Consider the following 102461-nt stretch of genomic DNA (forward strand, 5'->3'; position numbering starts at 1 on the left):
CTGGTATTTGTCATTTTTCATTTTGCAGATCCTAATATTACTTTAAATACAGACACGACTGCAAAAATAGGTTTAGGATCCGTGGGTGCTATACCCGTTACTTTTTTGGTCTGGGTAATTGGGTTGTCATTGGGAGGAACTACCGGCTATGCAATCAATCCGGCCCGTGATCTGGGCCCCAGAATAATGCACACCATTTTACCTATTAAAGGAAATAGTGACTGGAGCTACGCATGGATTCCAATTGCAGGTCCGATTATAGGAGCAACTATTGCAGCCGCTTTATATATGGTGTTAACCCATTAATACATTATTTTAAAAAAGATATCCCGCCGTTCTATTTTTGGAGCGGCTTTATTTTTGTAAAACCTTACACCAAGCCAATCACCGTGATTTTACGGTGTAATTTTTGCTTAAATATCTTTAATTTTGACAAAATTTATTATATGAAAAAGCTTTTTAGTTTATTTATTTTATGTTTCAGCATTTTATCGTTTGCGCAGGCAAAAATTCCTTTTACAGGAAAAAGAAGCTTCAACATTTTAGAAGGGTTTGGCGGCAGCGGAACTCCGGCATATTATGTTGATGTAAAGAAAAATGGTGACGTACATTTTGGATACGTACAGGTAAATCAGGCAGACGGAACAGAAACCACAGAAGACATCAACGTTGGAAAATACCATACGGGTGTTATGAAAGTACATTTTAAAAAATTTAATGAAAAGTGGAGCTTTAAGTTCAATAAGGAAAAAATTTATTTTACAGACGATGCCGGAAATATTATGAAATCCGAAGACTGCTGTTCTGTAGCAGAAACCGAAAGCTCAAGCTGTGAATGTGAAGGCGAATTGTTCCAATAATGAGGTATTTCAAATTATCTCTTCTTTCGTTTCTCATTTTACTCTTTTCATGCAACAAGAAAGAGAACCATCCGTACGGTTTTTATTATTGGAAAACCAGGCTTTCGTTGAATGAAACTGAGAAAAAAGTATTGCAAGAGTCTGCCATACCCTATTTATATACACGATTTTTCGATGTTGATAAAATTGACGGAAAATTTCAACCCGTCGGTGTCATTACAAAAGATAAAAGTTTTGAAACCGATAAACAAATCGTTCCGACAGTTTTTATAACAAACAGAACTTTCCTTTATATTACCAAAGAAGAAATAGGCTTCCTGGCGAAAAGTGTTTCGGCTTTAATTCAAAAAAAGACCGATGAATATAAGCTGAAGAATTCCGAAGAAATTCAGATTGACTGTGACTGGACTGCCGGAACCCGCGATGATTATTTTACATTTTTAAAAGAATTAAAAAAGATCTCAGGAAAAGAAATTACGTGTACGCTGCGTCTACATCAGGTAAAAGATAAAAACCTAATGGGAATTCCGCCTGTTTCAAAAGTTTATCTGATGTGCTACTCCACTTCTTCACCTTTGGAAAATTCGGATAAAAATTCTATTCTGGATGTGAACATTCTGAAAAATTATCTTTCAAAACTGGAAGACTATCCTATCAAAAAAATTGAAGTGGCGTTACCTATTTATTCGTGGGGCATCGTTACCAATCATCTGGAAAAGCATAAACTCATTAATGCTTTATCTAAAAAAGATCTGGAGAACCCAAACTTAAAAAAAATATCAGAAAAGGAAGTGGAAGTACTGAAAGACGGATTCTATTTTGGAAATTATTTAAACAAGGGGTTCAGAATAAAAATTGAAGAAATCTCCGATCAGCATCTTGTGGAAGTTGTTGATTTTCTGGAGAAAAAAATACAGCATTTCAATATCATTTATTATCAATTAGATAGTAAATTTGTAAGTAACCAGAATTTTAATTTTTAAAATTCTATCATAAAACTCAAAAAAACACCGCTCATTATATGAAAAAGTATATTCTTTCATTAGCCGTAGTCTCTCTTTTTTATACAAAATCCGATGCCTGCGCATGGTCTGATCCGGATTATGAATACTTTAATCTCTTTACCCAAAGTATTATTAAAGATAAATCTTATCTCCCTTTTTTACACAGCTACTCTACCCGGTTCTACACTGATTATAAAACCTCTCAAATTCCTGATGAGAATATAGAATCGTGGAAAAAATATTTCAATAATCAACTGAGCTATTCCGAGATTGATTACCTGGTGTATAAAATGAGCATGAATGACCTCAATGATTTAAAGAAAGGAACATCCATCAATCAGTTATTCCAAAAACTCGGTGCAGGGTCTTATCAAAAATACCATGAAGGAATCGATTATCTGATTGAAGCCAAATACCTGGAGCCTTTTATGAGAATTAATTTCGTGGAGAATGAGAATTCATTTTACTATGGAGGCAACCAAACCGATAAAAATGCCACCCAGCTTGATTATAACAAAACAATTGCTGCATTAACCTCTTTATACAATGCAGCACAAAATCCGGAAATCAAGCAGCGATATGGGTACCAACTTGTTCGTTTCAATCATTATACCCGAAATTATGACGCCGCTACCCAGGCTTTCAAAACCTATATTGAACCAATAAAACTGAGAAGCAGTGTTTATTATATGGCTTTAGACCAGCTTGCCGGAGCACAAAGAGGCCTGCAAATGAATAATGATGCCAACTGGAATTTTTTCCAGGTTTTTATGAACAGTAAAAGCCGTAAAGAATCGGCTTTTGTATCGATGAAACTCTCTGATACTGCTTCATTTAATAATATTATGAAGCGGGCAGGCACGAATGAAGAAAAGAATATGGCTTATTTTCTTTTAGGTTATGAAGACTTCAACAACCCGATTCCTATTATGGAAAAAATGTATGCCATCAATCCGGACTCGGAGATGTTGAAAGTAATGGCTGTGCGAAGCATCAATGAGCTGGAAAGAAGTTATCTCCCGATCTATTATTATAATTCCAATGAAACAGGCAGATATGCCGGATATAAAACTACATCCGCAAAGAAATCAGAAAACACAAAGTCTGAAGTAACAGAGGTAAAACAGGAAAAACTTTCTTTCTGGCAGAAAATTGTACGATTCTTTAAAAAGCTTTTCGGAATAAAATCTGATCCTAAAACCGATGACAGTAAATCTGATCAAAGTGATGATGAACTGCTTAACAATCCGGACAGAATTCCTTTTTATACTAAAAATAATTATTGGTATGATGAAAAAACAAAGGATTATCTGGACGACTTAGAGAAATTCACAGAAAAGACCAAAGAAAAATCAAAAGATGAATACTGGCAAATTGCAGACGCCTATTTAAAATTCCTTAAAAAAGATTATAAAGCAAGCACCGAAATTTTAAATGATATTAAAACCAGTAATCCTGAATATCTGGAAGAAATTAAAAGAATGAAAGTTCTTAATGATATTGTATCTCAACCAAAGATCGATGCAGCATATGAAGATCATCTGATGAAAGATTACCCCGAATATTTTGTAGAAAAAGAGGTTAAAAAAGACACCACGACAACGGATGAATATGATTACTACGGAACGGTTCCTTCAACAGCAGATTTCCTGAAAGATGTAATGGCCAACCGCTATTTCTTACAGGGTGAAGATGGAAAATCATTTTTAATGAACAATAAACTTTCTGATCTGCAGTACAATCCGAATTCAAGCCTGGTAAAAAGTGTTGAAGAATTCTACAGAAAACCCAACAAAACTCAGTTTGAGCAACAGATCATTGCCAAGAACATGGATGATGTGGGAAATATCGAAGGATTTTTTGCGCTGATTTACGGCGACCGGGCTATGAGGCTTGCTGATTTTGAGAAAGCAAAATCTTATTATCAGAAAGCAAAAGACTTCAGTGGAATTCCAAGGTCAGAATGGAATACTGATGCGAAGAAAGTCATGCCTGTTCAATACAAAACTACTCAATATAACGGATATGCAAATGTTTCCGATCTTGTGTTTGGTCACAATGTATGGGAAAGCTATCAAAGTGATGAACAAACGAGCATGGCGAAAGAAGATTATTCACAATTTCCATTCATCAAACCATCAATGGATAAACTGGAATTGGCAGATGCTCTTATTCAATTGAAGAAACTGGGTACAGGAAAAGATGAGAAAGCAGCCAAAGCCAATCAGCTGATCGGAAACCTTTTATATAATACTTCAATTTTAGGATACTACAGACAGCTGTTTGTCATGGATATTGATAATTCCAATGGAGGAAAATATGATTTTTGGAATACAGACCGAAAAAATCCGTATCAGTATTATTATAAAAACTTCCTCGATACCTCTTATATCGAACCAGATAATTTTGATCTTGCGCTAAATTATTATAAAAAAGCTTTGGATGTCTCTACAAACAAAGAACAAAAAGCAAGAATACTGTTCCAGATGGCAAGTGCCGAACAAGGAAAGTATTATCAGTATGAAGCCAAAAATCCAGTCAAAATTGATTATTCAGATCCTAAATACTCCGAGAAAACAGATGCTCATCAAAAAGAAATGGACAATCGGAAAAATCAAAAGTTCAGAACCTATTTTGCATTATTAAAAACTCAGTATTCCGATACGGAAACAGCAAAGAACTTAATGGGAAGCTGCTCTTATTTTGATTACTTTATGAAGTAATTTGAGCTTAAATGATAGAATCCGTCTCAGCGCTTTGCTGAGGCGGATTTTTTATAATAGGACCTTGTAGATTGCACAGTTTTTTAATCTAAGGCACGAACAGGGATTATCTATTCACTGATTCTTTTGATAAAAAGAACTGGAGAAAGAATTAAGGATTTGAAACAACTTGAAGAGAGTAATACACAAACACTTTGTGATTAATAGATATCTTATTCAGGATTGCAAAGCTAGAAAACGTATTTGTAAAAATATTGTAGTACTATAAAAACACAAAACCCAACGCGATTGCGGTGGGCTATTTTTTATCTGCTCATGGATTATAAATCCGCGAGATCGGAGATTTCAAGCAAACTTCACATCTAGTCTGTTTCAATTAATTTAAAGTCCTTATCAAAAAGATAACTCTTGCTATTTGAATCAATAATTAATCCTTGAACTATTTGGGGTTTGTTTAATTTAAAATTGGTATTAGATTTTAATTTGCATATTTTTTTTAAAAGAATTTCTTTCATTTTATCATTATTTGCTGATAATACCATGCTAAAATCTTTATATTTTTTATAAATGTCAGTCTCATTTAATAAACCTCCGTATTGATATGTAATACTTGTTATTCCTAACCGGAAATTATAAAATTCACATTCATTACCACTACACTCCTTTAAATCTAAAAGAATTACGTTATTCTTAGGGTTAAAATTTATTTTTTTTTCTTTAGATTCATTAATAAATTCATCAATATAAGTGTTAAGCGTAATTTCTTTTGTATGCTGAGATTTAAAAAGTACTGCAAAAAATAAAAAGATACAGTATTTTATTTTATTTTGAAAAAGAAGCTCCATTGCTGTCATAATCTACATATTTATATTGTTTTGAATACATTCTAAATTTTATATCTTTATATTCTGGTTTTAAAGTGTTATAATAATCACAACCTCCAGATGCTCTACAATTAAAATCATTAATCATAAACTGGTTTTTCACTTTAGAATAAAAATATCCACTAGGAGCAACATCTCCTAACCCAGGATGATTATGATCTTGAGCAAATAACTTACTTGGAAAAAAATGATCTCCATTTACTGAAAAATTACTCATACCAAAATCTTTTGGATCAACAGCTGAAGCAGCAGGCAAATGTAATGTAGATATTACAGAAAAAATATTATTTTTTTGAGATAAATAAGATCCATTTGATGATTCTACATCTGTATTATTATAAAAATAATTTGCTACCTCTAAAGCTTTTTCAGTGTTATTATAAAACCTTAATGTTGTCATTTTATTTGAAGTATTTCCTTCCGAATCTTTTACAGTTTTTTTTAATGGAACTTCTTCTTTAATTTTTTCAATATCTCCTTGTTTACCGACATCAATACCTCCATCATTATCTTTTTTCAAATTACCATTACTGTCAAAATTTTTAGACGCATAAATCACATCTCTTTCAGAAGAAGCTTTCCAAATTAAATTTCCTTTTTTATTTAGCTCATAAATATCTGTTCCTTGCCTTCCATCCGGATCAATAAATCTAATGGGATTATTAAATGCATAATTATAAGGTGACCATCTTCTCATCTTCTCCGCCAACGGATCCACGACACCCCATCTACCCAAATCAGGCATATAAAATCTTGCCCCATAATCGTACATGCCCGTCTCCTGCAATTCCTTACCATTATACTTATAATTATAATCAGGATTTCCACTTAAGACATTATATCCCTGATGTTTTAATCCAAAAGGATAGTAATTACTTTCTTCAATAATATCAACTCCACTAGCTGTATCACTGCTACTTTTAGTATAACTCAGTCTTACGTTTCCTAAATGATCTGTATAATTGTAAATATACTTATTATTTTCAAAATTAAAATAACCTTCGGAGGTTGGAATAAACTTCAGGGTTGGAGAAGGAGCTGCACAACCGATACAGCCTATTCCCTGGCCCTCAAGTATATACTGGAAACCATCAAGATAATCTGTGGCAGACTCGCTATAGTTGATATTTCCCTGATCATCCCGTTTATAATAACTGTATATTTTTTTCAGTTTTGTTCCATCAGCCCTATAAAGATAAGATGTTCTGTTACCAAAAGGACTTTGCATATTATTTACCGTCACCAGATCAGGTAAGCTCAGAAAATTATATTTGATTTCATTTATTCCTTTGTCTAAATGCTTGATCATATTCCCATTATCATCGTAGGTAATGGTATTTCCACCTCCGGGATATCCTGAAGGATTCATGGTGGCATCGGTAACTGAAGTCAGTCTGTTTCCTGAGTAGTTATAAGTTAAAATATCAATTCCCTCATAGCCTCCGGATGGGTTTTTAGTATTTCTCCATAAATTGGTGATATTCCCATTAAGATCATAAGCGGCTTCTTCATTATAAAAATTACTATAAGGTATCGAGGTCATAGGTTCACGGTAATGAGCCATAGTTAATCTGTTTAAACTATCATAATTATAATCATACCTTCTCAAAACTCCGTCATTGGAAGTTTTCCAGTCAATTTCAAGAATATTCCCGTTATATCTGCCTCCCATAATAGAAGTACTGGTTGGGTTCTGATATTTCATTTCATACCCGAATAAATGATTTCCTAAGTTCGCCGGATCATTGATCTTAGTCATCCAACCCCGGATGTTGTATGCATAATCAATACTTTGAAGATTATTTCCTACTTTTTTATTGGTCAGCTGAGAGAGCTCATTATAATTATTTTCAGCCAATAATTCCCCCGGATTATTACCTACATAATGCCAGTGTTTTTTAACTCTGTTTTGATGATCGTATTCAAACACTTCTGTAATGCCTGTTTCGGTATCACCTGCCAGTCTTTTATGATAGGTATTGGTCTGAAGGACGGTGCCCGCAAAATCAAGTTTATTATTAACAACGGTATATCCTCCCAAATGATTCTCACTTCTTGAACCAAAACTTCTTCCTTTGGTATCATACCAAGTATAAGTTTTGGTCCAGTTATCATCTTCAATATTCTTGACATAGCTTGCCACTGGCAAACCTTTCGTTGACACGGCATTTGAATGATTATCAGTCAATAACTCCTGTGAGAATACATTGGTTACTGCAGGTGAGCCCGCAGGATAAGTATCATAGTACGTAACTGAGAGTGCTGTATCAAAATACGGGAAGCTGTCATTGGAATAATAGATCTGCATTCCGTTTTTTGTAAATCCGGCAGCGTTTCTATACTCTGTAAGAATAAGATTATTACCAATCGCAGTCTGCATATCGTTTCTGTCCGTTCCCGAAACACGTCCTGTGATGATTGGTCTTCCCAATTGGTCATATTTGGTAAAAAGCCATTTGCTTTGCGCTCTTAAATTAGCATCTTGGGTAAAGATCAAACGATCCGCTTTGTCATACACCATATGCTCCCAACCTTTGCCTGGAATTTTCTTTTCAACGAGTCTACCTCTTCCGTCATATCGGTATTCATAAGCAAGAGCCTGTTGATCACTCAAATCCCATGTCTGTTTTTTAGATAGTAAAGGGGGAATTACCCATGCCAGCTGATTATACTCATTGTATACATAATAAGTATCAACATTTTCTGTGCCGTTGATTTTTCTGACTAATACAACCTGTCCCTGACCGTTTTTAAACTCAATGGTTTTGTTTCCATCTTCATCGGTTACGGTGTTTTTGTATAGTTGATTGGCTCCGTAATTCCCTCCATAATTAATGGTAGATTTAGTTGCATTGTTTTCCCATGTTGTTGTGGTGGTATACTTAATAACCTCACCTGTAATATTGGCATCATAATCATATTTTACGGGTTTATTACTCCAATCCGTTCCCACCTGAATTTGCTGCTGAACTCTGTCTAACGGGGAGTTTGCCAGTACTTTTTCTGCATAGATCTTTTCTGATCCATACGATGCAGAAGCATTTGCCAATGGAGTTGGAGCAATAGCTCCGTTTAATGTTTGAGATTGCGGAACAGGAAGGTAGTCTTTGGTCTGTCTTCCGAATGCATCATATTCGATATGGCTTACTACATCTTTTCCTAAGGGTGATGCTTTGACATTCACCACCTGTTTCGCTCGCCCTAAACCATCAAAATACTGGACCACCTCCGAGGTTTTAGTTGCCGTAGATCCGTTGTAATCTAAATACGTTTTACTATAAACATAGTTTTCTGTCGTAGAAAGCTGACCATACATTATATTGGATAGAAGTATTGCGCCTATTGGGATTAATATTTTTTTCATCGGGTCTTAGTTTTTATAATTGTACTTGAATTCTTTTAATAATTTCCCTGTTTGGTTACCTTCTCTAATTTCCATTAACCTGTTGGCTGTATCATACAAGTAAACTTCACGGATTCCTGATGGTGGAGTAATACTTCGCACTCCAATCAAAGGATCGTAAGTATAGGTTGTTATCTGATAATTTGATAAACTGTTTCTGAATGTTTTTAAGGCATCTAAAAAGGTTGTCTCATCGTTGTTTCTTCCCGCCAAAGCATCCGTATCGGACGCAGTAATAATTGCAGAGGCTAAACTTTGTACCTGAGTGTAGGTGGCTCCTTCGATCTTGGCAATGGGCTGAGTCTGATTGTATCCCCAAATAATAGCTACTGGAACACCATCTTTTGTGGTATATTGTTGTAAGTTACCTTTGGAATCATACAAGTCATAGGTTACTTCTGTGGTTGCAGAAGTTGGATTTTGTAAATCATATGACTTTACAGATAGCGGTAATACTAAACCAGATGATTTTGTATTGGCTTCCGATTGGTTTAAAGGATAAATGGTCTCTGATTTTCCTAATGTTTTTGTAACACCTCCAATGGTTTGGGTTGTGGTGGTTTCTAATGGAACGCCTATCATGTTTTTATCAATCATAAGCAGGTTGCCTTTCTCATGAGCATATTGGTATGAAGCTTCCTTAATTATACCTTCTGGTGAAGTGCTTTTTTGTTTGCTTAATTGATAATGAGATGGATTATTGTAATCATTATTAACTTTAAATTCAATTATTTGTCCATTAATAGTTTCTTTTGTAATAGATTCAATTAATTTTGAAAAGCCATAATAGTTCTGATAAAAAGTATAAGATATATTTGGAATCGGACCATCATGTGGATTGTAAATATATCCATTATTTAAAGCGAAATTCTGTTTAAATATAAATGATATTATTGAATTCTGAACAAAGTTATATTTGTGCTGTGTTTCTTGAAAAATCCTGAAATCATTATTATTAAAACTATATTGTTTCTCATTTTGCAACAAACCTCTCTTAACCTGACCGCTATTACTATGCGGAGCATCTAATACTGGAGGGTCATATAAATAAGAATCTGTATCGCCTTCATATGTGTAGTTTCTTTCAATAGCTTTATGTCCATCTACCAATTCTGTAATGTTATTATAAAATATTTTATTAGTTCTATCATTAAAATCACCAATAATATTGTCTTTATAAAATCGATATGTAGGAATTGAAGTAACAGAAATTGCTTCTCCTTGACTGGATGGATTACATTCTAATAAACAATTTCTTTTTGTCATTAAATATTCAAATAGCTTAGGTGTGGTTGAATTGGTAATACTTGTTTTCTGTGATAATCTGTTTTCTAATTTATTATAGTAGAATAAACGTGTATAAGAACCGTTTTCAGTATTGTTTTCTTCTATTTTTTTTACTCTGCTTCCTCCATAATGTTTTAATAAATCAACTGTTTCTGTTCGAGAATTGTAATATACAGAAGCTGCTCCATCTATTCTTCCAAGATAAGAAGTTACTGAATATTTTACTTCATACTGGTGACCAGATATAGTACTAACAGGGCAAGTAAGCTCAGTAGGAATAGCTGTTAAACATAAATCTTTATTTGCTACAATACTTTGAGAGTATTTTGAGTTTTTACTTCTAACAACTGTACCTGTAGCTAAATCTGTAATTTGTATTCCATGTATCTCATGAAGATTATCTGGTTCACCACAATTAGAGTAATCAGTTGAAGCATACGCTGAATAGCTGATTGGTGAGCCATTAGATGTAAATGTAAATGACTTGCTGACTGTCTTTGCTCCTACACAATTTCTTGTTGCCTCTAATCCTACACTTTCAACTTCTTCCACTTGTGTTGGAGTTATAGAACTATTTGATTCATAGGTTATTTCAGAATACCCTCCAGTAGGATAATAGATTCTTTTTAAATTTCCATAATAAGTTCTAGTTGGTTCTACTTCTTTATTTGCAGAAGCATATCCATTAGTTTTATTTAAAATAATATTGGGTACTTTGCCAGATATATCAGCAAAAGGAGTTTGATTACTTTTACCATTGGAGTAACCATAGAAATCTGTTGCTAAACTAAATCTTGCAGGAATACTTTCTTTTGAATAATATTCAAATTTATATTTTTGATTAGAAACAATATCATTTATATTATTTAAAAAATGACGGTTAACCGTACTTTGTTCATTAAATGGTAATTCATAATACGTTACTGCTGCACCAGCATTTACATCATCATAGCTTAATTGAAAATTCTTTACGATTTGATTATTTTTCTTTGAAAGAATAGAAATTGAGGTAAGAAGTTTTCCATCACCATTTATATAATCTTTTCTCTCTTTGTTATAATCAAAATTAATTTTAACAATATCATCATCAATACTCAATAATCTAGGTTTTAATGACACTGTTGTGGTTTTATTTTTTGTAATCCCACTATTTTCATAAGTATTGGGAACACAGCAGCTTTCTGAAACAGTAAAAGATGCTCCCATAGAAGAATAGTAATTTGTTTGCTCTACTGAATAATCGAAATTGATTACTTGATTTCTATTGGTAATAACTTTAGCCAGATACCATCCCGAAGTGTAATATTTATCTGGTCCTTTATAGTTAATTCTTGACCTTTCCATAAACTTTTCTTCACCTCCAAAAAAATATTTATTTCCTTGATTATCAATGAGAGTAAATTCTAAATTTTTCCCATATTGTGTAACAATTGTTGTTTTATCACTAATTAAAAGCTTTGACCCATCTCCTCCGTTATAGTGAACGTTTAAATTTTTATCTATATAAAATTGAGCCGAGAGTCCATTAGAAAGTGAAAAGCTAAACCAATCATACTCTGTATCTATTGAGTTATCAGGCTGAGCAGCAGTTTTAATAGTGTTAGCATCGTTATTAACATCTATTGTATTAGGAAACCAAACAGATGAGGATGTTTCGTCTTGTTCGTCTCTTACAATTCTTGAAATTGCACCTCCTGCAACTAATTGCCAGGACATGCCTAAATTACCTCCAATATCATCCACTTTAACTCCACTATTATATCCTAAACTTATTGGTATATTAATGCCTGTATTTATGTTATATATTGGAAAATTGTATGTAAATTCTCCCGAAGGAGAATTGTTAAAATCTAAGCTGTAAGTACTTATTTTATAAGTTTCGGAAGTTGGAGGTTTTATATCTGGTAATGATTTGTCGATATTATTTTGTGCCTTCAGATTACTATTTATGGTAATCATGCAAAGTATTGCTATGGGTAAATATTTTTTTCTCATTAGTTTTACTTTTTAATCAATTTAGCATTCGCCGTTTTATTTGTATCTGTTTTGATGGTCACCAGATAAGCTCCCTGAATTAAAGCCTGAGTGTTAATCTTTGTTACTTTATTCTTGGTTTTCAGGTTTTGGATCTGTCTGCCTCCCATATCATACATAATGATATCAGCTTCCTTAAAATCATAGCCGATTTCTACATACGCATAATCTGAAACAGGATTCGGATAAATCTTAATATCCTGCTTTTCGATCAACTGATCAATCTGCTTGTCACCCAATTTCACAATCTTCCAGTTCTCTTTTCCTAGTTCTTCAGCACTCGTTCCTGCTAAAATGATCGAACCATCTTTGTTCAATTTAATATCAGATAATCTTTCCTCTTTCTTTCTAGATTCATCTTTCACATGCTTTCTCCACTGCTCATTGCCGCTTTCGTTTAAATAAAGCATCCAAAAAGTTTCATCATTATTCTCTATTCTTCCTTCTGCCTGAGTATAGTCGCCTAATAAGATTCCTTTCGAAGATTTATCATCAGAACTGTGTAGAACGCTCATTCCCATCAAAACATCCCTGTTTTTGAAATTGTAAGACTTCTGCCAGATCTCTTCTCCTTTTTCATCCAAAGAAATCAACCACAAATCAGTTCCTTCTTCAATCCCGACAGATTTATTCCCTGACCTTTCAGATCTTGATTCTCCTCCAAGTAAATATCCGGTTGAAGTCAATGCCAATGTTCTTAAATGATCATCTCCTTTTCCTCCGAAGTTCTTTTCCCACTGTACTTTACCGTCTTTATCAAGCTTTACAATCCAGTAATCACCTTCTCCGTAATTCTCCGTTTGTTTGGCAATACTTCCAGCCTCCAGCTTCCTGCTCCCTGACACTTTCCCACTTCTAGAATATATCCCTAACAGTGCTCCTCCATCTCTGGTAGGAATCATTTTTTCCACTTCATCCAGGCCTTTTCCTCCTAAAATCAATTGGGATAATTCTTTTCCATTTTTATCAAGTCTTACCACCAAAACATCCTTGGAACCATATCCTTTAGACGAATTCTGAACGTTTCCTACCACAAAAAAGCCTAAATCTGTCGTCTGAATTACTGATCTTGCTTCTTCATCTGCATTTGTTCCGATCGTCTTTTGCCACAGTTCATCTCCAAACTCATTGATTCGGATTAACCAAAGGTCTGATCCTCCTTTTGAATCCTCTTTTTTGTCAAGACCTTTTCCGGAATAAGACGTTCCCGCTACTAAAAATCCTCCTTCCTGAGTATTTACGGTAGCTGACAGGAAATCATGGTTTTGTCCTGAAAAATATTTTTCCCAGACTTCATCACCCTGCCCTTTAAGCTTAACCAAATGAAAATCATAGCCGTTATTCTGTTTACTGCCTCCTGCCTGAAGCTTACTGCTTTGAATACTGCTTCCTGTAATTAAGTATTGTCCGTCAATGGTAGTGGTTACCTGGCTTAGAAAATCCTGAGTATTGGATTTGATGTCTTTCTGCCAAACGACTTCCTGAGCATACAATACAGCAGTCGTGCACATTAAAAATGCACCCATGTAGAGTTTTTTCATCCCCTTAGTTTATTTATTAATTATTTGTTTTTACTGATTTTGTTGATTGATGTTTATGCATATGGAAAATGCATCATTTCTGAGGTAATTTTATTCATCTTTGTGTTTTATTGTGTTATTTACGGTTACAAAACTAAAAATTTTTATCTTCTCTACAAAGAGATTTATTATTTTTTCAATCATAACATACTGATTTCTATTATTGAATGACAAAGGTATTATTGCTTAGCGACAAAAAGTGTCGTATTAAATATAGAGATGCAATTATTTTGTAAATGGTTGTAATAAAAAAGCTTTCGGAATTCCGAAAGCTTTGTAACTACTGCCAAAGAGTATTTATTTTTTCTGTTGTTTTTCAAGCCATTCATCATGCTTCCTTTTGAAAAACTCATGTTTATAGTCTTGATTTCTTTGAGCTGCATCGATAGAATGAGAAGTATGAATATCTGCATCTTCTTTAGCAAAATCTGCCAGCTTTTCATAATAACAATGAAGCTGATCCAATTCTTTTTCCGTAAGATCTTCGATATCTACAATTCTGTTGCTGGCTTTTTCATTGGCAGCAATGAGTTCATTCAGTTTAATCTGAATAGCTTTTGAATCTTTATTTTGTGATTTCTGAATGAGAAAAACCATTAAAAAAGTGATAATAGTTGTTCCTGTGTTGATGACAAGCTGCCAGGTTTCAGAATAATTGAAAACAGGTCCGGAAACTGCCCAGACCAAAACAATAAGTGTAGCTCCAATGAATGCATAAGAACTGCCGGTAAATTTTGTAGCCCAATCGGAGAACTTTTCAAAAACACTTTTATCTTTATCTGCCATTTTATTAAAATCTTAAGATAAAGATATTAAATTAAGCCTTCACTTTCCTGAATTTATTAAACCAAAAGATAAAACCAGTCACAGGAAGAGAAAAGCCGATAAAACAGACTATAAAGTAAAATACAATACTTTTCAAACCTAAAATTTCCCCGGTATGTAACGGCTTGGCAAGCGATGTAAATTGTTTATTGAGTGGTTTATCGGCAAAAAGTTCTTTCGATTTAAAATGTCCGGTTTTATCAAAAGTGATCTCATCGGGAAGCATTGCTCCCAGCCAATTATCAGTATTAATTTTAGTGACCGTAAATCTCGGATTATCTTTATTGGGTAATTCAATCGTGATCATTCCTTTATAGGGAAGAATTTTGTCCGCCAAGTGTAAAATTTCCTGCAGCGAAACTGTTTTTTCTTCTTTTAATGTTGATTTTTCTTTCTGTCGGTCAAGCATATCATTAAAAATTGAATCAAAAGCACCGGTTTCATCTTTTGACTCTTTTGAAAGGTCTGAAATAGAAGTTCCTCCCAAAGAAATGATCATTGTATTTTTCACCCATGGATAGGTAATATAAAGCCCTGTGACTGCTATGAAGAATAATACCAGGCATGCATAAAATCCCATGGTGTTATGAAGATCATAGTTGATCCGCTGAAACTTGCCCGTGAACTTGATGGTTAGAGACTGCTTTAAATGTTTCATCTTTTTAGGAATCCAAAGTATAAAACCCGAAAAAAGCAATATGCAGAACATTAAAACGGCAGCCCCGTTAATCTGTCTTCCTATATTCCCCATCATCAGATTCCGGTGAAGATCCAGTATCACTTCAAAGAAATGATTCATGCTTACATCTGCAGTTCCAAGATCTGTTCCCCGATAGGGATCAAAATATACAGAATAATCTGACCGATCTTTAGTGTAAGAAACCACAAAGCTTCGGTCTTTATTTACCGGAATAACAAGGCTCGTCAGAATTTTACCTTCCTGAAGCAAGATATTTTGAATCTGCTCTGCCGATTTTCTTACACCGTCATTTTCTTTAACAAAGACTTTATCTTTATTTAGTAAATCTGTAAACTGATTTTTAAAAGCGTAAATACATCCGGACAAGCACACTACAACAATCACGATTCCTGAAATTAATCCCAGCCAGAGATGAAGCAATCCCATTGTATATTTGAAAAGGGATTCATTTTTTCTTCTTTTTCTGATAAGCGTTTTTCTCAGACGTGATGCTTTCATATGGTGAATGGAAAAGCATTAAAACAATAATAGACTGTTTTAATGCTTCTTCTAATTTAGATTAAATAATACTTATTTTCGACCCTTGAAGTGCTGGTCTTTTACAATTTCCAGAAACTTAGCATATTGTTCTGATGTAAAAACTTTTTTCAATGCTTCCTTTCTCTGTCCGTCAAACTTTTCCCAATATTCTTTGGCAAGGTCATTATTTCCGTGATAAACATCATGAGCATCATTGAATGACTTTTCGAAGGCATCATTGGCAGCATTCAACATGGCAAACTGCTCTTCTGAAAGTTGTAACTCTGTTTTGATACGTTCTAAAACCTGATTATTATATCGTGGTCTTTTTCTTGAATTTTCATCCACGAATTTGTTGAATTTTCCCATCTGCTCAGCATCTAAAACAGTTGACATTTCTTCCGCCTGTTTTGCTCTCAGCTCTTCATTTTTAATTCCCAGAGCAACGCGGTCCATTTTTCCACCCTGCGCTTTTGCCGCTTCAAAGTTTTGTTCCTGTTGCTTTTGATATTTCGCAGTGATTTCGTTAAAGCTTTTTTCCTGTTCAGGAGTCAATTTCACCTGTGTTTTAAATTGATTATAATCCACTCCTCTTTTTTTATTGTCTTCCGAACAAGAAATAATCAGAAAAGAAAACATGGCTAATAAAAAAGCTTTCATACTAAAGTTTATCATATGTATATTGTTTAAAATTTATAATTGATTTGAGCGGCGAAATTTCTAGGCTGGATCTGATCAATATATCCGCCCCTGAAATAAGAGCTGTATCCTACTGAATCGAAAATATTATTGAAGAATACCCTGATTCCAATTCCATTTTTCAAAGCGTATCCAACCTGAGCATCTACAGTTGTATATTCTGGCATATTGAACGGCTTCAGTCCCGGCTCAACACTATTTGCATGTCCGGCGGTAAATGTCTTTTGTGTCCATTCATCTACAGGTCTTGTTCCTACATAGTAAATTCCGGCACCTACATCAAGACCGTTCAAAGCACCTGTATTAAATTTGTAATTCAGCCAAGCATTTGCGGTATGCTTCGGCGTATTCATCGGAGCAGATCCATTGACATAAGCCGGGCTGTTCTGATATTGAGCATCAAGGTAGGCCCACCCGGACATTACCTGAAGATTTGGAAGAATTCTTCCGATCAGTTCTACTTCAATTCCTTTTCTTCTCAGCTCACCTGCAAGACCGTACATTGTTTGCTTGTCAATGATGACAGGGTTATAGTTTTCATCCAGTATCGTAAAGGAAAGATGGTCTGTTTTTATATCGAATAAAGTAACATTAAATCTCAAGCGCTCATTGAACCAGTCTGACTTAATCCCTGCCTCCCACTGTTTCGTATTAGAAGCGCCTACAGCACCTCCGTCCAAAAGAATATTGTTAGCAGATCTCAAAGAAGTAGTGCTGGTATATGATCCGAAGACATTCATATTTTCAATGGGTGAAATCATTATTCCAAACGATGGGTTCCACGCATGATTAGGATCTTTATCAGAAGCGTTCAGTCTACTGTAACGGATTCCCAAATGGGCTTTAATATACTTATTGAATGTAATAACATCCTGAGCCATCAATCCCAATGACGGTGTTGTGATAGGATCTGCCATATTTTTCCCGCTAAAATTAACAGGATCTATTGTAGAAGGAAGAATATTATTTATCTCCTCAAGCACATTGATACGATCTATATTTTTCGAAGCGTAAGAAGTTGTTGTTACTGTAGATTCTTTCCAGTCGAATCCCAATTGAAATGTATGCTTTAAAGCACCTGTCTTTACATCTGCACCCATAAAATCGAATTGAAATACTTTGTTCAGATCTTCACGTTCGGATCTTGTAAGCGATCTGTTTCGGAATTGGTTTGGGTTTTTGCTGTCTACCGGTGTCAACGATGCTCCGGATATATCTGACTGATAGGACGAACTCATAAAAGCAGCTCTAAGCTTAAGTTTATCTGTCAGTTTTCTAGTAGCTGTGGTTGAGAAATTAAATGATTCTGTTTTTGCATTATCCGTAGAAAAACCAAGAAACTTTCTGTTTGGCATTTCATATAAAGCTTCCGTATCACCTTTAGCTAAATTTACGGTACCTCTGTCTGGAGTTGTATTATTATGCAAATAATCCATTTCAACCACTACTTCAGTTTTGTCGTCCGGACGAATGGCGATGGATGGATTGACATAAATACGGTCTGTATTAACAAATCGTCTGAAGCTGTTATTATCCTGATAAGCGGCATTCAATCTTACGGCAACTCTGCCTTTAGAATCTAAAACGTGTTGAAAATCTACAGTGGGTCTGTAAAAGTCCCAGCTTCCATATCTGAAACCTACATTGGTCTGATTGATAAATTTCGGAACTTTTGTAACAACATTGATGACTCCTCCAGCAGATCCTAATCCATCACCAATCCCTTGTGTAACGGCGGCAGAACCTTTTATTACCTGAATACTTTCCACTCCCTGCATATCTGTAAGCATCGCAGCAGTTCTAAAATCTGAATCGAGCTGAACTCCGTTTTTAAGAACAGGAACTCCCCGATACCCTCGGATAGACATACTTTCTCTTGTTCCCCCATAACTTCCAAACTGAGTAACCCCGGGAACGTTTTTCGCAACATCTGTTACGGTCAGCCCTCCAAGATCTTCGATCACTTTGTAGGAAATTACAGAAATACTCTGGATCTGGTCTCTCGGTTTTAGCGGAAGCCTGGTGATAGCTTCCAGACCTTCTGGCTGTTTTTTTCTTTCTCCGAATAATTCTACTTCTTCAATCTTACTTTCTTTGTTAATAGAATCATTCACCTGTTGTGCATTTACAAAAACCGCCCCTAAAACAAGCAGCGAAATAGATACTATTTTATTCATTTAATAATTTTTAGCGAAAATATTATTTTTATTAATTCTAAATAAATAAAACAAAATGATATATCTCACTTATCAAAGAATAAATTTGAAAAGACCTGTATTGTAAATACTAAATTTTAATTCAAAAAATAACCAAGACTATTCTTTAAATTACCTGCATAAAAAATCCCTGCTTAAAAACAGGGATTGAAAATATTTATTAATTATTAAAAAAGCTTTGATTAAAATCCGGGATTTACATATACTTTTCGGCCTTTTAAAGGCTGAATTGCTCTGAAGTTCGGTTCTGTGTAGATACCCGTATAAGAATTAAATTCTGTATCTGATATCTGCTGTTTGTCTTTAAATACAAACCAGGTCACCGGTCCTCCGTTGGTAACAGCTGAAGCTGCACCAAAGTTCGGAGTAGTTAATGAACCATTATAAGTGTAATACGATCTGGTATTACTTGGGAATAGAGCAGTAAGGTCAAAAGTCGTATTAGGAGAATTAATGGCATTAGCCATTACAGGAGACTGGCTAAACAAATTTTGTAATGAAGTATTGACATTCCCGGGTTCAACCATAACACTTAAAACGGCGTATGAATTGTCAGAAGAAACATTGACAAAGTGTATCTCCATTTTACTGTATTTTCCGTCTACGGTGTGCTCACTGCTGTAATGGAAATGGAAATTGACAAGATAATATTTCTTACCGCCAACAGTGATGTAGTTGTTTGAACTATCCGAACCGCTTACATTCACTCTCAGGTTTTCTCCGGCATTGTTTGCTACTGAATTCAGAGTAATAGCACCATAATGTAAAACTGGGTCCACGCTGTGAAAGACAATGGCTTTCGATGGCTCGATATTAATAGGTGACTGAGCTTCAGCTACGGCTAACGGAAAGTTTGAAGTATAAATTGGTGTACTTACGAGATCTGACGGATATGCTGTGAGATCGTAATTAACATCTTCATCATTATGACATGATGCTAATAAAAATAGCAGGAAAAAACTAAGGGTAGATAATAGTAAATTACTTGTACGAGCAGTCGTCTTATACAACGCTAAAATAGATGTTTGTTTCATTTGTGTTAATTTAACTGTGTTTTAAAATTGAAATAATAACTCAGCAAATGTAACAACATTTCAAAACCGTAGTGCTGGTCACCAACACTTTTAATTTAAGTTTAATAAAACACAAAAACTCATAAAACACAATAAAATTTAAACCTTAAATGTGCTTATAATTATCAAAACAATGACTTATTATTTATACTTATTAAACTAATGATTTCGTAAAAATAAAGGGTAAAAAATAAAATAAAAAAATCCGTTCCAAAAAGGAACGGATTCATATAATCATTGCAAAGTATGCAAGTTATCACACTTTAATTTCTACGTCTACACCTGAAGGAAGTTCTAATTTCATTAGAGCATCAACAGTTTTAGAAGAAGAAGAGTAGATATCCATCAATCTCTTGTGAGCTGATAATTGGAACTGCTCTCTTGCCTTCTTGTTTACGTGCGGAGATCTCAACACAGTGAAGATTCTCTTATTCGTTGGCAATGGAATTGGACCGTTTACAACAGCACCAGTAGCCTTTACCGTTTTTACGATTTTCTCAGCAGACTTGTCTACCAAGTTGTAATCGTAAGATTTTAGTTTTATTCTGATTCTTTGTGACATTTCTTTAATTTAAAAATTAACCTTTTGCTTTAGCAATGATATCTTCAGCAACGTTTTGTGGAGTTGGTAAATATTTCTCTAATTCCATAGAAGAAGTAGCTCTTCCTGATGAAAGTGTTCTTAGAGTTGTTACATATCCAAACATTTCAGAAAGTGGAACAGAACCTTTGATTACAACAGCTCCGTTTTTCTCTTCCTGACCGCTGATAGTACCTCTTCTCTTGTTAAGGTCACCAATAATGTTACCCATATACTCTTCCGGAGTTACAACCTCCAATTTCATAATAGGCTCCATAATTACTGGTTTCGCAGCTTTACCAGCTTCCTTGAAACCAAGCTTAGCAGCTAATTCAAAAGAAAGTGCATCAGAATCCACTGCGTGGAAAGATCCATCCTTAAGAATAACTTTAATACCTTCAACTTCGAAACCAGCCAAAGGACCGTTCTTCATTGCAGCTTTAAAGCCTTTTTCAATAGCAGGAACAAATTCTCTAGGAACGTTACCACCTTTGATCTCGTTGATGAATTCTAAACCAATTTTACCTTCGTCAGCAGGTCCAAGTTCAAATACGATATCAGCAAATTTACCTTTACCACCAGATTGTTTTTTGTAAACTTCTCTATGGCTGGCAACTTTTGTTAAGTTTTCTTTGTACTCTACCTGAGGTTGTCCTTGGTTTACTTCAACTTTGAATTCTCTCTTCATACGGTCAACAATGATATCCAAGTGAAGCTCACCCATACCAGAGATAATCGTTTGTCCAGAAGCCTCGTCAGTTCTCACTGTGAACGTTGGATCTTCTTCAGCCAATTTAGCTAATGCGTTACCCATTTTATCTTGGTCAGCTTTAGTTTTAGGCTCAACAGCGATACCAATTACCGGATCAGGGAAAACCATCGATTCAAGAACGATTGGGTTTTTCTCGTCACACATTGTATCACCAGTTTTGATAGATTTAAATCCTACCGCAGCACCAATATCACCAGCTTCAATATATTCTACCGGGTTTTGCTTGTTAGCGTGCATTTGATAGATTCTTGAGATTCTTTCTTTATCTCCAGAACGAGTGTTCAAGATATAAGAACCTGCATCTAGTCTTCCAGAGTATGCTCTGAAGAATGCCAATCTTCCCACGAATGGGTCAGTAGCAATCTTAAATGCTAAAGCCGAGAACGGCTCGTTTACGTCTGGTTTTCTTGTAATTTCAGCGTCAGTTCTAGGATCAGTACCTTTGATATCATCTTTATCCAATGGAGAAGGCAAATATTTACATACTGCATCCAACATAAACTGTACTCCTTTATTTTTGAATGAAGAACCACAAGTCATTGGGATAATAGATAAATCAATAGTAGCTTTTCTTAGAGCTTCGTTGATTTCTTCTTCAGAGATTGAATCTGGATCTTCGAAGAATTTCTCCATCAAAGTATCATCGTAGTCAGCAACAGCTTCTACTAGTTTCTCTCTATATTCAAGAACTTCATCCTTCATGTCTTCAGGAATTGGCACTACTTCGAAAGTAGCTCCCTGTCCTGCTTCATCCCAGATGATCGCTCTGTTTTTAATTAAGTCTACAACACCTTTGAAATCTTCTTCAGCACCGATTGGTAAAACGATTGGAACTGCGTTTGATCCTAACATTGTCTTAACCTGGTTTACCACGTTAAGGAAGTCAGCACCTTGTCTGTCCATTTTGTTTACGAATCCCATTCTAGCAACTTTGTAGTTGTCAGCAAGTCTCCAGTTTGTTTCAGACTGAGGCTCTACTCCATCTACTGCTGAGAATAAGAATACCAATCCATCCAATACTCTTAAAGATCTGTTTACTTCTACAGTGAAGTCAACGTGTCCCGGTGTATCGATGATGTTGAAGTGGTAAGGTTTAGTATCAGCTAAAGGTTTTCCCTGATCAGTTGGAAAGTTCCAAGAACAAGTAGTCGCAGCAGAAGTAATAGTAATACCTCTTTCAGCTTCCTGCTCCATCCAGTCCATTGTAGAAGCACCATCGTGAACTTCACCAATTTTGTGGTTTACACCTGTATAGAATAAAATTCTTTCTGTAGTGGTAGTTTTACCTGCATCAATATGCGCAGCAATACCAATATTTCTTGTAAATTTAAGATCTCTTCCCATTTCAGATTAGAATTTAAAGTGTGAAAACGCTTTGTTAGCTTCCGCCATTTTGTGAGTATCACTCTTTTTCTTGTAAGCAGCACCTTCTTCTCTTGAAGCAGCTACAACTTCGTTAGCTAATTTCAAAGCCATAGACTTATCATTTCTAGCTTTAGAATATTTGATTAACCATTTCATTGCCATAGAAATTTTTCTATCGGCTCTGATTGGCATAGGAATTTGGAAGTTAGCTCCACCTACTCTTCTAGAACGTACTTCTACGTGAGGCATTACATTTGTAAGTGCATCTTTCCAGATTTCTAGTGCAGTTTTTTCGTTATCTCCTTTTTTAGTTTCTACGATCTCTAATGCATCATAGAAAATTTTGAATGCGATAGATTTTTTACCATCTAGCATCAAGTTGTTTACGAATCTAGTTACCAATTGATCATTAAACTTCGGATCTGGTAACAACGGTCTTTTTTTCGCTTTTGTCTTTCTCATTGTTTCTGTACCTTATTTAATGATTATTTTTTCTTTCCTTTTGCAGGAGCAGCAGCTGCTTGTCCTGGTTTAGGTCTCTTAGCTCCGTACTTAGATCTTCTCTGAGTTCTTCCATTTACACCAGCGGTGTCTAATGCACCTCTTACGATATGGTAACGTACTCCCGGTAGGTCTTTCACCCTTCCGCCTCTAACCAATACTATCGAGTGCTCTTGAAGATTATGTCCTTCGCCCGGGATATAGGCATTCACTTCTTTACCGTTAGAAAGTCTTACCCTTGCTACTTTTCTAAGTGCAGAGTTAGGTTTCTTAGGTGTAGTAGTATATACTCTCGTACATACACCACGTCTTTGTGGACAAGAATCAAGGGCAGCCGATTTGCTCTTCTTGGCAAGCGTGGCTCTTCCTTTTCTTACTAATTGTTGAATAGTAGGCATTTAATTGCTTTTTATTTTAGGGTGCAAAAATACTAATATTTTTTTAATCTACAAGCAGTTATATAGAAATAATAATTTTTCTTAAGTTTATTTAATGCTCACTTAACGTTATGACTACCACCGTTATTGAATAATACTTACCTTAACATTCTTATTCCAGTTAAAGTTTTTTACATTCTCTTTAAGCTGGTCATGAACCTGAGGATCTATTGAATAAATTGTTACATGATCCAGAGCTGCGTTCGTATTATTATTAATTTTCAGAACAGCCACTTTTTTCCAGTTTTTCGGAACATGACCACCGAACCATTCCTCATAAACAATCGCCAGTTCATATGTATTCTCAACTGAATACTGAGTAAGGAAATTTTCAAATTTCTGATCGAAAACTTTTCCTTTTTCATTAAAAGGAATCATTTCTTTAGAACCCAATCCTGCAATATCAAACAAATGAATATCTGAAAAATAGCAAATTGCACCTATATCATTTGCCACAACTTTAGAAGTGTTATAATATTTCTTTAAAAATCTTGCAGACTGAACCTGCTGCTCATAAATATTACGACTTCCGTTGATCATCATAAAATGAGCATATCCTGATTTATAAACCAATAAAAAGACATTACAAAGTATAAAGACACCTATCAGTCCATCTTTTTTAAACTCCCCGAAAGGGTTTACAAAAAAATCTTTGAGCCTTGGAATTAAAATCATCGAAAAGGCTACTAATATATAAGCTTCATAACGGAAAAATCCTCGGAAATTCCCAAAACATGCATGTAAAATCAATGTAAGAGACCAGACGATCAATAAAAAATTATTTAAAACTAAATGATGAAAAGAATATTTCTTTCGATAGTCTCTATAAATTAAAACAAGGGCAATAAGAAGAGGAAAAAGCCCAACTTTATAAAATGTGATATTCAAAAGTACTTTATCAACAACTAAGAATTTTAGCTGAGAAAGATAATGTCCCGATAAATCAAAAGCTGTCCCCTTAACCACAACAGAATTAGGCAAAAAGTAGCCTGACTGCTGTTCATTAAAATAACCAAAAATCAAGATTGGTAAGAAACCACAAATCAGTGTAGTGAAAGCATGTTTAAATTTTTTAAGACAACAAAAAACAAAGGCCAGCGACACAAAATAAAACATGCTTTCAAATCTTACCAGTCCGGATAATGCAATGGTAAAATAAAACCAATAAGAAACTTCCGGATTTTTAAAATCAGAATGCACCCATTTTTGAAAAAAATGAATATTTATAATAATTATCAAAAGCTGTAAAACATGCTCCATCCCAGCCATAATCTGCAGATGAACCACCGCAAAGAATAAGGTAAAAATACAGGCAATAATGATATTCTGACTCTTCTGAAAATGCTGAGCATAATATTTATTAAGAAAATAAACTGAAAAAAATGCCATGATTAAATTAAAAACCAAAGGGATCAGCTCATTATTTCCAAAGATAAATATCAAAACACTCAATATAAAAGTAAACATCGGAGAAGACGAAGAAGATGAAAAAGCATACGGAGTCATTCCCCAAATCTTATGCAAAGCAAAATTCTTGGCCAATGCCAAATGAATATAGGCATCGTCAAGAGTATAAGTAAAAAAGAAATCAGTTTTCGTAAGCATCATTATAATATATAGGATGCATATTCCGAAAAACAAACCACAAGTAATCAGTAAACTCTTCATATCGCGGCAATAATAAGAAAACTTATTCAAATTATTTTTAAAAATCCTCCTATAGTTACCATCTATTATCTCAACCGGCAGTTCGGCATGATATTTCCTACCTTTGTGTATATAAAAATAAACTTATGAAAAATGCCAATATCATTGGTTTACAAGAAACCAAATGTAAAGAAATTGCAGAAAAATTAAATATTCTTCTTGCAAACTATTCCGTATTTTACCAGAACACAAGAGGTTCTCACTGGAATATTAAAGGAGATCAGTTTTTCACCCTCCATCCAAAGTTTGAAGAACTGTATAACAGTTTAGTATTGAAAATTGATGAAATCGCTGAAAGAATCCTGACGTTAGGAGCAACACCTGCACATAACTATTCAGACTACTTAAAAGTTTCAACAATTCAGGAAAGCAAAGAAGTGTCGGATGGAAATAAAAGTGTTGAAATTATTTTAAGTTCATTTAAAGTAGTAATAGATCTTCAAAGAGAGCTTTTGGACATTACGGATGAAGCAGGAGATGAAGGAACAAACTCTCAGATGAGCGACTATATCACAGAACAGGAAAAAGAAGTTTGGATGTACAATTCTTATCTTGGAAAGTAGTAAACTGACTTGAAGTTGGAAGTTGGAAGCTGGATGTTATAACAGTTTTAACAAACTTCCATCATCCCTTCCCTCTACTTCAGCCACAATGAAGGAAAATTTATCCGAAAATATTAAAAAAATCACCTTACATTTAGGTGATTTTATTTTTAATTATTAAATTTGCGTATAAATTACACAATTATGCACGACATCAGATTAAACTCTATCCTGGATAACGATTTCTATAAAATAACCATGCAGAATGCAGTGGTAAAATTATTCCCAAGTTCTATCGTAAAATATGAATTCATCAACAGAGGAAAGCATCAGTTTCCTGAGGGTTTTGATATTGCTTTAAGAGAGGCTGTCAATAAAATGGCGGAACTTAAACTGACAAAAGATGAAAAAAAATTCATGGCAAGAACCTGCCCTTATATTGATCTTCCTTATCTTGATTTCTTAGAAGGTTATCACTTCGATCCGTCTGAAGTAAAAATTCATCAGGAAGGAAGCGATTTGAGCGTTGTGGTGGAAGGACTCTGGTACAGAACTATTCTTTGGGAAGTTCCATTGCTAGCCTTAATCAGTGAACTTCATTATGAAATGAATCACATGGAAAGAGATTCCAACGAAGTGGTCATGAGCAAGACGATCGAAAAAGCGGATGCATTAGCCAAATTAGGGGTAAATTTCGCAGAATTCGGAACAAGAAGAAGACATTCTTATAAAGTTCAGAATTTGGTTATGGAAGCTTTAAACCAAAAGAAAGAATCAACTTTTATCGGAAGTTCAAACGTACATTTCGCGATGAAGTACGGCGTAAAACCCATCGGAACCCACGCTCATGAATGGTTTATGTTCCACGCCGCGGAATACGGCTTCAAAATGGCCAATGAATTAGCTTTGGAACATTGGGTAGATGTTTACAGAGGCGATTTGGGAGTTGCACTTTCTGACACCTATACAACAGACGTATTTTTCCAGCAATTTGACAAGAAATTTGCAAAGCTATTTGATGGCGTCCGTCATGATAGTGGTGATCCTCTGGAATTTGCAGACAAAACAATTGCCCATTATCAAAAAAATGGAATCAATCCTTTGTTTAAATACATCATTTTCTCTGATGCTCTAAATCTGGAAAAAGTAGAAGAAATCACCAATTACTGCAGAGGAAAAATCGGAATATCTTTCGGAATCGGAACCAATCTGACCAATGATGTAGGGTTAAAGCCAATGAATATTGTAATGAAATTAATTGGCGTACAGGCTCCAAACGGAGAGTGGATACCAACGGTAAAACTCTCAGATGAACATGGAAAATATACCGGAGATCCAAAGATGATCGAACTGGCGAAAGAATTTTTAAGAATAAAAGATTAACACCATGAAAAAAATTTTATTACCCTTATTTCTATGCAGCATTGTTTCCTCATGTGTCGCCACCAAAGGCAAAGATGGAGAACCCGGAAAACCGGGAACATCTTCAGTGAATAATACCCCGGACAGTTCGGCGAAACCAAAATTCAATGAGAATCTTGCCACAAAGCTAGGTGCCGATAAGTATGGAATGAAGGCTTATACTATTGTCATGCTCACCACAGGTCCTACAAAAATAGAGGACAAAGCTAAAATGGGCAATCTCATGAAAGGCCATCTTAGTAATATCGGAAAACTAGCCGATGAAGGAAAAATAATTGTTGCCGGTCCGTTTTTAGAAAAGAATAAAGAAAACTACCGTGGCATGTTTATTTTCAATACAAAATCCAAAGAAGAAGCCGAATTGTGGGTAAAAACAGATCCTGCAGTTCAGGCCGGAGTTTTCAGTTATGAAATATTCCCGTGGTACGGATCTGCCGCTTTACCTATGTATTTAGAACATCATAAAGAAATTTCAAAAGAGAATCCGTAATCATGAGTTTTTACAGTAAATTTTCTGAAAATGACTTAATTGAATCTTATAAAAATCAGCTTGATTATCAAGGAAAACCCAGCGATGAGCTTTTAGAAGAAATATTAAAAAGAGGCTCAATTGATGAGTTTATTAAAAAAATTAATACTCAAAAATTAATATTAAATGAGCGCAACAGGATAATCAGAGAAATTCATCAGCATTACTTAAACAAGTCTTCAAAACAAGAAGTCCTTTTAATATTAAATTCTGATTTATTATCAAGACAGGAAATAACAATTCTTGTTGAAGAAAAATATACAGATATTCATTTTAGAATTGAAAACTCAAAAGTTGATTTTGATACGATAATAAGCAGTTTTATAGGAACCATAATTGCTTCATTCGTAAGCACAATTATCATGCTTACCCTTATTTTATTAATCAATTCCCTGATTGCATTTCATATCTTTTTGCTTATTCCTATCTATATCATTAATTATCTTATTATTAAATTTTTCACGAACAAAACAAGAGATAATTTAGCTGTATTTATAGCAACTTTTATGGCCACTGTTTTAAACTGTCTATATTTTTTTATTTTGATATATCTTTATAAAAATTAGATCTGCAAAAAAATAAAAACACCATGAAAACAATAGAAGAAGTTCTGACTAAGCTTGATGAAATCATCCTGTGGAGCAAACAAAAACAAAGCCCCATTGGCTACTTCGCATGTACTTACAGAATTATGACCGCACAGGTTCTGAAAGGAATTCAACAAAAGAAATTCGAAGATAACCCGAGAATGACTCAGCTTGATATTGCTTTTGCAACACGCTACCTTAATGCTTGGGATTCTTATTCAAAAGGAAAAAAATGCACCAATTCATGGTATTTCGCTTTTGAAGCTGCGAAAAATAAAAATCTGCTGATCTTACAGCATATTTTCCTGGGGATGAATGCACATATTAATCTCGATTTGGGAATTTCAGCAGCATCGATCATGCCTTACCGAAAAATAAATCCTTTAAAAACGGACTTTGAAAACATCAACAACGTTATTGCCTCTATCAACCAAAAGGTTCAGGATTCATTAAATAAAATCTGCTATCCCGTAGATTTGATTGATAAAATTTCAAACGGAAAAGATAACGCAGTTTTGGATTTTGCTATATCAAAAGCAAGAGACACTTCCTGGGCAACGGCAGTTATGACTTCCAATACTCCAAATTTTTTAAAGGAAAACGTAATTGGAATTGTAGATTACGCTGCCGCAAAAGTTGCTTCACAAATTTTAAATCCGAAAATATTGACTCCCGCTTTAATGAAAGAATTAAAGAAATGTGAAAACATTGATGTTGTGAAAAATATTGAAATTTTGGCAGCTACGAAAAATGTTTAATGCAAACTAATCTTAAAAGAAAAAGCGAATGGCAAAATCTTCCTCAACTTTTTGGAATCAATTTTATATTATCAGAGATTTCAACCAACACCCCATACTTTCCTCTTTATTAAAAGGTTACGAAGGATCTCATCTCATCGGGTACAGTTATATTGACCACGAACAAGGAATTACTTTTGATATATTCAAATTATTAGAAGAAAACGACGGTGAATTTATCATCACCAAAGATTTTATAGCAGATAAATCAAGAGTTTTTTTGAGATATGAACATTTCATCGGCATGTACTTTGAAATTGCCAATCTTAATGTTCTAAAATATTTAAACATTGAGTTTCCAGAATATATTCAATACTACGAAAGATCTGATCTTAAAAAGTTCAGAATACATGAAACTTATCAAAAGTTCAGTGCGAAAGGCTTTCCGGATGACATCGCTGTATTTCTTATAGATGAAACAGGCAAATTTAAAACAGAAAATGTTTGGGTAAGAGTAGAATATTTTGATGCTGAAAAAGAAGCAGGACTTGGCACTTTACTTGTGCAACCATTTCAAAAACTTGACGTAAATAAAGGTGATTCTCTTCTTTTTAAATTAGTAGAAACTCAGGAAAATGAATTTCAACCCGTTGGATTTATACAAAAACGAGAAACAGAAGATAAAAAGTGGTGAAAGTTTTGGTAAAAATTTTACGGTTTCCCATAAAAGGAATCCACTTCCCTTTTTGTAATTTTGAAAAATGGAGATGACATATTTAATTATCGGATTTATTACAGGAGGAATTCTTGGAGCGGTTATTCTATATTTTGCATTGAAATCATCAACGGTTTCAAGAAGCTCTTATGATGAATTGAATAATTTACACATTAAAAACAACTCTGATTTACAAAATTCAAATATCAAAATTCAGGAGCTTAATCAGAATATTAATAAAGAAAAAGAATTCAACATTCAACAAACTGATTTGTTAAATGATTTAAAGAATGAATTTGCAAAAATATCAGCAGAATATTCTTCTTTAAATTCTCAATTTTTAGAACAAAAACAAATTAATTCAAGACAAACCTCTCAGATTGAAAATCTTTTAACAGAGAAACAAAATATCTTCGCAAAGAATTCTGAGCTTTCTGCGATTAATGAAAGTTTACAGAAATCTTTAGAAACTCAGAAAGAAGAAATTACGAAAATTCAGGATGAATCTAAACTTCAATTCGAAAATCTGGCGAATAAAATTTTAGAAGAAAAAACGGAAAAATTTACTACTTTAAATCAAAATAACTTAAAAACAATCCTTGAACCTTTTCAGGAAAGAATCACAGAATTGAAAAATCGCGTGAATGAAGCCTACGAAAAGGAAAATAAAGAGCGCTTTTCACTCGCCGAAAAAGTAAAAGAACTGGCCGAACTCAATCAGCAGATTTCTGAAGATGCTAAAAAATTAACAAGAGCATTAAAAGGAGAAAGTAAAACCCAGGGAAACTGGGGTGAAATGATCCTCGAAAGCATTTTGGAGAAATCCGGACTGGCAAAAGGCAGAGAATATTTTCTTGAACATGAACTCCGTGACGAAGATAATAAAGCTCTATTCTCAGAATTTTCAGGAAAAAAAATGCGTCCCGATGCCGTTATAAAATATCCGGACGAAAGAAATGTCATTATAGACTCTAAAGTCTCTTTAACCGCTTTTACAGAATTGGTGGATGAAACAGATCAGGATGTTTATTTAATGAAGCTTAACCAACATTTGTCTTCTATAAAAAACCATATTACGCAATTAAGCCAAAAAGCTTATGACGACTATGGTAAATCTTTGGATTTCGTCATGATGTTTATCCCCAGTGAACCTGCTTATATCGCCGCAATGCAGGCCGACCAAAACCTATGGAACTATGCTTATGAGCGACGCATCTTGCTGTTAAATCCAAGTAACCTCATTACTTCTTTAAAACTGATTGCCGACCTGTGGAAACGAGAACATCAGAATAGAAACTCGATGGAGATTGCAGAAAAAGGAGCTAGGTTATACGACAAATTTGTGGGATTTGTAGAAAATTTAGAAAAAATTGGAAAAAACCTAGATCAAGCAAAAAACGTATACAATGACGCATATGGACAACTATATACAGGAAGAGACAACATAATTAAACAAGCTCAAAAAATGAAAGAATTAGGTATTAAAAACAAAAAAGACCTTCCACAAAGTCTGATTGATAATTCTCAGATTTCACCAGATCTTTCCAATGAATAAGCTATTATAAAAAATCAAAAGATGCAGTTTCAAAATGATGCTGCATCTTTTTTATATATTAAAGTTGAATTTTCCATAATTTTGCAGCATGTTAATAGAAAGTTTTCAGAACGATAAAATAAAAAATATCACGAAACTCCTTACCGATAATCGATTTAGAAAAAAATCCGGAGTTTTTGTTGTGGAGGGTCAACAGGAAAACGAAAGAGCCCAAACTTATCATTTCGAGCCCATAGAATTTTATATTTGTGAAAATATATTTAAAGGAGAACTTCCTAAGCTCAAAGTACATTACGTAAGCGATAAAGTATATGAAAAAATAGCTTACCGCGGAACTTCTGAAGGCATCATCGGAGTATACAAAACAAAAGAAACTGATCTTGATGCTTTTAAACCTAAGGAAAATTCTACAGTAATTATTGTTGAGGGGGTTGAAAAACCTGGAAATTTGGGGGCTATTCTTAGAAGCTGTGAAGCTTTTGGAATTGATGCTCTTATTGTCTCTGATGGAAAAACAGATTTCTACAACCCGAATGTTATCCGCTCAAGTGTTGGCTGCTTATTTGGAATGGAGGTTTTTCAGGCAGAAAATGATCAAACTTTAGATTTTTTACAGAAAAACAATTTCAATATCTACACAACGATTATGGATGAGACTTCAGCAGATCTCTACAAAAGAGATTTCACACAAAGATCTGCCGTCTTATTTGGAACTGAGCACTCCGGTTTAAGTAACTTTTGGATAGGAAAAGGCAAAAACACACTTATTCCAATGTCAGGAAGCATTGATTCTCTTAATTTAAGCAATGCCGTTGCTATCACCTGTTATGAAGCCCTAAAACAGAAAAAGGGATAATTTTGATTGATGATTCTTGATTAATAGTTGTTGGATACAATTATTACTAATTATTCATGAAATATAAGACATAAAAAAACCGTCTCACTGGGTGAAACGGTTCTTTTATTTTTAAAGCGTAAGCTAAAATTATTTCTTAGCAGCTTCTTTAGTTGCGTCTTTAGCAGCATCAGCAGCTCCTTTAGCAGCATCAGCAGCACCTTTAGCAGCGTCAGCAGCACCAGCAGCAGCTCCTTTAGCAGCATCAGCACCAGCAGCAGTTGTAGCAGCAGCAGCATCTTTAGTAGCACCTACAGCAGTAGTAGCAGCAGAATCAACAACTTTAGCAGCAGAATCAACTACAGTAGAAGCTGAATCAGTTGTAGCAGCAGCAGCTGAATCAACACCACCTTCAGTAGTAGTAGTTTCTCCTTTTTTACAAGCAACTAGAGAGATTGCAGCGATAGCAGCTACGAATAATGACTTTTTCATAATAAATTAAATTTAATTTTGTTAATATTGTTTTATAAAATTTTCTTCTGTTCTGTTATTTGAACAAGACAAAGGTAGAGCAGATAGAAAATTTGTTTTGGAAAAATAATTGTAATACCTTTGTAAAATAGTTTTACAAATAAACAATACTGAAAATCAATAATTTAATTATATTTTAAAAATTGACAGATTTAGATCTATTACATTTTGAGCAGCTAAAAAAGGATGTCCAGGCTCAATATTTAGAAGAATATACCCCTTCCCATGATGATATTTCAAAATGGAAGGGTATAGATATCATATACTTTCAGGAAGATCTTCGTAAAAAAGCTAAAGGAAACATTAGTGAAAAATCATTTTATACCTACTTTAAGAATTCACCTGTAACCAAATTACCAAGAATTGACATGCTCAATTTATTGAGTATTTATGCGGGATACGATTCATGGTATGAATTTAAAAAACAACATCTTTTTGCAGGAGAACTTTTACAGGACGATGAAAATCTGAGTACAGAAGATCTCCAGGAATTGGAAAAAACGGTTTCAAACTCTCCTGAGCTTCCAAAAACTGAAAATCCTACCCCAATAGAAGACTTAAGCACTCAGGAAAGTGCTAATTTACAAAAATCGACAACTGAAAATCAAACAATTAACCAAAAACAAGAAGTTGCTCAAAATTCAGAAACAGAAATTTTAAAGCCAAAGAAAAATTTCTTCAAAAAGAATGCCTGGGCAATTATTACTTCGGTTTTAATTATAACAACCGGCCTTTTAGGATTTAAAGATGAAATTTTCTCTCAAACGTATAAATATTGTTTCAGAGATGCTGACAGAGGAACAACTGTTATCAACACATTAGAAATCCAGGTGATTAAAGAAAATGAATCTCCCATAACCTATCGGGTGAAACCTGGAGAATGTTTTTATTACTCAACGAAAGATAAAGTCCTCAAAATGAAAATCCGTGCTCCTTTTTATGAGTACTTGGAAGTAAACAGAAGCCTAGAAAATGCGCCGGATGAAGAAATAATAGAATTAAAGCCGGATGATTATAAAATGGCTGTTAATTATTTCTCCGTAAAAGATGTTAAGGGCGGAAATCCTGAGGAACAAATTGCACTAATTAAGCAAAAAAGAAAACAGCTTGAAAATTTAATCAGTAATGATGCTACTATTTATCAGGTATATGACAATGCAACCTTTGGGATAGAGACTTTAGACAAACAAAAATATATCACTTTAGTAACAACCCCTACTACCTCTCTGAAAAATCTCAGCGTGATAGAAATGAAAAAAGATAAAGGAAAAATAGTATCCATTAAATTTAAAATTGCTAGTAACGATGAAAAGAATAAATAATTTTTTAATTTTTACCCTATTGATGCTGGCTTTTGTTGCCTGCAACAACAAAAAAACTGAACCTAGTGATCTTGACAAATTAAGAAACAGCAACAACACCAACAAAACATATCCTGCAGTACAAATGGACAGCGCGCAGGTTATTAATTTTATCACCAAACAAAAAGTACAGGAACTTCTGGATTTATCGACACTCTATTTGTCGGGAAACAGGAATACTGAGATTGATACCGTTATCTATTCTCAAATGAAAGGATACTTCCATAAGCCTGACAGCCTGACATTTAAGAGATTATTTAAGGAAATGGATAGCATGAAAGTAAAAACGGCCAAAGTGAACAGCCTTGAGGTATACAAGGACGTTTATCAACAGGACACTTTAGACTTCGCAAAATTCAGTGTAGAATATTTTGACAATAAAAATAAATCTTTAGGCATCTTCGAGAAAAATGCACAATATATTTTAGTATCGGCGCCGATAAAGTTTAAAAAGGAATTTAAATTTTATTTCCTTGATTTTTATTCCAAGCCATTAAAAAAAGACAGTACACGATTAGGAGTCAACAAATAGTCTAAAGGAATGTCATTTTCCCAGACATCATCGATATTTTCATCGGGGTTAAAATAATTAACTCCGATTTTTTTTGAATTTTCAGAAACACTTTCAAAGAAACCATCATAAAATCCCTTCCCATAGCCTACTCTATTTCCTTTGGGATCACAATAAAGCAAGGGAGTGATCACATAATCAAAATCAAGAACTTCAGAATCCTCATTAGAAACAGGTTCAGAAATCCCCCATTGGCTTGTTTCAAATTCTGTAATCTTAGAAATTTCCACAGAAATTAACTGAGTATCTATAATTTTAGGCACAAAAACACGAATATTCCTACTTAAGAAATAATCAATAAATATTTTTGTATCAATCTCTTTAAACTTTTCAATCGGAATAAAAATATGTACTTTCTGTCCGGGGATTGGTTTAAAATAATCAACAAAATTTTTAAAAACATTTTCAGATAACAAGAAAGCCTCATCAGTTGACAAGGCTTTTCGTTTTTGCATATATTTTTTTCTAAGCTCAGCTTTCAGCATACTATTATGCGTTTTCCGAAGGTTGTATTATTTTGTACAGCTTATCCGACAAACGAACTCTGAATGGAAGCTCAAAAGTGATCTGATCTCCAACTTTCGCTGTTTCACAAGGCCCCCCATTAGCATGAATCTGAGTAATTGTAACTTCCTGCTCACCTGTTGTAGGACCTGAAATTAACACTTTATCTCCAATTGAAAGCTCTTTATTTTCAATTAAAAACTGTGCAATTTTCGATTTTGAATAATAATGCTCTGCCTTTCCGATCAAAGTCTTTTTAACTTTTATTTTCTGACGAATATCTTTTGTTTCCGGTTTTACTATTGCTTTTGCTAAAGGCTGAGTTGATAAATCCCCTGAATTTTTAAATTTCAAAGCATCAGATTTACCTTTTCTGAAAACCTTATTTCCAACCTGCAATCCTTTTCTTAATGCAACCTGCTCTTCCCAAGGAAGATGTATCGTTTCAAGACATTCTGTAGAACAGGTATTTTCCATTGTTGCTTTACACTCATCACATTGAATAAACAATAGATGACAGGCATCATTTGCACAATTTGTATGATTATCGCAGGGTTTTCCGCACTGGTGACACTGTGAAATAATATCATCTGTAATTCTCTCTCCTAAACGGTGGTCGAATACGAAATTTTTTCCGATAAATTTACTTTCAATATTTTCTTCTTTAATCTGACGGGTATATTCAATAATTCCGCCTTCCAGCTGGAAGACATTTTTGAACCCCTGATGTTTGAAGTAAGCACTCGCCTTTTCACAACGAATCCCACCTGTACAATACATCAAAAGATTTTTATCTTCTTTAAAATCCTGTAACTGTTCGTTGATGATCGGCAAACTTTCTCTGAAATTTTCAACATCAGGAGTAATCGCACCTTCAAAATGACCGACTTCACTTTCGTAATGATTTCTAAAATCCACTACAATCGTATTCGGATCGTCAAGCATATTATTGAATTCCTGAGCTTTAAGGTGGATTCCTTTATTTGTAACATCAAAAGTTTCGTCGTTCAGACCGTCAGCAACAATTTTATGCCTTACTTTTATCGTTAATTTCAAAAAAGAGTGATTGTCCTGCTCAACTGCTACATTTAATCGGATTCCCTGCATAAAGTCGTAAACTTCCAGCGTATCGCGAAATGCTTCAAAATTGTCCGCGGGTACACTCATCTGAGCATTAATTCCTTCATGAGCAACATAGATACGTCCCAATGCATCAAGAGCATTCCAGGCTATAAATAAATCGTCGCGAAATTTTTTGGGATCTTCAATTTTGGCATACGCATAGAAAGACAATGTAAGGCGTTCCTTACCGGCTTCATCAATAAGTTGAGCTCTTTCTTCTGCGCTTAAGGTGTTATACAGTTGCATGCTATAAACGTTTTAAGTGAGAAAAATATTTTTGCAAAGATAATAATTTTCCAATTAACCCTAAAGAATAACCTTATGACATAAATTTTTGACTAATATTTTACTATTGCATACTTTTTGTCAGTTAAAAATTATAATTTAACTTAACAGTTCATCCAGTATCTTACAAATTGTCATATAGCTTTTAATAATTTTTTAAGTTTAGTTAATTGATATTTTAACAATTATGACAAAATACATGATTTATCGCTATGCCTGTTAAATTTTAGTTAAAATTGAAACATTGCATACTAAGTGCATACCTATTTAGCATTAAATTTGTTTACAGTAAAACGAAAATTAAAACATAATAAATAACAAAGAAAGATATACAATGAAGAGTACTTTAAAAAAACTATTACCATTTGCAGTAGTAGGCGTTATGTCAGGAGCTACTACCGTTGGAGCATTACAATATTTCGATCATACCTCCAATAACGGAGACCAGTCTTATTTTACAAAATCATCCAATGTTTCTTTTGCAGGAATGAATTCTGCAGCAGTGGGAGATGATTTCGTAAAAGCAGCGAAAACAACAGTTCCGGCTGTAGTAACAATTAAGAACTATCAAAACAGAGCTTCAAGCGGCGGCAGAGCTTCTGAGCAGGATTTATTTGATTTCTTTTTCGGAGATCCTTTTGGGGGTGGCGGAAGAAATCAGCAAAGACCCAAACAACAGCAGGCACCGGACAATATGCCTTCTGGTATGGGATCGGGAGTAATCATCTCTCCGGATGGTTATATCATCTCAAACAACCACGTGGTAGCCGGAGCCAGTAAGCTGGAAGTTGTATTAAGCAATAAAAAATCTTATATCGCAACATTGGTGGGAACTGACCCGAATACGGATATTTCATTATTAAAGATTGAAGAAAAAGGTCTTCCTTATTTAAATTTTGCCAATTCAGACAATATTGAAGTAGGACAATGGGCATTGGCAGTAGGAAACCCGCTTGGATTAAACTCCACTGTAACAGCAGGTATTATTTCTGCTAAAGGAAGAGGAATCGGAATCTTGGGTGCACAGGGAAAAGCTGCGAACCCAATTGAAAGTTTTATTCAGACGGATGCCGCTATTAACCCTGGAAACTCGGGAGGTGCACTTGTCAATACCAATGGAGATCTTATCGGTATCAATTCTGCGATTCAATCGACTACGGGATATTATCAGGGGTACGGATTTGCCGTTCCTGCTAACCTGGCCAGAAAAATTGTAGAAGACATCAAGAAATTCGGTATTGTACAGAGAGGGTTCTTAGGGGTAACATCTGTTGACCTTTCTGATGATCAGCAAATAGCCGCTTATAACAAACAGTTTAAAACTAATATTAAATCCGGTTCAGGAGTTTATATTACAGGATTCGGAGACAGCAGTGGTGCTCAGGATGCAGGCTTAAGCAAGGGAGATATTATCACTAAAATTGACGCTACTCCTGTAACAGATTTTGCAGATTTATCGATCGCAATCGGAAGCAAACGTCCGGGAGATAAGGTTGCAGTGACTTACCTGAGAAATGGTAAAGAAAACACAACTACAGTTACTTTAAAAGACCAGAAAGGAGGAACCTCTACAAGAACGAAAGCAGATCTTAGTGTAGGTGAAAAAATTGGTGCAGATTTTGAACCGTTAAGTGACAGATTTAAAACAGATTATGGCTTGAATAGTGGTGTCGTTGCTAAAAATGTTTCTGAAGGCAGCGAAATGGCTAAAATAGGAGTTGTAGATAACTATATCGTCATTGAAATCAACGGTAAGCCAGTGAATTCGCAAAAAGATGTGGAAAAGATACTGGATAAATATTCAGGAAACGTACAGGTAAAATTCGTAGATGAATATGGAAGAATCTACACTAAAGGATTTAAAATGCCTTAATCATTAAAACTAAACATTTCTTCATATCAACAAAAAACGCTGCAAAGATTTTGCAGCGTTTTTTTTATTTAGATTGATTCATTTTATCCGTGATATTTTTCTTCTTTTTCCGTTCATAAATAATCTCTACAATCTTACCTCCGATCCATGAAAAAGGAAAGAAAGTCAGGAAAATAGAAATCTTATAAAATGTAGGATGATAAGGAAAAATAATAACATCCAGCATTGCTATAAAAAGCATAATAAAGCCAATAAGGATCGCATAAGCAACTTTAGCATACTTTACAATAATTGCTGTTGCCACTCCTCCAATTGTAGTTCCTAATCCGGAAATAAACAACAGGAATCCAAAGAAAGCTCCATTATCCTTCATGCTGAAAAGGAATCTTTGCCAATGCTCAAAGGGAGCAAAAGCTTCGAAAGTAACCCATTGCGGAAACACTCTTATACCAAGAGTAATAATAAGCCCTGCAATAGCGAGCCCTACAATAACCGCAATTGTATTTCTTAGAAAATTCATTAATCCTGGTGTGCGATCATAGAAATTTCGATGTCAACATTTTTAGGCAGGCAAGAAACCTGTACCGTTTCACGAGCGGGATAGCTTTCAGCATCAAGATAAGATGCATAAATATCATTCATTACCGCAAAATCATCCATACTTTTAAGAAAGATCGTAGCTTTTACAACATTTTTAAAAGTCATTCCTGCTTCAGTAAGAATCGCCTCAAGATTTTTCATTACCTGATGGGTTTCCTTTTCAATTCCTTCTACCAATTTACCAGTTGCAGGATCTACAGGGATCTGACCAGAGATGTACAATACACCGTTTGCCATGTTTGCTTGAGAATAAGGTCCGATTGCTGCAGGAGCATTCACTGTGTTGATTATTTGTTTCATATGTGGATATTTATTTTTCTATAAGATCATATGTAATCACCAGATGCTGTATTTTATGATCATAAAAATTCATTACCAGTGATTTCATTAGAATTTATTTTGGGTGCAAATATAAAATTTATATTGTCAAATTTCAATTCAATGTTAGAAAGGTGCGTTTGGTTGTGTAAAACTTCTGTCTTTATACTTCAGCGCATCACTTAAGATATTGGCTTTGATACCGATAAAGAAATCATAGACTTTATACTGCCCGAAAGGAACCCAGTTGAAATTGATGGTAAAACTTCGCTGATCTCTTGAAAAACCAATTCTTGTATACGCCAATTCTTTAGTCACCATATCATAATGGGTACTCCCGTTGATATTCCAGTAAGGAGTAAGCTTAAGACTTCCGTCTAATCCTACTGACGCCAGTCTTGTCGGAGTTCTGGATGCTGTACTCTTTGTATAAGCATAGTTGGCATTGATATTTAATGTCCATGCCTGATCAAAGTGAGCATAATTATCAGCATCAAAATAATAATTTTCATTTCTGATTTCCCCTTTGGTATCATACTTTTTAGCATAGTCTTCTTTTTTACCGAAAATCTCACTGCTTAAAGGATAAGACATCTGTACATTGAACCCCTGGACACTGAAACTTCCGAAATCCTCTGTTCTGATTCCCGTATCCTGTCCCGGAATATAAATGATTTTATAAGGATCCAAAGACAAACTTGTATTGACACTTAATTTATTATTAAAGAATGACGACTGTCCGTTGATCGTAATAATAGACCAAGGGTGATCTTTTGCAGCAAAATTATAGTTTCCTGAAAGATTCAGTGATTCGAAGATCTTTACTTTTTTCACCCCCGTAGAATCACTTTTAGACTTTACTTTCATTTCAATATTGTTTCCAACATTAAAATTTAAAGCTCCTACCATTCCACTTGTAGGAGTTCCTACAATACCACCGTCAAATATTGAATAAGGCGTTAAAGCTCCGTTGGCATCATAATAGTTTTTATAATATCCAAATCCGGAACCTCCAAAATCAGGTGAATAGGTAAATCCGATACTCGGAGTCATCATATGTCTGATCGCTTCAACCGCCGAACCTTTTTTAAACTTCATCATTCCATAAAGTGTTGTCTGAAGACTTGCTGTTGTTGAAAAATAAGAATATCCGGTAATGCCTTTCTCTGTTTCATTAACCACGACATTTTTTACCGGGTCGTAAAATTTTCTTAGGGTTTTTGTAGTCAGAGCATTATCGATGTTAGCTCCCAAACTGAATGTAAAATACTTTGCTACCGTAGTATTGGTTCCTAAAGCAATATTATTTTTAAGTCCAGTCTGTAATTTGTCCCACATTTCTTTTTTGAAAAGCTCACCTTCTTCTGTCTGTACATAGTTGGTTATATTAATACCTGTGTTTACCGTAATATTTTCCAGTAACCCTGATCTAACTCCTGTTTTAGATTTGAATAAATAAAACTGGTTAATCGCCACGTTCATTTGAGGCAAACGAAGATCAGAATTTCCTGTCGCAAAGTTTTGAGAATAAGAAGCAGTTCCTGTAATTGTCATTGGCAGTTTCAGGAATCTTTTTGTAACGGTAACCGTTGAATTTTGTTGTGTATTCAATACATTCTGATTCAGAATGTAATTATTATTCAGTGTATTATTATAGAACTTGGTACTTACAATATCTACAGATGCTGTGAAGTTAAGGAAAGGATTAGCTTTTGTATCCTGAGTATGTCTCCATGCAATTCTGTAGGTGCTGTTTCTGTTATAATCATCTAAACCTTTGATCCCACGAACCATCGTTCCGATATCTGCAGAAAAGTTCCCTGAATACCTGTATTTTTTAACATAATTCATCTCAGGTCTTAAGTTCCAGCTTCCTTTGGTATAAATATCGGCAAGAACCTTAAGGTCAAAATGCTCCCCAATCGGCTGATAATACCCTATCCCGTTTAAGAAGAATCCTACATCCTGTCTTTCTCCAAAACTTGGGATCAAAATACCGGCTGATCTTTTATCTGAGAAAGGTAAAATCGCAAACGGCATAATCAAAGGAGTCGGAACTCTTTCAATATACAGCTGGATAGGACCGGTAATGATCTGAGATTTATTTTTAGTTTTAATTAATTTAATATTTGAAGCCAGCATATGATAATCGGCTGCCGTATCTTTCTTCTTGATAAAATATTCATCCGTCGTGTAGAGCGCATTTCTCATCGCAAACACAGAATCATTGTATTTTTTTGTTTTCTGAGCCACAATAACCCCTTCACTTTCTTCCGTTCTGGCATTAAAAGCAATGGCCTGTCTTGTTTTGGTATTATACTGAAAATGGTCGGTTTCATATTTCTTCCCTGCCTGAGTGGTCACTACAGGTTCGATAGTCTTCCCTAAAGAATCCTGTTTTCCACGGGCGAACATCAGATTTTTTTGTTCATCAATGGAAATATAATCTGCATCAATCTGCATATCCTGGTACTTTACCTGAGCATTTTTGTTCAGATAAATCATTTTTTTCGGGAAATCTCTACGGATATTGTCCGCTTTTGTCTGAAGAATATCTTCTAACGGTTCCTTTTTTATTACAATGGTATCCTTTTTGGAAATAGTATCATTAACCGCATTTTTAGGCAATTTTTCAGGAGTTTTTTGTGCTAAAAAATTGTTAAAAATTAGGATAATTAAAATTTGTAATATATTTTTGAAGACGGTTTTGGCCAATTTTTTATTATATTTATTGTATACAATTAAGGCTCAAAATTAGTATAATTTTTAAAACTGTAAGATGCACAAACTAAATTTTAAAATAATTTTATCATTTCTCCTAATTGTCTCAAGTAATTTTATTTTTTCTCAAAAGAAATTTACACTGGTTTTAGACGCCGGACACGGGGGAAGTGATCATGGAGCTAACAGAAATTACTCTGACATCGGAAGAGTGGCAGAAAAGGATGTTACGCTTGCCATAACATTGAAAGTAGGAGCAATGCTCGAAAAAAATAAAGACTTTAAAGTCATTTATACCCGAAAAATTGACGAATATCCTTCGCTTTCTGACAGAACGAATCTTGCCAACAGAAGTAAAGCAGATCTTTTTGTATCTATTCACTGTAACTCGGCCGTGAGAAATACAGCCTACGGAACAGAAACTTATGTACAGGGACCTGATCAGAATGACACCAATCTTGAGGTGGCAAAAAGAGAAAACGACGTGATCTTTCTCGATGAAAAAGATAAACAGACGTTTGGTTCTTATGATGCCAGTTCTCCGGAATCTTTAATTGCGCTTAAGCTTCAGCAAAGCAAATATCTTGAGTCCAGTCTTCTTTTAGGAGGATTGGTAGAGGATAATTTTGTGAATAAAGATAAAAGATTCTCAAGAGGGGTATTTCAGAAAAACCTACACGTTCTTCGTATGAATGCGATGCCATCGGTATTGATCGAGACCGGATTTATCAACCATCCGGAAGAAAGTCACTATCTGGCATCTGATAAAGGTCAGACAGAAATTGCAGAAAGTATCTATAATGCCATTATTGATTACAAAAAAGCAATCGACAGAAAGTCTGGAGGTCCTGTAGTTACCAAAAAACCTGAACCGGATAAATTAGCAGAAATTGCTCTTAAAAATGATTTCAGAATTTTATTATTAAGTTCTCCAACAAAATATAACGAAGGCGACCCTTCCTTGAAAGGACTAAACTATATTCTTCCTATTAAAGAAAACGGGCAGTATAAATACTATTACGGAGTTACCAATCTGGCTTCAGTGAGAGATATCAATATTAAAACAGCTAAAGACGCAGGGTTTAGAAATGCTTACGCCGTAGGCTTTATGCCAAATCAGAAATTAAGTGCCGGATACTATACTATTGAGCTGTATGTGGGCGATAAACTTAATGGAAATTCTTTCATCATGCAGACCCTAAAAGATGTTGAGAGAAACAAAGAAAGCGGAGTATTCTATTATACCTATGGAAAATTTTACACTTTAGAGGAGGCTGTAAAAGCTCAAAAAGACATTGAATCTAAAGGAATTAAGAATACTATCATTCAAAAAGTATATAAGTAATAAAAAAAAATATTTTGAAGTTAAAAAGTTAATCATTACTTTTGCAACCTCAAAATTTGGCCTATTCGTCTAGTGGTTAGGACTCAAGGTTTTCATCCTTGCAACAGGAGTTCGATTCTCCTATAGGCTACCAAAAATTGTATAAAAGCTCCTTTTTCAAGGAGCTTTTTATTTTTAACATAAGCTTAGCTTTACTTTATCATTATCTGCAGTTCAGATTGATGAACTTAAATCAAAACCTTCCCTCTTATACAAATAGAAAATACTCATTCCCTTTTATTCCTTACTACTTATAGAATTTTAGGCAACTGGAAATCTCAGTTAAAAAAAACATCTTTGGGCATTTAAGTTTCTTGCTTATAAATTATAAAAATATCTGCAAAAAAGTCTGTAAAAATCTCAATTCAATCCTGATACTAGACATCCATTTAAAAAACGCCATATTCAGGAGCTTTTCAATTTTTATTTTTTTATGCTAAAAAATTTATCTTCAAGTTTTATCTTTAATTTTTCAGAAAAAATAATTATATTGTATCTCAGTTATTTAAAAACAATTATCTGGAAAATTACATTTAAGATTTTGTTGGTTAGAAAAAATTATTAACTTTGCAGCCGCTTAGAAGGAAATGAATTTATACAATTCATCTCGTGATAAGCAAAAATTCATATCATGCCGGATTTAAAAATACAAGAAGCTAAATTGCTTTTTAAGAAAATCCACTCTAACCCAAAAAGTTACGATTTAAAAATCAATGAAGATGGGATATCAGGCAGAGATGATAAAATAAGTTTCAGACTTTACAGGACGGGAGAAAGGGTAGCTTTTGAAGTATCGATTGACGAACTCACCTTCACCAATACCACTGGGGAATGGAACAACGCGATGATAATGTTGGAAAACACTATCAAAAAAATAGAAAGAGAAGACGAAAATTTAAAAATAGAACAGGCGATAGATAAACTAAGAAAATACCTATCTGAAGAAAATTAAAAAATCTTAAAAAAAGATTTGGTAGTTAAAAAAATAGTTTATACTTTTGCACTCACATTTGAACGATATGGCAAATCATAAATCAGCACTAAAAAGAATCAGACAGAACGAAGTTAGAAGAGTTCGTAACAGATACTATCACAAGACTGCAAGAACAGCTTTGAAAGTATTAAGAAATGAAGAAAACAAAGCTGCAGCTGCTGAGCAGTTGCCAAAGGTTATCTCTTTGTTGGATAAATTAGCTAAGAAAAACATTATCCACAAAAACAAAGCGGCTAACTTAAAAAGCAAATTAACTAAGCACGTTAACAAACTAGCTTAATAAGTATAGTTGGCCCGTTCGTCTATCGGTTAGGACCTCAGATTTTCATTCTGGTAAGAGGGGTTCGATTCCCCTACGGGCTACAAAACTTAATCACTACTAACCGAGTGTTTAAGGTAAGAGTTGATACTTATAAAAACAAAATACTAACCCTGTAATTTATTTACAGTTTGGTAGATGGCCCGTTCGTCTATCGGTTAGGACCTCAGATTTTCATTCTGGTAAGAGGGGTTCGATTCCCCTACGGGCTACAAAGAGACTTTAAAATTAAAGTCTCTTTTTTTTGTTTATTATTTTTATGAATTAACGCGGAAAATGTTATACCTTTGCAATTCATCAGATGATATGATGTTTAATTAAAATGCAGATTCAAAGAAGAACATTAGCACAGGAAGTAGCAGAGAGATTAACTGAGGGTATATTCAATGACGAATTCGCTGTAGGCACAAAACTACCTATCGAACCCGAATTGATGCAGATGTATGGTGTCGGTCGCTCAAGCATCCGTGAAGCTATAAAAATTTTATCAATTAAAGGAATACTAAATGTTCAGCAGGGTGTAGGGACTTTTGTCGTTTCAAAAAATGCCCAGGAATCTTTAGAATCTCAGATGGATAAGGCGCAAATTGAAGATGTATTTGAAGTGAGATCACTTTTAGATGCAAAAATTGCCGCCAAAGCAGCTATTTACCGTACCGAAGAAGATCTAATAAATATAAAAATGCATTTAGATCTCAGGAATAAACTAGCTGAGGAAGATAAAGCTACAGAATGCTATGAAGCTGATATAAATTTTCATGTGGCTATTGCCGAAGCCTGTGGTAATACTCTTTTAAAAGAAATCTTTATCATTGCCAGCCAACACATTCTCAGATCTTTTGTAAGCAGTCATAACAACAATACAGAGCCTTTTAAAATCTCTCAAAAAATACATACTGAACTCTATCAGTCAATAGCAGATAAAAATTCAGAAAAAGCTGAATTTATAGCACAACAGATTGTTGATAGAGTATATTAAGATAAAAATTTAATCAAATTCATCAGATGACATGATGAATTAAAACATTATTCTATGGAAAATACAGAGGTAAAAGCAATTGATACCACAAAAATTGTTTATCCTATTTTATTTATGATCAGTTTTTCACATTTTCTGAATGATCTGATCCAATCTACTATTCCTTCTTTGTATCCTATCCTGAAAGGTGAATTCAGTTTATCGTTTGCTCAGATTGGAATTATCACACTGGTATTTCAGCTTACCGCATCTATCTTACAGCCTTTTGTTGGTATTTATACCGATAAAAAGCCAAACCCGCGATCTTTAGCCATAGGAATGGCTTTATCAATGGCCGGTTTACTCCTTCTGGCAGCAGCCCATCAGTATTATGTAATACTTGTAGCAGTAGGATTAATAGGAATGGGATCTTCAGTTTTTCATCCCGAAGCTTCAAGAGTAGCACAAATGGCTTCCGGAGGTCAGAAAGGACTGGCACAATCTATTTTTCAGGTTGGAGGAAATTCCGGAAGTGCAATAGGTCCTTTATTGGTCGCCCTCATCGTTCTTCCATTGGGACAGGGATATGTAGGGTTATTTGCGATTGCCGCTTTTATCGGGATTATTGTTTTATGGAGAATTGGCAACTGGTATGCTGAAAGATTATCCATCAAAAAAACAGCAAAGCATAAAGATCTGATAGTAAACATTCAATTGTCGCGAAAAAAAGTTTTATTTTCCATCACGATTTTGTTGGCCCTTGTGTTTTCAAAATACATCTATCTGGCATCTATGACGAATTATTTTACGTTTTTCCTTATTGACAAATTTCATGTTTCTGTACAGGATTCTCAGTTATATTTATTCATGTTTCTTGCTGCAGTAGCTGCAGGAACAATCCTGGGAGGAAAGCTGGGTGATAAATACGGAAGAAAAAAAATAATCTGGATTTCCATTTTGGGAGCCGCACCGTTCACCCTTTGCCTTCCCTATCTCTCATTGGTATGGACGATTGTATTTGCTGTAATTATAGGCTTAATCATCGCGTCCGCATTTTCTGCCATCCTGGTATATGCAACAGATCTTATGCCTGATAAAATAGGTTTGGTAGCCGGATTATTCTTCGGTTTTATGTTTGGAATGGGAGGAATCGGTTCAGCCGTTTTAGGAGCCGTAGCTGATGATACCAGTATTGAATATGTCTTTAAAATCTGTGCATTTTTGCCGTTAATGGGTATTATTACGGCTTTACTTCCCAATATTAAAGGAAATAAGAAATAATGATTCCGGAAGAAACTCAGAGGTTTATATTAAGTTAAAATATCCCCTACTTCATGTAGAATACCGGACATTCGCTTTTAGTTTAAATATAAAAAACCCTTTACTTTTTACGGTAAAGGGTTTCGATTTAATATCTAATTATTAAGGAATGAGTTTCAATTAATTTTTGATTAATTTCTGCTGATACACAGCCTTATCAGTAGTAGCTCGTAAGATATACATTCCTTTTGGAAGTGCACTTACATTAATTTGTCCATTATTATACTGAACGTTGATTAATTTCCCTGAAACGTCGTATAGAGACACATTTCCTACTTTTTCCTGAGTTTTAATATATAAAATATCTGTAACCGGATTAGGATAAATACTGAATTCCAACTTCTTAACCTCAGCAGTTGCCAACACAGAAGCAGTAGCATTAACAATAAGAGTTTTCTCCACCACTTTTCCGTTTGAGTTAAAACTAACTACAATATTGGAAGTCCCGTTTGCCATAGGAGTCAGCACCAATTCTTCGTTAGCATTAATGGATGCAGTAACTACAGCAGGATTAGAATTAGACTTTACGGATTTAAGAATCGCGGCAGATAAATTATCTGCATCTGAAACAATCGTTTTAAGGTCAATTGATGTTGCACTACCCACGTTCACCTGAGAAGGGAAAGTATTACTTACCACAGGTGCACTGTTGTCAGGGAATACCGCCAGTGCAGGGAACCAGTAATAGTCATTCAATATTTTAGTATTCGTCAGAACACCCACATTATTAAAAGTATGGATCCAGTTTTTCTGGTAATGAGCTCCGTATCCGCTTTCTGTTGTATTTAAAATTAATTCGTCGGTAGATGGATTTACTCTTAATCCTGCTCCATAAGGAATCTGTTTGTACGTTCCTGTTTGCCCTGGAATAGCAGCAAAACTTTCGTTAAAAGTCTTAGTTGTCACATCAAATTTTACAATCTGTGTTCCTGAAGAAAAACTGTTGATAGAATTGATCCAGTATAAAGCATTCTGCTGGCTGCTGGCTGTTAAGCTTCCGGCGTTCCATGCTCCCCATGAACCCAAATATTTTGTGGTCGGGATTGCATATTCTGTTTTTGCAAAAGTCGTTGGATTAATATTCACAATTTTCTGATCCTGAATAGCCCAAATGCTTCCGTCTTTAGCCTGAACAATTGAATGAAAAGCTCCCGCAATTGTAGTCACAACAGTATCTGTACCCGGATCTATTACCAAGATTCCGGCCGTTTGTTTTACTGCAAAAACATATTGTTGGGTACGGATCATATTTCCGATCTGTCCGGCATACTGACTACCACCACCAGTTGTAGGGATTAAGTTTCCAACCTGTAAATTATCAATATCAAAAATATAAACCCCGTTAGAAGCTCCGATATATCCTTTGTGTTCATTCACTCCTACGAAAGATCTACCGTCTCCACCTCCTATATTATTGAATCCTGCAATCTTCTGCATGGTTTGTGCATTTGCGATAACCAGTCTTCCACCAGGAGTATACTGCGTATCTCCTCCATCAGCAGCCTGCTTTGAGATAAAATAAAACTTATCTCCGTAAATCGTTCCGTACTGAGTCGTAGCTCCAAAAGCCTGATTATTGTTGGCATTGCTGTACACTCTGTAATTTACATTTCCATTACTATCAATGAAGTTTACAGATCCGTTGGTATGTCCGAACCATTCTTCATTCACCATAAAATAGCCATTGGTAAAATTCGTTGATGTAACATAAGGTGAAACTGCCGTCATCGTTGAAGAAATAGGGAAATCTGTGAAACCTGCATTAAAGTTCCAAACATCCCAAGATCCGTTTTCCAAAGCACGGGTAGACGCTCCCACTCCTGAATATCCAAAATCCGGGTCTGTAGGATCTTTTACCCAGTAAGACCAGTATCCATTGGTTGTCCATCCCGACTGCCAGTGATCATTTGTATCCGCAGCTGTGTAGGCATCAAAGTCATAAGCTGTTGTATTGACAATTCCATCAACAGGATAATAAGGATAGGTAACATTACCACTTTTATAAAGCGCATTTGTATTTGCTCCGTTTAGATCAAAACCAAGCCCTCCGATTGCCGTTCCGAACTGTGTTCCCTGATACAGCAAAGAGAAAAATCTATGATCTGCTTTTGCAATAGCTTTTAACATATCTTCACCCGTTGCCGTACCATTCCATCTGAATCCCCACACTAGAGCATCCGGATTTTTGCTGTCATTCCACTGAACGACAAAAGCAGCCTCATTCGTTCCTGTACCCACCCAATACTGGATATCGGAGAAATTAATTGTTGTTGCATTCTTATTGGCAGAATTCAGCTGAATATCATTTCGGGGCACGCCCTGTACTTTTATCTGAGCATTCGCAAAAAATGCAAACAGAAAAAAAGTCATTAAAAGATAAAACTTTTTCATTTTTTATTGATTTTAAAAATATTGTCTTGTTAAATTTTAATTAAGATGTAAATCATATGCTCCGGCTACTTCGGTAGAAACTTCACCCAGCCATCCTGCTTCCTGATTAGTTCCTGTATATACTTTTACAAAATCAATTCCCGGAAGCTTTACATATTTTCCGTTTTTATCGACAGCCCAGGAGATGTCAATATTGGATGCTTCATCATTATTCGGTGCATTATCAGCATACCCGAAATCATAAGACTTCCCTACCCAATAAGATCCCGTTCCGCTCTGATCATAAAAATTGTTCTGAAGTTTTGTTCCGGAAAAACTGTACGAGTTATCTGAAAGCCACAAAGGATAATAGCTTTGCACATGGAAGGTGTTTTTTGTTTTAAATCCTATATTCCCTAAATTATCCTCCCATTTGATATACTCAGTATCCGTCTGCCAAAACTCATTTCCCGGAACGGGAATCTTGTTTTCATTGGGTTTGAAGTATGTGATGCTATAGTTTTTTACTGTTGTATTTTTAAAATATTCACTTCCTGCGATTTCGTACCATTCGTCTTCATCGGGCTTCCCGTTTTTATTTCTATCGTATGCCACCATGATAATTCCAGGCTCGCAAGATCCCGAGCGAGGTTGGCTGGCATCATTTCCCCAAAAGGCATTTCCGAGAATTTTAAAATCTTTACCATTCATATCCGGTATCGTATGGTCGAAACCAAACGTTACATAGCCGCCATACCCTCCAAGCGTGATCATTGTAGAATTTCCACCGACTAAAGATGCTTTAGCTTTCTGAAGCATATCATTGAATGTATTTCCTGCGATATATTCTGGAATTTCATTGATAAACTGCCCTACTGCCGGACGATAATCGAAAACATCAGAAATATATTTACTGTAATTTCCGGCTTCGTGGTTTACAATTATTTTTGAATTGTATGTTTTTACACTTCCGCTGCTTTCTATCTTTAATGTTAAAGGATAGGTTTTCACAACAGGACTGATAAAATCCAGTTCAGAATTTTGAGAAATAATAGAATCATTAATGCTCCAGGTAAAAGTTCCTCCAACTTTTGGGTTGATATTCAGAACTTTGAAACGGTCAATAGTATAAGATTCTTCCAAGCCCGTAAAGTTTGAATTATCTTCATCTTCTCTGTCGCTTTTACATCCGATAACTGTAAGTACAGTAAGGGAGAAAAAAGCAGTTCTTAATAATTTAAAAGTATTTCTTTCCATTTTTCAAATTCAGTTTATTTATACAAAAAAGTGAAATGGGCAGGGATATTTCCGCCTTCAGTTTTCCATTTAAAGTGTCCGTTTTTATTAAAACAATACACAAAACCCGTGGATACATAATTTCGGGCATCAGTAATATAGATGTCTTCAGAGATTGGGTTCACAGCAATTCCGTAAGGAGTTTTTATAGCATCCACATATTCCTGATCAATAATTTTATTGGAAATTATTTCCTCAGTTTTCACATCAATGATCCCAAAAGATTTTTTGTAGGTATGGGTATTATAATTAAATTCATTCCCGTAATAATAGAGTTTGTCATTCACGATCGTCATTTCGCTTACCGAAACATGGAAGTCTTTTTTAACGGTTCCTGTTGCCGCATCTATTAAGAATAAACTGGAAGGAACTGTATAATAATCTCCTCTTGAGGTTACATACAGATCTCCGTAATTATCTTTTTTGAGCCGGTGAAGATTTATAGCAACATCTATTTTTTTTGTTTCCTTAAAAGTGGTAAGGTCAACCACAGAAACGGTCCGGTCATAATTCGGGAATTTATAACCTCCGGAATTGGCCACAAAAAGTTGATTTCCCACAATCTGTATTTCTTCAGGCTGATACCCGACGACCACTTCTCTTTGAACAGTCAACGAAGCAGTATCAATTTCTACCACTTTTCCAAGCGGCGCATTAGGATCTAAAGAAACCGGACCTGCATAACTTGAAGCATAAGCCTTACCGTCTTTGAAAGTCATGTACCTGCAGTTTTCCACGGTAATGCTTTTAATTCTTTTAGCCGTTTTAGCATCCATCACTTCAATTTTGTTGGATACATTAATGACGGCATACAGCTTATTTCCATAGATCTGAATATCATTTCCCACATCTCCCAGCTCCTTTACCACATTAGGATTAATGTCCGCATAAATATTCCGGTGATAAGTTCCTGTCGTATAATCAAAGAAATCCAAAGTACATTTATTACTTCCCATATTCCCTTCATTCAAAAGGTAAAATCCTTTGATAGCCGTATTTTCCGGTTGTGCTAGCCCCTCTTCAACTTCCGGGCGGACGATAATATCATCGGTACGGCAGGAAACCAAAAAAGTGAGTACAAAAACGAAAAAGCAGATATTTAATTTTTTCATAATGTAAAACTTACAATGAGTCTGAATGTTCTTCCCGGCATCGGATAATTCAGCACCACATCATAATATTGATTTAAAATATTGTTGACTTCAAAACTGGCTTTAAACTCATGTGAATGCCAGTTGAATTTTTTCTGAATTGATAAATCATGGGTATACCAAGGCTGAACATAATTATACTGAATATTATTCTGCTGTCCGTCGTAGCGCTCTCCTACATAGATAAAGCTGTAATTAAAACCCCAGTCTTTGTAGTCTGCCATCATTGAAAAACCTCCACTATACCAAGGGGCATAAGGAATCTGATCTCCGTAATAGGTTTCTGATTTGTCCGAATAATCCCTTGCTCTCTGATACGTAAAATTGATTAACGGTCTCAGTTTTACATTTCCGAGAACGACATCTGCCTGCAAATTAACATCCGTACCAATGATATCAACATCTCCGAGATTCACCATCATCCACCGGAACATACTTCCATTCGGGGCTGCTATGATTTTATCTTCCACTCTGTTGAAATAGCCGTCTACTTTAGCATAAATTCTCTGAAGAGCCGATTTCGAAAAAGTTTTCTGATACGTAAATCCCAAATTATATTGATTCGTAAATTCCGGCTGTAAAAATGTATTTCCGATATTTGTATAATACAGATCATTGAAAGTCGGCATCCTGAAAATTCTTTTATAGAAAGCTCTTAGTGTAAAATCTTTGGCTGCAAAAGGCTGATAGCTTACAAATAATGAGGGCGTCCACTCTGTCATATCCGGAGATTTTGCATTTTTCTCAACCTCCTCATGAATAAAAGTTCCCAGAACACTTCCTAAAAACTTGAATCTTTTCCACTGATAAGTTGTTGCAAAAGCCGTCCAGGTACTGTAACGCGTTGGAAACGAAAAATTAACCAAGTCTGCATCCAGATTATTATATTGAAAATCTACACTTGTACTTACATCCCAATTCGGAGTGATGGAATATAAGTTGGAGGAAGATACAAACAGTTCTCTTTGAATATACTGATTCTGAATTTTTATGGACGAGACTGTATCAATATAATGAGTATAATCGTAAGCAAACTTGGCTTTAAACTGAGTTTCTAATTTTGGAAATATTTTTTTCCTGAAATTCGCCTGTACAAAAAGGTTTTCGTCTGTCTGACGCTGCCCTCTTCCGTCAAAACGGGAATTTACAATCGCTGCAGGAATTCCACGGTCTGAAAAATAACCATATCCCCTGATGTTCCAGCTTCCGTTATTGACAATTCCATTCAGGCTTGTTTCAAATCTTTTGGATTTAATATCCGAATCGAATCTTTTGGCAATTGTATCATATGCCACTTCTCCATCAGGATATTTTTTCTTGTAACGAAATTTATATACGCCGTCACTTTGCATAAACTCTGAACTGAAACTTGCCGAAATTTTATCGGAAATCTTCTGCTCCAAACGAAAAGAAGGATCAAATAAATCGATCGAACTGTTTTTTAATCTTACAACAAGATTGGTTTTTCTGTTTCCTTTAAAGCTTGGAGATTTTGGCTGCAAATAGATAGAACCTGAAGATCCAAAATCCTTTGCAGGTTGAAAAATTTCACTTTTTTGTCCATTGTAAAGAGAAATCTCCTCAATATCATCCAAAGAATATCTCCCCAGATCCACGACTCCATTCTGAGCATTTCCAATCTGAATTCCGTCATAAAAAACACCGACATGCTGACTTCCCATACTCCGGATATCAATGGTTTTTAACCCTCCGACACCTCCGTAATCTTTAATCTGAACCCCGGAAAAATACCTCAGCGCATCAGCCACATTCTGACTATTGAGCCTTTCCAGCTCTGCACCCGATAAAACCTGGGCCGGAAGAATTTCTTTTATATTTTTCTTCCTGATATTAACAGAAACAATGGACTGTTCTACCGTATCTTTTTTAGTCTGTGAAAATATAAGAGTAGCCGTTAACACAAAAACTGCGAAAACAACCTTCTGAAGTTGAGATGTAAAAAATGTTGTCACCATTAGCTCATTTAGAATAATGATGACGCTAATGGATATAAGAATACAACGACTAAGCGCAGTCGTAAACCACACAAAATCAATGATGTCCTAAGCTTTATTCCACGAAAGCGTCAAACGTTAAATCTTCTGGCAGGTCTTCTGACTTACTCCATTTTTGAAATCCTTCCCATTAAAAAACAGTGGATATAATCTTCAAAAACTTGTTTAGTGGAGCTTACAGCAGCGGGTCTGTTCCGGATTTTCACCGGATTCCCTTTTAAGCGCTTTTTATGGCTCACCAGATTTCGGCAAAGATAGAAAATAAATCATAGAATCAAAATCGAATTTAATTCTATGATTTTCAAGCAAATATATTTTAAAACTGGTTTAATAAAAAATCTTTTTTTAACGCAAAGTTTTCATTTTTTGTTGTGAATATTTTTAAGGAACAAAGATTAAATCAATTATAATTGATTAGAAGAAGCTTAAGTTCTTATCCATCGTTTCATCAAACAACTTCGCTGATCATCTTTTCGCCTTAAAATCAAGGGGTTTTTAAATAAAATCTTTGCGTTTTAATAGAAATTTAAATCCCAAAATTCAGGAAAATACTAAAACGTGATTTAGCCTCAATATCTCCTCCTGCCAAATTGGAATACGTAGGAAGCATGATTTCACTTCCCAAACTGAATTTCTTGTAAGAAGCCTCAAAGCCTAACTTTCCGTATAATGCACTTCCGGCTGTATTGGGTAAAACCTCATCAAATTGTTTATTCCGGTCATAGACCTCTCCCTGCAAACCCGCTTTTCCTGAAAAATTCACTTTTTCATTTGATAAAATCTGATAAAAACCTGTAGCTGCATAATTCCATTGATTTCCGAAACGGTAGTATTTTTTATTTTCAGTTTTTAAAGTGTAATCTGTATTCAGTAGAACAGCCAGTTTGTTTTTCTGAAATTTATAATTCAGAACCATCTGATAATCCCAACTTCCCGTTCCCAGCTGAAAACTCGGATTGACCCCCGAAACTCCTTTTTCATCAAATTTTCCCAACGGAACTTTTACACCAACTCCTCCATTCAGTTGATGGATATTGTCTTTTGAATTTAATAACTGATAAATCCCCATCAGATTTAAATCTCCGATTCCATTGATTTTAATATCTCCCTGCATGGTTTTCTTTTCATGGAAATGGAACGGTAAACTTGCATAAACACTCAGTTTTTTAGTTAATGGAATCTTCCCCCAAAGCTGAATGGTATTAAAATATTGATCCTGCGTCAAATCTTTTACAAAAAGGTTTTCTTTTGCTTTATAATGTTGGGCAAAATATTTAATCCCAATAAACTGAGGGTTCAATAATGATTCAAAACCTGATGAACCGTTTCCTGCAGCACATCCACAAGCATCACAATCATCAAAAACCATTGCGTGAAAATCAGTTGGAATATAGAGACTGTCACTGATTGTTTTAGCCTGAGCTAAATTCAATAAAATCAAACTTATAATTAAAAATATCTTCTTCATAAATAAAATTATTCTGCAAATTTTGGATTAGAGATAAAATTTTTATCAGACAATGTTTTCAGAAAAGCGATGATAAATTGTTTTTCCTGCGTATTCATCGCGATTCCAATATGTCCGTTTTGTTTTAATTGCGGATCAAGATTCGGATTATCTTCTACATTATCCGAATAGAAATTAAGCACGGCTTCCAAAGTATAAAATCTTCCATCGTGCATATAAGGTGCTGTGTATTCTACATTTCTTAAAGTCGGGACCCGAAATTTCATCCAGTCGTTTTGGTCAAGCGTCACCCGATACCTTCCGGCATCTTTAAATTGTGTGTTATAATACATTCCTGTATTTCTGAAACTCTCATCCGTAAACAATGCTCCGCTGTGGCAGGAAGAACACTTCTGTTGAAATAAATTCATTCCTTGAGCTTCATCCGATAAAAAATTTTCTTTTCCCAGTTTCACCCGGTCATATTTAGAATCTGCAGAAATCATTGTTATCATAAATTGAGATAAAGCTTTCAAAACTCTTTCACCTGTAATATTTTCATCTCCGTAAGCTTCTTTGAATAATTTTTTATATTTCGAATCTGAACTTAATTTTGAAATCACCTCGGGCATTGAACTGTCCATTTCATCTTCATTAGTTATCGGAATTATTGGCTGTTCATTTAGATTATGGATCACTCCGTCCCACATGTATCGTTTTAGAAAAGCCATATTCTGAATGGGCGGAGCATTCCTTATTCCTATTCTGTCATCAACGCCATGGCTCACTGTATGACCGTGATGGGTAAATGCATTTTCCTGAATATGACAGAAACCGCAGGAAATAGTATTATTTCGCGAAAGCCTTCCTTCATAGAATAATTTTCTCCCCAGTTCTACTCCATTTTTTGTAATCGGATTTCCTGATGTATCAAAAGTCATTTCCGGAAAGTACGATGGAAACGACAAATTGTAAATCTCATCTTTTTCCAGCGGCTCTATCACCTCATCGGAACATGATACAAAACTTAGAAAAGAAAAAAGAAGCACCCCTGTCTTAAATATTTTAATCATTGTGAACATGGTCTACTTTAAACATTTTCGTTAAATTATTCGTAACACTCACCAAATGCTGACCTGATCCCATCATCATGTCATTGGCAGAGGTCAAACTAAGTGGATTTTCTCCACTCAAATACTGATTGAGATCTGCTAAAATATGGATGGAAGGAGTAATTGTGCCTGTCACTCTTGCTGTAGTCGGAAGACTCAAGGTCACTTCACGGTAAAGATCCGGCGTTCCGTTAGCCGTTACATTCCCCATGTTTCCGGTATGATTCATAAATTCTGTGCCTTGAGAATTTGTGCCGTATTTCCCTTCCAGTTTTACAAAAACATAACCAGCGGCCCAAGACCATGACATTCCTTTAATTTTAGCTTTATTCCAGAATTCTGCCTGTCCGTCCTGTCCCAGCAGATAAGCATTCTGACTGATTCCTAAGCCGAATTTCACTTTTTTATAATTGTTTTTTGGGATCTCATTGAGATTAACATAAACTATTCCCGCAGCTGCATCAGCCTGGTCGATAATGAAAGCGCCTTTATCCGGATTATTTTCATTGTATTTGAACTCATTTCCGTTTTCATCAATCAAACTGATGTTGCTGATCACATATTTTAATGCAGAGAACTGATGTTTTTGCCCTTGTGAAGAAGTTTGGGTCGTTTGATTTAAAACAATATCTCCAAGATTATTAAACCCATTTTCGAATTTAAGCTGAATATTCCCGGTTGTTTCTGTTGATGAATCGTCTTCATCATTATTTCGACAAGAAACAAAAGTGAAAAAAGTAAAGGCAATAAGGCATAATGATAAAAATTTAAACATTTTCATTGTAGATTTTTTAAGTTGAATTTTATAAATAGAAATGATTATTGAATGGTTGAACATTCAATTTTTTTAAACTGCAAAAATTTGCACAGCATCAGTAATTCTCTTTATTATTCGGAGAGAATCTAAGCGGAGCTTTTAAAAGTTATTACGTGAAATTTTTTGCCAAGATCCCTATGGAATGATAACTACACGTTTATTTTAAAACAGATGCAAAACTTTTGCAGTTAAAACAAGATTTGAAAAATTTACTTAGAAAACCGGTGGTCGGAAAATATTTTTTAAAAACAGAAAAGAATATGCTGTTTCATAAAGAAAACTGAAACTTGAAAAGAAAGCATTTTCTGTTGTATTGATTCCGGTAATTTCAGGAAGAACATAGATATCCAGTAATTTTTGCCCTGAATTTTTTGTTTTATTTAAAGGAGAAGAATCGGCATCATTCGTCTTTGCAATTTGTTTGCTTACATAACATTTGCCGTTACAGTGAAGCTCGGGATTGCTTTTATTGATACACAAAACTTCGGAAATATAATCATAATTTACAGCATACTCCACCAATGGCACCAGAGGTCTGAATACCACAAATAAAGTGAGGAATATGCTGCAAATAAAGTTCATGAATTATTTTTTACTGATGGCTTCTTCGTATCTTCTGCTGATTTCTTTCCAGTTGGTTACATTCCAGATGGCAGTTAAATAATCAGCTCTTTTATTCTGATATTTCAGATAATACGCATGTTCCCATACATCAATTCCGAAAATAGGAGTTCCTTTTTCTTCCACTACATCCATCAAAGGGTTGTCCTGATTTGGTGTTGAAGACACGAACAATTTTCCGTTTTTATCCACAGAAAGCCAAGCCCAGCCAGAACCGAAACGATCTGCTCCCGCTTTGCTCATTTTTTCTTTGAACGCATCCATACTTCCAAAAGAAGAATTAATCGCTTTTGATAATTTTTCAGATGGTTTGGTATTTTTTTCAGGCGTAAGAACTGTCCAGAATAACTCGTGATTGTAGTGACCTCCTGCATTATTTCTTACCGCTGCCGGTAGCTTTGAAACATTCGACATGATTTGAAACAGAGTCTGTTTTTCCTGCGGAGTTCCTGCAATTGCCTTATTCAGGTTGGCAACATAAGCTGCTGCATGTTTTGAATAATGGATTTCCATCGTTTGGGCATCAATATTACCTTCCAAAGCATTATAAGCATATGGTAAAGGATTTTGCTTAAACTGTGCCAACGCAAACTGCGCCGCAAATACTGCACTTAAAGCAGCAATTTTCATAATCTTCATAACGTTTTGTTTTTTATGGTTTATATTTTGGATGGAAGTTTACGACTAAGTTGTTGATAACTTTCTTCTTCCATCATGTGGCTTCCCACCTCTTATTTCAACAATTTCTTAATATCTTCTATTAAAATTTCTCTGTCAGGATGATATTTCCCTGTCAGTTTAGGAGTTTTCCCTTCAGGATCTTCATAGTTCAATCCTGAATAATATAAAATTGGCATATTATCCTTATTATATCGGCAACGGATGTTTCCTTCTTTATCGACAAGAGCGATCATCCCGCTGTGGTTGAGGCTTTCGCTTTCATCTTCTTTATCTCCTACATAAATATTAAACTGATCTGCAATTTTCCCGATATAATCTCTGTTTCCTGTTAAAAAATGCCAGTTGGGTGATTTTGCACCAATTCCTTTGGCATGTTGTTTTAATAATTCAGGAGTATCATTTTCGGGATCTATACTGATGGATATGATTCCAAAATCAGGATTGCTGATCTCATCTTCAATAGCTCTCATATTGGTATTCATCACCGGACAAATCGTAGGGCACCTGCTGAAGAAAAATTCCACCAGATAAACTTTCCCGAGCATATCTTTATTGGTAATCCTCTTATTATTCTGGTCAGTCAGTTCAAAATCCGGAACTTTCATTACGGTATAGAGACTCTTTTTAAAATACCCCATTCCCACACCGATACCCAAGAAAAGCAGTGCAATAACTGCGATGGGAACAATGACTTTAGTCTTTGTATTATTGGGATTTTTATTTTTGGGCATATTTCTCAGGATTTTTCTTGAACTCGTCTTTACAGTAAGTACTGCAAAAACCGTACGTTTTATTTTTATAGACTGCCGTATCTTTCATATCGGGTTCAGTTGGCATATGACAAATCGGATCTGTCGCGTTGGCAAATTTCACTTTCTGGGCATTTGATTTTCCAGAAGTATTTGTTTTTTTATGCTTTACTTTAGGTGTTTCCTGGGCACAAGCCATTAAGGATACCGACAATAATGCCGTTAAAAGAATTTTTGATTTCATTTTAATTAAAATTGAAATTAATAATAGTAGTGAATGAAGCTGATTGGTTTTTAAACTGGAATTTAATATTATTTTAAAAACACCAGGCTCACAAAGTTTCTTTTCAAAAACTTCATACTTATACGCTCACAAGGGCGTTACGCTAAGCAATTGACCGCTAAGTTTATTTAATATTAAATTCGACTAAACATCCAGTTTAAAATATGATTTAAGCTAAAGGAGGATGAAATATTCGGGAAAAATATTCTGAAGTGTGAAAATTAATATCATCCGAATTTGGATTTTTTACAGGAATATCAGATTGATGTCTCCCTGAAAAAGAAAGAATTTCATTGGAAAGAAAAACATCCAGTCCCGCAATTTTTATATTTTGGTTATTGTTGGATTGTTTTTCTGTTTTTGCCAGTTCTTTCTCAACAAAACATTTCCCTTTACAAGTCGATTGAGGAACATTTCTATTTTCACAAAGATTTTTCACGATGTAATCATAGTTAACTGCATAGTTAATCAATGGCAAAACCGGGCGTAATGCAATCGTAAAAATAACGAATATGGAAATGAAAAATTTCAATTGTACTTCTGTTGTACAAATATACTACTGAATTTTGTTTTTATGAGGGATTTATGATGAAAGTCAGTTTTTAGTGGATGGGTTTTTGTTAATTGTGATGAGTTTTAATGAAAAAAATCCTTGTCAAGGTTTAGAACCTTGACAAGGATTTATAAAATACATTGCTTAAATATTTTATACTGTCCTCATTAAAACTTCATGCGTTGAATTCTCACAGCATTTAAAATAGCGAGCAAAGCCACTCCTACATCTGCGAAAACAGCCTCCCACATGGTTGCCAAGCCTCCGGCTCCAAGGGCGAGAACAATCGCTTTGATCGCAAAAGCTAAAATAATATTTTGCCAGACAATTTTTTTAGTCTGTTTTCCGATATTGATCGCCATTGGAATTTTACTGGGCATATCATCCTGAATGACGACATCCGCAGTTTCAATCGTAGCATCACTTCCGAGTCCTCCCATTGCAATTCCGACATCACTTAAAGCGACTACAGGAGCGTCATTTACCCCATCTCCGATAAAAGCTACCGTTTGATTTTTGGCTTTAATTTCTTTGACTTTATTTACTTTATCTTCTGGAAGCAAGTCTCCGTAAGCATTTTCGATTCTCAAACTGTCAGCAACATATTGAACAACGGATGTTTTATCACCACTCAACATTGTGGTTTTTACATTTAATGATTTTAATTTATTGATGGTTAATTGCGCATCAGCTTTAATTGAATCTGCAATAGTCAAATAACCGACAAATTTTTTCTCGTAAGCAACAGCAATTAAAGTATAGACAATTTTTTCAGGCTTGAGATCGTAATTGATGTTAAATTTATCCATCAATTTAAAATTCCCGACTAACAATTCCTTTCCGTTAATGGTTGCGCTTAAACCATGTCCGGCAATTTCTTCCACATTTTCCAATTGGACAGAATGGTCGACTTCTCCAACATATTCGTGGATTGCGGTGGCAACAGGATGTGAACTTTTACTTTCTAAAGCATTGATAAGTTTTAAAATTTCATCTTTATTAAATTCATTATTAAAATCAACTTCCTGTACTTTGAAAACACCTTCTGTCATCGTTCCGGTCTTATCCATCACTACGTTTTGAACATTCGCCAAAGCATCAAGAAAATTACTCCCTTTAAATAAAATTCCGTTTCGGCTTCCTGCTCCGATTCCTCCGAAATATCCCAAAGGAATTGAAATTACCAACGCACAAGGACATGAAATCACCAAGAATACCAATGCTCTGTACAGCCATGTTCTGAACTGATAATCATCAACAAACAAATAGGGCAACAATGTAATTCCAATAGCCAGAAAAACGACAATTGGCGTGTAAATTTTTGCAAATTTTCTGATAAATAATTCCGTCGGTGCTTTTTGAGCCGTTGCATTTTGAACCAATTCTAAAATTTTGCTCAACTTACTGTCTTTGTACGCCGTGGTAACTTTCACCTGACTGACGGTATTCAAGTTGATCATTCCTGCTAAAACGGTTTCGCCTTTTGTTTTGGTATCGGGCTTACTTTCCCCTGTTAAAGCTGATGTATTGAATGAAGCTGTTTGTGATAATAACTCTCCATCCAGGCCAAGCTTTTCCCCCGATTTTAACTGAATAATTTCTCCGATATTTACTTTTTCAGCTTTTACAGTTTGTGGTTTTCCGTCTTTTAAAATAGTTACCTCATCGGGACGCTGGTCGAGTAAAGATTTGATGTTGCTTTTTGCTCTCGTCACCGCCATAGCCTGGAAAACTTCACCTACAGAATAGAAAAGCATCACCGCAACACCTTCCGGATATTCTCCGATAGCAAAAGCCCCGACTGTCGCGATTCCCATCAAGAAAAATTCAGAGAAAACATCGCCGTTTGTAATGCTTTCATAAGCTTCTTTTAGAACAGGCAATCCAACCGGAATATAAGCAATTAGATACCAGACTAAGCGAATCCAGCCAGTAAACCAAGCGGGTTTTATATAATTATCTAAAGCAATTCCTATTAACAATAACGCAAAAGAACCTATCGCAGGAAGAAACATCTGAAACGTTGATTTGTCTCCCGTGTCATGCGAATGGTCGTGGTCGTGACCTTCATGACTGTGATTGTGTTCTTTTTTAGGTTTTGTACTGCAGCATTCTTCCATAACTGAATAATTTTAATCAAATTTAGTTTTAAACTTAATGCAATACTATTGCAAACTTTCGAGGCAGTTTTCACAGATTCCTTTGGCAAAAAGTCTTATTTCATCAATCCGGAAATTCGTCTGAATGTTTTCAGGAAAAGAAATGTCTTCTTTGCAGGTCGTCTGTTTACAGATTTTACAGTAGAAATGAAGATGCCAGTCTTTGTGTGTATTTTCATCACAGCCGTCATGACAAAGTTTATATTTTGTCGTTGTATTTTCCTGAATACTGTGAACAATTCCTTTTTCTTCAAACGTTTTCAGGGTTCTGTAAATCGTAGTTCTGTCAGCATTTTCAAAATAATTCTCAATTTCGGACAGTGACAAAGCCGCTTCCTGAGAACTCAAAAAATCATAAACCAGAATCCTCATGCTTGTAGGCTTTGTATTTTTATCTATTAATTTATTTTCGATATCTTTTTTCATGATGTTGGTCTCTTAATGTTCGTGCTCTCCTGAATTGGTCAGTTTTGCGTTAATAAAAAATGCTCCTTTTGCGGCAATTTTCGCTCCTTCCGGAATAAACTTCACTGGTGTAATGGCCGTGTACCCCATTTCTGAAGTTCCTTTTACCACTTCCACTCTCTCAAAGTTAACGGTTTTTCCGTTGTGCTTTTCCTGAGATTTTTCATCTTTATGCTCTTCCGTTTTTTGAGCGGTAACAAGAAAAATATAATCTTTTCCGTCTGAGCTGGTGATGGCCGTATTCGGAACTGCAGGCATTAGTTTATTATTTAAACTCACAACAGCCGTGGCATTCATTCCGTCGATTAAGCCGCTTTTGTTTCCTTTTACCTTACAGTGAATCGGAATTGTTTTACTTTGATTTTCAAAAGCCGTTCCGATGCTGTAGACCTCAGCGTCATATTCTTCCACAGGGCTATTCGTCAGTGTAAAATGAATTTTCTGTCCTACTTTTATCGATGGTAAATCTTTCTCAAAAACCTGTAAATCGAGATGTAAAGAACTGTTATCAACAATTTCTGCAACAGGAGATGAAACATCGATATAACTTCCGATTTGCAACAAAATATTACTGATCGTCCCACTGATTGGTGCGGTTACCACAAGTCCTGATTTTAAATTTGAATTCGAAACACTTCCGGGGCTGATTCCCATCATCTGGATCTGTCTTTGAAGAGAAGCCCTTTTTGTTCTTAATGTTTTTAATTCTGCTTCTGCATTTTGTAGATTTTTTTTTGCCCCGGCATCATTATCGAAAAGTTCTTTTTGTCTTCTGTATTCCTGTTCGGCAAAAGTTATCCGGCTTCCTGTCGTCAGATAATCTTCCTGCAACTGAATAAACTCCGGATTGGCAATTGTCGCAATCACCTGACCTTTTTTTACATAATCTCCAACCTGCACATTTAATGTTTTGATAACCCCGCCATACAGAGAAGTAGCATTTGCTTTATTGTTATTGGGTACACTCAGCGCTCCGTTGGCTTTGATAATGGCTGTCAGTTCCTTCATTTCAATTTGTCCGAGTGTTACCCCTACAGTGTTCATCTGCTCTTCTGTCAATGAAGCAATGGTCTCATTTTCATTTTCGGAATGTTCTTCAGTTTTCTCCTTTGTTTCTTCCGCCTTTTCATTTTTATTACAACTAAAAAGAACAATTGACAAAAGAATAAGGATGATGATATTTAATTTTAACTTCATTTTATTGATTAATTAAAGAGTTGATGTTAATAACAGTCTGGTTTACCTGTTGAATGGATTGCAGATATTTAAGCTCAATATCTGTAGCGGTCTGTAAGGCAAAAAGATATTCTACATAAGAAATCTCACCCGTTTTATAGCCTAACTGAGCGGCTTGGACGATTTTTTTTGCATTAGGAACCGCCTGATTCAGATAATATTGATATTGCTGAACATCCTGCTGATACTGATTCAACGAATTTCTTAGTTGAGCATCCAGCTGTTGCTGCTGAGATTTTGCATTGCTTTCTTCCATTTGTTTTTGCAGCTCCAGAGATTTAATTCTGGCTTTTGTCGCTCCAAAAGTCAGGGGAATCGCAACTCCAACGCTTACCGAATTGAATCTGTTTCCGGCACCGTAAAACTTTTCCTGGCCATTCAGAGTGTGAAAACCTATCAAAGACTGATTGGTATAGCCTATGCTAAAATCAGGTAATCCCTGCGCTTTTTCAACATTTTTATTTTTTTCCAGCACTTCCATGTTTTGCTTAAAAATCTGAATAGACGGATGATTGGCAACTGTTGTACTGTCCAGAAGATATTCTGCTTTTAAAGGCTCATAATGCTGAGAATAGGGAACTGAAAAGTCTTCGTCAGTATTTAGTAAAACCTTTAAGTTTTTATTCGCATTATTCAAATACACTTTATTTTGCTGAAGCAGTAAAATGATTTCCCCTTTCTGAGTTTCTGCTGTATTAATTTCAATTTTTTTGATATCTCCAGCTTTAAATCTTACTGTTGCTATTCTTATAAAATCACCATACAAACTGTCCAGATATTGAAGTTTGGTTTGATTATACTGCAGATATTCAATCTGATAAAAGTAACTTCGAACCTGCTTTATCAATTCATTTTCGGTGACTTGTCTTTCCAGTTTTTTGCTTTTAATTTCTGACTGAATCAGTTCTTTTCTGGCTTTAAACAGAGTCGGAAACGGAATACTTTGAGAAATTGCAAACGACTGGTCGAATTTCGGACTGTTGTATTGCCCCAACTGCGCGCTGAAATCTAATTTCGGGAGTTCTTTTGCTGTAGGCTTTAATGCTTCCGAAGATTGAATACTCAAGTCTTTTGACCTGATAGACGGATTATTTTTCTGCATCAGCTCTATCGCCTCATTCAAAGAAATCTCTCTCAAATTTTGGGCTTTAATGTTTGGGCTCGCCCATAAAAAACCTATCAGAATGATAACCGTTAAAGGCTTTCTGAAGATTTTATTTTTAAGATTAATTTTAGAATTAAAAATAATATATAACATCGGCAATACAAATAACGTGAGGAAAGTTGCTGAGATCAAACCTCCGATAACGACTGTTGCCAAAGGCTTCTGAACCTCAGCACCCGCACTTGTGCTCACCGCCATCGGTAAAAATCCGAACGATGCTACCGTGGCCGTCATTAAAACAGGTCGGAGCCTCGCTTTTGTTCCTTCAATAACCCTTTTGGACACACCGGAAATTCCGTCTTTTTCCAATTGATTGAAAGTTCCAATGAGTACAATTCCGTTCAGAACGGCCACCCCAAATAAGGCTATGAATCCGATTCCTGCACTGATACTGAAAGGCATCCCTCTTAACAAAAGTGCAAAAACACCTCCAATGGCACTCATCGGAATGGCTGTAAATATTAACAGCGCCTGCTTAAACGAGCGGAATGTAAAATACAATAACATAAAAATCAGTAAAAGTGAAATGGGAACTGCTATCATCAATCGCTGACTGGCTTCTTTTAAATTTTCAAACTGTCCGCCATAAGTAAAATAATATCCGGATGGAAGTTTTACTTCTTTTTCTAATTTTTGCTGAATATCTTTCACTACACTTTCCACATCTTTTCCTTTCACATTAAAACCAATAACAATTCTCCGTTTTCCGGCTTCACGACTGATTTGAGCCGGTCCCAGTTTATATTCAATATTGGCAACCTGTGATAATGGAACCTGAGTTCCGGTATTTGTGGGAACCATTAAATTACTGACATCTTCAATATCCGTTCGATACAAACTATCCAGTCTCACGACCAGATCAAAACGTCTTTCATTTTCGAAAATCTGTCCGGCAGTTTTTCCGGCAAATGCAGTACTCAATACATCATTGACGTCTTCTACATTTAAACCATAATTGGCAATTCTCGTGCGGTCATACGTTACATTAATCTGCGGCAAACCTCCTACCCTTTCAACCTGCGGAGAAGTAGCTCCCTCAACATTCTGAATCACTCTGCTCACTTTATCGGCATAAACAGAGAGAGAATCCATATTTTCACCAAATATTTTCACAGCAACATCTTGCCTAATTCCGGTCATCAATTCATTAAAACGCATCTGAATCGGCTGATTGGCTTCAAAGAAAACTCCGGGAATCAATTCCAGTTTTTCAGTAATTTCTTCTGCCAATTCCGTGTATGATTTTTTTGATTTCCATTCTTTCTGTGGCTTTAAAACAATGATTAAATCGGTAGCTTCCGGTGGCATCGGGTCTGTGGGAACTTCTGCTGAACCGGTTTTTCCAACGACCATTTTCACCTCATCAAACTGCCTGATAATTCTGGACGCCTGCATTGAAGTTTCAATACTCTGACTTAAAGAACTTCCCTGTGGTAAAATACAGTGAAATGCAAAATCACCTTCCTGCAACTGAGGAATAAACTCACCGCCCATTCTACTGAAAATTAATGCTGATATGGAAAATAAAACGACTGTAACAGTAACAATACTATATTTAATCTTAATTGCTTTCTGCAGTAAAGGCTGATATATTTTTTGCAGCCAGTTCATCATTTTATCGGAAAAATTTTCTTTATGTGATATTTTTTTCGAAAGAAAAAGCGCACACATCATCGGAATGTAAGTCAGAGAAAGAATCAAAGCTCCGAGAATTGCAAATCCTACTGTTTTAGCCATTGGAGAAAACATTTTCCCTTCAATTCCGGCTAGTGTAAGAATCGGAATGTATACAATTAAAATAATAATTTCCCCGAATGCCGCACTCCCGCGAATTTTTGAGGCAGATAAAAAAACTTCTTCATCCATTTCGCTCTGCGTGAGTTTCTGCATGGATTTTCTTAAGCCTAAGTGATGCAAAGTGGCTTCAACAATAATAACGGCTCCGTCGACAATTAATCCAAAATCAATCGCTCCCAAACTCATTAAATTGGCACTTACGCCAAATACATTCATCATTCCCAACGCAAATAAAAGTGATAATGGAATGGCTGATGCAACGATCAATCCGGCCCTGAAATTTCCGAGAAACAACACTAAAACGAAGATGACAATTAATGCTCCTTCCACCAGATTCTTCTCCACTGTTCCAATGGCGCGGTCGACTAAATCCGTTCTGTCTAAAAAAGGCTCAATAACAATATCCTGAGGAAGCGACTTCTGAATGGTCGGAATTTTTTCTTTTATTCTGTTGACCACATCATTGCTGTTGGCGCCTTTCAGCATCATTACAACACCTCCAACCGCATCGGTCTGACCGTTATACGTCATTGCTCCGTATCTCGTTGCATTTCCGAAACGGACATCGGCAACATCTTTAATAAAAATCGGAACAGCCCCGGAATTTTTCACCGCAATATTTTTCACATCCTCCAATGAAGTTGCCAGGCCTATTCCACGAATGAAATACGCATTCGGTTTTTTATCAATATAAGCGCCTCCGGTATTCTGATTATTTTTTTCAAGAGCCGTAAAGATATCCGAAACACTTACTCCCATTGCTTTTAACTGATTGGGATTAACGGCAACTTCATATTGTTTTAATTCACCTCCAAAACTGTTGACCTCAGCGACGCCTTCTGTTCCATATAACTGCCGGGCAACAATCCAGTCCTGCATTGTCCGGAGGTCTTTTGCATTATACTTCTTCTCACTTCCTTTTTTAGGGTGTAAAATATACTGGTAGACTTCACCTAATCCTGTACTGACAGGTGTCAGCTCAGGAGTTCCGATTCCTTTGGGTATATTTTCTTCGGCCTGTTTTAATCTTTCATTGATTAACTGACGGGCAAAATAGACATCTACTTTATCTTTAAAAACAACAGTAATGACCGACAATCCGAAACGCGAAATACTTCTGGTCTCTTCAATATCCGGAACATTGGCAATGCTTTGTTCAATTGGAAAAGTCACCAATTGTTCGACTTCCTGTCCTGCCAAGGTTGGACAAACGGTAATAATCTGCACCTGATTATTGGTGATATCAGGAACGGCATCAATGGGAAGTTTTGTGGCACTCCACACTCCCCAAATAATGAGCAGCAAGGTCATTATTCCAATAACAATCTTGTTTTTAATACTGAATTTTATGATTTTATCTAACAAATTGAGATTTAATTTGTGATTGTCTGTTTTGATTGTTCTTTTTTAACGCAAAGAGTACAGAGATTTTCTTTAACGACTAATCTTGTTTAAGTTCACAAAGGCGTTTCAATTAGCAAAGACAGACAACCGGTTAATTTTAATTGAAAAATATTTTACATTTCATCTTATTGAATTAGAATAGATTCCCTCTAAATCTCATTGGTTTTAGAAACCTATGAGGTTTGACAACGATGAAATGCAAAAATATCACGAAGACCTCTGCAACGGTATTGCAAAGTTTCATGGAATGTTTAAAATCAATAATTAAATCTTAGGCGGCTGCCAGATATGGTCGTAAACCTGATATGCGAAATTATTCTTCTGAAAAAGAATTTTCTTGCAAAAATAAGCCTGAATCTGTTCAGGAATCTTGATTAAAGGCTCCATTTTAAAAGCTGTCACTGTAATCTGGCAGCAATTACAAACGCACAATGGGGAGCAAATATCTCCTTTGTCTTTGGAGTGAGATTCTTCGATGCTTAGAGCTAATTTTGCTTCAGCTGAACCTGATTTTTGGTGCACATCTTCGCATGGCATAACAGATAAAGCCATGAAATAGAATGCCAAAATAAATCTGAAAAGGTTCATTGAGACAAAGGTAGAGAAATTTTCTAAATGTAATTTACTTTTAATATTTTTGAAAAAATTCTTTTTTACTTTAGAGTATGAGGTTATCTATTTTATTATTATTTCTTTTTAATATCAATTTTGCACAAGACTTGGAAATTAAAATTCCTGATGATTTTAAAGAATTCCCCTTATCTGACAGGGAATTAGGTTCATACAAGAAAATAAAAATTTGCTATGATATCATTAATCATTCAAATGAATATTATAAAATAATAATAGATTCAACAGGATTCAGCAATGTTGAAAATGAAGCTGTCGATGAGCTTTATCTTGGATTGGCCGATTTTAGAATTTATGAAAATGGAATATTAAAAAATAAGCAAACCGGAAATCTACCTTACACTAGAGGAACTAGAAAATATCCATTTCCAACAAATAAAGAACTTTTACAATTTAAAAAGAAAAATGAATTGAACTTTAAAGATATTTATGATATCAGAATTTTCCACGAAATAAGCAAAAGAATAATAACGCTGGCTCCCAAAGAAACTCGATCATTCTGTCTTGATATTACTTTACCTTTCTATAATTCTCCAGCAGATGATGGAGCAACTCTATATTTTGAAGTAGAGAATGACAAAAGATATGATTATCAAATACATTTAAATATTCCAAAACAAATGATCCATCGATTTTCCTCTATTATCGGGGGTTCAAAAAAATATAAAATATTTACAGGAGAAATTGTTTCTAACAAAGTTCCTTTTATTCTTAAAAGATGAAAAGTTATCAAATAGGAATAAAAATTAAAATAACAATTCAAAACTGCAGTAATGAAAAATATTTCTTCTTTGTAATACTATTTTTTCTCTCATGTGAGAAAAAAAATCAGAAATTAATATTATGAATGAATCATTATCTATTTATGACTCTGTAAAAATTGAGCTTTCTTCAGACCCTCTTTACATAATTAATGAAGATGGAACTTATAACAAAAAAGACATTGAAAAAATGTATGGTATATCATATTGTAATCTCGATAATCCCTTCGTTGGTAGTCCTGTAAAAGCAAAATTTTCATTTCCTATTATCAATCAGATTAATTATACAGGTGAATATTATAAACCTGGAGTACCCGTTAGTCATTTAAATATTATACGAAAAGCATATGGTTTATAAATCAATACTGATATTTTTTTGCATGACTTTAGTAAGTTGTGACAATAGTTCAGATTTAAAGAATCAAATTACAATTACTATAAAGGTTATAGACTCTCAGACAAAGCAACCTAGGATAAATGACACTGTTACAATAAGACAAGCAAAATGGGGAATTCCTAGAAGATATGTTGAAATAGGGCAATACTTGACTGATTCTTTAGGGATGGCGACTCTTAAAATCAATAAAATGAATCGTTATAGTTTTGAGACAGATGGACCAAATTTCGCATTTGGCTCAGATGAATATGGAGAAGGGGAATTAAAGAATAATCAACAAATTATAATAAATGTGGTTGATCCAGACAAGAAACAAATTAAAATCGAATAAACCTTGCTATATCTTGGATTCTGTTATTGTTGGTGGATTGAACCACGCAATGCATGAAATGAAAATAAAATTAAGTTTTGGAAATTATTTAGCTAGCAAAGTATGGTATTGGCCAATAAAATAGATAATCAAATGAAAAATATATTATTGATATTGTTATTTAGTTACATAAATATTTTTGCTCAAACAGGAAAATTTTGTACTCTTTATTTATCACCGTGCAAAAATGAATCAATGTTGGAAGAAGTATATAATTGTGATGGAAAATTCTTTTTAAAATTTAAATATGGAGAAACAAAAGATGCAGTTGTAGAAAAACAAAATGATGGTTCATATAGAATAATGAATATTGGATATATGATAAACCAAAAATATTTAGATATTAAGAAATTCCAAAACGAGAAATATTTATTATTGTCAAGAAAGATAGAATAACATTAAGAGTTATTAAAGGTAATAATCAGAAAAAATTTTATGATTATTTAAAGTCTAAAAAAACAATACCAAAATATCTATTAGAATCCTAAATTACCAAATTCTCCCGAAAATATTCGGGGGAATTTTTTACAGTGTCTTCTTTCCAAAACTATGAATCCGAACCGTCTCCAAGAAATTGGCAGCAAACAATATTTGGAAATTCACTACATTTAGTTCAGTGCTTCTTTGGCGTTTAAACAACCCAATAAATTAAATACAACAATGAAAATTAAAATAAGAATTCAAACTGCAGTAATGAAAAAATGATTATCACAAAAGAGCCTGAGGCTTTAGAGTCATTTATTAATATCAATGGCGAAATAGAAGTCGAGACAAACGAACAGGAAGACAATATATATTTGAATGTAGGAAAAAATGATGATGGAACGATTTATATTCAAATATGAGATTCCCAAAATACACAGTATACTATTTATCATGAGGGCAAAAATATGTTTGAAGATTATTTATAAGATGGTATCACATTCTAAATTGAAAGCCTTTCAAAAAAATTCCGAGAACATCAGTAAAATTTAAATCATAGATAGCATTACAAAAAGCCGCCTCACAAATTGTGAGGCGGCTTTTCTATAGGTCGTACTAATCTACAAATTCGGATTATTCTCAATTTCCTTCTGCGGAATCGAAAACAAGTAATATCTACTGTTCGCCACAAACGCTGATTGGTCAGGGAAAGCAAAAATCGTATGCCCTCTTCCGTTTACCGTTTTCACGACACCGTCCGGAGTGGTAATTTGTACCTGAATCGCTTGTCCGCTGGTATTTGTGAATGGTTTTCTTACAACTGTCCCCTGTGTTCTGATGATATCAGATAATGAAAAACCTTCTCCAAAAAGTTCTTTTCTTCTTTCAATCAAAACTTCTTTGATGACGTCATTTTGAGCCAAAGATCCTGTATATTGATTCGCATTTCTTGCCGATTTCAACTGATTTAAAACGGCTACTGCGTTGCTGACGTTTCCGTTTCTGGCTTCAGCTTCAGCTTCAATTAAATACATTTCAGCTGCTCTCATGAAAACGATATCTGCAATTAAATTCGCTTTAAATTTAAACTTAGCATATCTTAAAAGCCCTTCCCTTCCCGGATTTCCATCCCATGAGAATAAAGAATAACGGATATCATTCGTATCAAACAGATCTTTAAAGTAAGGATCTGCCATAAAGCTGTAATAATAACTTCCCGAAGACGAAACATCTAAAAAATGGAAAGCATAACTTTCACCCGACTGTTCCTGTGTCTGACCGTGTCCCCAGATCCACTCACCGTTACTAATGTCATTGAAGCCATCTTTATATTTCTCGGCAGTCATCAGGGCATATCCGTTTCTGGCAATTTTTGCGGAAGCAGCAGCCTTCGTCCAGTCTCCTGTATTCAGATAAACTCTTGCCAACAAACCATTTACAACCGATCTGTCGATTTTATCCTTATTATTTCTTGAATAGTTTTGAAGCAATTGATCAGCATCAGTTAAATCACTTTTAACCAACGTATAAATTTCCTCCAGACTTGCTTTTTTCTTTCCGACTGAGTTGGTTGTCGTTGGTTCAGTATAAATCGGAGCCGTTAATGCATTTTTATCTTTCAAATAACTGAACTGGTAAAAACTCGCCAGATTCAGATAGCAAAATGCTCTTAATGCTTTTGCCTGACCTTTTACCTGATCTTTTTTCTCCTGAGTTCCTTCTGCAGCATCAATTCTGGCAATAACATTATTCATATTATTGATTACAGAATATAAAGAATTCCAGATATACAAAGGTCTGCTTCCGGTATTGTTCACCAGATCTGTAAAAGCATAGGCACCCGGAAAACCGTATTTATTGGTCAAAACCGCTACATCACTTCCCATCGCATCGCTTGTTCTCAACACAGTAGAATATCCGATATTGGCATAGGTTGTTCCATCATCATTGAATTTTGCCCAGGTCCCGTTAATAACTGTTTCAGCACTTTCGGCTGTTTTAAAAACTTCCGCTTCATTCGCCTGATTGGTAGGAGCTGTTTCCAGATCGCTTTCACAACTTATTAAAGACAGGGTTGTGATTAAAGCAAAAGATAGATATTTTAATTTTTTCATTGTTTTAATTTTAAAAGTTTTAAAGAGTTGCCTGTAATCCGAAAGTGATCGTTCTCATTGCAGGATATCTGTAATACGTCGTCCCATCTAAAGTCTGCTCAGGATCCATTCCTTTGTGTTTGTAGAATGTTAAAAGATTTTCAGCCTGAACATACACTCTGAATTTCTTCAGTCCGATTTTTTCAAAATAATTTGTCGGAAGCGTATACCCCAAACTTACATTTTTCACCCTGGCATATGTTCCAGAGTATAAAAATCTCGATGACGTTGAAGTCCAGTTATTGGTGGTTGTGCTTAAAGCCGGAACATCCGTATCAGTATTTTCCGGAGTCCATCTGTTGATCATTTCTGCACTCCAGGCGCGCCCTGCCGAACTTCCGTTATGCATTAGCATCGTATAATCGGTATCTAATATTTTCCCTCCGATACTGAAAGTCACCAACGTTGAAAAATCAAAATTTTTGTAAGCTAAGCTTGTCGTCAGACCTCCCATTACTTTAGGAAGTGATGAGCCCTGAAGCGTTTTTGTAGCTTTGGCATATTCTGAAGTCGTTCCTTCCACCGTATTTCCATTAGCATCCGTCGTAATCGTTTTCCAAAGCGGATTTCCGTTTGTTGGATCCACTCCCATCCATTCCGGAATGAAGAAATCATAGATTGATCCTCCCACCTGCAACAGTTTTGTTCCGCTGACAATCGATCCTTTTGGAAGCTTCGTGATTTCATTTTTTAAAGTGCTTAAATTCAAATCTACATTCCATTCAAAATCTTTAGTTTTAATTGGTGTTGTAAATAATGAAAACTCAAAACCTGTATTTTTCAATTCTCCGATGTTTGCCTGATATTCACTGAAACCTAAAGACGGAGCCAAAGGCATTCCGAATAAAAGATCTTTACTCTGGCGCTGGAAATATTCTACGTTACCTTTAATTCTGTTTTTTAAAATGGCAAATTCCAAACCTACGTTTAAATTAAGATTGGTTTCCCATTTGAGGTCCGGAGTTGGCAATTTACTCGCCACTGTACCTCCTTCACCCAGATTATTGTAAAAAGAATACAAACTTTGATATGCATAATAAGTGCTCAGCTTATCATTCCCCTGTCCACCGTAGCTTGCTCGAAGTGTTAACTGATTGAAGAAATTTAAATTCTTAATAAAAGCTTCATTAGATGCTTTCCATGAACCTCCCACAGACCAGAATGTTCCCCATCTGTTTTCAGGAGAAAATCTTGAAGAACCATCTGCTCTTACCGATCCTGAGAGGAAATATTTATTCTGGTAATCGTATTCCGCTTTACCTAGATAACTTAGCAATCCCAATTTATCACTGCTTCCGCTGAATCCGCCTAACAAGGCCGCTGCATCAGGCTCGTAATAATATGGAAGTGAAAACTGACTTCTGCTTCCTGAAATGGTCTGATATTCATAATGATAAAATTCCTGACCACCCAAAATATTAATATGGTGCTGTCCGAATTTTTTATCATACGTCAAAATATTACTTGTTGTATAAGACAGCGTTCTCGAGTTGGTTTTCGTTACCGAACCTCCGATTTCCGCGCCTTCTCCCAATAAAGGATTGGTATAATAATGACCGTTGTAATTTACTAAATCAACAGAGAAACTTGTCCGGAATTTAAGTTCCGGTAAGAAAGTAAATTCAGCAAAACCTTTTCCTGAAAAATTATCTTCTCTGTTCTCGTTTTTATCCAGAGGCAGTGTTGCAGCCGCATTTTCATTCTGCAATGCACTTGTAGGTCTGTATTTTCCGAAATCATAAATATAGTTTCCGTTGGAATCCAGCTTATAACTTCCATCTGCATTTCTTTCATAATAAGGATAGAAAGACGGAATAATTCTCGCTGCATTAATCACATTATCAGTTCTTGAATCTGATGAAGGCGGTGCTTCCTGAAGGCTGTTGGTATACGCTAAGTTGGCTCCGACATTCAGCCATTTCTTCACTTCAGAATTGATTTTTAATCTGGTACTGTACCTTTTAAACCCCGACTCTATCGCAATTCCTTTATCATCCAGATATCCTAAAGAGAAAAAATAATTACTCTTTTCATTCCCCCCGCTGATGTCCAGATCTACCTGATTTCTTGAAGCTACTCTCTGTAAGATATCCTTCCAGTTGTCGTTCCATAAAGGTGTTGCTCCGGCTACCAATTTCCCATCTGTTCCTACCGGTTTTGTATAGCTTGCTCCATAGGGATTGATCCCCAATGCATTCACCAGGTTATCAGTCGCCATTTGCGCTGCCTGCTGAGAAGAGATCTGGCTTGATTTATATCCGTTTCTCAATGCCTCCCAGTACAGCTCATAGTATTGGTCGGTACTCAGCTGCTCATAATCTTTCACTGCCCGGCTTGAGAACCCCTGACTGATATTAAAATTCACACGGGCTTCCCCTTTTTTACCGGATTTTGTCGTGATAATGATAATTCCGTTCGCCCCTCTTGAACCATATAATGAACTTGCTGTCGCATCTTTCAAAACACTGATCGATTCAATATCATTCGGGCTGATTGAGTTGATATTTCCGTCAAAAGGAATTCCATCTACTACAAACAGAGGATTACTCGAAGCACTGATAGAACCTATTCCACGAATTCTTATCGAAGCCGTTGAACCCGGTTGTCCTGAAGAACTTACTGCCTGAAGTCCTGGCACCTGTCCTTCCAGTGCTTTTGTAATATTGGTAACCGGTCTGCTGTTGATTTTCTCGCTGGAAATTGTCGCTACCGACCCTGTATAACTTGTTCTTTTTGCTTTTCCATAAGCCACTACCACTACTTCATCTATTTCTTTTTCGCGAAGTGTATCTTTTTTTGTATCCTGCCCGTTTACCTGTGCAATTCCCAGAAAGAATGCTGCAACTGGCGGAATCCAAATTTTTGAATTAATTAAATTTCTGCTAATCATAATCAATTTTATGTATCAAATATTAAAAATTAACCCTTTGCAGAAAAGTCAGCAAAGGGCATCGATAAATACGATTAACCAATTGCTTATTTTTCCTTTAAAGGCTGAATGTAACACCTTGCTTTCTGCAGGTTGTTAAGATTTCACAGGGTCAGTTCCCTCCATCTTTCTTTATAAGCCGATCGAAATATGTCTGCAAAGCTAAAAACAATTAGTCTATAAAACAAGTAGACTTTTAAAAAATTAATTATAATTTCACAAAAATTAAGTTAATTTCCACTTAAAAACCAATAAAATAAAGACTTACACAGAAATGTTAAATTTTCAAATATGAGAAATATCATTAAAAATAATGCAATGGATAAAATTTAACTTTAAGACTATAAGCAATTATTAGTTATGTCGTTTTTTCAAGTAGTTTTTTGAAAAAAATATATCAAAATGTAAGCTTTAATCCCCTTTTTTGACACATTTTTTATCATTTTACGATCAAAAAACACTTGAATAAACGTGAGATTAATTCAAAAAACTTATTAATTTTATAGAATGAAAGTTTTAATTGTAAACGGTCCTAATTTGAACTTGTTAGGCACAAGAGAACCTGAAATTTACGGAACAATTTCAATGGAAGATTATTTGGAAAAACTGAAATCTGAATTTCCTTCTCATGAAATACAATATTATCAGACCAATATTGAAGGTGAAATAATTAACCGACTTCAGAAAGACGATTTTGATGCATTGGTGATCAATCCGGGGGCTTTCACGCATTATTCCTATGCCATTGCCGACTGTTTAAAAAATATTCAGAAACAGAAGGTGGAGGTTCATATCAGTAACATTTACAAAAGAGAGGAATTTCGCCAAAAATCAGTAACCGCTGCTAATTCAGATGCCGTTCTGTCCGGATTTGGAATGGATGGATACCGATTGGCGATCTTGAGTTTGAAGTAATTGTATTAAGATAAAATTGAAAGATGCTTCGACAGGCTCAGCATGACACTACTCTAATATTAACTTGTTACCATTTAGCAGCACATTTGTAGCGGTGTCATGCAGTGTTTGTCGAAGCAAAATATAAAAAAGCCTTATCAAATTGATGAGGCTTTAAAATTTAGTTTGTTGTCTGCTCTTGTAACTGAGGACCTGAAGCGATTAACTTTTATCTTCCAATATTGTATATATTAACAGTCACTTTATAACGGTGTCATGCTGAGCTTGTCGAAGCATTAAAAAATATAAAAAAAGCCTCATCAATTGATGAGGCTTTATAATTTAGTTTGTTGTCTGCTCTTGTAACTGAGGACCTGAAGCAATTAACTTTTTACCTTCCTCAGTATTGCAATACTGATCAAAGTTTTTGATATATTTTGCCGCAAGATCTTTTGCTTTTTCTTCCCATTCAGAAGCATCGTTATAAGTATCTCTAGGATCTAGAATACCATCAGAAACATTTGGCAATTCTGTAGGAACTTCAAGATTCATAATAGGAATTCTTGTTTTTGGAGCATCTTCGATAGAACCATCAATGATAGCATCAATAATTGCTCTTGTATCTTTTAAAGAAATTCTCTTTCCAGTACCATTCCAACCTGTATTTACCAGGTATGCTTTAGCACCGTGCTCCTTCATTTTTCCGATCAATGTTTTTGAATACATTGTTGGGTGTAATGTTAAGAAAGCCTCACCAAAAGCTGGCGAGAAAGAAGGCTGAGGTTCAGTAATTCCTCTTTCAGTACCTGCTAATTTAGAAGTATACCCACAAAGGAAGTGATATTGAGCCTGATTTTCATCCAAAACAGAAACCGGAGGCAATACCCCAAATGCATCTGCAGAAAGATAAACAATTTTGCTCGCGTGTCCTGCTTTTGAAGGCAAAACGATTTTATTAATATGATAAATCGGATAAGAAACTCTCGTGTTTTCTGTAATTGATCCGTCTGTATAGTCGGAAACTCCGTTATTCACCACAACATTTTCAAGAAGCGCATCTCTTTTGATTGCTCTGAAAATATCCGGTTCTTTTTCTTCAGAAAGGTCGATTACTTTTGCATAACAACCTCCTTCATAGTTGAATACTCCATTGTTATCCCAACCATGTTCATCATCACCAATCAGATATCTTTTCGGATCAGCAGATAAAGTTGTTTTTCCCGTTCCTGAAAGTCCGAAGAAAAGAGCAACATCTCCTTCTTCACCTACGTTTGCAGAACAGTGCATTGAAGCCATTCCCTTTAATGGAAGATAATAGTTCATCATAGCGAACATTCCTTTCTTCATTTCTCCTCCATACCAGGTTCCTCCGATAATCTGAAGTTTTTCAGTAAGGTTGAACATCACGAAGTTTTCAGAATGCAATCCTTGAGCCTCCCAGTTCGGGTTTGTCGTTTTAGAACCATTGATTACTGTGAAATCAGGCTCTCCGAAGTTTTCAAGCTCATAGTGAGAAGGACGGATAAACATATTAGTAACGAAATGCGCCTGCCACGCTACTTCAACGATGAACCTTACTTTTAATCTTGTGTCAGCATTTGTTCCACAAAAAGCATCTACAACATACATTTTCTTTGAGGTAGAAAGCTGGTTCAGCACTAAATCTTTACAAGACTGGAAAATTTCCGCTGTGGTAGGTAAATTTACTTTACCATCCCAGAAGATTGTTTCTCTTGTAACATCATCCTGAACTATATACCTGTCTTTAGGAGAACGACCTGTGAAAATTCCTGTTTTTACTGATACTGCACCAGATTCCGTAAGCTCAGCTTTCTCAAAGCCTTGATTTTCAGGAGCAACTTCAGCCTGATACAATTCTTCATAAGAAGGATTATAGACGACTTCGTAATTTCCTTTAATCCCTAATTTTTCTAAATCTTGGATGATTTTAGCGTGTTTCATTTTACTTATATTTTCTATTTCTTTTTTGGGTTCAACAAAATTAATATTAATTAATTGTTAAAGGTGGTTTAAATATAATGATATAAGTCAGAATGGCAAATAAAAAATAAGCCCTATAAAAAACTGAAAATCAATGAATTATTTCATTGTATTCAAAAATAGTGTAAAAACCTTTTCCCCAAAAATAGTCCTTAAAGCCATCAAATTTTGAGCTCATGACAAAATCTCCACCCCAAGCCCCCAAACTTTTAACAAAAACCGGGCTATCGGAGAAAAACTTCTCTTTAACTGTGGGAATTTCAAGGAAATTGGAGATTTTTTGCTCATGAATTAACATTAAGTCAGAAAATTTTTCCAATTCGTTACATAGTAAAATATTTCTTGTAAGATCCGAAAATTCATCAACCAACTTTTGAGACTTCGTTTTTGACTTGTAAAAACTTATTCCTTCGCGACTGTCCTGCTTTTGATTTAGATGAATAAAAATAAGCTCATTTTTAAAAGAAGGGTCAAAATTGACCTTTTCATATTTAATCTCTGGAACGCTCTGAAAAAGGACAGCAGATTTCTCTTTTGCGACGGCAATATCATAGCCACTCCCCCCCAGGCTTATCTTATTTAAATAAAAAGGATCGATCTGTGCCCACTCTGCTAAATTGTTCATTAGAGTAGAGCTACTTCCAAGCCCGTAGTCCGATGGAAATTGAAGATTTGTTGTTAAATGATAAGTAACATCACTTTTGAATTGAATTGCAGAAAGTGCCTGAACATTTTTTAAAGTCTTTAAAATAAATTCAGCACTTGATGGAATATTAGTTTCTAAAACCTGCCAGTTTTTGTAATCTATGACTGCTTTTAGCCATATTTTGTTCTGATGATAGGCTTCCCAGAAAATCAAAGATCTCTGATCATCCCTTTCCTGAAACGAAAACTCTTGTCCCAGCCTGGTAGGTACCGCTAAGACAAGAGCTCCGTCCATTGCGAAATATTCTGACGTAAGCATTAGCTTTCCCGGTGAAAATATCTCGCTCATATTTTTAATTTTTAGATTGCAGAGGCAACATCTACAGAAGAATCAATTTTTTTGATTAATCCCTGAAGTGTTTTTCCAGGTCCTACTTCAATGAAGTTGTTAGCCCCGTCTTTAATCATATTCTGAACAGACTGTGTCCATTTTACAGGACCTGTAAGTTGTGCAATAAGATTTTGTTTAATTTCTTCTGGATTTGTAATCGCTGTAGTAGTAATATTCTGATATACAGGAATTGTAGCGTTTCTGAATTTTGTTTTCTCTATCGCCGCCGCCAGTCTCTCTTGTGCAGGCTGCATCAATGGAGAATGGAATGCTCCGTTTACAGGCAATAACAAAGCTCTTTTCGCCCCTGCCTCTTTCAATTTTACACATGCTTCTTCAACAGCAGCAGTTTCTCCGGAAATCACCAATTGTCCGGGACAGTTGTAATTTGCGGGAACTACAACTCCATCAATCTGAGCGCAGATTTCTTCAACTTTAGCATCTTCCAATCCTAAAATTGCAGCCATAGAGCTCGGATTAACATTACAGGCATCCTGCATTGCTTTAGCTCTCTCAGAGACCAACTTCAGTCCGTCATCGAAAGATAAAACACCGTTAGCCACTAATGCTGAAAATTCTCCTAAAGAATGCCCGGCAACCATTTCGGCTCCAAGACCGTTTACTGCTTTAAGCGCAGCTACTGAATGTATAAAAATTGAAGGTTGGGTAACCTCTGTTTTTTTAAGATCTTCATCCGCTCCATTAAACATAATAGAAAGGATATCAAACCCCAAAATTTCGTTGGCAGATTCCATCAAGTCCTTAATGTCTTTTCTAGAATCGTACAATTCTTTTCCCATTCCTACGAACTGAGAACCCTGCCCAGGAAATACAAGTGCTTTCATGTATTGATTTAAATATTTTGCAAATATAAAGATAATGTTAATAACGATCAACCTAGAACCTTAAGGTACTAATCTGATCACACGGTGACCCGTATTTACATAAGCTCCGTTTGCTTTAGATTTTACAAACTCAAATTTGGTAGCCAACTGAGTCTGCACTTTATTCATTTGTTTAAAGATCTCTCCTTTTTTGTTTTCTCTTGTCAGCATATCGTTTACTACATCAAAACCTACAATAGCATATTTTGGAGGAGTCTTGCAGTACTTACTTTTATAAGCTGCCAGGATCTCTTTTTCAAAATTACCTTCCGCATTGATCTTTCTATCCATCAGATAGACCAGATTTGCCTGACTAAGATCGTCCACTTTCTTCTCGAAAACTGGCGAATAGTACATACTGAAAGCTTTTACTCCCTGAACTTCTTTAGATAAAGCAATCACTTTATTGGCAAAAGCATCTCCAGCCGCATCATTGTCATTAGCCAGAATAGCAATAACCGGTGCAGACTGTCCTGTCATCATATTCTGATCCAGCTGAATATCTGCCGGAGAATTTACAATAATTACGTTAGGACTTTTTAAAGCTTTTTCGAGACCTGCTTTGATATAATTTGCATTATCTTTTTTAGCATCAGCTACGATATAAACTTTTTGATCAGAGTAAGCAGACTTTACTTCTTCAATAATTTTATCAGCATAAGTCTGATCATTTGTTTCTACAATAATCAGATTGCTGTAAGTGTACAACTCCGGAGAGTTTGCGAATGGAGCAACAATTGGAATTTTCTGATTTTTAGTAAAATCCAATACGTCAACAACATTTGACTTAAAGAACGGTCCGATAATCAAATCTGTATTATCGGGATTTATTTGAGTTAATGAATTTCTGAATGACGCTTCATTTCCGGAATCCACTATTTTTATGTCTAATTTCTGTCCGTTTCTTGCATTTCTTTCAATAGCCAGTTTTGCGCCTGTTAAGAAATCTGTGGCCATTGCTCTGTACTGAGTTTCATTGGTACTGTAACCGAAAGGTAACATTAAAACAACGCTCAAAGCATCACCGTTTTTCTTAACATAAGCAGGATCAAGTTTTTTAATTTTTAAAACCATCCCGGATTTCAATCCGTGAGATAAATCAGGATTTAAAGCGATTAATTCGTCAATAGAAATTCCGAACTTATTCACGATAGAAAAAACAGTATCCCCTTGCTGAACAGTATAGGTCACATAATCATCACCTACAGCCGTACTGGTATTTGAAGACGATTTTTCGTTCCCTGAATCTACTTTTGTTTTTGAATTGCTCTCTGTAGAAATTACAGTTGCAGTAGATGCTCCTCCACCTGACCTTTTCACTTTGATAGATTCTCCCGGTTTCAGCCCTTTATCTTCCAATCCAGGATTTAAGGCGAAAAGCTCTTCTTTGGTAACATTAAACTGTTTTGAAATTCTGTAATAATTATCTTTTGCCTGTACTACATAATCTCCTTCCGCTGCAGTAACAGTTGCTGTCGGTGTCTCAACAGATGTTTCTACGGGTTTTGCAGCTACAGCAACAACCTGTTGCTGGTCTCCTCCATATTTTTTTATACTTTCAAGAGGTAATGTAATTTCATCACCAATTTTCATATGTGAATCCAATTCAGGATTCAATTTTCTCAAATCAGTTTCAGAAATACGATATTGTTTTGTAATTCCATAGACTGTTTGCTTGGGCTGTAAGACAATTTTACCCACCTGAGAATTATTCGCCGGTTTTGAAGTAACAGCAGTTTTAGGAGCTGCAGCAACAGCACCTTTCTCATTTTTAACGGTCAAAATATCTCCAAGCGCAAGCTTACCATCCTTTACCTTTGGATTTAACTTATACAATTCATCTACAGTCAGTCCGTATTTTTTTGCAATATTGTAGGGAGTATCTCCTTTTATAACGGTGTGCGATTTCTGAGCAGACACGCCCAAAACCATACATAAACTGGATAGAATAAAAAACCTCTTTATCATAGTCGATAATTATATTTACAAAAATACTTCTTTAAAATTAAATGGCAACAATTATTAGTTTGGACTCTCTTATTTCCATTTCTTCTAAACAAGTTTCAAGCCATGAATACCCATAATCTGCAAAGAATACGCTAAAATTATAAACCCTTTCCTGCCAGATTTTAGAAGGATGTACATCTAAAAACAGATTTTCCAGTCTTTCTAATAATTCACTTTGTTTTATTTTTTCTGCGTGAAGAAGGCGTTTTTTTAGTCTTTTAAAAGATTTCAGCTGTCTTACTTCTTCCGCTTTCACCATATTTCCAAAAGATTGCTCAGTAGTTTCAGCAATTATTTTCAATTCAGAAAACTGTTTTGTTAAAAGATTTTCTTTCTCCTCAAGCAATCTTAGAATTTCATTATTATCTAAAACTTTATTATTGGTGATTGTTGTAAAATTCTGAAAGAAATCATCAACATGCAGGTTGAGTTTTTCAATTTTACCCAAAGTTTTTTCTTTTAAAAATAACATTGAGTTTCTTGGAATCAGGATCGGAAAAGGAATATTGATTGTAGAAAAATAATCCTTGAGTTCAAGCCAATACATGATCTCTGCATTCCCTCCTATATAAGCCAGATTGGGCAAGACTGTTTCCTGATACACCGGGCGCATTAAGGCATTTGGGCTGAATTTTTCCGGAAAATTCTCCAGTTCATTTACAATTTCATCCTTTGTGAATCGAATATTTGTATCTACAATATTGTAGTTAGTTCCGTCAAAATCAATTCGGTCTCTTGTTTCAGATAAATAAAAAAGATTGATCTCACGTGGATTCACCTGGACCTTGCCATATTTTTCCGTTAAGAAGTTTACTTTTTCTTTAGCATTTTCATGTAAGCTGAAATGAAGAAGTTCGTCTTTAAAAATATCTTTGATTTGATTTTTAAGTTCTTTAGAATCCCCATCAAGAATTAACAGTCCAAATTCCGAGAAAAGACGGTTCACCAGTGTTTTGATGGCTTCTGTAAGAGTATTTCCAACCTTGTAAGCTTCTTTTAACATCAAAATCAACTCCGTTCCGAAAATAGAATCCTTAAATTCTTTTTCAAATTCAGAAATGAAATAAGTATCGCTTATTTTTATTCTTCCGACAGGTCCGCCAGATTTCTCATTGCTTTCGTAATAATTGTTTTCTGTTTTAAAATGGTTGATTTCGGCAAAATCATGATCTTCCGAAGCCATCCAATAGACAGGGACAAAATTAAAATCAGGAAAGCTTTCTTTCAAGTCGGTACATGTTTTAATCGTCTGTAAGATTTTATAAACAAAGAAAACCGGTCCCGAAAATAAGTTCAGCTGATGTCCTGTAGTAATCGTGAAAGTCTCAGGCTGTCTTAGATTTTCAATATTTTCCTTTTGCTTTGAAGAAAGAGAAAGATTGGATAACTGACTTTTAAAGACCTCAGACAAAACCGCTCTCTGTTCTTTTGTAAAAGAGTTTTGTTTGAGATGAATCTGATTCTTAAAATTATCGAAAGAAAAAATATTTTCTCCAAAACCCTCAATTTTCTGATTTAAAAAATCTTTTACAAGCTGAGGAATGCTTTGTATATCGTTAAATGATATTTTATTAATTGTTTTCAACTTTAATTAAGTTTTAGTTGAACAAATACCACACAATTCCGATGTTTAATCTAAAATCATAAACCGGATAATGTGGAAATGCATATGCTTTATTGTGAGACAGAACAGTCCCAATCTGCTGTCCTTCGATAAAAAAGAACATTTTTTTAACCTTCATATTAATATATACGTCAGCAATAGGTTGCCCTCCGATGGAGAAAGAATTTGTTCCGGGTAAAATATATTCATTAAGAACCGGAAGATATTCTCTGGAAGCAAATTTTGAGAAATAATACACTTTTATACCCGCCTGAATTTCAGCCGCATTTTTAAAGGCCTTCGACTGATAGAAAAAGTTGGCTCTTCCTATAAAGCCCGGCATAGGTAAAAGGTCTTTATTCGTCAGTGCATTCTGGAACTGTAATCTTGTATTCAGGTGAAAATTTCTGTAGCTGAAAGTGGCATCGCCTCCGATTTGAGAAATATTTAAAGAACTTTCACTCTGAGCCGGCATGGCCTCCATATCAAAATAAGTGTAGTTGTCTATTCTGAAATAATTGGCAAAAATTTCTGTCTTGAACCATTTTAAATTGATACTTCCGCCAATTTCCGTGATCGCCTGATTTTTGGCATCCTGCAAATAATAGTTAAAGTTATTATAAACAGAAGTATTGGCAAGATAATTAAATGAAGGATATGCGCTTTGAAAATTAACCTTAGCGTTCACAAAATAATCTTTGATTGGCTCAAACTTAATATTATTTGTTGTTTTCACATAACTTCCAAACTGGCTTCCGTTTGAGAATTCTAAGAATGAATTGAGCTGAATTTTATCAAATAATTTAACCTGTAAATTTCCTACAGCTCCAATTCTGTTTTCTTTCATTTCACTAGGAATTTCAAAATTGGGCGAAATAATTTCTGTTGTTCCGAATTTTATCATCTGATAGCGTACACCGGCATCCAATTTAAATTTTTCATTATCCCAAACCAGACTTACCGTATTGCTGAAATTGTTGGAGTATTTTTTTGTTGATAGCGGAAATCCTGAAACAAGCTGCGACTCGTCGTCATACCAAAGTGTTTCCAAAGCATCCTGGTGATAAAAGTATTTATTTCCCTGATTTGAAATCGTATGTCTTATTTTAAAGGGAATTTTTTCGGAATTAAAAGGCGCAAACTGATGCGTTAAATAATATCTTCTGTAGGAAAACTGAGAACTTGTACCAGCCAGGCTAACCTGAGCATTGGTTCGGTTTCTGAAATCGCTGTCTCCGTTCATGAAAAGGCTGTCTGCGACAATTCCACCATTTTCCTGATTGTTTACATTCTGATGCAGATAATGGGCAAACAATTCATAACTCCCACTTTTGGAAGTATAATGTCCGGAAAACAACGTATTGTTATTGGCAGCTAAAGAGTTTCTGTAAAGTCCCTGCGAACGAAGCCCCATATATTCCAGTGCAAAATTGAACCTTTTTCCGATATTCTGAGTGTAGGTTGACTTTAAAGCGGCACCGTTTTTCATTGAATTATGATAAACAAATGTAGCGGTTGGCGTCTTTACATCGTAATATTTAACATCATTAATTCCTAAAATTCCGTAGGATTTGTTCGTAGGTAGCAATGATAAATTTTCTTCAGCATTCACCTCATAGGACAGCGGATTAAATCCGGCTCCCACATTCGCAAACTGAGCTTTTCCGAAGTTATCTCTATTATTATACTGAGAGAAAATATAGGTCTTATCAAAAGTCATCACCGTATCAAAAACTTTTTTCTCTGAAAATTGGGTCTGATACTGATAATCATTAATCGTAGGTTTAAATATTTTCATAGAATCTTTTTTCCCGGAATCGATGACTAAGGTGTCTTCTTCTTTATTAGGAAGTTTATTAGAGTCCGTTTTATTAACGACTTGTGCCTGAGTCATAAAACCAAAGAAAACTATTATCGCAAGTATATACTTCATGTGTTCATTTATATTATTTCAAAAAGTCACACGTCACCCTAAATCTAGGATTTCAATATCAAATTTTGTAAAGCAAAAATAAGAAATAATGGCAAATAAAAAACCCTGCTTGAAGCAGGGTTTAATATTATATGATTATTGTTTGATTAATAACCTGTATTTTGCTGAGCATTCGGGTTAGCCGAAATTTCAGACAATGGGATTGGGAATGTATATCTGTAATCACCATTCGCCAAGTTAGAAGTTAATACAATATCATCTGTATTATTTCTATCCATAGTTACACCTGCTTTAACAGCAAGACGCTTAAGATCAATATAACGGTGACCTTCAAGAGCTAATTCCACTCGTCTTTCTTGCAATACATCAGCCCAAGCAGCTTGTGCACTTGCATAAGTAGGAGCAGCAACAGGGCCCGTAAAGTTTCTTGCATCTCTTACATTCTTGATGTAACCTGCTGCAGTAGATAATTGACCATCATTAATAGCACATTCAGCTAAAATGAAATACATTTCAGAAAGTCTAAATAATTTCACATCATTTCTGGTGTTAGTACCTGTTTTACCTGGATACTTATCTACAACAAGACGGTCTGATGACCTTGTCTGACCTAAGTTATTTGGATATAAAGTTGCATAGTTTGCATTTGCAGCAGTAGTAGGGTCTCTGTTTACCAACCATCTAATATCTCCATTAGAATGTCCACTTACAAATAAATTATATAAGTTACGGCCCCAGAACCACATTGGCGATCCAGAAAGAGAAGAACTATTTGTATTCCAATATGTTCCAATCGCAACACCATTTCCTGTTAAAGCAATACGTCCTAACGAGAAAATTGATTCACCTCTGTTTTGATCAACCCACATCTGTCTGTAAGGATTGAAAGAAGATCCAACCGCATAGAAAAGAGTTCTCCATGCAGAGTTATCAATTGTTGGTGCAGCACTAGTTGTGATAGGAGTTGCAGCAGCTAATGCAAAACTATTTGCCGCTACAGCCGTAGAAGCTGTAATAACAGCTTGTGCATAAGTTTTAGCTTGTGCATAATCCCCTTTATACAAGAAATATCTAGCAGATATCGCATTAACCGCACTTCTACCAATAAAATACTGTGTAGGATCAGCAATACCATTAAATGTATTTCTCGCAAACGTTAAATCTTCTTCAATGAATGCATAAATATCAGAATTTTTAACTCTGGGAAGTTTAGCATGAAGATCTGGAACATCCTTCACTAGTATAACCCCTAGAGCATTCGGGTCTTTCATATCAGTTGAAAAATAAGTTTCCAATTGAAGATATGCAAAAGCTCTCATAGCTCTTGCCTGAGCTAAGATTTGAGTTAATCTAGTTTGGTCTGCAGCATTTACAGGAGTTATTCCTTCAGCACCTCTAATCAAACGATTTACGTGGTTAATAACTGCATAATTATTTTGCCAAACTGTAGCAACAAGCGGTTCTTGAGAAGTTAGAAAATAACGGTGTAATGAAAATTCCTGACCTCCGCTAGAAGCTCCAGGCTTTACTTCATCTGCAAGTACAGCAGAACTATAGATAGCAGGTCCAGGCTCTAATGTTCCGTATACGTTACCCATCATATAATTATAAAGGGCATCAGTAGTCGTAAACGGAGTTCCATCATCCTCAACTGTTCCTGGTTGCAAGTTTGTGTCTAGTGCATCACTACAGCTCTGTAACGCTCCTAAAGAGACTAAAACAGAACCAATTATAGATATATTTAAAATTAATTTTTTCATTTCAACTTATTATTAAAATTGTACATTAAGTCCTACTGAAATCGTTTTAGGATTTGGATAAACACCTAATGAGTAAGCAAACATCGGCTCTGGATCGTAACCTTTCCATTTTGTGAATGTTGCTAAGTTTTCCGCCTGAACGAATACTTTAACCCCTGTAATAGGAAGACCTTTTAATAAGTCTTTGCTGAAGTTATATCCGAAAGTCACATTTTTAAGACGGATAAAATCAGTTTTGAAAAGATATCTGTCTGAAGAACCCTCTAATCCTGAATTATTAGCAGTTATAGATGGTATATTTGTATTTGTATTATCTGGAGTCCAAGAGTTTAAAATGTCACCGGCAAAGTTTGCTCCCGTACCTAATGAACTAGGATCCATTAACCAAGAATATACGTTGTCATACATCCAACCTCCTGCTTGGTAACTGAATAATACATCAGCAAACCAACCTTTGTAATTAGCATTTAGACCAAATCCTCCTGTAAATTTAGGAACATAAGATTTACCTGTTAACACTTTATCATCTGGAGAAGGAGATTCTGTAATCTGTCCGTCTTTACCGATAAACTGTTGTTCACCTGTAGCTGGGTTAACTCCTACGTACTGATAAAGATTCCATTGTCCGATTGGACCTCCTTCTGCGTTTACGTTATCATCAGAAAGGTCAGCTCCCTCAAACGATAAGATCGTGTTTTTGTTATAAGCACCATTAGCAAAAATAGATAAGCTATAGTCTTTATTTTTCAACACATTAAATCTCAATGAAGCTTCGATACCTTTATTCTCTAACTCACCGTTATTACCATTAATTGTATATTGTCCTGTAACAGCAGATAATGTAATATTATTAAATAGTCTTTCAGTTTTCTTTTTGTAAACATCAATAGTACCTTCTACCACATTCTTGAATAAACCAAAGTCTAATCCAATGTTACCTTGACTAACTTTCTCCCATTGTACATTTGGGTTACCAACTACTGCATTATAACCAACAGAGTTCATATACCCTGTGTTACTTGCAATTAAATCGGTATAAATATTAGATCCAGGGAATAATGGGTTACCATTGTTAGTTGGTTGAATTAAGTTCTGGTTACCTGTAGTACCATAAGACCCTCTAAGTTTCAACATATTTACAACTGTTGAACCTTCTAAGAAACTTTCTTTCTCAATATTCCAACGAGCTCCAACTGACCAAAATGTTTCCCATCTGTTTTCTTTCGGGAATCTGTATGATCCATCTCTTCTTACCGTTCCACTCACACCATACTTACCAGCATAATCATATTCCAATGTTCCGATTACTGCTAAAGTACCCGCATTAATCTTACCTGCTTGTACTGTTGGCACATATAATGACGGTGTTGCAGGGTTAAATGGAATATATCCAGTTCCTGCTCCTAACGACCAGTTAAATGGATCTAGTCCGTTTTGTTGATTAAGCTTATATAAATAGTGAGCTTTCAAATAATCTAAATAACCAGCAACTGTTAAAGAGTGATCACCAAATTTCTTATCAAATGTAATATTTGTTACAGAGTTGAATGTTAAATCTTTTGTATTGGTCATTTGCTCAAAACCTCCGTACTGAGCTCCTGCTGCTCTTGCTGCAAGAGATAAATAACCTGTAGGGTTACGAGCAAAAGTACGGTCACTTTCTCTGAAGTCCATACCAGATCTGTTTCCAACTGATAACCAATCTGTCAATTTATAATTTACGTTTGCATTCGCAAGAATAGAAGTTTCTGTAAATAAATTAACAATACCACCTCTTACGATATCTGCAAGTACCCATCCAGGATAGTTAGTCCCAGCACCACCAATTTGGTTGAACATATCTTGTCCATTAACAAACGGATAAGGCTCCAAGTAACCAGGCGTTCTCAAAGAACCAAAAAGAGGGTTTTGGATAATGTTTGCAGAAATACCATCATTTGTTTCCTGATCTAGCTGGTGACGTTTAGAATATCCTACTGCTAACTGCATACCGAAAGTCAATCTTCCATCATCAGACTTACCACTTAAGTTATTTCTTAAAGTAAATCTCTGGAAATCTGTAGACTTAAAAGTACCATCCGTATTTAAATATCCTAATGAAGTATAGTTATTAATATTTTTTCCTCCTGACGAAATACCTAATGTATGCTGTTGCAACATTGCAGTCTGGAAGAATTGCTTATTCCAATCTGTTTCTGGTATTGCATCTTTTTGTGCATCTGTATATCCAAATCCAACTCCATACTGATCTTCCAAGTCTAGCAACTGTCTTCCGCTTAACATATTGTATTTAGTCTTAGGCAAAACAGAAAAAGATGTAAGCATATCATAGGTAACTTTTAAGCCACTATTATATCTTGCATTTTTAGTATTGATTACCACAACACCATTAGCTCCTCTGTTACCATAGATAGCCGTAGCTTGCGCATCCTTCAGGATACTGATGTTATCAATATCTTCTGGGTTTAGGTTTCTAAACTGAGATGCAGAAGTAATCAATCCATCAATAACATACAATGGATCTGTAGATGCATTGATAGATGACAGACCACGTACCATAACATTGATCTTACCAGAACCAGGAGAACCTGATGTAGAGTTAATACTAATCCCCGGCGCATTACCCTGTAGGGAATTAATAAAAGAAACGTTTGGACGGTTTTCAAGAGCTTTAGAATCAACAGTTACCGAAGCAGCAGTAGATTTAGCTTTTGTACTTTTTTTGCTATATCCCAAAACTACAACCTCCTCAATTTGTCGAGTGTTTTTAGTAGTGTCTGTTTGAGCAAATACAGCTTGGCCTGCAAAAAACAAGACACCAGCTGTTAATACACGTAATTTAACATTCATATTAACAAATTTTAATATATTTTAATGGGCAAATATGTTAATAAATATTAACACTTGCAAGTTTTTCTACTACATTATGATCATAATTATTTGGAATTTAACTTAAAAATTACTTAAATTAAATGAAATATAACAACAATACCTACTTATTATTTATTAAAATGTAATTTTTTTACAACAAAAAAAAGATTTAACACATTTTCACTAAAAACAAAATTATTATTTAGAATCATTATAAATTAAATTATTTTTATGAAATAAAAAAACCACTTTAAAAAAAGTGGTTTTTATTTTAATCAAAAAGTGGAGTTATTTTAATTTTTTCTTTACAGCTACTTCTTCGTAAACCTCAAGAATATCACCCACTTCAATATCATTATAACCTTTCAAATTCAATCCGCATTCGTAACCTTTTGTTACTTCTCTTACATCGTCTTTGAAACGTTTTAAACTCTCTAATTCTCCATCAAACTTAACAATACCGTCTCTCAGTAATCTTACTTTTGACTGTCTTGTTACTTTTCCGGTAAGAACCATACAACCTGCGATTGTTCCTACTTTAGAAATCTTGAATACCTCACGGATTTCAACATTACCAATTACCTGCTCCTGAATTTCCGGAGAAAGCATTCCCTCCATTGCTTCTTTCACTTCATCGATCGCCTTATAGATCACTGAATATGTTCTGATTTCAATTTCTTCACGATCTGCAAGATCTTTAGCATTTGCTCCGGCTCTTACGTTGAATCCGATGATAATTGCGTCAGATGCAGCAGCAAGGTTGATATCAGATTCTGTAATCTGTCCTACACCTGAGTGAAGAATTTTCACACTGATTTCTTCTGTCGAAAGTCTTTGCAACTGATCAGAAAGAGCTTCCACAGAACCATCCACGTCACCTTTAAGGATAATATTCAATTCTTTGAATTCACCTAAAGCAATACGTCTACCTAATTCTTCAAGTGTCGTATGTTTCTTAGTTCTGATTGACAATTCTCTCTGTAACTGCTCTCTCTTATTAGCAATAGCCTTACCTTCACTTTCATCAGCATACACACGGAATTTATCCCCTGCTGTAGGAGCTCCGTCCAATCCTAAAATTGTTGCCGGAATCGAAGGACCTGCTTCTTCAAGATTTTTCCCTCTTTCATCCAATAAAGCTTTTACTTTACCGTGATTTTTACCTGCTACAACGTAATCTCCAACTCTTAAAGTTCCCGTTTGCACCAACATTGTTGCTACATAACCTCTACCTTTATCTAGAGATGCTTCAATAACAACTCCGTTTGCTGCACGTTCAGGATTAGCTTTCAACTCAAGCATTTCAGCCTGTAATAAAACTTTTTCCAACAATACATCTACGTTATTACCGAATTTAGCTGAAATCTCCTGCGCTTGAACATTTCCACCCCATTCTTCAACTAAAACCGGAGGGTTTAAGCCAGAAAGTTGCTGACGGATATTATCAGGGTTCGCATTTGGTTTATCCACCTTATTGATTGCAATAATCATTGGCACCTGTGCAGCCTGAGCATGCGCAATTGCTTCTTTCGTTTGAGGCATCACATCATCATCTGCAGCAATTACAATAATTGCAATATCGGTGATCTGTGCACCTCTCGCTCTCATCGCGGTAAAGGCTTCGTGACCCGGAGTATCCAAGAATGTAATTCTCTGACCATTTTCAAGCTTCACATTATAAGCACCGATATGCTGCGTAATTCCACCTGATTCCCCTGCAATTACGTTAGTCTTTCTAACATAATCCAATAATGAAGTTTTACCGTGGTCAACGTGTCCCATTACAGTAACTACAGGAGCCCTTGGCAATAAGCTTTCTTCAGTATCGATTTCGTCTTCTGCATCGTTTTCTTCAAGATCTGCATCTGAGAATTCAATTTTATAACCAAATTCATCAGCTACTAACAATAAAGTATCAGCTTCCAATCTTTGGTTCATGGTAACCATTACCCCTAGTGAGAAACAAGCAGAAATTACTTCTGTCGGAGAAACATTCATTAAACTTGCCAATTCACCTACAGTAATGAATTCGGTTACCTTTAATGTTCTGTCTGCCGCATCAATTTCCTGCTGACGTTCGTCCTGTTCTCTTCGGTAGTTTCTCTTATCTTTTCTGTGTTTAGCAGATTTAGATTTACCACCTTTATTTGTTAATTTCTCAAGAGTTTCCTTGATCTGATTCTTAACTTGTTCGTCAGTTAATTCAACAGGCATCGTTCTTTGCCCCGGTCTGTTGTTACCAAAACGGTTCCCACCCTGACCTGGCGGACGATTTCCCTGACCACCCTGACCTGGCGGACGGTTTCCTTGGTTATTTCCAAAACGGTTTCCACCCGGGCCTCCCTGTCCTTGCGGACGGTTTTGACCACCTTGCCCCGGAGGACGGTTTCCTTGCGGTCCACCTTGTCCCTGAGGACGGTTTTGCCCACCTTGGTTATTGTTATAAGGACGGTTTCCTTGTCCTCCACCTTGGTTATTATTGTTTCCGCCCTGTTGGTTGTTTCCACCACCTTGCTGGTTGTTTCCACCAGGCTTCTCAATTCTTTTTCTTTTCTTTTTAGCCCCAGAACTTGGTTTTGGTGCAAATTGAGTTAAGTCGATCTTTTCACCAACGATTTTAGGACCGTCAAGCTTTTGATAAACTGTTTCAATTTTTTGTGGTTCTTGAGGTTCTTCTTCTGTTTTCTTCGTTTCAACAGGTTTTACCTCAGCAGGCTTAGCAGCCTCAACAACTGGTTTTGGAGTTTCTTTCACAGGTTCTACAACTGGTTTTTCCTCAACTTTTTTCTCCTCTTCTTTAGGTTTGTCTTTTTTCACTGGTCTATTTCTAGATTCTATTTGAGACAAATCTATTTTATCCAGAACTTTAAATTCCTGCTTTTCAGGAGCTGCTTTTACCTCAGGAGCAGGTGCAGCCTCTTCTTTCTTCTCCTCCACTACTGGAGCAGGTTTTTCAGCAGGAGTTTCTTCAACTTCAGGCTTTTTAGATTCAAGATCTATTTTACCTAAAATTTTAGTTTCCGGTTTATTAGCTTTAGCTCTTATTACTTCAGGGGTCTTTTTCTCTTCGATTTCCAGTTTTTCTTCCGGAACTTTAGTGATAACCACCTCATGGGAAGCTTTACGCTGCTCACCGTCTTTGGCAAACTCAGCTTCCAATGCAGAATATGCCGCTTCTTCTAATTGAGCGTTAGGATTGCTTTCAACCTCGATACCCTTAGCTTGTAAAAATTCTACTAATCTGGACATCGAAATATTGAATTCCTTAACCGCTTTATTTAATCTAATTTTTGGCATCTATACTATTTACTGTTTTTTAATTCTATAAAATTAAAGTATTTCTTTTTTACTGTTTATTAAAATTTATTTAAAAATCTTAATCTTCAAATTCTTCTTTTAGAATACGTTTCACTTCTTCGATAGTTTCTTCTTCAAGATCTACCATATTCAGAAGACTTTCCGTTTCTTTATCTAATACTGATTTCGCAGTAGTAAGACCTACTTTCTTAAATTCATCCAAAATCCACTGCTCGATATCGTCATTAAATTCTCTTAATTCAACGTCGTCATCTTCGCTGGCTTCTCTATGCACATCAATTTCATAACCTGTCAACCAAGAAGCAAGTCTGATGTTTTGGCCTTGTTTTCCGATTACTTTAGAAATCTCTTCAATAGGCGTGTATACCAATGCATACGACTGATCCTCATTGATGTCAATTTTATTGATGGTAACATTTCCTAAAGCTCTCTTCACCAAAATCTCAGGGTTTTTAGACCACTGAATAACATCGATGTTTTCATTTCTCAACTCTCTTACAACGCCATGAATTCTAGACCCCTTCACCCCTACACAGGCACCTACAGGATCAATTCTGTCATCATAAGCATCTACTGCTATTTTCGCCTTCTCACCAGGAATTCTTACTACTTTTTTCAAAATAATAGTCCCATCCTGAATTTCAGGAATTTCCAGCTCTAATAATTTCTCTAGGAATTTAGGTGCAGTTCTGGAAATAATAATCTGAGGTTTTGAACCTTTGAAATCTACTGTTTCAACAATAGCTCTGATATTTTCACCCTTTTTAAAGAAATCCGATCCTATCTGATTTTCTTTTGGCAAAATAAATTCGTTTCCTTCATCATCAAGCAAAATAACGTGCTTGTGACGGATGTGGTGAATTTCTCCGACAACAATTTCCCCGATTTTATCTCTAAACTGCTCATACAACATGGCGTTGTTATGCTCCTGCAGTTTGGTAGCAAGAATCTGTTTCAAAGTAAGGATATTTCTTCTTCCCAACTGAGCTACAGGAATTTCCATCGTAAAGTCTTCTCCAACTTCGAAAGTAGGATCGATTTTTTTAGCTTCAGAGATCTCAATTTCTAAATCATCATCTTCAGACATCTCGTCTTCTACAATTGTTTTATTTAAAAATATCTGAAAATCTCCTTTATCAGGGTTAACAATCACATCAAAATGATCATCTGAATCATATCTTTTTCTCAAAAGTGTCTTCAGTGAATCTTCAATAATCGCCATAAGATCAATCTTACTGATCCCCTTTTCGTCTTTAAAATCACCAAAGGATTCAATCAACGCTATATTGTCCATTTATTCTTTTTTCTTTTTAAAATTTAATTGTTACTAACGCTTTTTTAATCTCAGAGTACGGAATTTCTTTTTCCTCCTCCACATCTACTTTTCCTTTCCCAATATCTTTTGGTTTACGGTAACGCAGAATTAATGTAATTTTTTCTTCATCAACTTTTGCAAGTTCTCCTTCTGTTTTAGTAGAGTCATTCAATAAAACTTCAATTTCTCTTCCTAAATTTTTAGCAAACTGTCTCGGAGTCGCAAGAGGCTCACTAAGCCCGGCAGACATTACCTGAAGGCTGAAATCATGCTCTTCGCGATCCATATTGAATTCTATTGCACGGCTTGCATCCAAACAATCCTGCAAAGAAACGCCATTGTCACCGTCTAAAATAACAGTGATATCATCCCCTGCAGAAAACTTTAAATCAATGAGAAATAAATCTTTTCTGGTGTCAAGGAATTCATTTAATAATTCTTCAATTCTTTTTCTAAACTCCATAAAAAATGTAATCTTGATTTACCTGTACGAAAAAAGGCTTTCTTCCGAAGGCCTTCCCATTTTTTCCGTAAATCCATTGCAAATATACAAATTTTTCTTAAAAAACCAAAATCTCCTTATTATCAATCGAATAAGTTAAAATTGATTTACATTAAATTAAAGGTTGTAGTGAAGGTATTTTTATTATTTTTGTCTAGAATTTTTAAAAACATACATTTTGAATATAACGATTGTAGGAACAGGTTATGTAGGATTGGTAACAGGTACTACCCTAGCAGAACTTGGCAATTCAGTATACTGTGTAGATATTGATGAGAAAAAAGTAGAAGGTATGAAAAACGGCGTCGTTCCCATTTATGAGCCGAACCTTGAAGAAATGTTTCTAAGAAATATCCAGGCCGAAAGATTATTTTTCACAACTAATCTAAAAGAAGCCTTAGATAAAAGCGAGGTCATTTATCTTGCATTACCAACTCCTCCGGGAGAAGATGGCTCTGCAGATCTTTCTTACGTTCTTAAAGTAGCCAACGACATCGGTGAAATGATGACCGAATATAAAGTCATCGTTAATAAAAGTACCGTTCCGGTAGGCACAGCTGATCGGGTAAGTGAAGTCATTTCCTCAAAAACAAGTATTCCTTTTGATGTAGTTTCCAACCCTGAATTCCTTAGAGAAGGCTTTGCTGTAGAAGACTCTATGAATCCTGCGAGAGTAGTTGTAGGATCAAGTTCTGACAAAGCAAAAGATATCATGGCTAAAATTTATCAGCCATTTACCAATACAGGAATCCCTATTATTTTCATGGATGAGAAATCTTCCGAACTTACAAAATATGCCGCCAACTCATTCTTAGCCGTAAAAATCACGTTTATGAATGAAATTGCCAACTATTGCGAAAAAGTAGGTGCTGATGTAGATAAAGTAAGACTCGGAATGGGAAGTGATGACAGAATAGGACACCGTTTTTTATTCCCGGGAATAGGATATGGAGGAAGCTGTTTTCCGAAAGATGTGAAGGCATTGATAAAATCCGGTAAGCAGGAAGATTTTAATTTTCAGATTCTGGAAGCTACAGAAAATGTAAATATTGCCCAAAAAGTAATTCTTGTTTCAGAAATTGAAAAACATTTCGGAGGAAGCGTTCAGGGCAAGACCATCGCCATGTGGGGACTGGCCTTTAAAGCCAATACAGACGACATCCGTGAAGCCTCTTCACTAGACAATATTGCTTTACTTTTAGAAAAAGGCGCGAAAATTGTTGCTTATGATGCCGTGGCAGAAAATAACGTTCAAAAAATACTAGGAGACAAGATTCAATATGCAAAAAGCATGTATGAAGCATTGGAAAATGCAGATGCCTTATTTATTGCAACAGAATGGCCTGAATTTAAAAATCCAAACTTTGAACTGATGGCTCAAAAGATGAACCATAAAGTGATTTTTGACGGAAGAAATATGTATCCGCTGGAAGTTCCTGAACAAAACGGATTCTTTTATAAAAGTATCGGACGTAAAACGATTGGAAAGTAGCCAACATAAAGTAGTCCCAAATTATAGTTATTAAAATGTAACCTTAAAAGCCAAGAAGCAACACGCCAATGGCCAATAATATAAAAACATGAAAAATATAATCATTACTGGAGGAGCAGGATTTATTGGCTCGCATGTGGTAAGAGAATTTGTAAAAAACAATCCGGACTCCAAGATCATCAACCTTGATGCTCTGACGTATGCCGGAAATCTTGAAAACTTAAAGGACATTGAAAATGAGCCCAATTATGTTTTCGAAAAAGCAGACATTACAAAACCTGAAGAATTAAGAAAAGTATTCGAAAAATATAATCCTGACGCTGTTGTTCACCTTGCTGCTGAAAGCCATGTTGACCGAAGTATCACAGATCCGATGGCATTTATCAACACCAATGTAAACGGAACTGCCAATCTATTAAATCTTTGTAAGGAATTCTGGACATTAAATCCAGATCACACCCACGGAAGATTTCCGGATGAGAAAAGAACAAACCTTTTCTACCATGTTTCAACAGATGAAGTATATGGAAGTTTAGGTGAGACTGGATTCTTTTTAGAAACGACTTCTTATGACCCACAATCTCCATATTCAGCTTCCAAAGCAGCTTCCGACCACCTGGTAAGAGCCTACGGAAACACCTATGGAATGCCTTTTATTATTTCAAACTGTTCAAACAATTACGGACCTAATCATTTCCCTGAGAAACTGATTCCTCTTTGCATATCAAACATCATCAACGAGAGACCTTTACCTATCTATGGTGACGGAAAATACACAAGAGACTGGTTATTCGTAATTGATCATGCCAAAGGTATCCACCAAATTTTTAATGAAGCCAAAACCGGAGAAACATACAATATCGGAGGTTTCAACGAGTGGCAGAATATCGATTTGGTAAAAGAACTCATCAAACAGATGGATGAGAAATTAGGAAGACCTGAAGGACATTCAGAAAAATTAATCACTTTTGTAAAAGACAGACCCGGTCACGATAAACGTTACGCCATCGATGCAACAAAATTAAATTCTGAACTGGGATGGAAACCATCTGTAACTTTCGAAGAAGGTCTGGGGAAAACCATAGACTGGTATCTTGAAAATAAAGAATGGCTGGAAAACGTAACGAGCGGTGACTACCAGAAATATTACGAAAACCAATATAACTAAAACACAAATTTAAAGATGAAAGGTATCATTTTAGCCGGAGGCTCCGGAACCAGACTTTACCCTCTTACCATTGCCGTGAGCAAGCAGCTAATGCCCGTTTATGACAAGCCGATGATCTACTACCCTCTTTCTACATTGCTTTTGGCAGGTATCAAAGACATTCTGATTATCACAACTCCTCATGACCAGGCCGGTTTTATTAAACTTTTAGGTGACGGTTCACAGATCGGATGTAATATAGAATATGTAGTACAGCCAAGCCCGGACGGATTAGCTCAGGCATTCATTCTGGGTGATCAATTCATTGGCGACGATGCTGCCGCATTGGTTTTAGGTGATAATATTTTCTATGGCTCAGAAATGGGAACTTTATTGAAAAATAAAACAAATCCGGATGGAGGTGTTGTTTTTGCCTATCACGTTTCAGATCCTGAAAGATACGGAGTGGTAGAATTCGATGATGACTTCAAAGCCGTTTCTATTGAAGAAAAACCGGCAAAACCAAAATCGAATTACGCTGTTCCCGGATTATATTTCTATGATAATAATGTGGTGGAAATTGCCAAAAACATCAAACCATCTCATAGAGGAGAGCTTGAAATCACAGACGTCAACAATGTTTATCTTCAAAACGGAAAGCTTGAAGTAGGAGTATTAGACCGAGGTACTGCCTGGCTGGATACCGGAACTTTCGACTCTCTGAATGACGCTTCTGAGTTTGTAAGTGTTATTGAAAAAAGACAAGGTTTCAAAATTGGCTGTATTGAAGAAATTGCTTTCAGAAATAAATTCATCAATGAAGAGAAATTACTGGAAACAGCTGCCAAATATGGAAAAAGCGGGTATGGCGAATACCTTAAAAAACTTGTTAATAAATAGCAATCCACTTTAAATATTTATAAACTATTGGCTTTATAAGTCAATAGTTTTTGTTTATAATAACAAATATTAATATATTAGTTGTTATTTTCCTGTTTTATGTGAATGATATTTCACAGATAGAAAAATAAGGTAAGAATTAATTATTATAAATTTGCACTAAAATTTTTACACAGATGAATGAACCACAACAAAAGTGGACTGAAACGATTGGAGCCAACCATTCTTTATTTGATTTAAAATTAAAAGAGGTCTGGAAATACAAGGATCTTGTTTACATGTTTGTTAAAAGAGATTTTGTATCCAGTTTTAAACAAACGATTTTAGGTCCTATCTGGTTTTTTATTAATCCCATTTTAACAACTATTGTTTACTTAGTAGTTTTCAGTAAAATTGCTAAACTACCTACAGATGGAGCTCCCCCATTGCTGTTTTATCTAGCAGGTGTTACTCTCTGGAATTATTTTTCTTCTTCCTTATTAGGAACATCTTATACTTTTGCAGGAAATGCTAATATTTTTGGGAAGGTTTATTTTCCGAGACTGGTTACACCGCTCTCCATTGTATTATCCAATTTAATGCGTTTCGGAGTACAGCTCATTTTGTTTATACTGGGCTGGGCTTATTACTTCTATAAAGGTGAAGCACATCCTAATATCTGGATTTTGGCCACTCCTTTTTTAATACTTCTGATGGCATTATTTGCATTAGGAGTTGGAATGATTTTTTCTGCTCTCACAACCAAATATAAAGATTTGAGCATGCTACTTGGTTTTGGAGTCAGTTTATATATGTATGCTACCCCTGTTATATTTCCGGTATCTTCACTTCCCGGGTTTTTCAAAAAACTGTCTTACTATAATCCTTTGACTGGTATTTTTGAGTGCTTTAAATATGCATGGATAGGGGTTGGAGATTTTTCTCCATTAATGTTGGGAATCAGTACTGTTATTATTCTTATTCTTTTGGCAATAGGAGTTGTGGTTTTCAACAAAGTTGAAAAAACATTTATGGATACTGTATAATCTATTAATCAAAAATTAAAAAAATGCTGGCTTTAAAAGCAGAAAACATATCAAAACAATACCGCTTAGGACAAGTAGGTACAGGAACCCTTTCCCATGATCTTAACAGATTCTGGCATACCATAAGAGGAAAAGAAGATCCTTATTTAAAAATCGGAGAAACAAATGACAGAACCACAAAAGGAAGCTCTGAATATGTTTGGTCTCTTCGTGATATCAATTTTGAAATTGAACAAGGTGATGCTGTCGGAATTATTGGCAGAAACGGAGCCGGAAAATCCACCTTGCTAAAACTTTTAAGCAAGGTAACCAAACCAACAACTGGTCAAATATATACTAACGGTCGAATCGCCTCACTTTTAGAGGTAGGAACAGGTTTTCACCCTGAAATGACAGGACGTGAGAATGTATATCTTAATGGAGCAATCCTGGGAATGACCCGAAAGGAAATTTCACGAAAATTTGATGAGATTGTAGCTTTTTCAGGTGTTGAAAGATATATTGACACTCCTGTAAAAAGATATTCTTCAGGTATGTATGTTCGTTTGGCTTTTGCTGTGGCTGCTCATTTAGAATCTGAGATTTTAATTGTGGATGAAGTACTTGCCGTGGGTGATGCTGATTTTCAGAAGAAATGTCTCGGTAAAATGAATGATGTGGCAAAAGGCGAAGGAAGAACGATTCTTTTCGTAAGTCACAATATGACTGCTGTAAAAGAGCTCTGCAATAAAGGCATTCTTTTAAATCAAGGAACATTAGGCTATGAAGGCAATATGCTTGATACTATTATTGAATACCAAAAAAATAATTCTGCATTAACTCATTATTTAGATAATGGAAACCCTGAAGAAAGTGTAGGAAACGAAAATATTAAAATTAAAGAATTTTCCGTATTACCGATTAAGGGAGGCATTATTGATATTGACTCAGGAATAAAAGTAAAATTAGTTTTTCAAAACAATCTGCCTAATATAAATTTAGATACAACTTTTGAATTAAGGAATTATGAAGAACTTGTAATTTTCCATGTCGGAAAACTTGTCACTGAAAACCAAGATTCTAAAACAGGTGTCTATACTGTAGAGTTTGATATTCCTAAAGGATTATTAAATTCAGGAAATTATTACTTTAAATTAATTTTTGGAAAAAACCAGACTGAAGTGTTGTTTGCTATTGACAATTTTGTTGGATTTGAAGTAGAAAACGTAAAAGTAGGAAGTAAGCTACATACCTATCCTGGAATCATAAGACCTGATTTTGATTATAAAATGCAAACTCCATGATACCTAGACTCATTTCGCTACCCAAGATTTATGACAAAAGAGGTAATTTATCTTTTTTTGAACATCCGAATCAGCTTCCTTTTGAGATACAGAGAACTTACTGGATTTATGATGTACCGGGAGGAGAAGTAAGAGGAAGTCATGCATTTAAAGAACAGCAGGAATTCATTATTGCTCTTTCAGGGAGCTTTGATGTGGTAATTCATGATGGATCTGAAGAACAAAGATTTTCATTAAACCGATCTTATTACGGATTATACATTCCAAAAATGTATTGGCGAAGACTTGAAAATTTCTCCACCAATTCATTGGCGCTTATTGTATCAGACAAATCATATAATGAGCAGGATTATATCAGGGATTTTGAAGAATTTAAAAAGCTTTTGAATGAAAAATAATCTTTCAGTATTCGATTGTAGTGTGATTGATTTGGGTAAAATCAATTTTGATGAAGGCAATCTTACGGTAGTTGAAAACAATTCATCCTTTCCTTTTAATGTAAAAAGAATATTTTATTTATACGATATCGCAGGCGGAGAAAGCCGTGGAGCACA

At 35.2% G+C, this 102461-nt stretch carries 82 protein-coding genes, 3 tRNA genes and 2 riboswitches (1 of these 87 running past the window's edge); of the genes, 35 read left to right on the forward strand and 50 right to left on the reverse strand.

Features of this window, described 5'->3' with window-relative positions; genetic code table 11:
- From M2373_RS11900 to M2373_RS11915, 4 genes are all read left to right on the forward strand, one after another.
- Nucleotides 1-306, forward strand: partial view of an MIP/aquaporin family protein gene (locus M2373_RS11900; RefSeq protein ID WP_259110907.1) — the final stretch only. It extends 429 nt beyond the left edge of the window; only the last 306 of its 735 coding nucleotides appear in the window; its start codon lies off the left edge, out of view; its stop codon occupies nucleotides 304-306.
- A 140-nt stretch (nucleotides 307-446) separates the two neighbouring features.
- Nucleotides 447-860, forward strand: coding sequence for a hypothetical protein (locus M2373_RS11905; RefSeq protein WP_259110910.1), 414 nt, complete (start codon nucleotides 447-449; stop codon nucleotides 858-860).
- Nucleotides 860-1843, forward strand: coding sequence for a hypothetical protein (locus M2373_RS11910; RefSeq protein WP_259110913.1), 984 nt, complete (start codon nucleotides 860-862; stop codon nucleotides 1841-1843). The genes M2373_RS11905 and M2373_RS11910 overlap by 1 nt, the downstream gene beginning before the upstream one ends.
- A 38-nt stretch (nucleotides 1844-1881) precedes the next feature.
- Nucleotides 1882-4587 (forward strand): hypothetical protein, encoded by a 2706-nt coding sequence (locus M2373_RS11915; protein WP_259110916.1) that lies wholly within the window; start codon nucleotides 1882-1884, stop codon nucleotides 4585-4587.
- A 362-nt stretch (nucleotides 4588-4949) separates the two neighbouring features.
- Here M2373_RS11915 and M2373_RS11920 read toward each other — a convergent pair whose 3' ends face one another.
- From M2373_RS11920 to M2373_RS11985, 14 genes are all read right to left on the reverse strand, one after another.
- Nucleotides 4950-5441, reverse strand: a complete 492-nt coding sequence (locus M2373_RS11920; protein ID WP_259110920.1) for a hypothetical protein — start codon at nucleotides 5439-5441, stop codon at nucleotides 4950-4952.
- Nucleotides 5410-8835 (reverse strand): RHS repeat-associated core domain-containing protein, encoded by a 3426-nt coding sequence (locus M2373_RS11925; RefSeq protein WP_259110922.1) that lies wholly within the window; start codon nucleotides 8833-8835, stop codon nucleotides 5410-5412. Before M2373_RS11925 ends, M2373_RS11920 begins: the two co-directional genes overlap by 32 nt.
- A 6-nt stretch (nucleotides 8836-8841) precedes the next feature.
- Entirely contained in the window at nucleotides 8842-12156 is a 3315-nt protein-coding gene (locus M2373_RS11930) for a hypothetical protein (protein WP_259110926.1), read from the reverse strand.
- Between the two features lie 5 nt (nucleotides 12157-12161).
- Entirely contained in the window at nucleotides 12162-13736 is a 1575-nt protein-coding gene (locus tag M2373_RS11935; protein WP_259110928.1) for a T9SS type A sorting domain-containing protein, read from the reverse strand.
- A 336-nt stretch (nucleotides 13737-14072) separates the two neighbouring features.
- Complete coding sequence (locus tag M2373_RS11940) at nucleotides 14073-14561, reverse strand: low affinity iron permease family protein (protein WP_259110931.1); 489 nt, start codon at nucleotides 14559-14561, stop codon at nucleotides 14073-14075.
- A gap of 31 nt (nucleotides 14562-14592) precedes the next feature.
- Nucleotides 14593-15798 carry a PepSY domain-containing protein gene (locus M2373_RS11945; RefSeq protein WP_259110934.1) on the reverse strand — a complete coding sequence of 402 codons (1206 nt, stop codon included), beginning with the start codon at nucleotides 15796-15798 and terminating at the stop codon, nucleotides 14593-14595.
- Nucleotides 15799-15870: 72 nt separating this feature from the next.
- Entirely contained in the window at nucleotides 15871-16479 is a 609-nt protein-coding gene (locus M2373_RS11950) for a hypothetical protein (RefSeq protein WP_259110936.1), read from the reverse strand.
- A 26-nt stretch (nucleotides 16480-16505) separates the two neighbouring features.
- Complete coding sequence (locus M2373_RS11955) at nucleotides 16506-18695, reverse strand: TonB-dependent siderophore receptor (protein ID WP_259110938.1); 2190 nt, start codon at nucleotides 18693-18695, stop codon at nucleotides 16506-16508.
- 221 nt (nucleotides 18696-18916) lie between these two features.
- Entirely contained in the window at nucleotides 18917-19768 is an 852-nt protein-coding gene (locus M2373_RS11960; RefSeq protein ID WP_259110940.1) for a carbonic anhydrase family protein, read from the reverse strand.
- A 295-nt stretch (nucleotides 19769-20063) separates the two neighbouring features.
- Entirely contained in the window at nucleotides 20064-20369 is a 306-nt protein-coding gene (gene rpsJ / locus M2373_RS11965) for a 30S ribosomal protein S10 (protein ID WP_002661363.1), read from the reverse strand.
- 16 nt (nucleotides 20370-20385) lie between these two features.
- On the reverse strand, nucleotides 20386-22503 hold the full coding sequence (gene fusA / locus M2373_RS11970) for an elongation factor G (protein ID WP_259110942.1): 2118 nt from the start codon (nucleotides 22501-22503) through the stop codon (nucleotides 20386-20388).
- A 6-nt stretch (nucleotides 22504-22509) separates the two neighbouring features.
- Nucleotides 22510-22986, reverse strand: coding sequence for a 30S ribosomal protein S7 (gene rpsG, locus M2373_RS11975; RefSeq protein ID WP_047491372.1), 477 nt, complete (start codon nucleotides 22984-22986; stop codon nucleotides 22510-22512).
- Nucleotides 22987-23009: 23 nt separating this feature from the next.
- Nucleotides 23010-23423, reverse strand: a complete 414-nt coding sequence (gene rpsL / locus M2373_RS11980) for a 30S ribosomal protein S12 (protein WP_002983146.1) — start codon at nucleotides 23421-23423, stop codon at nucleotides 23010-23012.
- A gap of 123 nt (nucleotides 23424-23546) precedes the next feature.
- Nucleotides 23547-25070 carry a hypothetical protein gene (locus tag M2373_RS11985; protein WP_259110946.1) on the reverse strand — a complete coding sequence of 508 codons (1524 nt, stop codon included), beginning with the start codon at nucleotides 25068-25070 and terminating at the stop codon, nucleotides 23547-23549.
- A gap of 185 nt (nucleotides 25071-25255) precedes the next feature.
- Between M2373_RS11985 and M2373_RS11990 the strand changes: the two genes are divergently transcribed.
- From M2373_RS11990 to M2373_RS12025, 8 genes are all read left to right on the forward strand, one after another.
- Nucleotides 25256-25732 (forward strand): Dps family protein, encoded by a 477-nt coding sequence (locus tag M2373_RS11990; protein WP_259110948.1) that lies wholly within the window; start codon nucleotides 25256-25258, stop codon nucleotides 25730-25732.
- A gap of 183 nt (nucleotides 25733-25915) precedes the next feature.
- A complete protein-coding gene (gene pncB, locus M2373_RS11995; protein ID WP_259110951.1) occupies nucleotides 25916-27094 on the forward strand; it encodes a nicotinate phosphoribosyltransferase in 1179 nt (392 codons plus the stop codon).
- Between the two features lie 4 nt (nucleotides 27095-27098).
- Nucleotides 27099-27623, forward strand: coding sequence for a YciI family protein (locus tag M2373_RS12000; protein WP_259110953.1), 525 nt, complete (start codon nucleotides 27099-27101; stop codon nucleotides 27621-27623).
- A gap of 2 nt (nucleotides 27624-27625) precedes the next feature.
- On the forward strand, nucleotides 27626-28228 hold the full coding sequence (locus M2373_RS12005; protein WP_259110955.1) for a hypothetical protein: 603 nt from the start codon (nucleotides 27626-27628) through the stop codon (nucleotides 28226-28228).
- Between the two features lie 23 nt (nucleotides 28229-28251).
- Nucleotides 28252-29007: a DUF5995 family protein gene (locus M2373_RS12010; RefSeq protein ID WP_259110959.1), complete on the forward strand. Its 756-nt coding sequence runs from the start codon at nucleotides 28252-28254 to the stop codon at nucleotides 29005-29007.
- A gap of 28 nt (nucleotides 29008-29035) precedes the next feature.
- A complete protein-coding gene (locus M2373_RS12015) occupies nucleotides 29036-29680 on the forward strand; it encodes a hypothetical protein (RefSeq protein ID WP_259110961.1) in 645 nt (214 codons plus the stop codon).
- A gap of 67 nt (nucleotides 29681-29747) precedes the next feature.
- Nucleotides 29748-31256 carry a DNA recombination protein RmuC gene (gene rmuC, locus M2373_RS12020; protein WP_409013201.1) on the forward strand — a complete coding sequence of 503 codons (1509 nt, stop codon included), beginning with the start codon at nucleotides 29748-29750 and terminating at the stop codon, nucleotides 31254-31256.
- An 88-nt stretch (nucleotides 31257-31344) separates the two neighbouring features.
- On the forward strand, nucleotides 31345-32112 hold the full coding sequence (locus M2373_RS12025) for an RNA methyltransferase (protein WP_259110963.1): 768 nt from the start codon (nucleotides 31345-31347) through the stop codon (nucleotides 32110-32112).
- A gap of 129 nt (nucleotides 32113-32241) precedes the next feature.
- Here the strand turns inward: M2373_RS12025 and M2373_RS12030 are convergent, their stop codons facing one another.
- Complete coding sequence (locus M2373_RS12030) at nucleotides 32242-32583, reverse strand: hypothetical protein (RefSeq protein ID WP_259110965.1); 342 nt, start codon at nucleotides 32581-32583, stop codon at nucleotides 32242-32244.
- A gap of 182 nt (nucleotides 32584-32765) precedes the next feature.
- Here M2373_RS12030 and M2373_RS12035 point away from each other — a divergent pair, with 182 nt between their 5' ends.
- On the forward strand, nucleotides 32766-33944 hold the full coding sequence (locus M2373_RS12035; RefSeq protein ID WP_259110968.1) for a hypothetical protein: 1179 nt from the start codon (nucleotides 32766-32768) through the stop codon (nucleotides 33942-33944).
- Nucleotides 33928-34515: a hypothetical protein gene (locus tag M2373_RS12040; RefSeq protein WP_259110970.1), complete on the forward strand. Its 588-nt coding sequence runs from the start codon at nucleotides 33928-33930 to the stop codon at nucleotides 34513-34515. The genes M2373_RS12035 and M2373_RS12040 overlap by 17 nt, the downstream gene beginning before the upstream one ends.
- Here M2373_RS12040 and M2373_RS12045 read toward each other — a convergent pair.
- Together M2373_RS12045 and M2373_RS12050 are read right to left on the reverse strand one after the other, a co-directional pair.
- Nucleotides 34464-35039, reverse strand: a complete 576-nt coding sequence (locus M2373_RS12045) for a 5-formyltetrahydrofolate cyclo-ligase (RefSeq protein WP_259110971.1) — start codon at nucleotides 35037-35039, stop codon at nucleotides 34464-34466. The genes M2373_RS12040 and M2373_RS12045 overlap by 52 nt on opposite strands.
- Before the next feature lie 4 nt (nucleotides 35040-35043).
- Nucleotides 35044-36426, reverse strand: a complete 1383-nt coding sequence (locus M2373_RS12050) for a rhodanese-related sulfurtransferase (RefSeq protein WP_259110973.1) — start codon at nucleotides 36424-36426, stop codon at nucleotides 35044-35046.
- A 373-nt stretch (nucleotides 36427-36799) separates the two neighbouring features.
- Between M2373_RS12050 and M2373_RS12055 the strand changes: the two genes are divergently transcribed.
- A complete protein-coding gene (locus M2373_RS12055; RefSeq protein WP_259110976.1) occupies nucleotides 36800-38338 on the forward strand; it encodes a trypsin-like peptidase domain-containing protein in 1539 nt (512 codons plus the stop codon).
- A 64-nt stretch (nucleotides 38339-38402) separates the two neighbouring features.
- Here M2373_RS12055 and M2373_RS12060 read toward each other — a convergent pair whose 3' ends face one another.
- The 3 genes from M2373_RS12060 to M2373_RS12070 all read right to left on the reverse strand — a co-directional run bounded on the left by M2373_RS12060 (nucleotide 38403) and on the right by M2373_RS12070 (nucleotide 41971).
- Nucleotides 38403-38858 carry a hypothetical protein gene (locus M2373_RS12060; RefSeq protein WP_259110978.1) on the reverse strand — a complete coding sequence of 152 codons (456 nt, stop codon included), beginning with the start codon at nucleotides 38856-38858 and terminating at the stop codon, nucleotides 38403-38405.
- The gene (locus M2373_RS12065; protein WP_045491236.1) at nucleotides 38858-39238 is read right to left on the reverse strand and encodes a RidA family protein; all 381 of its coding nucleotides are present in this window, start codon (nucleotides 39236-39238) and stop codon (nucleotides 38858-38860) included. Before M2373_RS12065 ends, M2373_RS12060 begins: the two co-directional genes overlap by 1 nt.
- Nucleotides 39239-39382: 144 nt before the next feature.
- The gene (locus tag M2373_RS12070; protein ID WP_259110982.1) at nucleotides 39383-41971 is read right to left on the reverse strand and encodes a putative LPS assembly protein LptD; all 2589 of its coding nucleotides are present in this window, start codon (nucleotides 41969-41971) and stop codon (nucleotides 39383-39385) included.
- Between the two features lie 64 nt (nucleotides 41972-42035).
- Here M2373_RS12070 and M2373_RS12075 point away from each other — a divergent pair, with 64 nt between their 5' ends.
- The 8 genes from M2373_RS12075 (at nucleotide 42036) to M2373_RS12110 (ending at nucleotide 46913) form a co-directional block, all read left to right on the forward strand.
- Nucleotides 42036-43322, forward strand: coding sequence for an N-acetylmuramoyl-L-alanine amidase (locus M2373_RS12075; RefSeq protein ID WP_259110985.1), 1287 nt, complete (start codon nucleotides 42036-42038; stop codon nucleotides 43320-43322).
- 58 nt (nucleotides 43323-43380) lie between these two features.
- Nucleotides 43381-43455, forward strand: a tRNA-Glu gene (locus tag M2373_RS12080).
- A 537-nt stretch (nucleotides 43456-43992) separates the two neighbouring features.
- The gene (locus tag M2373_RS12085) at nucleotides 43993-44313 is read left to right on the forward strand and encodes a hypothetical protein (RefSeq protein WP_259110987.1); all 321 of its coding nucleotides are present in this window, start codon (nucleotides 43993-43995) and stop codon (nucleotides 44311-44313) included.
- A gap of 67 nt (nucleotides 44314-44380) precedes the next feature.
- Complete coding sequence (gene rpsT, locus M2373_RS12090) at nucleotides 44381-44635, forward strand: 30S ribosomal protein S20 (RefSeq protein ID WP_259110989.1); 255 nt, start codon at nucleotides 44381-44383, stop codon at nucleotides 44633-44635.
- Between the two features lie 11 nt (nucleotides 44636-44646).
- A tRNA-Glu gene (locus M2373_RS12095) sits at nucleotides 44647-44718 on the forward strand.
- Between the two features lie 96 nt (nucleotides 44719-44814).
- Nucleotides 44815-44886 (forward strand) — tRNA-Glu (locus tag M2373_RS12100).
- A 110-nt stretch (nucleotides 44887-44996) separates the two neighbouring features.
- The gene (locus M2373_RS12105) at nucleotides 44997-45653 is read left to right on the forward strand and encodes a FadR/GntR family transcriptional regulator (RefSeq protein WP_259110991.1); all 657 of its coding nucleotides are present in this window, start codon (nucleotides 44997-44999) and stop codon (nucleotides 45651-45653) included.
- 54 nt (nucleotides 45654-45707) lie between these two features.
- A complete protein-coding gene (locus tag M2373_RS12110) occupies nucleotides 45708-46913 on the forward strand; it encodes an MFS transporter (RefSeq protein WP_259110994.1) in 1206 nt (401 codons plus the stop codon).
- Nucleotides 46914-47072: 159 nt separating this feature from the next.
- Here M2373_RS12110 and M2373_RS12115 read toward each other — a convergent pair whose 3' ends face one another.
- From M2373_RS12115 to M2373_RS12195, 17 genes are all read right to left on the reverse strand, one after another.
- Nucleotides 47073-49343, reverse strand: coding sequence for a DUF5074 domain-containing protein (locus M2373_RS12115; protein ID WP_259110997.1), 2271 nt, complete (start codon nucleotides 49341-49343; stop codon nucleotides 47073-47075).
- 36 nt (nucleotides 49344-49379) lie between these two features.
- Entirely contained in the window at nucleotides 49380-50579 is a 1200-nt protein-coding gene (locus M2373_RS12120; protein WP_259110999.1) for a cell surface protein, read from the reverse strand.
- Between the two features lie 14 nt (nucleotides 50580-50593).
- The gene (locus M2373_RS12125; protein ID WP_259111001.1) at nucleotides 50594-51730 is read right to left on the reverse strand and encodes a YncE family protein; all 1137 of its coding nucleotides are present in this window, start codon (nucleotides 51728-51730) and stop codon (nucleotides 50594-50596) included.
- On the reverse strand, nucleotides 51727-53745 hold the full coding sequence (locus tag M2373_RS12130; RefSeq protein ID WP_259111003.1) for a TonB-dependent siderophore receptor: 2019 nt from the start codon (nucleotides 53743-53745) through the stop codon (nucleotides 51727-51729). Before M2373_RS12130 ends, M2373_RS12125 begins: the two co-directional genes overlap by 4 nt.
- A 110-nt stretch (nucleotides 53746-53855) precedes the next feature.
- A riboswitch (cobalamin riboswitch) is annotated at nucleotides 53856-54042 on the reverse strand.
- Between the two features lie 268 nt (nucleotides 54043-54310).
- A complete protein-coding gene (locus M2373_RS12135) occupies nucleotides 54311-55252 on the reverse strand; it encodes a transporter (protein ID WP_259111005.1) in 942 nt (313 codons plus the stop codon).
- 8 nt (nucleotides 55253-55260) lie between these two features.
- Entirely contained in the window at nucleotides 55261-56304 is a 1044-nt protein-coding gene (locus M2373_RS12140) for a cytochrome-c peroxidase (protein ID WP_259111007.1), read from the reverse strand.
- The gene (locus M2373_RS12145; RefSeq protein WP_259111009.1) at nucleotides 56297-57124 is read right to left on the reverse strand and encodes an MbnP family protein; all 828 of its coding nucleotides are present in this window, start codon (nucleotides 57122-57124) and stop codon (nucleotides 56297-56299) included. The genes M2373_RS12140 and M2373_RS12145 overlap by 8 nt, the downstream gene beginning before the upstream one ends.
- Before the next feature lie 249 nt (nucleotides 57125-57373).
- A complete protein-coding gene (locus M2373_RS12150; protein ID WP_259111011.1) occupies nucleotides 57374-57742 on the reverse strand; it encodes a hypothetical protein in 369 nt (122 codons plus the stop codon).
- Between the two features lie 3 nt (nucleotides 57743-57745).
- Nucleotides 57746-58420 carry a superoxide dismutase gene (locus M2373_RS12155; RefSeq protein ID WP_310468380.1) on the reverse strand — a complete coding sequence of 225 codons (675 nt, stop codon included), beginning with the start codon at nucleotides 58418-58420 and terminating at the stop codon, nucleotides 57746-57748.
- A gap of 92 nt (nucleotides 58421-58512) precedes the next feature.
- Nucleotides 58513-59193 (reverse strand): SCO family protein, encoded by a 681-nt coding sequence (locus tag M2373_RS12160; protein WP_259111013.1) that lies wholly within the window; start codon nucleotides 59191-59193, stop codon nucleotides 58513-58515.
- Nucleotides 59180-59455, reverse strand: coding sequence for a YHS domain-containing protein (locus M2373_RS12165; protein WP_259111015.1), 276 nt, complete (start codon nucleotides 59453-59455; stop codon nucleotides 59180-59182). The genes M2373_RS12160 and M2373_RS12165 overlap by 14 nt, the downstream gene beginning before the upstream one ends.
- 208 nt (nucleotides 59456-59663) lie before the next feature.
- Nucleotides 59664-60026, reverse strand: coding sequence for a hypothetical protein (locus M2373_RS12170; protein ID WP_259111017.1), 363 nt, complete (start codon nucleotides 60024-60026; stop codon nucleotides 59664-59666).
- 188 nt (nucleotides 60027-60214) lie between these two features.
- Nucleotides 60215-62167, reverse strand: coding sequence for a heavy metal translocating P-type ATPase (locus M2373_RS12175; protein ID WP_259111020.1), 1953 nt, complete (start codon nucleotides 62165-62167; stop codon nucleotides 60215-60217).
- A 45-nt stretch (nucleotides 62168-62212) separates the two neighbouring features.
- On the reverse strand, nucleotides 62213-62632 hold the full coding sequence (locus M2373_RS12180; RefSeq protein ID WP_259111023.1) for a Fur family transcriptional regulator: 420 nt from the start codon (nucleotides 62630-62632) through the stop codon (nucleotides 62213-62215).
- 12 nt (nucleotides 62633-62644) lie between these two features.
- Entirely contained in the window at nucleotides 62645-63868 is a 1224-nt protein-coding gene (locus M2373_RS12185; RefSeq protein ID WP_259111025.1) for an efflux RND transporter periplasmic adaptor subunit, read from the reverse strand.
- 1 nt (nucleotide 63869) lies between these two features.
- Nucleotides 63870-68234, reverse strand: a complete 4365-nt coding sequence (locus tag M2373_RS12190; protein ID WP_259111027.1) for a CusA/CzcA family heavy metal efflux RND transporter — start codon at nucleotides 68232-68234, stop codon at nucleotides 63870-63872.
- A 303-nt stretch (nucleotides 68235-68537) separates the two neighbouring features.
- Nucleotides 68538-68861, reverse strand: a complete 324-nt coding sequence (locus M2373_RS12195) for a DUF6660 family protein (protein ID WP_259111029.1) — start codon at nucleotides 68859-68861, stop codon at nucleotides 68538-68540.
- 131 nt (nucleotides 68862-68992) lie between these two features.
- Between M2373_RS12195 and M2373_RS12200 the strand changes: the two genes are divergently transcribed.
- The 4 genes from M2373_RS12200 to M2373_RS12215 all read left to right on the forward strand — a co-directional run bounded on the left by M2373_RS12200 (nucleotide 68993) and on the right by M2373_RS12215 (nucleotide 70827).
- Entirely contained in the window at nucleotides 68993-69625 is a 633-nt protein-coding gene (locus tag M2373_RS12200) for a hypothetical protein (protein ID WP_259111031.1), read from the forward strand.
- A gap of 121 nt (nucleotides 69626-69746) precedes the next feature.
- A complete protein-coding gene (locus M2373_RS12205) occupies nucleotides 69747-70022 on the forward strand; it encodes a hypothetical protein (RefSeq protein WP_259111033.1) in 276 nt (91 codons plus the stop codon).
- Between the two features lie 22 nt (nucleotides 70023-70044).
- A complete protein-coding gene (locus M2373_RS12210; protein WP_259111035.1) occupies nucleotides 70045-70392 on the forward strand; it encodes a hypothetical protein in 348 nt (115 codons plus the stop codon).
- Nucleotides 70393-70524: 132 nt separating this feature from the next.
- Nucleotides 70525-70827: a hypothetical protein gene (locus tag M2373_RS12215; RefSeq protein ID WP_259111037.1), complete on the forward strand. Its 303-nt coding sequence runs from the start codon at nucleotides 70525-70527 to the stop codon at nucleotides 70825-70827.
- Between the two features lie 647 nt (nucleotides 70828-71474).
- Here the strand turns inward: M2373_RS12215 and M2373_RS12220 are convergent.
- Nucleotides 71475-72968 carry a RagB/SusD family nutrient uptake outer membrane protein gene (locus M2373_RS12220; RefSeq protein WP_259111041.1) on the reverse strand — a complete coding sequence of 498 codons (1494 nt, stop codon included), beginning with the start codon at nucleotides 72966-72968 and terminating at the stop codon, nucleotides 71475-71477.
- Between the two features lie 19 nt (nucleotides 72969-72987).
- The gene (locus M2373_RS12225; protein WP_259111043.1) at nucleotides 72988-75897 is read right to left on the reverse strand and encodes a TonB-dependent receptor; all 2910 of its coding nucleotides are present in this window, start codon (nucleotides 75895-75897) and stop codon (nucleotides 72988-72990) included.
- An 83-nt stretch (nucleotides 75898-75980) separates the two neighbouring features.
- Nucleotides 75981-76077: riboswitch (SAM riboswitch) on the reverse strand.
- 366 nt (nucleotides 76078-76443) lie between these two features.
- Between M2373_RS12225 and M2373_RS12230 the strand changes: the two genes are divergently transcribed.
- Nucleotides 76444-76851 (forward strand): type II 3-dehydroquinate dehydratase, encoded by a 408-nt coding sequence (locus tag M2373_RS12230; RefSeq protein WP_259111045.1) that lies wholly within the window; start codon nucleotides 76444-76446, stop codon nucleotides 76849-76851.
- Nucleotides 76852-77172: 321 nt separating this feature from the next.
- On the opposite strand, the gene pckA is transcribed toward M2373_RS12230, so the two are convergent.
- The 11 genes from pckA to rimP all read right to left on the reverse strand — a co-directional run bounded on the left by pckA (nucleotide 77173) and on the right by rimP (nucleotide 96021).
- Nucleotides 77173-78792, reverse strand: a complete 1620-nt coding sequence (pckA, locus tag M2373_RS12235; protein WP_259111046.1) for a phosphoenolpyruvate carboxykinase (ATP) — start codon at nucleotides 78790-78792, stop codon at nucleotides 77173-77175.
- A 130-nt stretch (nucleotides 78793-78922) separates the two neighbouring features.
- Nucleotides 78923-79825, reverse strand: a complete 903-nt coding sequence (locus tag M2373_RS12240) for a GYDIA family GHMP kinase (protein WP_259111048.1) — start codon at nucleotides 79823-79825, stop codon at nucleotides 78923-78925.
- An 11-nt stretch (nucleotides 79826-79836) separates the two neighbouring features.
- On the reverse strand, nucleotides 79837-80712 hold the full coding sequence (fabD, locus tag M2373_RS12245) for an ACP S-malonyltransferase (RefSeq protein WP_259111050.1): 876 nt from the start codon (nucleotides 80710-80712) through the stop codon (nucleotides 79837-79839).
- 60 nt (nucleotides 80713-80772) lie between these two features.
- Complete coding sequence (locus tag M2373_RS12250) at nucleotides 80773-82719, reverse strand: LysM peptidoglycan-binding domain-containing protein (RefSeq protein ID WP_259111052.1); 1947 nt, start codon at nucleotides 82717-82719, stop codon at nucleotides 80773-80775.
- A gap of 37 nt (nucleotides 82720-82756) precedes the next feature.
- Entirely contained in the window at nucleotides 82757-84343 is a 1587-nt protein-coding gene (gene bshC / locus M2373_RS12255; protein WP_259111054.1) for a bacillithiol biosynthesis cysteine-adding enzyme BshC, read from the reverse strand.
- A gap of 13 nt (nucleotides 84344-84356) precedes the next feature.
- Nucleotides 84357-86294, reverse strand: a complete 1938-nt coding sequence (locus M2373_RS12260) for a putative porin (RefSeq protein WP_259111056.1) — start codon at nucleotides 86292-86294, stop codon at nucleotides 84357-84359.
- 146 nt (nucleotides 86295-86440) lie between these two features.
- Nucleotides 86441-87697, reverse strand: coding sequence for a RagB/SusD family nutrient uptake outer membrane protein (locus M2373_RS12265; RefSeq protein ID WP_409013203.1), 1257 nt, complete (start codon nucleotides 87695-87697; stop codon nucleotides 86441-86443).
- Between the two features lie 369 nt (nucleotides 87698-88066).
- Entirely contained in the window at nucleotides 88067-90904 is a 2838-nt protein-coding gene (locus tag M2373_RS12270) for a SusC/RagA family TonB-linked outer membrane protein (RefSeq protein WP_259111058.1), read from the reverse strand.
- A gap of 309 nt (nucleotides 90905-91213) precedes the next feature.
- Nucleotides 91214-94222 (reverse strand): translation initiation factor IF-2, encoded by a 3009-nt coding sequence (infB, locus tag M2373_RS12275; protein ID WP_259111060.1) that lies wholly within the window; start codon nucleotides 94220-94222, stop codon nucleotides 91214-91216.
- Between the two features lie 79 nt (nucleotides 94223-94301).
- Nucleotides 94302-95537: a transcription termination factor NusA gene (gene nusA / locus M2373_RS12280; RefSeq protein ID WP_259111062.1), complete on the reverse strand. Its 1236-nt coding sequence runs from the start codon at nucleotides 95535-95537 to the stop codon at nucleotides 94302-94304.
- A 16-nt stretch (nucleotides 95538-95553) separates the two neighbouring features.
- Nucleotides 95554-96021: a ribosome assembly cofactor RimP gene (gene rimP / locus M2373_RS12285; protein ID WP_259111064.1), complete on the reverse strand. Its 468-nt coding sequence runs from the start codon at nucleotides 96019-96021 to the stop codon at nucleotides 95554-95556.
- Between the two features lie 217 nt (nucleotides 96022-96238).
- On the opposite strand from rimP, the gene M2373_RS12290 reads away from it, so the two are divergent.
- The 7 genes from M2373_RS12290 to M2373_RS12320 all read left to right on the forward strand — a co-directional run.
- Complete coding sequence (locus M2373_RS12290) at nucleotides 96239-97552, forward strand: UDP-glucose/GDP-mannose dehydrogenase family protein (protein WP_259111066.1); 1314 nt, start codon at nucleotides 96239-96241, stop codon at nucleotides 97550-97552.
- An 88-nt stretch (nucleotides 97553-97640) separates the two neighbouring features.
- Nucleotides 97641-98720 carry a dTDP-glucose 4,6-dehydratase gene (gene rfbB, locus M2373_RS12295; protein ID WP_259111069.1) on the forward strand — a complete coding sequence of 360 codons (1080 nt, stop codon included), beginning with the start codon at nucleotides 97641-97643 and terminating at the stop codon, nucleotides 98718-98720.
- A 15-nt stretch (nucleotides 98721-98735) separates the two neighbouring features.
- Nucleotides 98736-99599 carry a glucose-1-phosphate thymidylyltransferase RfbA gene (rfbA, locus tag M2373_RS12300; RefSeq protein WP_259111071.1) on the forward strand — a complete coding sequence of 288 codons (864 nt, stop codon included), beginning with the start codon at nucleotides 98736-98738 and terminating at the stop codon, nucleotides 99597-99599.
- 176 nt (nucleotides 99600-99775) lie between these two features.
- Nucleotides 99776-100624 carry an ABC transporter permease gene (locus M2373_RS12305; protein ID WP_259111073.1) on the forward strand — a complete coding sequence of 283 codons (849 nt, stop codon included), beginning with the start codon at nucleotides 99776-99778 and terminating at the stop codon, nucleotides 100622-100624.
- A 23-nt stretch (nucleotides 100625-100647) separates the two neighbouring features.
- Entirely contained in the window at nucleotides 100648-101907 is a 1260-nt protein-coding gene (locus M2373_RS12310; RefSeq protein ID WP_259111076.1) for an ABC transporter ATP-binding protein, read from the forward strand.
- Nucleotides 101904-102305: an FdtA/QdtA family cupin domain-containing protein gene (locus tag M2373_RS12315; RefSeq protein WP_259111078.1), complete on the forward strand. Its 402-nt coding sequence runs from the start codon at nucleotides 101904-101906 to the stop codon at nucleotides 102303-102305. The genes M2373_RS12310 and M2373_RS12315 overlap by 4 nt, the downstream gene beginning before the upstream one ends.
- Nucleotides 102295-102461: FdtA/QdtA family cupin domain-containing protein (locus M2373_RS12320; protein WP_259111103.1), on the forward strand; the 167-nt coding region annotated here is incomplete at its 3' end. The genes M2373_RS12315 and M2373_RS12320, both read left to right, overlap by 11 nt.

The organism is Chryseobacterium sp. JUb7, from assembly GCF_024806495.1.
Lineage (GTDB): Bacteria > Bacteroidota > Bacteroidia > Flavobacteriales > Weeksellaceae > Chryseobacterium.

Coding starts and splice junctions, on each gene's coding strand:
- M2373_RS11960 (WP_259110940.1), bottom strand. CDS start 19,768: ATGAAACAAACATCTATTTTAGCGTTGTATAAGACGACTGCTCGTACA.
- M2373_RS12270 (WP_259111058.1), bottom strand. CDS start 90,904: ATGAATGTTAAATTACGTGTATTAACAGCTGGTGTCTTGTTTTTTGCA.
- M2373_RS11915 (WP_259110916.1), top strand. CDS start 1,882: ATGAAAAAGTATATTCTTTCATTAGCCGTAGTCTCTCTTTTTTATACA.
- M2373_RS12015 (WP_259110961.1), top strand. CDS start 29,036: ATGGCAAAATCTTCCTCAACTTTTTGGAATCAATTTTATATTATCAGA.
- M2373_RS12160 (WP_259111013.1), bottom strand. CDS start 59,193: ATGCCCAAAAATAAAAATCCCAATAATACAAAGACTAAAGTCATTGTT.
- M2373_RS12025 (WP_259110963.1), top strand. CDS start 31,345: ATGTTAATAGAAAGTTTTCAGAACGATAAAATAAAAAATATCACGAAA.
- M2373_RS12205 (WP_259111033.1), top strand. CDS start 69,747: ATGAATGAATCATTATCTATTTATGACTCTGTAAAAATTGAGCTTTCT.
- rimP (WP_259111064.1), bottom strand. CDS start 96,021: ATGGAGTTTAGAAAAAGAATTGAAGAATTATTAAATGAATTCCTTGAC.
- rmuC (WP_409013201.1), top strand. CDS start 29,748: ATGGAGATGACATATTTAATTATCGGATTTATTACAGGAGGAATTCTT.
- M2373_RS11950 (WP_259110936.1), bottom strand. CDS start 16,479: ATGAAAGCTTTTTTATTAGCCATGTTTTCTTTTCTGATTATTTCTTGT.
- nusA (WP_259111062.1), bottom strand. CDS start 95,537: ATGGACAATATAGCGTTGATTGAATCCTTTGGTGATTTTAAAGACGAA.
- rpsJ (WP_002661363.1), bottom strand. CDS start 20,369: ATGTCACAAAGAATCAGAATAAAACTAAAATCTTACGATTACAACTTG.
- M2373_RS12105 (WP_259110991.1), top strand. CDS start 44,997: ATGCAGATTCAAAGAAGAACATTAGCACAGGAAGTAGCAGAGAGATTA.
- M2373_RS12315 (WP_259111078.1), top strand. CDS start 101,904: ATGATACCTAGACTCATTTCGCTACCCAAGATTTATGACAAAAGAGGT.
- M2373_RS12220 (WP_259111041.1), bottom strand. CDS start 72,968: ATGAAAAAATTAAAATATCTATCTTTTGCTTTAATCACAACCCTGTCT.
- M2373_RS12305 (WP_259111073.1), top strand. CDS start 99,776: ATGAATGAACCACAACAAAAGTGGACTGAAACGATTGGAGCCAACCAT.
- pckA (WP_259111046.1), bottom strand. CDS start 78,792: ATGAAACACGCTAAAATCATCCAAGATTTAGAAAAATTAGGGATTAAA.
- M2373_RS12075 (WP_259110985.1), top strand. CDS start 42,036: ATGCACAAACTAAATTTTAAAATAATTTTATCATTTCTCCTAATTGTC.
- M2373_RS12050 (WP_259110973.1), bottom strand. CDS start 36,426: ATGCAACTGTATAACACCTTAAGCGCAGAAGAAAGAGCTCAACTTATT.
- rfbB (WP_259111069.1), top strand. CDS start 97,641: ATGAAAAATATAATCATTACTGGAGGAGCAGGATTTATTGGCTCGCAT.
- fabD (WP_259111050.1), bottom strand. CDS start 80,712: ATGAAAGCACTTGTATTTCCTGGGCAGGGTTCTCAGTTCGTAGGAATG.
- M2373_RS12045 (WP_259110971.1), bottom strand. CDS start 35,039: ATGCTGAAAGCTGAGCTTAGAAAAAAATATATGCAAAAACGAAAAGCC.
- M2373_RS12055 (WP_259110976.1), top strand. CDS start 36,800: ATGAAGAGTACTTTAAAAAAACTATTACCATTTGCAGTAGTAGGCGTT.
- fusA (WP_259110942.1), bottom strand. CDS start 22,503: ATGGGAAGAGATCTTAAATTTACAAGAAATATTGGTATTGCTGCGCAT.
- M2373_RS12165 (WP_259111015.1), bottom strand. CDS start 59,455: ATGAAATCAAAAATTCTTTTAACGGCATTATTGTCGGTATCCTTAATG.
- M2373_RS12230 (WP_259111045.1), top strand. CDS start 76,444: ATGAAAGTTTTAATTGTAAACGGTCCTAATTTGAACTTGTTAGGCACA.
- M2373_RS11985 (WP_259110946.1), bottom strand. CDS start 25,070: ATGATGCTTACGAAAACTGATTTCTTTTTTACTTATACTCTTGACGAT.
- pncB (WP_259110951.1), top strand. CDS start 25,916: ATGCACGACATCAGATTAAACTCTATCCTGGATAACGATTTCTATAAA.
- M2373_RS12125 (WP_259111001.1), bottom strand. CDS start 51,730: ATGAAAAAATTAAATATCTGCTTTTTCGTTTTTGTACTCACTTTTTTG.
- M2373_RS12155 (WP_310468380.1), bottom strand. CDS start 58,420: ATGAAGATTATGAAAATTGCTGCTTTAAGTGCAGTATTTGCGGCGCAG.
- M2373_RS12130 (WP_259111003.1), bottom strand. CDS start 53,745: ATGGTGACAACATTTTTTACATCTCAACTTCAGAAGGTTGTTTTCGCA.
- M2373_RS12060 (WP_259110978.1), bottom strand. CDS start 38,858: ATGAATTTTCTAAGAAATACAATTGCGGTTATTGTAGGGCTCGCTATT.
- rpsL (WP_002983146.1), bottom strand. CDS start 23,423: ATGCCTACTATTCAACAATTAGTAAGAAAAGGAAGAGCCACGCTTGCC.
- M2373_RS11930 (WP_259110926.1), bottom strand. CDS start 12,156: ATGAGAAAAAAATATTTACCCATAGCAATACTTTGCATGATTACCATA.
- rpsG (WP_047491372.1), bottom strand. CDS start 22,986: ATGAGAAAGACAAAAGCGAAAAAAAGACCGTTGTTACCAGATCCGAAG.
- M2373_RS12085 (WP_259110987.1), top strand. CDS start 43,993: ATGCCGGATTTAAAAATACAAGAAGCTAAATTGCTTTTTAAGAAAATC.
- M2373_RS12210 (WP_259111035.1), top strand. CDS start 70,045: ATGACTTTAGTAAGTTGTGACAATAGTTCAGATTTAAAGAATCAAATT.
- M2373_RS12215 (WP_259111037.1), top strand. CDS start 70,525: ATGAAAAATATATTATTGATATTGTTATTTAGTTACATAAATATTTTT.
- M2373_RS12195 (WP_259111029.1), bottom strand. CDS start 68,861: ATGAACCTTTTCAGATTTATTTTGGCATTCTATTTCATGGCTTTATCT.
- M2373_RS12185 (WP_259111025.1), bottom strand. CDS start 63,868: ATGAAGTTAAAATTAAATATCATCATCCTTATTCTTTTGTCAATTGTT.
- M2373_RS11905 (WP_259110910.1), top strand. CDS start 447: ATGAAAAAGCTTTTTAGTTTATTTATTTTATGTTTCAGCATTTTATCG.
- M2373_RS12110 (WP_259110994.1), top strand. CDS start 45,708: ATGGAAAATACAGAGGTAAAAGCAATTGATACCACAAAAATTGTTTAT.
- M2373_RS12030 (WP_259110965.1), bottom strand. CDS start 32,583: ATGAAAAAGTCATTATTCGTAGCTGCTATCGCTGCAATCTCTCTAGTT.
- M2373_RS11990 (WP_259110948.1), top strand. CDS start 25,256: ATGAAAAATGCCAATATCATTGGTTTACAAGAAACCAAATGTAAAGAA.
- rpsT (WP_259110989.1), top strand. CDS start 44,381: ATGGCAAATCATAAATCAGCACTAAAAAGAATCAGACAGAACGAAGTT.
- M2373_RS11955 (WP_259110938.1), bottom strand. CDS start 18,695: ATGAATAAAATAGTATCTATTTCGCTGCTTGTTTTAGGGGCGGTTTTT.
- M2373_RS11910 (WP_259110913.1), top strand. CDS start 860: ATGAGGTATTTCAAATTATCTCTTCTTTCGTTTCTCATTTTACTCTTT.
- M2373_RS12150 (WP_259111011.1), bottom strand. CDS start 57,742: ATGAACTTTATTTGCAGCATATTCCTCACTTTATTTGTGGTATTCAGA.
- M2373_RS12010 (WP_259110959.1), top strand. CDS start 28,252: ATGAAAACAATAGAAGAAGTTCTGACTAAGCTTGATGAAATCATCCTG.
- M2373_RS12120 (WP_259110999.1), bottom strand. CDS start 50,579: ATGGAAAGAAATACTTTTAAATTATTAAGAACTGCTTTTTTCTCCCTT.
- M2373_RS12135 (WP_259111005.1), bottom strand. CDS start 55,252: ATGAAGAAGATATTTTTAATTATAAGTTTGATTTTATTGAATTTAGCT.
- M2373_RS12040 (WP_259110970.1), top strand. CDS start 33,928: ATGAAAAGAATAAATAATTTTTTAATTTTTACCCTATTGATGCTGGCT.
- M2373_RS12000 (WP_259110953.1), top strand. CDS start 27,099: ATGAAAAAAATTTTATTACCCTTATTTCTATGCAGCATTGTTTCCTCA.
- M2373_RS11920 (WP_259110920.1), bottom strand. CDS start 5,441: ATGACAGCAATGGAGCTTCTTTTTCAAAATAAAATAAAATACTGTATC.
- M2373_RS12250 (WP_259111052.1), bottom strand. CDS start 82,719: ATGATAAAGAGGTTTTTTATTCTATCCAGTTTATGTATGGTTTTGGGC.
- M2373_RS12140 (WP_259111007.1), bottom strand. CDS start 56,304: ATGATTAAAATATTTAAGACAGGGGTGCTTCTTTTTTCTTTTCTAAGT.
- M2373_RS12225 (WP_259111043.1), bottom strand. CDS start 75,897: ATGATTAGCAGAAATTTAATTAATTCAAAAATTTGGATTCCGCCAGTT.
- M2373_RS12115 (WP_259110997.1), bottom strand. CDS start 49,343: ATGAAAAAGTTTTATCTTTTAATGACTTTTTTTCTGTTTGCATTTTTT.
- M2373_RS12005 (WP_259110955.1), top strand. CDS start 27,626: ATGAGTTTTTACAGTAAATTTTCTGAAAATGACTTAATTGAATCTTAT.
- rfbA (WP_259111071.1), top strand. CDS start 98,736: ATGAAAGGTATCATTTTAGCCGGAGGCTCCGGAACCAGACTTTACCCT.
- M2373_RS12065 (WP_045491236.1), bottom strand. CDS start 39,238: ATGAAACAAATAATCAACACAGTGAATGCTCCTGCAGCAATCGGACCT.
- M2373_RS12180 (WP_259111023.1), bottom strand. CDS start 62,632: ATGAAAAAAGATATCGAAAATAAATTAATAGATAAAAATACAAAGCCT.
- M2373_RS12260 (WP_259111056.1), bottom strand. CDS start 86,294: ATGAAGTATATACTTGCGATAATAGTTTTCTTTGGTTTTATGACTCAG.
- M2373_RS12240 (WP_259111048.1), bottom strand. CDS start 79,825: ATGAGCGAGATATTTTCACCGGGAAAGCTAATGCTTACGTCAGAATAT.
- M2373_RS11935 (WP_259110928.1), bottom strand. CDS start 13,736: ATGAAAAAACTCTACATGGGTGCATTTTTAATGTGCACGACTGCTGTA.
- M2373_RS12145 (WP_259111009.1), bottom strand. CDS start 57,124: ATGAAAATGTTTAAATTTTTATCATTATGCCTTATTGCCTTTACTTTT.
- M2373_RS11945 (WP_259110934.1), bottom strand. CDS start 15,798: ATGAAAGCATCACGTCTGAGAAAAACGCTTATCAGAAAAAGAAGAAAA.
- M2373_RS12310 (WP_259111076.1), top strand. CDS start 100,648: ATGCTGGCTTTAAAAGCAGAAAACATATCAAAACAATACCGCTTAGGA.
- infB (WP_259111060.1), bottom strand. CDS start 94,222: ATGCCAAAAATTAGATTAAATAAAGCGGTTAAGGAATTCAATATTTCG.
- M2373_RS11925 (WP_259110922.1), bottom strand. CDS start 8,835: ATGAAAAAAATATTAATCCCAATAGGCGCAATACTTCTATCCAATATA.
- M2373_RS12175 (WP_259111020.1), bottom strand. CDS start 62,167: ATGGAAGAATGCTGCAGTACAAAACCTAAAAAAGAACACAATCACAGT.
- M2373_RS11940 (WP_259110931.1), bottom strand. CDS start 14,561: ATGGCAGATAAAGATAAAAGTGTTTTTGAAAAGTTCTCCGATTGGGCT.